Below are 114,814 nucleotides of genomic sequence, written 5' to 3'. Positions count from 1 at the left end.
GCGAGACCGTGACCGGGCACGAGGCCCGCAACTTCGCCTACGGCATCCGCCTGCTGCCCCTCCCCAAGCGGCAGGCCATGTCGGCCCTCTATGCCTTCTCCCGCCGCGTCGACGACATCGGCGACGGCGACCTCGACCCCGCCGTCAAGCAGATCCGGCTCGACGAGACCCGGGCCCTGCTGGCCCGGATCCGCGAGGGCGAGATCCGCGAGGACGACACCGACCCGGTCGCGGTGGCACTCGCCGACGCGGCGCGCCGTTTTCCGCTGCCGCTCGGCGGCCTCGACGAACTGATCGACGGCGTCCTGATGGACGTGCACGGCGAGACGTACGAGACCTGGGACGACCTCGCGGCGTACTGCCGCTGCGTCGCGGGCGCCATCGGACGGCTCTCGCTGGGCGTCTTCGGCACCGTCGGCCCCGGCGGCCGGGGGACCGGCGACATGGAGCGCGCCGCCGGGTACGCCGACACCCTCGGCCTCGCCCTGCAACTCACCAACATCCTGCGGGACCTCCGGGAGGACGCCGGCAACGGACGGTCCTACCTGCCCGCCCAGGACCTGGCCAAGTTCGGCTGCTCCGAGGGGTTCCACACCGACACCCCGCCGCCCGGCTCGGACTTCGCCGGCCTGATCGAGTTCGAAGTCCGCCGGGCCCGCGCCCTGTTCGCGACGGGGTACCAATTGCTACCTGCGCTCGACCGGCGCAGCGGCGCCTGCGTGGCCGCGATGGCGGGTATCTACCGCAGACTGCTGGATCGGATCGCGGCGGATCCCGAGGCGGTGCTGCGCGGCCGGGTCTCACTTCCGGGTCACCAGAAGGCGTACGTCGCCGTACGCGGTCTGGCCGGACTTGACGCCCGCCGCACGGCCCGGGGGCGCGGGTGACGTTCCTAGCAACCAGTCAGGTCCCCAGTGCGTCAGTGCCGGTGACGGAGCGTCGCGTCACGTCGGAAGCCATGGAAAGGGGGGAGGGCGAATGACCGTATCCGAGGTCTCCGGCCGTCCTCCGGCGACCGCGGTGGTCGTGGGCGGTGGGCTGGCCGGCACCACGGCGGCCCTGGCCCTCGCCGACGCCGGGCTCCGGGTGACGCTGATCGAATCGCGTCCCAGGCTGGGCGGACTGGCGTTCTCGTTCCGGCGCGGTGAGCTGTCCGTCGACAACGGGCAGCATGTCTTCCTGCGCTGCTGCACCGCCTACCAGTGGTTCGTCGACCGGATCGCGGCCCGCGACCTGGTCACCCTGCAGGACCGGCTCGACGTGCCCGTCCTGGACGCGTCGAACATGCGGCTGGGCCGGCTGCGCCGCGCCGCGCTGCCCGTACCGCTGCACCTGGCGGCGAGTCTCGCGACGTATCCGCATCTGTCGCTCAGGGAACGGGTCACGGTCGGGCGCGCCGCGCTGGCGCTGCGGGCCCTGGACCTGGACGACCCGGCGCTGGACGACACCGACTTCGCGAGCTGGCTGCGGGACCGGGGCCAGTCCCCGCGCACCATCGAGGCGCTGTGGGACCTGGTCGGCGTCGCGACGCTCAACGCCACCGCGGCCAACGCCTCGCTGGGGCTTGCCGCCATGGTCTTCAAGACCGGGCTGCTCTCCGACGCCGGCGCCGCCGACATCGGCTGGGCGGCCGCGCCACTCGGCGAGCTGCACGACGACCGGGCCCGCAAGGCGCTGGACGCGGCGGGCGTGCGGATCATGCTGCGGTCCCGGGTGACCGGCATCGAGCCGGCCGCCGGGGGCGGCTGGCAGGTCGACGCCGAGACCGGTCCGGGGCGCGGCGAGCAGATCGACGCCGGCACCGTCGTCCTGGCGCTGCCGCAGCGCGAGACGCACGGGCTGCTGCCTGAGGGCGCGCTGGACGATGCCGACGCGCTGCTGCGGATCGGCACCGCGCCGATCCTGAACGTGCATGTCGTGTACGACCGCCAGGTGCTGCGTCAGCCGTTCTTCGCCGCGCTCGGCAGCCCCGTCCAGTGGGTCTTCGACCGTACCGAGAGCTCGGGGATGACCGGGCCCGGCCAGTACCTGGCCGTCTCGCAGTCCGCCGTCGAGGACGAGATCGACCTGCCGGTCGCGGAACTGCGCGAGCGGTATCTGCCGGAGCTGGAACGTCTGCTGCCCGCGGCCAGGGGGGCCGGGGTGACGGACTTCTTCGTCACCCGGGAGCGCACGGCGACCTTCGCCCCGGCGCCCGGCGTTGGCCGGCTGCGGCCGGGCCCGGCCACCCGCGCACCCGGTCTGTACCTGGCCGGCGCGTGGACCGCCACCGGTTGGCCCGCGACCATGGAGAGCGCCGTGCGCAGCGGACTGCACGCCTCCCGAGAAGCTTTGACCGCACTAGGCCTTCCGTTCGAGAACGATGTTGTGAGGGCCGTATGAGCACAGCCAGTGCAACCAGAGGAGTAAACGTGACCGCTGCCGGCGTCCTTGAGCTGCTGGAGCGCGGCCGCACCCTGTCCACACCGGTGCTCCGCTCGGCCGTGGAACGGCTCGCGCCACCGATGGACACCGTCGCCGCCTACCACTTCGGGTGGATCGACGCGACCGGCCGGCCGGCCGACGGCGACGGCGGCAAGGCCGTCCGTCCCGCGCTGGCCCTGCTGTCCGCCGAGGCGGCGGGCGTGCCGCCCGAGGTCGGCATCCCCGGCGCTGTCGCCGTCGAGCTGGTGCACAACTTCTCGCTGCTGCACGACGACCTGATGGACGGCGACGAGCAGCGCCGGCACCGCGACACGGTGTGGAAGGTGCACGGTCCCGCCCAGGCGATCCTGGTCGGTGACGCGCTGTTCGCGCTCGCCAACGAGGTGCTGCTGGAGCAGTGCACCGTGGACGCGGGCCGCGCCACCCGCCGACTCACCGTCGCGACCCGCAAGCTGATCGACGGCCAGGCCCAGGACATCTCCTTCGAGCACCGGGAGCGGGTCACCGTCGAGGAGTGCCTGGAGATGGAGGGCAACAAGACCGGCGCCCTGCTGGCCTGCGCCTCCTCCATCGGCGCGGTGCTCGGCGGCGCGTCGGACTCCGACGCCGACGCGCTGGAGGAGTACGGCTACCACCTCGGGCTGGCCTTTCAGGCCATCGACGACCTGCTCGGGATCTGGGGCGACCCGGCCGCGACCGGGAAGCAGACCTGGAGCGATCTGCGGCAGCGCAAGAAGTCACTGCCCGTGGTCGCCGCGCTGGCGGCGGGCGGCAAGGCATCGGAGCAACTCGGCGAACTGCTGGCAGCAGATGCCAAGAATCCTGAAACAGGAGCGTTCAGTGAGGAAGAGTTCGCCCTGCGGGCGGCGTTGATCGAAGAGGCGGGAGGCCGGGAGTGGACATCCCAGGAAGCGCGCCGGCAATACGCCACTGCAATCGCCGCACTGGATAAAATGGACATGCCGGACGAAATTCAACGTAAGCTCGTAGGCCTGGCGGATTTTGTGGTGGTTCGCGAGAAATAAAGATCTAACGTGGAGCGCAGCACGTCGCCGACCAAGCACGTGTAACGGTCGACGGCAGCCCCAACACCGCAGAAGTCTCAACTGCAAAGGGGAAGCCATGACAGCGACGACCGACGGCGGTCCGGGGGCCCCAGCCCCCCAGGCACCTTCGGCCAGCACCACCTCGACACCGCACCCCGTACACGTCGGCGGTGCCGAGGCGGCGGCGGAGCGTGCCGCGCAGCGCGCCGCCGCCCATCTCCTGGCAGGCCAGCATCCCGACGGGTGGTGGAAGGGCGACCTCGAGACCAACGTGACGATGGACTCCGAGGATCTGCTGCTCCGTCAGTTCCTGGGCATCCAGGACGAGCGGACCACGCAGGCCGCCGCCCGCTGGATCCGTTCGCTGCAGCGTGACGACGGGGCGTGGCCCACCTTCCACAGCGGGCCGGGAGACCTGTCCGCGACGATCGAGGCGTATGTCGCGCTGCGGCTGGCGGGAGACACGCCGGAGGCGCCGCACATGGCGGACGCCGCGGCGTGGGTCCGGGAGGCCGGCGGCGTCGCCGGGGCCAGGGTCTTCACCAGGATCTGGTTGGCGCTCTTCGGCTGGTGGCGGTGGGAGGACCTCCCCGAGCTGCCGCCGGAGATCATCTATCTCCCCAAGTGGTTCCCGCTCAACATCTACGCCTTCGGCTGCTGGGCCCGGCAGACCATCGTCCCGCTCACCGTCGTCGCCGCCCACCGGCCGGTCCGGCCGGCGCCCTTCGGGATCAGCGAGCTGCACAGCGACCCCGGGCAGCCCAATCCGCCCCGCCCGCTCGCCCCGCTCGCCAGTTGGGACGGCCTCTTCCAGCGGCTGGACCGGGCCCTGCACCTGTACCGCAAGGTCGGCGTCCGGCCGCTGCGCCGTACCGCGCTCAAGGCCTGCGCGCGCTGGATCATCGAGCGCCAGGAGGACGACGGCTGCTGGGGCGGGATTCAGCCGCCCGCGGTCTACTCGGTCATCGCGCTGCACCTGCTCGGCTACGAACTCGACCACCCGGTCGTGCGCGCGGGGCTCGACTCGCTGGATCGTTTCGCCGTCTGGCCGGACGAGGACACCCGCATGATCGAGGCTTGCCAGTCGCCGGTCTGGGACACCTGCCTCGCCACCATCGCGCTGGCCGACGCCGGCGTGCCGGCCGACCATCCCGCGCTGGTCAAGGCGGTCGACTGGATGCTCGACGAGCAGATCACCAAGCCGGGCGACTGGTCGGTCCAGCGGCCGGGGCTGCAGCCGGGCGGCTGGGCCTTCGAGTTCCACAACGACAACTATCCGGACATCGACGACACCGCCGAGGTCGTGCTCGCCCTGCTGCGGGTCGAGCACCCCGATCCGGGACGGGTCGACGCCGCCGTGGAGCGGGCCGTCCGCTGGAACATCGGCATGCAGTCGAAGAACGGCGCGTGGGGCGCCTTCGACGCCGACAACACCAGCGCCTTCCCCAACCGGTTGCCGTTCTGCGACTTCGGCGAGGTCATCGACCCGCCGTCCGCCGACGTCACCGCGCACGTGGTGGAGATGCTCGCCTCGATCGGCCTGGAACGCGACACCCACACCCGGCGCGGCATCGACTGGCTGCTGGCCGAACAGGAGGAGAACGGGGCCTGGTTCGGCCGCTGGGGCGTCAACTACATCTACGGCACCGGATCCGCGGTGCCCGCACTGGTGGCCGCCGGCCTCCCGGTGAGCCACCCGGCCCTCCGACGGGCCGTCAACTGGCTGGAGAGCGTGCAGAACCAGGACGGCGGCTGGGGCGAGGACCTGCGCTCGTACTCCGACCGGGAGTGGATCGGCCGCGGTGTCTCCACCGCCTCGCAGACCGCCTGGGCGCTGCTGGCGCTGCTGTCGGCCGGCGAGCGCGACAGTGAGGCGGTGGAGCGCGGGGTGCGCTGGCTCACCGACACGCAGAAGGAGGACGGCTCCTGGGACGAGCCGTACTTCACCGGTACCGGGTTCCCCCGGGACTTCTCCATCAACTACCACCTGTACCGGATGGTCTTCCCGCTCACGGCGCTCGGGCGCTATGTGCGCGGGGAGCCGCTGGGAGTCATCGGCAACGTGACGAAGGGCGGCAACGTGACGAAGGGCAAGGTGGCCGGATGACGGCTCTGCTCGTCGTCTGCGCCCTCGGCGTCGAACGGTTCGCCCTGCGGGGCGGGGACCGGACCGGCGCCGCGGGTCCTGTCGCCCTGCTGCGCACCGGCATGGGACCGCAGGCCGCCGAGCGGGCCGTCACCGAAGCGCTGCGCGCCCCGGAACTGCGGGACGCGGCAGTGCTGGCCACCGGATTCTGCGCCGGGCTCGGCCCCGGCATGCGCCCGGGCGACCTCGTCGTCTCGGACGAGACCCATGGGGCCGCACCACTGGCCGCCGCGCTCGAAGCGGCGGGGCACACCGTTCACACCGGACGCCTGGCCGGGTCCGACCATGTCGTACGGGGCGCCGAACGCTCCGTTCTGCGGTCGACAGGAGCGATCGCGGTCGATATGGAATCCACCGCAATACTGCGCGCCGCCCAGGCACGCGGACCACGGCCCGTCGCCGCCGTCCGCGTTGTTGTCGACACTCCCGAGTATGAACTGATACGTGTCGGCACGCTGCGCACCGGAATTACCGCATTCCGCGTGCTAAGGGCTATTCTTCCTGCCTTTTTCGAATGGCACCGTACTACCGCTGTGCTCTCCTGGAGGTGAGCTAGATGGCTATGCCGCTCCGCCAGTCCATCCGGGTCGGAACGTACCTCATGGAACAGAAACTCCGACGCCGTGACAAGTTCCCCTTGATTGTGGAACTGGAGCCGCTTTTTGCCTGCAACCTGGCCTGCGAGGGCTGTGGAAAGATCCAGCATCCGGCGGGAGTCCTCAAGCAGCGCATGCCGGTCGCCCAGGCGGTCGGCGCGGTGCTCGAGTCCGGCGCCCCGATGGTGTCCATCGCCGGTGGCGAGCCCTTGATGCACCCCCAGATCCACGAGATCGTGCGCCAGTTGGTGGCCAAGCGGAAGTACGTCTTCCTTTGCACCAACGCGCTGCTGATGCGCAAGAAGATGGACAAGTTCACGCCGTCTCCGTACTTCGCCTTCACGGTCCACATCGACGGGCTGAAGGAGCGGCACGACGAGTCGGTCGCCAAGGAAGGTGTCTTCGAGGAGGCGGTCGAGGCGATCAAGGAGGCCAAGAAGCGCGGCTTCCGGGTCACCACCAACTCGACCTTCTTCAACACCGACACCCCGCAGAGCATCATCGAGGTCCTCAACTACCTCAACGACGACCTGAAGGTCGACGAGATGATGATCTCGCCCGCCTACGCCTACGAGAAGGCGCCCGACCAGGAGCACTTCCTCGGCGTCGAGCAGACCAGGGAGCTGTTCAAGAAGTCGTTCGCGGACGGCAACCGCAGGAGGTGGCGGCTCAACCACAGCCCGCTCTTCCTGGACTTCCTGGAAGGCAAGGTGGACTTCCCGTGCACCGCCTGGGGCATCCCCAACTACTCGCTCTTCGGCTGGCAGCGCCCCTGCTACCTGATGAGCGACGGGTACGTGACCACGTACCGGGAGCTCGTCGAGGAGACCGACTGGGACAAGTACGGCCGCGGCAAGGACCCGCGCTGCGCCAACTGCATGGCGCACTGCGGCTACGAGCCCACCGCCGTACTCGCCACGATGGGTTCTCTCAAGGAGTCCATCCGTGCCGCCCGTGAGACGGTGGCCGGAAACCGCGGGAAGTGACAGAGCCATGTCGGGTATCGAGCCGGTAGCGCTCGGCCTCCCCGCCGTCCCGTCCCGCCCGCTCTCGGTGCGCCGCCACTCGCGGCGCATCGAGGTCGGGTCGGTCGCGGTGGGCGGGGACGCCCCGGTGTCGGTCCAGTCGATGACGACGACGGTGACCGCGGACGTGAACGCGACGCTGCAGCAGATCGCGGAGCTGACAGCCGCGGGCTGCCAGATCGTGCGGGTGGCCTGCCCTTCGCAGGACGACGCGGACGCGCTCGCCGTGATCGCGAGGAAGTCGCAGATCCCGGTGATCGCCGACATTCACTTCCAGCCGAAGTACGTCTTCGCGGCGCTCGACGCCGGCTGTGCGGCGGTGCGGGTGAACCCGGGGAACATCCGGCAGTTCGACGACAAGGTCAAGGAGATCGCGAAGGCGGCGGCCTCGGTCGGCACCCCGATCCGGATCGGCGTCAACGCGGGCTCGCTGGACCGCCGGCTGATGGAGAAGTACGGCAGGGCGACGCCCGAGGCGCTGGTGGAGTCCGCGCTGTGGGAGTGCTCGCTGTTCGAGGAGCACGGTTTTCGCGACATCAAGATCTCGGTGAAGCACAACGACCCGGTCGTGATGGTCAACGCCTACCGGCTGCTGGCGAGCAAGTGCGACTACCCGCTGCACCTCGGTGTCACGGAGGCCGGTCCGGCGTTCCAGGGCACCATCAAGTCCGCCGTCGCGTTCGGCGCACTGCTCTCCGAGGGCATCGGCGACACGATCCGCGTCTCGCTCTCCGCCCCGCCGGTCGAGGAGGTCAAGGTCGGCATCCAGATCCTGGAGTCGCTGAACCTGCGGCAGCGGCGGCTGGAGATCGTCTCCTGCCCGTCCTGCGGGCGGGCGCAGGTGGACGTCTACAAGCTCGCGGACCAGGTCTCGGCCGGTCTTGAGGGCATGGAAGTGCCGATGCGCGTCGCCGTCATGGGGTGTGTCGTCAATGGTCCGGGGGAGGCCCGGGAAGCGGATCTCGGGGTCGCGTCCGGGAACGGAAAGGGTCAGATCTTCGTGAAGGGCGAGGTCATCAAGACCGTGCCCGAGTCGAAGATCGTGGAGACCCTGATCGAAGAGGCGATGAAGATCGCCGAGCAGATGGAATCGGACGGCACGTTCTCCGGGGCACCGGAAGTCACTGTCGGCTGACCGCAGCAATCCCGGTAGGGGGAACGAGGTCCATCGTGTCGATACTGGAGAACATCCGAGGCCCGCGCGACCTGAAGGCACTGCCCGAGACCCGGCTCGACGAACTCGCCGCCGATATCCGCCACTTCCTCGTGCAGGCGGTGGCGAGAACCGGCGGCCATCTCGGGCCCAACCTGGGCGTGGTCGAGCTGACCATCGCCCTGCACCGCGTCTTCGACTCGCCCGCCGACCGCGTCCTGTGGGACACCGGGCACCAGTCCTACGTGCACAAGCTGCTCACCGGGCGGCAGGACTTCTCGAAGCTGCGCGGCAAGGGCGGCCTGTCCGGCTACCCCTCGCGCGCCGAGTCCGAGCACGACGTCATCGAGAACAGCCACGCCTCGACGGTGCTCGGCTGGGCCGACGGCCTGGCCAAGGCCAACCAGGTGCTGGGACGACCCGACCATGTGGTCGCGGTCATCGGCGACGGCGCGCTGACCGGCGGCATGGCCTGGGAAGCGCTGAACAACATCGCCGCGGCCAAGGACCGACCGCTGATCATCGTCGTCAACGACAACGAGCGCTCGTACGGGCCGACGATCGGCGGCCTCGCCAACCATCTGGCGACGCTGCGCACCACCGACGGCTACGAGCGTTTCCTCGCCTGGGGCAAGGACGTGTTGCAGCGCACCCCGGTCGTGGGCCGGCCGCTGTACGAGTCCCTGCACGGCGCGAAGAAGGGCTTCAAGGACGCCTTCGCGCCGCAGGGCATGTTCGAGGACCTGGGCCTGAAGTACGTCGGCCCGATCGACGGGCACAACATCGCGGCCGTCGAGTCCGCGCTGCGGCGCGCCGCGCGCTTCCACGGACCGGTGCTCGTCCATTGCCTGACCCAGAAGGGCCGCGGCTACGCGGCGGCGGAGCAGGACGAGGCCGACCGCTTCCACACCGTCGGCGCCATGGACCCGCTCACCTGCGAGCCGCTCGCGCCGTCCAACGGCCCCTCGTGGACCTCGGTCTTCGGCGCCGAGATGCTCCGGATCGGCGCGGAGCGCCCGGATGTCGTCGCCATCACCGCGGCGATGCTGCAACCCGTCGGGCTCGGCGCGTTCGCCGCCGCGTTCCCCGACCGGGTCTACGACGTCGGCATCGCCGAGCAGCACGCCGCCGTCTCGGCGGCGGGCCTGGCCACCGGCGGCCTGCACCCGGTGGTCGCGGTGTACGCGACGTTCCTGAACCGGGCGTTCGACCAGGTGCTGATGGATGTGGCGCTGCACAAGTGCGGTGTCACCTTCGTACTGGACCGGGCCGGCGTCACCGGCGTGGACGGCGCTTCGCACAACGGCATGTGGGACATGTCGATCCTGCAGGTCGTCCCTGGTCTGCGGATCGCCGCGCCGCGCGACGCCGACCAGCTGCGCGCACAGCTGCGCGAGGCGGTGGACGTCGATGACGCGCCCACCGTGGTCCGGTTCCCCAAGGAGACGGTGGGCGAGGCGGTGCCGTCCCTGGAGCGGATCGGCGGGCTCGACGTGCTGCGCCGCGACCTTCGCGAGGACGTGCTGCTGGTATCGGTCGGGGCGCTCGCCGGCACCTGCCTGGCGGTCGCGGAGCTGCTGGACGAACGCGGTCTCGGCGTCACCGTCGTCGACCCCCGCTGGGTCAAGCCGGTCGACGCCGCGCTGCCGCCGCTCGCCGCCCGCTTCCGCATGGTGGCGGTCGTCGAGGACAACAGCCGTACCGGCGGCGTCGGTTCGGCCGTGGCCCAGGCGCTGCGGGACGCCGACGTGGACGTACCGCTGCGCGACTTCGGTATCCCGCAGGACTTCCTGGCCCACGCCAAACGCGGCGAAGTGCTCGCCGACATCGGACTCACCCCGGCCGAGATCGCCGGCCGGATCAGCGCCACGCTCGCCCGCCGCAACGGGGCCGGCGACGTGGGCGACGCAATCAAGGAGCTGGCACCCGATGACACCGTCTGAGTCGCAGCCCGTCGAACCGCCACCCGTGGCGAAGGGCTTCGACATCGCGACCCTCCTCGCCGAACGCGGCGGCGAACGCTACGACCTGCATGCCAAGCACCTCAACCACCAACTGCCGCGCATGCTGCACACCATCGGCTTCGACAAGGTCTACGAGCGGGCCGAGGGCGCGCACTTCTGGGACGCCGAGGGCCAGGACTATCTGGACATGCTCGCCGGCTTCGGGGTGATGGGCCTGGGCCGGCACCACCCCGTCGTCCGCAAGGCGCTGCACGATGTCCTGGACGCCGGGCTCGCCGACCTGACGCGCTTCGACTGCCAGCCGCTGCCGGGCCTGCTCGCCGAAAAGCTGCTCACCTACAGCCCGCACCTGGACCGGGTGTTCTTCGGCAACAGCGGCACCGAAGCCGTCGAGACGGCGCTGAAGTTCGCCCGCTACGCCACCGGCAGGCCGCGGATCCTGTATTGCTCGCACGCCTTCCACGGGCTGACGACGGGGTCGCTGTCGGTCAACGGCGAGGACGGCTTCCGCGACGGCTTCGCCCCGCTGCTGCCCGACACCGCGATCGCGCTCGGTGATCTGGACGCGCTGGAACGGGAGTTGAAGCGCGGCGACGTCGCCGGACTGATCGTGGAGCCCATCCAGGGCAAGGGCGTCCACGAGACCCCACCCGGCTACCTCCGCGCCGCGCAGGAACTGCTCCACAAGCACAAGGCGCTGCTCATCGCCGACGAGGTGCAGACCGGCCTCGGACGCACCGGTGACTTCTACGCCTACCAGCACGAGGCCGGGGTCGAGCCCGACCTGCTGTGCGTCTCCAAGGCGCTGTCGGGCGGCTATGTGCCGGTCAGTGCCACGCTCGGCAAGGACTGGATCTTCAAGAAGGTCTACTCCTCGATGGACCGGGTCCTGGTGCACTCCGCCAGCTTCGGCTCCAACGCCCAGGCGATGGCAGCAGGGTTGGCCACCCTGTCCGTCATGGACGACGAAGGCGTCGTCGCCAACGCCCGGCACACCGGCGACCTGTTGCGGACCCGGCTGGCCGCCCTCGTCGACCGCTACGAGTTGCTGCGCGAGGTGCGCGGGCGCGGACTGATGATCGGTATCGAGTTCGGCAAGCCGACCTCACTGGGGCTGCGCAGCCGCTGGGCGATGCTGCAGGCGGCCCGTAAGGGCCTGTTCGCGCAGATGGTGGTGGTCCCGCTGCTGCAGCGGCACCGGATCCTCACTCAGGTATCGGGTGACCACCTCGAAGTCATTAAGCTGATCCCCCCGCTGATCATCGACGAGTCGGACGTGGACCGCTTCGTCGGGGCGTTCACCGCCGTGATGGACGACGCGCACGGTGGCGGCGGGCTGATGTGGGACTTCGGGCGGACGCTGGTCAAGCAGGCGGTCGCCAATCGGTGAGAACGGGGCGGCGAGTGATGGACACGGCGACGGTGCGGGCGGTCAACGCGTTGACGGCGCGATGGGCGGGGGTGGCGGTCACGCCGGGGAAGGGCACCGCGTTCAGCGCGGTCGGCGTCTGGCCGTTGCTGGCCTTCCTCGGCGGCGCGGCGGACGGCCCGGCCCGCGCTGAGCTCGAGCAGGCGCTCGGTGTGCCCGCGGACCACGCCATCGAGCACGGTCGCGCGCTGCTGGAGGCGCTGGGCGCGGCGGACGGCATCGACACGGCGCTGGGCGTCTGGACGAAGCGGGAGGTGCCGCTGCGCGAGGAGTGGGTGGAGCGGCTTCCGCCCACTGTCGCCGGGCGGTTGACCGGCGACGCCGCCATGGACCGCAAGGAACTCGACTCCTGGGCCGCACGCAACACCGGCGGCCTGATCGAGGAGATGCCCGTCGAACTGGACGCCTCCACGCTGATGGTGCTGGCGAGCGCGCTGTGCGTACAGACCGAGTGGCAGCAGCCGTTCACGCCGTCCACCCTGCAGCCGAAGCGCGGCCCCTGGGCGGAGCGCAAGGTCGCGGGGCTGTCCCGGTCCGGCTCCGATCTGGATCTGCTGGGCGTCGCGGCGACGCCGGCGGGAGCGCTCACGGTCCTGGACGTCCAGGGTGCGAACGGCATCGACGTCCGGCTGCTGCTCGGCGAGGAGACCGCCGCGGCCGGGGACGTGCTCCGGGCGGGCACCGAGGTGCTGGCCGGGGCGTACGAGGTGGTACCCGGCGGGCGGCTGGCCGAGGGGCTCCCGGGGCCCGGGATCGCGATCCAGAAGATCACCAGCTTCAGCTCCGACCCGCAGCTGTACACGACGACCGCGGCCTTCACCGTCAGCGACGACCACGACCTGATGCGGGACGCGGAGCTGTTCGGCCTCGAATCGTCCCGCGACGACAGCCGGGGTCACTTCCCGGGAATCAGCGAGGTGCCGTTGGCAGTGACCGGGGCACGGCAGTCGATCACGGCTTCGTTCAGCGCGGAGGGCTTCCGGGCCGCCGCCGTGACCGCCTTCGCCATGGCCGCGGCCGGGGTACCGCAGAAGAAGGCGAAGTTCGTGGCCGTGACCTTCGACCGCCCCTTCGGCTTCCTCGCCGTGCACCGTGCCACCGGGCTGGTGCTGACCGCGGGCTGGGTCCCCGACCCGCACGACGCGGTCGTCGACGAGCGGTGGGGCTGGTGACCCGGCGAGCCGGCCTCAGTCGTCGGTGAGGATCTCGCTCGTCTCCGAGGATCTCACTCGCCCGTGAGGATCTCAGTCGTCCGTGAGGAGCAGCTCGCGCAGCCGTGCGCGCCGCTCCTCCGTACAGCCCAGGCCCTCCGACAGGTAGCGGTCGACGGAACCCCAGCGCTCGTCGATCGTGTCGAAGGCGGCGGTGAGGTATTCCAGCCGGGCCTCGAAGAGCGGGCTGAGCAGCTTCATGATCTCGGGGTCGATGGCGGAGCCGGTGCTGCCGTCACCGCGCTGGACCTTGTAGCGGCGGTGGGCCGCGTTGCTCTCCAGGTAGTCGGCCTCGATGTCGGCGCGGTCCACGCCGAGGGCGAGAAGGATGATGGCCATCGACGTCCCGGCCCGGTCCTTGCCTGCGGCGCAGTGCAGCAGGGCCGGTACGGCGGGCTCCTCGGCGAGCAGTTCGAGCATCCGGCTGTGCTGGGCGGTGCGGTCCAGGATGAGCTGCCGGTAGGCGGTGATCATGCGCTCGGCGCCCTTGCCGTCGCCGAGAGCGTCGCGCAGCGCGTCCAGGTCGCCGTCGCGGACGGTGTGCCAGAAGTCGGCGCCGTGGGCGGGGTCGCTGAGCGGCATGTTCACGTTCTGGACGCCGGGCAGATCGACGTCGGGGCCCTCCATCTTGATGTCGTCCGCGTTGCGGAAGTCGAAGATCGTGTGCAGGCCGAGCGTGGCCAGGAAGGCCGCGTCCTGGTCTGTGGTGTGCGCGAGGTGGCCGCTGCGGAAGAGCTTCCCCGGCCGGACCCGGCGGCCGTCGGCGGCCCGGAGCCCGCCCACGTCACGGAAGTTGCGGACACCGGTCAGCACCGGCTCGGCGCCGGTCGCGGTGCCGGCGCCTGCCTCGGTGTCGGTGGAGGGGGTCTTCGGCAGCTGCTGGGTCACCGGCGCTCCTTCGGGTCACGGCTCAGAGCTCGGGGCTGAACCTCAGCCGACGATACGACACCGGCCGCACCGACGTACCGGCCGGTATGTGTTCGCCGCGCCATTGCCTTCGGCTCCCGCCCGCGTGACGATGTGCGGACGTGATCGGAAAAGGGGAGTTCTGATGATCGAGACGGGCGGAACCGGGCGGCTGTGGCTGATCTCGGGTCCCGGCAGCAGCTACGCGGTGCATCTGACCGAGCGCGACGAGCTGCTCCACCTGCACTGGGGCGCCCGGATCCGGCTCGCCGACGCCGAGGCGCTGGCCGCGGAACCGCTCCCGGAGGAGCGGCCCTTCGAGTCCGGGCTCGACGGTCACGAGGAGTACCCCGTCGAGGGCGGCCCGCGCTTCGTCCGGCCCGCGCTGTCGGTCCGTGACACCACGGCGCGCGGCACCGAATGGTGCTTCGAGGAGGCCGAGACCGAGGACGACGAGCTGCGGCTGCACTTCCACGACTCCGTCCACCATCTCGACCTGACGCTGCACTACCGGGTCCGCGAAGGCTCCGACGTCGTCGAGCGCTGGACCACCGTCACCCACGTGGCCAACGGCCACACCGGCCCCGTCGAGCTGCTGCGCGCCGACTCCGCCGCCTGGACCCTGCCGGAACGCGACGGATGGCGGCTGTCGCACCTGCACGGCCGCTGGGCGGCCGAGACACGGCTGGCCCGGACCGGACTCACCGCGGGCGAGAAGGTGATCGGCAGCCGGCGCGGCCACACCGGCCACCACCACCTGCCGTGGATCGGCCTCGACGCCGGCGACGCGGGCGAGGAGCACGGCGAGGTGTGGACCGCGGCCCTGGCCTGGTCGGGATCCTGGCGCATCGCCGTGCAGCAGTTGCCCGACGGCCGCGTGCAGGCCGTCGGCGGCGCCGGGCACGACGACGCGGGACTGCTGTTGCTGGAGCCGGGGGAGTCCTTCACCACCCCGGTCTTCGCCGGGCTCTACACCGACGGCGGCTTCGGCGCCGCCAGCCGCGCCTGGCACGCCCACCAGCTGGCCCACGTGATCCCGGACGCCGGGCAGCCGCGGCCGGTGCTCTACAACTCGTGGGAGGCGACCGGCTTCGACGTCGGCGAGGAGCAGCAGCGCGAACTCGCCCGCCGCGCCGCGGCGATGGGCGTCGAGCTCTTCGTCGTCGACGACGGCTGGTTCGGCGCCAGAACCAGCGACCGCGCGGGACTGGGCGACTGGACCGCCAACCCCGACCGGTTCCCGAACGGACTCAAGCCGCTCGCCGACGATGTGCATGCCCTCGGCATGCGGTTCGGCATCTGGGTGGAACCGGAGATGGTCAACGCCGACAGCGACCTGTACCGCGCACACCCGGACTGGGTGCAGCACCACAGCGGACGGCGGCGCACCGAGTTCCGCAACCAGCTCATCCTCAACCTCGCCCGCGAGGACGTGCGCGAGTACCTGTGGGAGCAGTTGGACGCGCTGCTGCACAGCGCCCCCGTCGACTACGTGAAGTGGGACTTCAACCGGTGCTTCACCGACGCCGGATGGCCCGGCGAGCCGTACCCGCAGCGGCTGTGGGTCGACCATGTGCGCGGGCTGTACGGGCTGCTGGACCGGCTGCGGGCCGCGCACCCCGGCGTCGCCTTCGAATCCTGCTCGGGCGGCGGCGGCCGGGTGGACCTCGGGATCCTCTCCCGCACCGACCAGGTGTGGACCTCGGACAACACCGACCCGCTGGACCGGCTGCCGATCCAGTACGGATTCAGCCAGCTGCACCCCGCCCGGGTGATGGCCGCCTGGGTCACCGACAGCCCCGGTACCATGCTCAACCACCGTGTCAGCAGCCTGCGCTTCCGCTTCGTGAGCGCGATGGCCGGCGTGCTCGGCGTCGGCGGCGATCTGACCGCGTGGAGCGCTCCGGAACTGGCCGAGGCCCGGGACTGGGTCGCGCTCTACAAGGAGATCCGACCCGTCGTGCAGTACGGCGACCTGTACCGGCTGCGCCCGCCCGGCGACGGCGGGCTCAGCGCCGTGCAGTACGTACACGGCGACGAGACCGTCGTGCTCGCCTGGCTGCACGCCCAGTCCTTCGGCGAGCCGCAGCCGCCGCTGCGGCTGCGCGGCCTCGACCCGGCGGCCGAGTACCGGGATCCCGCCACCGGAACCGTTCACCGAGGCGCGGTGCTGGCCACCCGCGGACTGCGGTCCGGGCTGGTCGGCGACCTGGACGCGGCAGTATTCCGACTGCGCCGCATTTGACCTCGTGTTGTACATCACGCCAAGTCAACCCCCGGTTACGGTGGCGTAGGTCACTTCCGGAAGGGAAGTATGGGCTGACGTGGCTGACGATTCGAAAACAAACAACAATGGCGCGATCGGGTCGTACACCGCGGTGGGGGACAGCTTCACCGAGGGCGTCGGCGACCCTGGTCCGGACGGTACGTTCGTCGGCTGGGCGGACCGCCTGGCCGTTCAACTCGCCGATCGGCGCCCCGAACACGATTTCCGCTATGCCAACCTCGCCGTGCGCGGCCGGCTGCTCGACCAGATCGTGGCCGAGCAGGTACCGCGCGCCAAGGAGCTCGCACCGGAGCTGGTGACCTTCTGCGCGGGCGGCAACGACATCCTCCGGCCGGGCAGCGACCCGGACGACGTGGCCGAGCGACTGGAGGCGGCCGTCGCCGACCTCGCCTCCTCGGTCGGCACGGTGCTGATCTGCACCGGCTTCGACACCCGTGACGTCCCGGTCCTGCGCCATCTGCGCGGCAAGATCGCCACGTACACGGCGCACGTCCGGTCGATCGCGGACCGCAATGACTGCCAGGTGCTCGACCTGTGGTCGCTGCGCTCGGTGCAGGACCGGCGGGCGTGGAGCAGCGATCGGCTGCACCTGTCGCCGGAGGGGCACACCCGCGTCGCGCTGCGCGCGGCACAGGTACTCGGCCTCGACGTGTGCGCGGACCCCGAGCAGGTCTGGGAGCCGGAGCCGGTGCGGGCCCCGGGCGAGGTACGGCGCGACAACATCCACTGGGCCCGCGAGCACCTGGTGCCGTGGATCGGCCGCCGGCTGCGCGGCGAATCCTCCGGTGACCACGTCGAGCCCAAGCGCCCGGACCTGCTGCCGCTGTAGGCATCGGGTGAAGTAGCGGGCCGACGGTAGAAGGGGTCGGTCAGGGGTGGCGGCGGGCGGGGGCACAGGGCAGTTCGGCCCAGACCACGCGCCCCTCGCCGTCCTCGGCCGGCCCCACTCCCCAGGACTGCGCGAGGACGCTGACGAGCAGCAGCCCGCGCCCGCACTCCTCGTCGACATCGGCGGTGCGGGTGCGCGGCTCCGTCGGCCCGTGACCCTGGTCGGTGACCTCCAGGCGCAGCACCCGGCCGAGGGCCAGCAGTGAACAGGTGATCTTCTCGCTGTCGGTGTGGCGGACGGCGTTGGTGAACAGCTCGGTCACCACCAGCCCCGCGTCATCGGTGACTTCGAGATCCACGCCCCAGTCGCGCAGACGTGCGCGGACCCGTCCGCGCGCGTCCGCCACGGAGGCGTTCTGCGCGGGAAGCCGGAAGACGTCATGGCGGCCGGGATGGGTCGGGCCGTCAGGACGCGCTACCCGGAGAGCGTCATGGGAAGCAGCCACTCCGCAACTATGAGGGTCGCGCCGAACACATGGCAAGGTCCGATCTGTAAATTACACAATCGCCTGTACGGTCTGTTCGCTCCACTGACGGCATGGCACACTGCGTACCACCGAGGGAAGTTGGAGGAGGAGGCTTGTGGCGGAAGCACGGCCGGGAGGCGCCCCGACCGTACTGCGGGTGGTGCTCGGCAAACGGCTCCAGGACCTGCGGGAGAAGGCGGGCCTCTCCTACGAGCAGGCCGGTCTGGCTCTCGATGTCACTCATGCCACGATCCGCAGGATGGAGAAGGCCGAGGTCGGCCTCAAACTGCCCTACGTCGAGAAGCTCCTGCTGACCTATGGGGTGACTTCTCCCGCCGAGGTCAGCGGCTTCCTCGCGCTCGCTCGCGAGGCGAACCGGCCCGGCTGGTGGCACCGCTTCCGTGACGTCCTGCCGGAGTGGTTCAGCGCCTTCGTCAGCCTGGAGGGCGAAGCCAGCATCATCCGCGCCTACGAGCCGCACTACGTACCCGGCCTCCTGCAGACCGAGGACTACGCGCGCGCGGTGCTGTGGGCCGGCCTGCCGCACGCCTCCGTCGACGAGATCGACCGCCTGGTGGCACTGCGCCTGCAGCGCCAGGCCCTGCTCACGCGGGAGAAGGCGCCCCTGCTGTGGGTGGTGATGGACGAGACGGTGCTGCGCCGCCCCATCGGCGGCGTGGACGTCATGCGCGCCCAGATCGCGCACCTGGCCGACATCACCGAGCTGCCCAACGTCCGGCTCCAGGTGATGCCGTTCACGGCGGGCCCGCACTCGGCGATGTACGGGCCCTTCCACATCTTTCGGTTCGAGATCCAGGAACTCCCGGACATCGCCTACACGGAGAGCCTGATCGGCGGCGCGTACTTCGACGAACGCGACGACGTGTCGGCCTTCCTGGAGGCGCTGGACCGGATGTGCGCGCAGGCCGCGCCGGCACAGAGCACCAAGGCCATCCTCGGTGGCATTCGCAAGGAGATCTGACCCATGGGTCGCATATACAACGGCATGCCCGCGAAAGACCTCGGTCACGAGGGCTGGCGCAAGCCGTGGAGCGGCGGCAACGGCGGAAGCTGCGTCGAGGCCAAGAAACTGAACGACGGCCGGGTGGCGCTGCGCCAGTCTACCGACCCCGACGGCCCGGCGCTGATCTACACCGATCTTGAGATCTCCACGTTCATCCAGGGCGCGAAGGCCGGCGAAGCGGACTTCCTGCTGTGACTGCCGTGACCGTGATGAGTAGCGCCGCCGCTGTCGCGGCCGAGCGAACAGAACCGAACCGGAGGACGGCGTGACCGAGCAGGGATTCCCCGCCGAGGCGATAGACACGGGCCGGCCGCACCCCGCCCGCATGTACGACTTCTACCTGGGGGGCTGGGACAACTACGAGGTCGACCGGGAGGCGGCGCAGCGCGTCATCGATGCCGTACCCGACATCCTCCCCAGCGCCCGCGCCAACCGCGACTTCCTCCGGCGGGCCGTCGGTTTCCTGGTGGACAACGGCATCCGCCAGATCATCGACATCGGCACCGGCATCCCCACGTCGCCGAACACCCACGAGGTCGCGCAGGGCGTCTGCCCCGATGTCCGGGTCGCCTACGTCGACAACGACCCCATCGTCGCGACCCACGCGGGAGCCCGGCTGACCGGTTCCGGGAACACCGGCTTCTTCCTGGGCGATGTGCGCGAGCCGCGCGGCATCCTGGACCATCCGACCATCAGTGAGCTGATCGACTTCGACCAGCCGGTCGCCGTGCTCCTCGTCGCCGTACTGCACTTCATCACCGACGTGGAGGACCCGGCCGGCATCGTCGCAACGCTGCGCGACGCGCTGCCCGACGGCAGCTACCTGGTGCTGTCGCACGCCACGGCCGACTTCCACGGCGGCAGCTTCCCCGAGGTCAGCAAGATCTACAACAAGGCCACTGCGACCATGAACGTCCGTGCACACAAGGAGATCGAGCCGTTCTTCGACGGCTTCACCCTCTTGGAACCGGGCCTGGTGCAGGTGCCGGTGTGGCGCCCGGACGCTCCGCTCCCGGAGCCGTCGGAGCTGCGCAGGATCGGCTTCTACGGCGGGGTTGGCCGCAAGGGCTGAGCGGGCACGAGGCTCAGGGCGGGCACGGGGTTCCGAGTGGGCACGGGGGTCCGCGTGGGCACGGGGTTCAGGGCGGGCATGGGGGTCAGGGCGGGCCGTTCGGCGGGGATCCGCTCCAGCACGCCGCCCGCGAAGGTGTCGTACAGCGGCAGCGACTCCAGATGGACATAGCCGATGTGGCACTCGCAGACGACGAGCGGGCACGCCCGCGGCCGCAGGGCCCCGCGGTACGAGCCGTCGTAGAGATTGCCCAACTCGGCGGGGACGAAGTGGCAGCGGCGGACGGTGCCCTCGCCGTCCACCGAGATCACCGACTCCCCGGTGCGGCAGGGCAGTCCCGCGCTGCGGTGCGGGTGGCGGCTGTAGGGGAAGAGCGGGTCGACGGCCGTCCACGCGTCCGCGTCTGCGTCGGTGTACGTGTGCCCCTCGGCCGCGTTGATCCAGAGGTAGACATGGTCGGGAAGGTCGGCGCGCAGCCGCCGGGCCTCCGCGAGATGGCCGGGGAGGCCGACGACGCCCACGCTGTACCGGACCGAACGATCCGCCAGCTCCTGGCACTTGGCGAGGAACCGGTCGTACGGCGTCTGGCCGGGGTGGTACGTGCACCACAGGGCGAGGGTGCCGGGGTCGGCGTCCTGGAGCCAGTCGGTACGGCAGCTGAGGTTGGTCTGGATCGCCACCCGGCGGATGTGCGGCAGATGGCTCAGCTCCGCGAGGGTGCGCCGGTACCAGGAGCGCACCAGGCCCTCGCCCCAGGGTGTGAAGAGCAGCGACAACCGGTCGCCGGTCTGTTCCGCCGCCCAGCCGGCGAAGCGCTCCAGAGCGGCGCGGTCGGCGCGCAACTGCTCGCGGCTGTCGCGGCGCTTGGCGAACGGGCAGTAGGGGCAGTCGTAGTCGCAGCTCGCGAGCGGGCCGCGGTAGAGGATCGACAGGTCCATCGAGGGTTGCGGGGCCTGTGAGAGGTTCGAGTGGTCTGGGGGAGTGCTCATTTCGCGTCGTACCCGGCCATGAGGGTGCGGACCTTGTCGGAGAAGAGGGCGGGGCCGACCGCGTCGGAGTGCGCCAGCCCCTCGGCGGACAGCCGCAGCCGCTCGGGGGCGGCAGCCCCGTCGAGCCATCCGGCGGCGGCGAACCGGTCCAGTTCGACGGGGAAGTCCTGCTCTGGGCGCGTGCCGAACCGTGCCAGGTAGCCGTCCACCGGCATGCCCTCGGCCTGCAGCAGCGACTGCAGCAGATGGCGGCGGCGGGTGTCGTCCGCGTCCATCGGGCGGCCGTACTCGGCGAAGGCGAACTCCTGGGCGGGACGGGCGGTGTAGTCGTCGATGATCGAGCGGATCCTGCTCATGCCGACCGCGTAGTCGAACGAGTAGTGCAGCGCGGAGGTGTACGAGCGGGCGCCGCAGCCGAGGCCGATCATCCCGTCGGTCTGGCACGCGTAGTCCTCCCCGCCGGTGGCGGGTGCGTCCGCGCGGCGGAACATGCGCATCGACACCTGTTCGTACCCCTGCGCCAGGAGATGGTCACGGCCGGATCGATACAGGCGCAGCCGCTGCTCGTCCCATGCCGCATCCGCCTGCCCGTCTTCCGTGCCGGTGTCACCGCCGAGGCGGCCGAGGCCGGTCAGCGGGCGCACATAGAGCGGGTAGAGGTACAGCTCCTCGGGCCGCCAGGCGAGGGCGGCGTCCAGGGACCGCTGCCAACTGCGCTCGGTCTGGCCGTCGATGCCGTAGATGAGGTCGATGTTGAGGACGGGGATGCGGGCGTCGCGGATCCGGGACAGGGCGACCTCGACGTCGGCGCGCCGCTGCGGGCGGACCGCGGCGCGCGCTTCGGAGTCGTCGAAGCTCTGTATGCCGAGGCTGAGGCGGGTCGTGCCGCGGTCCGCGAGGACCGCCAGCCGGTCGGCGGTCGCCGTGGCCGGCGACGCCTCGACCGACAGCGGAACGGCCTGCAGATCGGCGCCCATGCGCAGTTCGGCGATGTCGCAGAGCCGATCCAACTCGGCGGCGTCCAGGAACGTCGGCGTGCCGCCGCCGAAGGCCGCCGCCGCGAAGCGCGGTTCGCCCCCGGCCGCGTCGAGCGCCGCGCGGACCGCGCCGGCCTGGCGCTCCAAGGCGTCGAGATAGGCGGTGGTCAGCCCCTCAGGGGCGCCGATCCGGGTGAACAGGTTGCAGAAGCCGCAGCGCACCTCGCAGAACGGTATGTGCGCGTAGAGGGAGAGCGCGCCCACCGGTTCGCCGGCCCACAGGTCGCGCAGCGCCGGGCGGGGTTCCAGCCTGCGGTACGCGGTCTTGTGCGGGTAGGCGTAGACGTAGCTCTCGTAGGGCCGGCCGCCGGTGGCGGCCGCCGGGTCGATCGTCGTGGTGCTCATGGTCGGCGTGCTCATCGCTGTGCCTCGGCCTCAAGGAAGAAGTGGGCGTAGGGGACGGTCCAGACGGCCTCATGACCGAGCCGGTGGCCGGTGAAGCCGTCGTCGCCGTACGTGGTGCCATGGTCGGAGCAGACGATCGCGAAGCAGCGGCGGCGGCTGCTCGCCGCCGCGAACAGCCGGCCGATGTGCCGGTCCACGTACTCCAGCGCGGCGGCGTGCGTCTCGCGGGAGTCGCCCGCCTCTCGGGTGGCGCCGGGCAGATGGAACCAGTTGGGCTGGTGCAGTGCCGAGACGTTCACGAAGAGGAAGAGCCGCTGCTCGTCGGGAAGGCCGGCGACGACCTGCTCGGCGCGGGCGATCTGCGCTTCGAAGGAGGTGGGGGAGGGCACGCCGAACTCCGGCTCCCAGTGGCTCTCCTGGAACATCCCCGGCAGCACGGAGCCGAGCGGCGCCTGCTTGTTGAAGAAGCCGACGCCGCCGACGCACACCGTCCGGTACCCGGCGGCCGCGAGGCCCGACACCAGGTCAGGCGTGTCGAACACGTAGGTGCCGTCCGCCGTGGTCTCACTGCCCGCGAAGCGGGCGGCGAAGAGCCGCGGATGCGGTCCCGGAGTGGCCGGAGTCGGCAGGAATCCGGCGAAGATGGCCTGGTGGGAGGCGTAGGTGAAGCTTCCCGGTGCATGCCGCCGCTCCCAGCCGCCGGCGGGCAGATGGGCGGCGAGATGCGGGATCCGGCCCTCGGTCGCCAGCTCCTGGGCCACGTCGTAGCGCAGCGTGTCCAGGGTGACGAGCAGCAGGTCGTGGCTGCCCACGATCTCGTTCATCTCAAGCGGCGGCTGCGACACGGTGGCGCTCCCTGCGTAGTACGGCGGCCACCTGGGCGGCGTAGGTGTCCTGTTCCTCCGCGCCGCTGCCGGGCAGGCCCGTCAGCCGGGGCAGCAGGTCTCCGAAGGCGTTGACCTCGCCGACCGCGAAGCGCCGCCACCCGGTACCGGGCAGCAGGTCGACCCCGACGCAGAGTGTTCCCTGGAAGCAGGCCGCGGCCCGCTCGCAGATGTCCGTCACCGACTTCCACCCGAGTCCGGCGGCCTCGATGGCGGCGCGGCCCGCCGCGAGATCCCCACGGGCGCCGCCGAGATGGAGATTGGTCATCGGGGAGCGGCTGGTGCGGACCACCGCGTGGGTCGCCCTGCCGTCCACCACGACGACCCGCAGATCGGCGGCCCGGCCGGCCTGCGCGGCCTTGGGCAGCCAGCGCTCCACGTGCAGGCCGTCGCCGGCCAGCGCGTCCACCAGCGCCGCGACCTCGTGCTCGTCCTCATAGCGGCGAACGCGCAGCGAGTTGAACAGCCGTCCGTCGGCGGCCCTTTCCACCGACGTCGTCGCCCTGAGCCGGCCGGGCCCGCCGAACTCCAGGGCGATCACGCCCGACGCCGACGAGCCGTGCGCGGGCTTGACGAAGGCACGCGGCATCCGCGCCGCGCGCAACTGCTCTTTGAGGTCGTCCCAGCCGAGCACGGGCGCGGTGAGCGCCGGCGGTACCGGAACGCCGGCCGCCAGCAGGCGGGCGTGACAGAGCCGCTTGTCGAACAGCACGGCGACGTCGTCGGGTTCGTCGAGCAGCGCGGCGCCCGCGTCCGCCGCGGCCCGCGCCACCTCCCGCACCGCTTGGGTGAACCGCCGGTACCAGACGGCGCTGCCCTCGACACGGGTCGGATCGGCGCCGCCGCGCAGCGCCCGGTCGACTTCGGGATCCTCGCCGGGGGAGTCCACGCGCACGATCTCGCCCGGCGCGAACCCGTATGCCCCGCGCAGCACATCGCGCCAGGCCACGATCCGGGGCGCGGGAAGTCCGGAGGCGAGCACTGCGTCGGCGAACATCGTCACGCGGCGGTTGTCGGGATTGCCCACGACGGCGAAGCGGACGTCGGAGCTACTCGGAGACGGCGACATAGCGCCACTCCTCGTCCTCGTCGTCCGGGCTCTCCTGTTCGGAGACGTCGACCGTCACTCCGGCGGCGCCCAGTTCGCTGCTGATCCGCTCCATGACCGCGTCGGTCAGATAGTGGTGACTCAGGTCGAGACGGGTGAGGTGGGTCAGCGGCTGTCCGCCGAGCAGGGCGGCGGCGCCTTCGTCACTGAGCACGCCCATGGAGAGATCGAGCGAGGTGAGTTGGGCGACGACCGGGGCGGCGGCCACGGCCGCGGCGATCTCGTCCTGCAGCTCGCTGTTCTGCAGACCGAGGTGGCGCAGGGCCGGGAAACGGCCACCGGCCAGGATCGGGGTGAGGTCGGCGACCGTGGAGTCCCCGCCGTACTCCTCGACGCCCAGCCACAGCTCCAGGTGCTCCAGGGCGGGGAGCTCGCTCGCGGCGACGGCGCGCACGACGCTCCCCGGCAGCCCGCCGGACTCGAACCGCAGGACGCGCAGCGCGGAGTGCCGCACCGGGGACAGGACCAGGGCGTCGTCCCCGGTGTTGCCGCCGCGCACCGCCAACTCCTCCAGCAGCGGGAAGGCCTGCAGGACGGGGGTGATGTCGGCCATCCGCAGCCAGGAGATCTCGCAGGACTCGCCGTCCACATCGGCGAGGAACAGCGCCCGCAGGGCGGGCAGCCGGGCCGCGTCGGCGGAGATCAGCTCCACCACCGGGCTCAGGCTCGTGTAGTCGTTCTCCCACCAGGAACCGATCACCAGGGCGGTGACGCGCTCGGTGTCAACCACGTCCAGGAAGCCGCGCCACAGGTCGGGAAAGGCCACGCCACCGTCGTAGGTGCACTCCAGCCGCCAGGCGACGCAGTCGGCGGCCGGCAGCCCGGACACGGTGCCGGCCGGCTGCGTCAGGACGTGGACCGGCAGGCCCGCGAAGGTGTCCGTCATTCCGCCACCGCCGTGAAGCGGTGTTCGACACCGTCATTGGTCCATGGCCGGGCCGGTTCCGACAGGTCGACCTCGACCCCGGACGGCTCCAGCGCGTCGCGCAGTCGCTGGGCGATCGGGTCGCTGAGGAAGTGGTGGTGCAGGTCGAGCCAGTGCAGGTGGGTGAGCGGCTGGCCCTCCAGCAGCGCGGTCGCGCCGACATCGGTGAGTACGCCCAGAGACAGGTCCAGGGAGGTGAGCCGGGCCACCACCGGCGCCGTGGCGACGGCGGCGGCGATCTCGTCCTGGATCTCGCTGTTGCGCAGGCCCAGGTGGTGCAGGGCGGGGAAGCTGCCGCCGGCCAGTATCGGGGCAAGATCGGCGACGCCGGCGGTGCCGCTGTACTCCTCGACACCGAGCCACAGTTCCAGATACTCCAGCGCGGGCAACTCGCTCGCCGCGACGCCGCGGACGACCTCGGCGGGCAGGCCGCCGGCCTCGAACGTCAGGGTGCGCAGGTGCTCGTGGCGCACGGCCGGGAAGAGCAGACCGGTGCCGCCGCGGGCGCCGAACTCCCGCAACTCCGGATAGGCCGCCAGGACGGGGGTGACATCGGACTGCTCGATCCAGGAGATCTCGGCCTGCTCCTGCTCCAGGTCGCCGATGAACACGGCTTCCAGGGCGGTCAGCCGGTCCTTGGCGTCCACGAGGTCCTCGACGATCCCGGTGGAGTCGTCCTCGTAGGCCTCGCCCCACTGTCCGATGATGATCGCCCGCACCCGCGAGGGGTCGACGGTCTCCAGGAACCGGTCCCAGACATCCCCGAACTCCTCGTCGGAGTCGTCGTCGTAGGGATCCGCGGCGAGCCGCCAGGCGACGGCGTCCGGCGCGGGCAACTCGTCCTTGCTGTCCGGCCCGGGGAAGTCGAAGGCAGGGAGGCCGTGCAACTCCTGCAGATGCTCTACGGCTGACATGACGCGGGTCTCCTGACACGGGCGGGCGGGCCTGACGGCTGGTCTGTACGGCGCAGGTGCGGGGCTGATCGGCGTGACCGAACCGCACGACCGCCGCATGACCGATCTGGGAAAAGTTCTACCAAGCCGCACTGACAACGCGGACGGCGGGCGTTGTCAGACCCCGGGCGTAGCTTCTGGACATCGGCCTCCGCAGGGTGCGGACGGCGGAGGGGAGCGTGCTGTGTACCGGCAGGGGGACGTGTTGATCATTCCGTTGGAGGCGGCGGAACTGCCCGGCGGGATGGAGGCGTTGGAGCGCCAGCCGCGGGACGGACGGGGCCGGTTGGTGCTCGCGCTCGGCGAGGTGACCGGACATGCGCACGCGGTCGTCGGGCCCGGCACCCTGGTCCGCGAGCCCGGCCCGTTCGGCGACGCGTTCCTCCATCTCCCGGACGGCGGGCGGGTGGTGCACGAGGAGCACGCGGCCATACCCCTGCCCAAGGGCTGGTTCCGGGTGGTGCGCCAGCGCGAGTACGTGCCGGGCGCCGTGCGCGTCGTGGCGGACTGACGGCGCGCGGCAGCGCCGCGCGGCCGTGGGGGAAGTGCAAGTGATCGAGGACGAGGGGCGGGGACGGACGGAATGACGACGGCACTGGAGACAGCGGCGCGTTGGCGCGCGATCGCGGCGGAGACCGGGGCGGCGGACCGCGCCGCGGCGGAGGCGGGGATACAGCTCGCGTACTGGCAGGCCGGACTCCCGGCACCGGAGCGCGTTGTGTGGACCGGCTCACCGCTGGAGGGCGCCGCGACCGCGATGCGGCTGGCGGCGGAGGGCGGCACGGGGCGCAGCGTCCGGGACGCGGTGCGTACCCGGCCGTGGGCGGCGGAACGGCAGCGCAGGCACGCGGCGCTCGGCCCCGCGGGCTGGGCCGAGCGGTGGGCGCTGACCGGCGGCCAGCTGTGGGACTCGACGGCTTCGCTCGCCGACCGGATCCGCGCGGGGGTCGTCGAGGCGCTCACCGAGGAGCCGGCGGACGCGGCCGCAGTGCGGCTGGTGCTGCTGGACGCGGTGCTCGGGCAGCAGGACGCGGCCTGGCTGGCCGCCTTCGACGTGGAGGCCGGGACGCTCGAAGGCGTCTCGGCGGTGGCCCGCTCCGCCGGGTGGTGGTGGCCGTACGAGCGGGTCGTGGTGATAGCCGAGCGGCCGGTGGAACTGCACCGGGACGAGGCGGGCCGGCTGGACCGGGGCGACGGGCCCGCGCTCGCCTTCCCCGACGGCTTCGCCCTGCACGCCTGGCGCGGTATGCCGGTGCCGGCCGAGTTCCTCGCGGGCCTCGCGGACCTCACTCCGGACCGGATACGGACCGAGGAGAACGCCGAGCTGCGCCGCGTGATGCTGGAGTACTACGGCTACGACCGCTATCTGGCGGAGTCCGGTGCCAGGCCGGTGGCCCGCGACGCGGCAGGGATCCTGTGGCGTATCGAGCTGGATGACGACGAGGCGGTGGTGATGGTCGAGGTGGTCAATTCCACCCCGGAGCCGGACGGCACCCACCGGACGTACTGGCTGCGGGTCCCGCCACGGACCAGGACCGCCCGGGAGGGTGTCGCCTGGACCTTCGGGCTGGACGCGGAGACCTATCTGCCGGAGCGGCAGACCTGAGGTGATTTGCCTCTCAGGCAAAACATTTGCCCGAGAGGCAAGGAATGCTGTTCCATCGACGTCATGGACACCGATACCGCGTCCGCAGAGACGCTGGTCCTCGCTCCGAGGCTGAAGGAACAGCGCCGCCGCACCGGCCTCACCCTGGAGGCCGCCGCCCAGCGGCTCGAACTCTCCGCCGCGCATCTGTCGCGGATGGAATCCGGGCTGCGACAGCCGTCGCTCCCCGTGCTGCTCGGGCTTGCCCGGCTGTACGGCACGACCGTCTCGGACCTGCTGGGGGAGACGACCGCGGAACCGCTGCCCATCGTACGTGGCGACAGCATGGAGCCGGTGCCCGCCGGGGGCTGGACGTACTGGCGGGCCGGCGGCACCGGCCGGGCGATGCAGGCGCTGCGGGTCCATGTACCGCCCGAGGCGCAGGACCGGCTGGTCCGCGTGCACCCCGGTGAGGAGTGGCTCTACGTCACCAGCGGCCGGCTGCGACTCTCCCTCGGGGAGAACACCCACCTACTGGACGCCGGCGACGCGGCGCACTTCGACTCGCTGGTGCCGCACCGCCTCGCGGCCGCCTCACCCGAAGGGGTCGACCTGCTGTTCCTCCACACCCTGATGCAGAGCGAGGCGGCCGGCCTGTGCATCACGCCGCAGGACACGAAGGACTCGAAGGACTCGAAGAGAGCGGGATACGCGAAATGAACGACACCGCACCCCCCGGAGCCACCCCCACCGGTACCGGCGCCACCCCGCCCCGCGCCGTCGTCACCAACAGCGCCACCGGCCGCCCGCGCCACGAACCGCTCGCCCCGGAGCTGCGTACCAGCGAGGGCAGCGAGCGGCGCAAGGAGCGGGCCGTGGTCCTGCGCGTCCTGGTCTACGTCGTCGTCGCGCACCTCCTGGCCGGATTCATCTGGCTGCTCTTCGTGCTCGGCGCGCACGGCAACTGAGCCCACAGAACTCCGGCAGAGCCCACACCGACTGGCCCCACACCGACTGGGCCCGTCCCCATGCCGGCACGTCACCAGCCGCGCTTGGCTCCCGACTCCGTCAGGGTCACTCCGCTGAACTCGGTGATGAAACCGGCGCCGAGGGCCTGGGACGGTGTCTGCGTCCCGTGCGGCAGACCGGCGAGCCGCGGCATGATCCGCAGCACCGACTCGACGGTCAGCTCGTAGCTGTTCGGCAGCGTCAGCGTCGCCTGCGCGCTGCGCCCCTCCGGGTCGCTCGCCCGCGCCCAGGCCTCGGAACGCGTTCCGGCCAGCGCCTTCGCGCCGGGTCCCCGGACGAGGGCGCCGACAGCGGCGCGGGCCACGACGCGCGCCGGGCGCAGCCGCATCACCTTGCTGAACGCGGCGGCGCCGGGCGGCAACGGCATATAGGTGGTGATGTTCGGGATGCCCGTGGAGTGGAAGGCGGTACTGACGTCGCCCCAGGGGATGGAGGTGACCATCCGCGGCCCCGAGGGGAACGCCGCCCTGATCCGGCGCCAGCCCATCGGCACCGCGCTGATCGTGCCGTCGATCCGGGCCCGCCCACCGTCGGGCAGCCCCTCGATCGCCGTCCTGGCGGTGCCGGGACTGGCGGTCCCGCCGACCAGGAACGCCAGGTCGAGACGGTTCGCGGTGGGCAGCGCCGCGGCGACGGTGGCGGCGAGGCAGTCGGTCGGCACGACGTCGAAGCCGGCGCCCGGCAGCAGGATGATCTTGGCGGCGCGCGCCCGCTCGTCCAGGGTGTGCAGCTGCTCGAAGACATCGATCTCACCGGTGATGTCCAGATAGTGCGTACCGGTCTCGATACAGGCCAGCGCCATCGGCAGCGCCGTCGCCGAGAACGGCCCCGCGCAGTGCGCGACCGACTCGACTCCCTCCAGCCCGCGCCGGACCGCGACCGGGTCGGACAGGGCGAAAATCCGGTGTTCGAGGCCGAGTTCCGCCGCCAGCGGCGCCACCTTCGCGATGCTGCGACCGGCCAGTACGACCCGTTCACCGCGGGCCGCGGCCCGCCGGGCGATCAGGCGTCCGGTATATCCGGTGGCGCCGTACAGCATCCAGGTCATGGAACACGTCCTTCCCGAGAGCGGTCCGGCGTCGCGTCGCCGGTATAGCAGTGTGTCGTACGCGGCCGGGCATGCGAGGCTTGGCCCGTAACCGAACGAAACCAGGAGGCCCCCATGACTGCCGAGGCATCAGACCAAGAGGCGACCGAGGCGACCGAGGTGCCCGACACTGCGGACGCGTCCGCCGCGGCCGAACCGGCCGAGGACGAGGTCAAGCGCAAGTTCCGTGAAGCCCTGGAGCGCAAGCGCGGAGGCAACAAGAGCGCCGCTACCGCCGGCGGCGGCCCGGACAGCTCGAAGATCCACGGCGCTCACGGCCGGGCCGGCGGGCAGCGCGAATTCCGCCGCAAGAGCGGCGGCTGATCCGCCCGACCCACACCTCCCGCGGCCGCGGGGCGGGCTCGTATTCCCGAGCCCGCCCCGCGGCTGTCAGGGATGTGCCTGACAGGGATGTCCGGACGATCCCCCTCGTCCTCGGGGGGAGCAGGGGTGCGGCGTAGGGTCGATCGGGTGACGACGAACCCATTCTTCAGCGCGAGCCCCCTTCCCTACGAGCTGCCGCCGTTCGCGGAGATCCGCGACGAGCACTACCTGCCGGCGTTCGAGCGAGGCCTCGCGGAGCAGCTGGAAGAGGTCGCGGCGGTGGCGGGCAGCCAGGAGCCGCCCACTTTCGAGAACACCATCGTGGCTCTGGAACGCAGCGGCGCCCTGCTGCGGCGCGTGAGAAACGTCTTCTTCAACCAGTCCTCGGCCGACACCAACCCGGCCGTGCAGGAACTGGAAGCGCAGCTCAATCCGCGGCTCGCCGCGCACAGCGACGCGATCCACCTCGACGCCGGGCTGTTCGCCCGCGTCGCGTCGCTCCACGACAGCCGCGCGGAACTCGCTCTGGACGCCGAGTCGTTGCGGCTGCTGGAGCGGTACCACACCACCTTCCTGCGGGCCGGCGCCCAGCTCTCCCCCGAGGACCAGCAGCGGCTGCGCGAGTTGAACGCCGAACTCGCCTCCGCCGCCACCTCCTTCCAGCAGAACGTCTTCGACGACACCAGCGCCGCCGCCCTGGTGCTGGACAGCCCGGAGGACCTCGTCGGGCTCTCGGCCGACGCGATCTCGGCCGCCGCGGAGAACGGCCGGGCCCGCGGCCACGACGGCAAGTACGTCATCAGCCTGAAGAACTTCTCCAACCAGTCGGAACTCGCCTCGCTCGACAACCGCGAGGTGCGCGAGCGGCTCCTGGAGCGCTCGCTGGCCCGCGGCGCGAGCAGCAACAGCGAGCTCGTCGTCCGGCTGGCGACGCTCCGCGCCGAGCGGGCCGCGCTGCTCGGCTACGACAGCCACGCCGCGTACGTCGTCGCCGACCAGACGGCGCTGACCACCGAAGCCGTCACCGGCATGCTGGACCGGCTCGTCCCGCCGGCCGTCGCCATGGCCGAGCGGGAGGCTGCCGCGCTGGCCGAGGTGAGCGACACCGGCCCCATCGAGGCCTGGGACTGGGCGTACCGCTCGCAGCAGGTGCGCAAGGAGCGGTACGACTTCGACGCCGCCGTCATGCGCCCCTACTTCGAGGCGGACCGGGTCCTGCACGACGGCGTGTTCTTCGCCGCGACGCAGGTCTACGGGCTGCGCTTCGCCGAACGCACCGACCTCACCGGCTACCACCCCGACGTCCGGGTCTTCGAGGTCTCCGAGGAGGACGGCACACCGCTGGGCCTCTACCTCGCCGACCTCTTCGCGCGCAGCTCCAAGCGCGGCGGGGCCTGGATGAACGCGCTGGTCGGCCAGTCGGGACTGCTCGGCACCCGCCCGGTCGTGGTGAACAACCTCAACATCGCCAAGCCCGCGCCCGGTGAGCCGGCGCTTCTGACCTTCTCCGAGGTCAACACGCTCTTCCACGAGTTCGGGCACGCGCTGCACGGGCTGTTCTCCGACGTCCGGTACCCGTTCTTCTCCGGGACCGCGGTGCCCAGGGACTTCGTCGAGTACCCGTCCCAGGTCAACGAGATGTGGGCGCTGCGGCCCGAGGTGCTCGCCAACTACGCCAAGCACTACGAGACCGGCGAGCCGATGCCCGCCGAACTCGTCGAGCGGATGGCGGAGGCCGACACCTTCGGCCAGGGCTTCAGGACCGTCGAGTACCTGGGCGCCGCCCTGCTCGACTGGGCCTGGCACACCATAGGGGCCGGCAGCGAGCCGGGAGACGCCCAGGCGTTCGAGACCGAGGCGCTCAAGGCGGCCGGCATCGCCGTCCCCGCGATCCCGCCGCGCTACCGCACGACCTACTTCTCCCACATCTTCTCGAACGGCTACAGCGCGGGCTACTACTCGTACATCTGGAGCGAGGTCCTGGACGCGGACACCGTCGACTGGTTCGAGGAGAACGGCGGCATGCGCCGGGCCAACGGTGATGTCTTCCGACGGGAACTGCTCTCCAAGGGCGGCAGCGTGGACTCCCTCACCACCTACCGCAACTTCCGCGGCCGCGAACCGCGCATCGAACCGCTGCTGGCGCGCCGGGGACTGCTGCCGGGCTAGGTCCTGCCCGGAGATGCCCTCAGACGGCCGCTCCCGTCGCCCGCCGGGCGTAGGCGCGTACGTCGGCGTCGGTGTCGTTCGCGGCGGCGGCCAGCGCTTCCCGTACCCGGTCCGATACCGGGTCCGGGCCGTCGCTGTGCGGGAGCAGCGCGAGGACGACGGCCTTGCGGACGTCGGCGTGCGGGTCGCGGACGGCGGCCAGCAGGGCGGGCAGCGCGTGCGCGGGGTCCGCGGCGCCCAGCGCGGCGGCCGCGCCCCTGCGGACCTGCCAGGCCGGGTCGTCGAGGGCGGCCGCGGCGGCGGAGTCCAGCGGTGGCGGGCAGCCCGCGCCCGCCAGCGCCTCCAGGGCGGCGGCCCGCACCAGCGGGTCTCCGTCCTGGATCAGCCCCTTCAGCGTGGGCAGCGCTCCGTCGGCGGTGCCCAGACCCTTCGCCACCGTCACCCGCACTTCGCGGGAGGGGTCGGCGGCGGCGCGCGCCAGGACGTCGACGGCGTCGACCGACAACAGGGCGCGGACGGTCTCGATCCGCACCTCGATGTCCGGGTCGTCGAGCGTGCCGCCGAACAGCGCCGCATCGCCGAGCCGCAGTGATCGCAGTACGTACAGCGCGGCTGCTCTGACCCGCGGATCAGCCACCGCCAGGGCGTCCACCAGGGGCGTTCGCAGCGATTCGGCGGCCGGCAGGACCTCGACCAGCTCCAGCAGCGACGCGGCCGCCGCCTCCCGGACGCCCGCGTCGGGGTCGGCCAGCGCGCGGGCCAGCGCCGGCCCGGTGCCGTCCGGAGAGGTCTCGGTCAACGTCGTGACGGCGGTACGCCGCACGGCCGGATCGGCGTCCGTCAGATAGGGCGCGATGTCGGACAGCCCGGGCTCTCCCTCGGCCAGGGCGAGCAGGTCCAGGATCCGGGGCGACCCGCCGCCGGCCGCCGGAGCCGCGCCGATCGACCCGCCGGCGCGGGCGGGCGCGGCTCCGGAGCCGACCGGCGCCACGTCACGCGGCCCCGCCGTGGCCACCTGCTCCGGGTGCACCTCACCGATCACCCGCACCGCCCGTCCGCCGTCCGGCTCGAAGCCGTCCACCGGGACGAGATACGGGGCGACCGGCCGGGTCAGGAACTCCATCTCGCCGCGCGCGCCCTTGCGCAGGTTGAGGTGGTGCAGCCAGTCGGCGTCGTCGCGCACGGGATGGTCGGTGCGCTCGTGGTACAGCCCCCAGCGGCTCTCGGTACGGGCCAGCGAGGAACGGGCCGCCATCTCCGCGCAGTCGCGGATGAACGAGACCTCCGCGCAGCGCATCAGCTCGTGCGGGGTACGGGCCCCCATCGACTCGATGTCGCCGCGCATCCGCTGGAACGTCTCCACCGCGAGCGAGAGCCGCGCCCCGCTCTTCGGCGGGGCGACGTAGTCGTTGACGAACCGGCGCAGCTTGTACTCGACCTGCGGCTGCGGCGGCCCCTCGGGATGGCGCAGCGGACGGTAGACGAGCTCGTGCGCGGCCCGGAGCTGGTCGGCCGGCAGCTCACCTTCGAAGAGCTCGTGCCCGGTGGCGGCGTCGGCGCCGGCCAGATCGCCGTAGACGAAGGCCCCGATCATGTAGTTGTGCGGCACGCAGGCCAGATCGCCGGCCGCGTACAGCCCGGGGACGGTGGTGCGGGCGTGCTCGTCGACCCACACTCCGGAGGCGGAGTGGCCGCCGCACAGCCCGATCTCGGAGATGTGCATCTCCACGTCGTGGGTGCGGTAGTCGTGGCCGCGCCCGGCGTGGAAGGTGCCGCGGGTCGGCCGTTCCGTGGTGTGCAGGATCGTCTCCAGCGCGGCCACGGACTCCTCCGGCAGGTGGCTGAGCTTGAGATAGACGGGCCCGCGTTCCGAGGCGACCTCGCGGGCGAACTCGGCCATCATCTGGCCCGACCAGTAGTCGGAGTCGACGAACCGCTCGCCGTGCCGGTTGACCTGGTAGCCGCCGAACGGGTTGGCGACATACGCGCACGCCGGACCGTTGTAGTCCTTGATGAGCGGATTGATCTGGAAGCACTCGATCCCGCTGAGCTCGGCGCCCGCGTGGTAAGCCATGGCGTGGCCGTCACCCGCGTTCGTCGGGTTCTCGTACGTGCCGTACAGATAGCCGCTGGCGGGCAGGCCGAGCCGGCCGCAGGCGCCGGTCGCCAGGATCACCGCGCCGGCCCTGACCGTCACGAACTGCCCGGTGCGGGTGTTGAATCCGGCGGCCCCCACCGCCCGGCCGCCGGACGTCAGCACCCGCACCGGCATGACACGGTTCTCGATCCGGATCCGCTCGCGCATCTCGCGCCGTCGCAGCACCCGGTACAGGACCTTCTTGACGTCCTTGCCCTCGGGCATCGGCAGCACGTACTTCCCCGACCGGTGCACCTGCCGGACCGCGTACTCGCCGTGCTCGTCCTTCTCGAACTTCACGCCGTACCGCTCGAGGCGCTGCACCATCGCGAAGCCGAGGGTCGCGGTCTGGCGGACGGTGGCCTGGTTGACGATGCCGTCGTTGGCGCGGGTGATCTCGGCGACGTAGTCGTCGGGTTCCGCACTGCCCGGGATGACGGCGTTGTTGACGCCGTCCATGCCCATCGCCAGCGCGCCCGAGTGCCGGACGTGCGCCTTCTCCAGCAGCAGCACGGACGCGCCGTTCTCGGCGGCGGTCAGGGCCGCCATGGTGCCGGCCGTGCCACCGCCGATGACGAGAACGTCGCAGCGGAGTTCCTCGGCGTCGTGGAGTGCGGGGATGTCCATCGGTGGCCTTTCACATGCCGGTTCAGGTGCGGAGTCGGTGGCTTACCGGGTTCAGGTGCTTTGCGGGGTTCACGTGCCGAGGGACTGCAGGACCTCGCGCCGCAGTGCGACGGTGCCCGGCTCGCCGTGGGCGGCGCGCTCGCGCGGGTGCGGGACGTCCAGGAGCCGCACCGGACGGTCGGCGTCCGTACCGAGCAGGGCGATCCGGTCGCCGAGAAACACCGCCTCGTCCACGTCGTGCGTGACGAAGACGACGGTGGCGCGCGACGAGCGCAGCACCTCGACGAGCAACTGCTGCATCCCGGCCCGGGTCTGCGCGTCCAGCGCGCCGAACGGCTCGTCCATCAGCAGCGCCCGCGGCTCACCCGCCAGCGCGCGGGCCAGCTGCACGCGCTGCCGCTGCCCACCGGAGAGCCGGTGCGGCAGCTCCTGCTCACGGCCGGTGAGCCCGACGCGCTCGAGCCAGCCGACGGCCCGGGTACGGCGTTCGGCGCGCGCCACCCGCCGTATGGCGAGCGGCAGTTCGACGTTCCGGCGGACCGTGCGCCAGGGCAGCAGGCCGTCCTCTTGGAAGACCAGCGCCCGGTCGGCGCCCGGCCGGCCGATCGGCACGCCGTCCTGCGCCACCCGCCCGCCCAGTACGGGCAGCAGACCCGCGAGCGTGCGCAGCAGCGTGGACTTGCCGCAGCCGGACGGGCCGACGACCGTGAGCAGTTCGCCCGGCGCGATGTCCAGGTCGAGCCCGGCCAGGACGGGTCTGCCGGAGCGGCCGATCGTGGCGTCGTCGAGCGTCAGCCGGACACCGGGCGGCGCGGGGGCGGCCGGTGAGGGCGCGCTGACGGAGGTGACGCGGGTGCTGGTCACAGGTCCACCTCTCTGGTCACAGGTCCACCTTTTTGCTCGCGGGTCCGGTCAGGGACGCAGCCGCGGGCTCGGCCACCGACGCGGTGGTGGGATGGGACACGACCGTCCGCCGCCGGGTGCCCGGGGTCCGGTAGCCCGCCGCGTCGGGGCCACCGGACTCGGTCCGCGGAAGCCAGCGCGTCACCCGCCGCCCGAGCAGCTCCACGGCGGCGGAGGTGATCCACCCCAGGACGCCGATGGTGGCCATCCCGACCAGCACGCCCGGGTAATCCACGACCGTGTAGTCCTGCCAGGTGCGGTAGCCGACTCCGTACTCGCCGGAGATCATCTCGGCGGAGATCACACAGATCCAGGACACCCCGATGCCCACCGACAGACCGCCGAGAATGCCCGGCAGCGCCCCTGGGAGCACGACCTGTGCGAGCACCCGCCACCGGCCGCCGCCCATGGTGAGCACGGCCTCCTCCCATACCGGGGTCAGCGCCCGCACCGCGTGCCGGGTGCTGACCAGGATCGGGAAGAACGCGGCGGCGAAGGTGATGAAGACGATGCCCTGCTCATTGGTGGGGAACAGCAGGATCGCGACGGGTACCAGCGCGATCGCCGGGATCGGCCGCAGGACCTCCAGCACCGGGCCGAGGATGTCGCGGGCGACCCGCGACCGTGCGATCGCGGTACCGACCGTCACTCCGAGCACGGCGGCGAGGGCGAAACCGGTGACGATTCGCACCAGGCTGTCGCCGAGGTCCTGCCAGTACGGTCCGCCCGTCAGGCGGGTGCCGAATTCCCGGCCGACCTGGACGACGGTCGGCAACTGCTCGAAGTGCACCCACAGATGGACGCGCCGGGCGGTGAGCAGCTGCCACAGGCCGAGGAACGCGACCAGGGAGGCGGCCCGCACGCAGTAGCGCCCCCACGGCAGATGGCTGACCCGCGTCGTGACGGCCGTCGGCGCGGAAGTCGTCACGTTCGTCGAGGAGGCCGTCGTCATGGCGACTCCCGCAGCGCGCTGTCGTAGCTGATGAGCCGGGTGCCGGGGTGGCTCGCGATCCAGCGGCGGGCGTTGTCGGGAGTGGTGAACGGCTGGAATCGGGCAGCCGGGGCGGCGGCCGGATCCTCGACCCAGACCGATGAGTCCGCGAACCAGCGGGTGCCGGTCAGCGCGTCGGGCACGTAGCCGGCCCGCACCTTCCCCGCGTGTTGCTTGGCGTACCGCAGCAGGCAACTCGGAGTGGTGAACGCCGTCGTGCGGTCCTCGCCCGACAGCCAACTCTCGCTCGCCGTCGTCGGATCGTTCGCCCGACCCCCGCACACCGGGTCGGTGCCGGTGACCGGCGCCGGATTGGCGGTGGACGCCAGGGACTTGGCGTACCCGGCGCCGTAGACCCGCTTCAGATAGCGGTCGTCGGTGAAGGCGTCCACGTCGACCGCGTCGACGAGCTTGGCAGAGGTGAGCACGGGCACGTCCTGCTTCAGCGCGTCCAGCAGCCGCGGCTTCAGCGTCGGGTCGAAGGTGGCGATACCGCCGGCGCCGTTGTAGAGGTAGACGACCTCGGGCGGCAGCCCGGTCGCCTTCGCCACCTGCTGCGCGGCCGCGAGCGGGTGTTCGTGCAGGTACTGGGTGGCCTGGAGCTGCGCGGAGAGGAACGCGTCGACGACGGCGGGACGTTGGTCGGCGAACGCCGCGCGCACCGTCACACCGTGCAGTGTCGGCACATCCAGCGCCGCGCCGTCGTACAGCGGCTTCGCCTTGCCCTGGAAGACCAGCAGACCCGGCCAGGCGACGAACTGCGACAGCGCGTCGGCGCCGCCGGACTGCAGGGCGGACGCGCCCACGGCGGGCTGCTGGTTGAGCTTGTGCAGATCCTTGTCCGCGTCGATGCCGGCTTTCTGCAGCGCCCGCACGAGCGTGCCGTCGGCGGCGGACCCCACGCTCGTGGAGACCTTCTTCCCGCGCAGGTCCGCCAGTGAGGACAGGGTCGAATCCGGCTTGGTGACCACCATGTTGAGGCCGCCGCGCAGGTTGTACCCGGTGACGGAGACCAGCTTGGTCGGCGCCTTCATCTGCTTGCCGCGTGCCGCGTTGATCAGCAGCGGATAGTCGCCCATCGAACCGATGTCGACCTTCCGCGCCATCATCTGCGCGGTGATCGGGGCGCCGGTCGCGTAGTCCTGCCAGTCGACCTTGTACGTCACACCGTCGCGCTTGCCGAGCTCACCGAGCGCGCGCTCGAAGTACCCCAGCGAACGCAGCAGCGTCCCCGCAGTCACCGTGTTGATCGTCTTGGACTGGTAGCCGACGGTGACGGTGACGGTGACGGTCTTGCCGCCGTCCGCGCCCGCGTTCCCGCCGCAGCCGGCCAGCGGCAGCAGCAGCCCGGCGCCGGCCAGGGCGGCCAGATACGTGCGGACGCGTCCGCGCGTCGCGAAGCCCGTCATCGCAGAACCTCTCATCGCGGAGCCTCTCATCGCAGCAGGTAGGGCATGTTGACGGTGACCGCGTCCGTGGGGCATCGGGCCGCGCAGGGACCGCAGTACCAGCACTCGTCCACGTGCATGTAGGCCTTGTTGGTGTCCGGGTTGATCGCGAGCGAATCGAGCGGGCACATGTCGACGCAGAGCGTGCAGCCGTCGATGCACCTGGACTCGTCGATCGTCACCGGCACGTCGGCGCGCTGGGGTACGACAGGCATGGCTGTCTCCTCGTAGGACCTGAAGAACGGGGGAAGGAACGCGGAAGGAACGCGGAAGGAAGGCGGAAGAAGGGAGTGATGAACGGGGCGCGGGGAGGGGTCGGGTGGCGGGCGCGGGGGCGGTCAGACGGAGCGGTGCAGCAGTCCGCGCATCGTGATGCGGTCGCCGCGGAACCGGATGAACTCCAGGTCCACCGGGCGGCCGTCGGAGAGATGGGTGAGCCGTTCCAGCATCAGCACGGCGGCGCCGCGCGGGGACTGCAGTACGGCGGCGGAGTGCGCGTCGGCGCTGACGGCCTCCAAGGTGATCTCGGCGGTGCCGAGCGGCTGTCCGGTGATCTCCTCGAGCAGCCGGAAGACGTCGGTGTTCTCCAGGTCCGCGGTGAGGAGCTCGATGCCGATGTCCATCGGGACGTAGGTCAGGTCCAGGGAGAGCGGCAGCCCGTCGAGCCGCCGCAGCCGTTCGATGTACAGCACGTCGGTGTCCGGGCCCTCAAGGCGCAGCCGTTCGGCGACGGGCGCGGGCGCCGGGACCGGTGCCATCGTGCGGACCTCGTTGGTGACCCGCCCGTGCTCGTGCAGCGTCTCCGCCAGGCCCATCAGCCGGTCCAGGCCGTGCGGGTACTTCGCGCCGACCACGACGGTGCCGACGCCCGGCACCCGTTCCACCAACTGCTCGGCGCGCAGCAGGTCGAGCGCCTGGCGGACGGTGTTGCGGGAGACGCCGTAGTCGGCGCCGAGCGCGTCCTCGTGCGGCAGCAGTCCGGCCGGAAACCCCTGCAGCAGCACCTGCCGCCGCAGCAGGTCGGCGAGTTGCCGGGCCCGGTCCGCCCGCAACCGGCGGCGTCGCGCGGCGGCCACCGGTGCGGTGTGCTCACGGGTGCGCTCGGCGGGCATCGGGCTCTCCGGTCTGGGTCTGGGGCTGAGGTCTGCGGTGCGGAGGCCGCGGCGCCGTTGCGCCGCGTTCCCAGGGACCATACCGAGGGTCGGGCGGAAGTGGTGTTGCCGTTGTGTTGCGCCACCAATCAGCCCATGTGAACGGCTCTGACCTGCACGTTTGACGTCCGGATCGGAAGATCTGCCACTTGGTGCGAACGAAGGACCGCCTGCTTCCCAGCGCTGTCCGGAGCTGTCCGGCGCCGTCCACGGCCGGCCCCGCCGCGGAGCGAAAACGTGGTGCGCGAACGGTGGCGCGCGGGACAGGATGGGCCATGGGCTGGCACACGACACACGACCTGGACGCGTTCCGGACCGCCGCGGGCGGCTTCCTTCGGGAACGCGCGGTGGAGAACACCGTACTGATCACCGTCACCGAAGGGCTGCGCCACCGCGGCCTCGACGCGTACGGGGACACCCCACCGCTGTTCGGCTGGTGGCAGGATGCCGGCGGGAGCGTCGCCGCCGCCTTCCTGCAGACCACGCCGCTGCCGCCGCTCCTGACGCAGGGGCCGCCGGAGGCGCTGGCGGAGCTGGCGGGCGTGTGGGACAAGATGGGGCGCGCGCTGACCGGTGTCCGAGGGGAACGGGATACGGCCGCGGCCTTCGCCGATGCCTGGCGGTCCCGTACCGGAGTGGCGGCCGAGGTCGACAAGAACCTGCGGTTGTTCCGGCTCGGAGAGCTGGCGCCGCCGGAGCCCGCCCCGGCCGGCCGCGCCAGAACCGCCGGTACGCGCGACCGGGAGCTGTTGGTGGAGTGGTACGACGCGTTCGCCCGCGAGATCGAGGAGCAGGGCCTGAACGCGGCCACGTTCGTCGAGGACCGCCTCAGCCATGGCGGCGTCACGGTGTGGGAGGTCGACGGCGTTCCCGTGTCCATGGCCGGAACCACCCGTCCGCTCGCGGGAATGGTCCGTGTCGTCGCCGTCTACACCCCGCCGGGGCACCGGGGCCGGGGCTACGCGGCCGGGGTGACCGCCGCGGTCAGCCGGGCGGCTCGCGACGCGGGAGCGGACGAGGTGCTGCTCTTCACCGACCTCGCCAACCCCACCAGCAATGCCCTCTACCGGCGCCTGGGGTACCTGCCGGTGCAGGACCATGTCTCGCTGACCTACAGTCCGGCCCTGTGAACCGAACCGACCGGCTGTACGCCCTTGTCGAGGAGTTGCGCGCGGTCGCGCCGCGCCCGCGCAGCGCGAGGTGGCTCGCGCAGCGCTTCGAGGTGAGCAGCCGCACCATCGAACGCGATCTGAGCGCGCTGCAGCAGTCCGGGGTGGCCATCTACGCGGAACCGGGCCGCACCGGCGGGTACGTCCTGGACAAGGAGCAGACGCTCCCGCCGCTGACCATCACCCCCGCCGAGGCGACCGCCCTCGCGGTGGGCCTGCACGCTCTGGACGGCACGCCCTTCGCCGGAGCGGCGCGCAGCGCGCTGCAGAAGGTGCTGGCTGTCATGCCGGCCCGCGAGCGGGCCGCGACGGGGGAGTTCGCCGAGCGCGTGCACGTACTGGCCCGGGACGAACGGCGCGCCACCGTCCCGCACGTCCTGCAAGACGCGCTCGCCAGCCGCCGCGTACTGCGGCTCGCGTACGAGGACCGGGAGGGGGTGGCCAGCGAGCGGCTGGTGGAGCCGCTCGGGTTCCTCGGCAGCGAGCAGTGGTATCTCATCGCCTGGTGCCGGCTGCGCGGAGCGGTACGCGGCTTCCGGCTCGACCGGATCCGGACGGTGCGGGCGCTGGACGAGACGGCGCCGCCGCGCCGGATCGACCGCGCCGAGCTGGACAGTCTGGGCTGGGAACTGATCGGTCTCGAAGGCTTCGCCGACCTGGTGAACACCGGCGGTCGGGGAAAGTCCGGCGGCACTTCGTAAACACCGACAGGACGGTGTCGCCGACCCCTTCGAAGATGGTGTTCACACCGAGAAGGAAGGCACCGACATGACCGTCGACCTGCACACCAGCACCACCAGCTCCGTCAGCACCACCGGCATCACCGGCTCCGAACACCGTCAGCTCGGTATCGAGCTGTTCCAGGACTGGACGGGGATGTGGAACGGCGACGTCGGCATCGCCGAGCGCATCCTCACCCCCGGTTTCCGTATCCACTTCGGCAACGCCAACCCGGAGGCGGACACCGACGCCCTGTGCGGCCCCGGCGGCCTGGTCCCGTTCGTCGTCGCCCATCGCCGCGCCAAGCCGGGACTGGTCTACCGCATGCACGGCGTTCCGCTGGTGGACATCGCCGCCGACGCCGCTACCGCCGACGCCGATACCGCCGACGCCGATACCGCCGGTGCCGATATCGCCGATGCCGGTGACGGTATGTCCGGCCAGGTCTGCTGCCGCTGGTCAGCGACCCGTCCCGACCCGGCCGGCGCGGGTGAGATCACGGTGAGCGGTATCGACATTCTGGCCGTGAGCGAGGGCCTGATCACCGATGTGTGGTCGGTGGGCGGGAGCCGCCGCTTCGGGACGGACGAGTGACAAGGCAGAATTGCCAGGGTGACATCGACTGACCGCCCCCATGCTGGAGGTGCCGTGACCGGTTCCCGCCTCACCGCACTGCGACCTGCTGCTTTCGGCGCCGACCCGGTCGGCGCGCGACTGGAGCGGATCCTCGCGTCACCCAACTACGCCGACGGCGCCTTCCAGAACCCCGTGGGCGCCCGCACCACGCCCAGCGGGGGCATGCTCAAGGCGCTGCCCGGCAACATGCGCAAGGAGGCGCGGGCACTGCGCAAGCCCGCGGCCCCGGTGCCGGTGCACCCGACGACGCTCGCCGATCTGGCGGTGCCGCCGGCGTCCGGGCTGCGGCTGACGTGGATGGGCCACTCGACGGTGCTGGCCGAGATCGGCGGCCGGCGGGTGCTCTTCGACCCGGTGTGGGGCGACCGCTGCTCGCCGTTCGCCTTCGCCGGGCCGAAGCGGGTTCACCCGGTGCCGGTCCCGTTGAAGTCGCTCGGCACGGTGGACGTGGTGGTCATCTCGCACGACCACTACGACCACCTCGACATGCCCACGATCCGGGCGCTGGTCGGCACGGACACCGTCTTCGCCGTTCCGCTCGGCGTCGGCGCCCACCTGGAGTACTGGGGCATCGACCCCGCGCGGCTGCACGAACTGGACTGGAACGAGTCGACCGAGGTGGGCGGCCTGACGCTGACCGCGACCCCGGCCCGGCACTTCTGCGGCCGCGGCCTGCGCGGCCGCCAGCAGACGCTGTGGGCCTCCTGGGTGGTGACCGACGGCGACCACCGGATCTACCACAGCGGCGACACGGGGTACTTCCCCGGCTTCGCGGAGATCGGCGCGCAGCACGGCCCGTTCGACGCGACGATGATCCAGATCGGCGCCTACAGCGAGTTCTGGCCGGACATCCACATGACACCCGAGGAAGGCATGCGGGCGCACGTGGACCTGTCCGGCGGCACGCCTCACGGCGCGATGCTGCCGATCCACTGGGGCACGTTCAACCTCGCCCCGCACCCGTGGGCGGATCCCGCGGAGGGCACGCTCGCGGCGGCCAAGGAGTTGGGCGCGAAGCTCGCCTCCCCGCGCCCCGGCGCGCCTTTCGAGCCCTCGGCCGACCTCCCCGACGACTGGTGGTGGCGCGCCATCGCCGTGCCGCCGGCGGGCGGCTGGCCGCAGTACGCGGCGCCCGCACCCGAGGTCGAGGCGCAAGCCATCGCCGCGTCCGACGTGGCGCCCGTGGCCATGGAAACCGGTGATGCCGCCGGGACAGACGGAACGAACGGTGCTGACGGAACGGACGGTGCTGATGGTGCCGAGGACTACGAGGTGGCGAGTCCCAGGTAGGTGAGCGGTCCCGGGTCCGGTACCGCGATCTCATGGAAGCCCATGCGGTCGTAGAAGTACCGGGCCCGGACGTTCGCCGTGACCATCCCCAGATGCACCGCCGGGACGCCGCCCGCGGCCAGCGCCCCGAGGAACGTCTCCATCAGCGCCCGTCCGTGCCCCGCCCCCTGGTACCCGGGGAGCAGATCGATGTGAAGGTGTGCCGGATACGGCGCCAGCTCGGGAACGAGCATCCGCTCGGGCTGGTGGAGCAGGGCGATCATCGTGTCGTGCGGGGTGGTCTCGGCCGGGCTCGTCGGCTCCGGGTAGCGGTCCGCCACTTCCGGCAGCCATTCGGAGCGGAATCGTTTCACGAAGGCGGCAGTGTCGGCCGTCCCCAGGATGTAGCCGACCGCCCGGCCCTGCCCGTCGTCCACTACGAAGGCCAGCTCCGGCTCCAACCGCGCGTACGGCGCCGCGAAGATCGTCCCCAGCAGATCGTGGTCGGGATAGTACGGTCGCGCGTCCTCGCCCTCCTGGGCGGTGCGGACGCAGATGTCGTACAGCGCGGGCAGGTCCGCGGGCCGGTAGGGGCGGATCATGTGGTCTCCAGGGCGCCGAAGGTGAACGAGAAGGTCGCCGGGGCAGCGGTGAGCCAGTGCTGCGGCAGGGCCCCCGGCCCGCAGGAGCCGCTGCCGATGCCCTGCTGCCCGTGGTCCAGATTGAGCCAGATCGTCTCGGACGCCGCAAGGTCGTAGGTGTGCTCGGCCGCGTCGAGTTGCTCTGCGGTCCAGCGCCGCGCGGTGAACCAGAAGTCCGGGTCGCCGGTGATCAGCAGCCCCTGCCCGTCCTCGCGGCGCAGCCGCGCCCAGCGGACATCGGCCCGCGCGCCGTTCTCCTGCGGCCGGACGTATGGGGTCTGCAACGCGTCGACCGTGCTCGTGTACCGCCCGATCCGGGAGGCGGCCCGGGTGTCCGGATACGCCTCACCGGGACCGCCGCCGAACCACTCGACGCTGCCGAGGCTGCCGCAGATACCCAGCCGCAGTCCGATCCGCGGCAGCGGGACGGTCCAGTCGCCCTCCGGGGTGACGTCGACGGTGAGCCGCAGGCGCGCGCCGGTCGCGGTCCAGGTGAAGACGGTGACGAGACCGAGGTCCCCGGCCGCCGGCGCCACCCGGGAGGTGACGGTCAGCGCGTCGGCGCCGACCGTGACCCCTTCGATCCGGTGCCGCATCCGGTGCAGGCCGGCCGCCCGCCACCGCCGGTCCAGCTGGATCTCCGGATGCCGGCCGGAACCGGCGTCGTTGTCGGTCGGAGCGCGCCACACGTCCAGCCGCGGCGGTCCGGCGATCTGGATGTGGTCCAGGTACTTGAGCGCTCCCGTGGCGGCGTCGAACGTGCCGGGCCCGAGCAGCACGACACCACCCTCGGCGCGGCGTGGTGCCTTCAGCGCGATGATTGGGTTGGTGTTGGGGACGGCGTTCGGTGCGGGCTCGGCCGGAGTCGCCTGTGCCGGCGCGGCGAACTGGCCCCAGGCCACCTCGTGTCCGGCCGGGGCCCAGCCCGTGTCGTCGGCAAGCGCCGCCCGCACCGTCCACCAGGCCTCGCCGGTGAGGGCGCTGCCGGATCCGCCGCCGGGTGTCTGCGGCAGCTTCAGTTCGACGGCCGCGCCAGGTGCCAGCGCCGGGACGTCCAGATCGCCGGAGGCGACCGCCTCGCCTTCCACTTCGTACGTCCAGCGGAAGGACAGCGACGACAGATCGGCGAAGTCGTACCCGTTCGCGATCCGGACGACGCCGGTCGTGCCGTCCCCGTCGATCCTGACCGGCTCGATGACCTTCTTGTACTCGATCAGACCGGGCGACGGAGTGCGGTCGGGGAAGACCAGGCCGTCGCAGACGAAGTTGCCGTCGTGCAGTTCCTCGCCGAAGTCGCCGCCGTAGGCGAAGAACTCCACCCCGGTGCGGGTGCGCTGCCGCAGCCCGTGGTCGATCCACTCCCAGACGAAACCGCCCTGGCAGCGCTCGTACGTCTCGAAGAGCCGCTGGTACTCGCTCAGCCCGCCCGGACCGTTGCCCATGGCGTGCGCGTACTCGCACAGGATGAACGGCAGAGCGCGCCGCTTCGCATCCAACTCGGTGTCGGGGAGGGTTAGTTCGGCGCGCTGTCCGATGAGGGCGACCTCGGCGTGGTCGGCGTACATCCGCGAGTACACATCGGTGTCCGCGCAGGACAGATCGCCCTCGTAGTGGATCGGACGGTCCGGATCGCGGTCGCGGATCCACGACGCCATCGCCGACAGCCCCCGCCCGGTCCCGCATTCGTTGCCGAGCGACCACATCACGACGGCAGGGTGGTTCTTGTCGCGCTCGACCATGCGCGCGGCCCGGTCCAGCAGCGCCGGCGTCCAGCGCTCGTCGTCGACCGGATTGCCGCGCCAGCCGATCACTTCGAAGCCGTGGGTCTCCAGATCGCACTCGTCGACGATCCACATCCCCAGCTCGTCGCAGAGATCGAGGAAGGCCGGATGCGGCGGATAGTGGCTGGTGCGGACGGCGTTGATGTTGTGCCGCTTCATCAGCAGCAGGTCCTGCCGCATCGTCTCCAGATCCAGCACCCGGCCGTGGTCGGGGTGGAACTCGTGCCGGTTGACGCCGCGGAAGAGGATCCGGCGGCCGTTGACCTTGAGCAAACCGTCCTCGACGGCCACCGTCCGGAAGCCGATCCTGAGCGGGATCCGTTCGCCTTCGGTGGCCAGTTCCGCGTCGTACAGCCGCGGTATCTCGGCGGACCACGGCTCGACGGGTAGGGTCGCGCTCTCCCCGGTTGCCAGGTCCAGGCCCAGCTCCGGCACGCTGACGCTGCCGGCGGGCTCGCAGTCGACGCGCAGCGTTCCGGCGCCGGTGGTGTGGTCGTAGTCGGCATGTACGAAGAAGTCCGCGACCGATCCCTCCGGCCGCTCGATCAGCGTCACCTCCCGGAAGATCCCCGGGAGCCACCACATGTCCTGGTCCTCCAGGTAGCTGCCGGACGACCACTGGTGGACGCGTACCGCCAGCACGTTCCCGCGCGGCCGCAACAGTTCCCCGACCTCGAACTCCACCGGCAGCCGACTGCCCTTGAACGTGCCCAGCTCGGCACCGTTGAGCCACACCCGCGCGCACGACTCCACCCCGTCGAAGCGCAACAGCGCCGCCCCGCCGGGCCAGTCGTCCGGCAGATCGAAGGAGCGGCGGTGGTCGCCCGTCGGGTTCTCCGTCGGAACCCGCGGCGGGTCGACGGGGAACGGATACACCACGTTGGTGTACGCGGGCGAACCGTGTCCCTGCAGCGGCCAGTGCGCGGGCACCGGCAGCAGGTCCCAGCGGGTGGCGTCGAACTCCGGCCGCGCGAACTCGTCGCCGTGCGCGTCGGCGGTGTCCGACAGCCGGAACCGCCAGGCACCGTTCAGGCTCACGTACCGCGCGTCCGACGTACTCCACCAGGCGCGCGGCGGCAACGCGCCACTGCCGGGGGAGGGGTCCTCGTAGTAGGGGACAGCCGCGGGGCGCAGCGCCTCGTGCATGGGAGTTGCTCCTCACCTGGACGACACCGGACGTCGACACATCGACATCAATGACAACGGACATTCACGACCCGGGGCAGTGGGTCCGTTGTGCCCGGCGATCGAGGGCACAGGACCAGCCTGCCCCTCGATCGGTTGCGGCGGACGCCGATCGTGAAATCGGCGGGTTGGGCGGTAGGGAGGGTCGGGCGGTCAGACCGTGAGCAGCGTTCCGTCGGGGAACGTGATGCGCACACTGGTTCCGGTTCCGGGTCCGGTGCTGCTGGCGCTGGCTTTGGCTTTGGCGTTTGTGTCCGCAGCGCCGTCGAGGACCGTGACAGTGATCGCCTTGCGCAGCGCCCGCGGGTGGACCGTGTCGCCCGCCAGCGCGACGAGGGTGACGTGCACGCTGCTCCCGCCGGGGTGCGGGCCGGAGCTCAGGCAAGGGGCGGCCGAGTGCGGACCGAACGCGTTCGCCTCCACCTCTCGGTGTACCGAGGCGATCCCGTCGCTGTCCTCGTCCCATCCGTACAGGCCGACCAGAGCGCTGGAGAGACCGTCGGCGTTACGGGCCACCGCCCACCCCGGGCCGCTCTCACCGCGCGGCAACTCTGCTCCCGCGACCGCGTAACCGCCCTCCCGGACCGTCACTCCGGCCGGTGCCTCGACGCGGTGCACCCGCACCTCCCACGGCCCGTGCAGGACGCTCGTCGTCTCGATCCGGTACCCCGCGGGTCCGGATCCGTCAGCGGCTTGGACGCCTTCATGCTCGGGGAGGGTGGCGGTGTGCCAGGACGATGCGGTCCGGCCCGTCGCCGTCAGCGGGTGGATGCGTCCGCGCCGTGAGGGTGTGCCGTCGGCGGCGACCAGCGCGAGGTGGCTGTCGACGCGGTGCTGCCAGGCGTGCGGGGCGGCGTTCGGCGCGGTGTGGGTGGTGTAACCGAGTTGGGCGTAGTGAGCGTCGTCCGTGCCGACCGCCGGTTCGATGCCGTAGTGGTCGCTGCCGTGGTTGACGAGCCGGACGATCCCGTCGTGCTTCGTGCCGTGCAGCAGCCAGCCGGGCGCGGGCAGCGCGACGTACTGGTCGTCCTCCTCGACCGGGAGCGCGAGCTCCCGGTCGGTCCACACCGGGTGGTCGGCGGGCAGCAGCAGCCCGAGGAAGCCCTTGCTCGCCCAGTACGGCGACCCGGGGCCCGAATACCCCTGGGTGGTGGGAAGGAACGGCTCGCGCCAGCCGAGCGACAGCAGCCCGCGCTCGTCGGGCACCCCGCGCTCCACGAAGTGCCGCAGCACGCCGGAGGCGAGCCGCCGCGTCACCCCCGGCTCCAGCGGGGTCGCGTCGGTGAGCGCGCCCATCCACACGGGGGCGACGGCGGCGAAGCGGTACGTCAGTGAACGTCCCTGGTGGACCGGGGCGCCGTCGCCGCTGAAGAAGTGCGGGTAGGTGGCCAGGAACTGGGACAGCCGTTCCTTGTAGATCTTGGCGCGCTCCCCGTCCGGCTCACCCGCGATCCGCGCCCACAGCAGCGGGTACAGATGCATTGCCCAGCCGATGTAGTAGTCGAAGTTGCGACCGTCGCCGTCCGTGTACCAGCCGTCGCCGACGTACCAGTCCTCGATACGGTCCAGCCCGCCGTCGATGTCGGACTGGCTGAACGGCGCGCCCACCGAGGCCAGGAACTGCTCGGACACCACCTGGAAGAGCCGCCAGTTGTTGTCGTAGGTGCGGTGCCCGACAAAGCCGGAGAACCAGTCGACCACCCGTGCCTGGACCCGTCCGTCGAGCCGGTCCCAGATCCACGGGCGCGTCTCGTGCAGCGCGATCGCCACCGACGCCGCCTCGACCATCTGCTGCGAGCAGTCGGTCAGCGCGGGCCACGCCTCGCCGCTGTCCGGATCGGTACCGGCCGCGAGCCCGGCGGCGTACCGCTCGATGAGCCGGGCGTCCACCTCGCCGCCGGCCCCCGCGATCCGGAACGCGGCCAGCAGGAAGGAGCGCGCATAGCCCTCCAGTCCGTCGGACACCACCCCGGACCAGCTGTTGCGGCCCGGCAGCCGGTACTGGGCGAAGCCGGGGGAGGCGTACGGCACGAGCCCGTCGAGCATCCGGTCGGCCACCGCCTCCCAGTGCGCGCGGGTCCAGCCGGTGCGTGGCGATTGCACGCGGTCGGTGGGGGGCAGCGTGAGGAAGGGCGGCAAGGTCACATCAGCTCCGCGGTGAGGTGTTGACCGAGATGGTAAGCGGTTACTAGGTTGAGGCCAAGCCTTTTGTTGACGCTGGATTCCGGTCCGGTCCGGTCCGGTCCGGTCCGGTGCGGGGTGTGGGGTGCGCGGTGCGGGTGCCAGGTGCCAGCTGGCGCTGGCCCGCGGGTGCCGGGTGCCAGCTGGCGCTGGCCCCGTTCCGCCTCCTGCCCCCATGTCCGCTCCCGCTTACCGCAGCCCGTCGCCCCCTGCCATGCCCAGCTCCCGCCGGGCTCCTTCCGAAGGGACCGCCCGTGACCGATTCGGCTACAGCCTCGAGTGCCGCTGCATCGAGGACGGCGGCCTCGCGTGCAACGGCCGCGCGGACAACGGCCGCGCGTACAACGGCCTTGCGTACAACCGACGCGCGACCGGCCGACAACCCGCCGCCCACCCACGCGGCCGACCTCCGCATCGGCGTCATCGGATTCGGCCTGCGCGGCACCCTCGCCGAGACCGCGCACCGCCCCGGCGCCGGAGCGCGGGTCACCGCCATCGCCGACCTCGACCCCGCCGTCCGCGCCGAGGCGGCAGCCCGCTTCCCGGGCGCTGCGGTCACCGACGATCACCGTACGATCCTCGGCTCCGCGGACATCGACGCCGTCCTCGTCCTCACTCCCGACCACACCCACGCCGACCTCGCCTGCCAGGCGCTGCGCGCGGGCAAGCCCGTGTTCGTCGAGAAGCCGCTGGACATCACCGTCGAGCGCTGCGACGAGATCCTGCGTACGGCGTACGAGACCGGCACCCGCCTCTACGTCGGCCACAACATGCGCCACATGCCCGTCATCCGGCTCATGCGCGACCTCATCACCCGCGGGGACATCGGCGAGGTCAAGACCGTCTGGGTACGGCACTTCGTGGGTCACGGCGGCGACTTCTACTTCAAGGACTGGCACGCCGAGCGCCAGTACACCACCGGTCTGCTGCTGCAGAAGGCCGCGCACGACCTGGACGTCCTGCACTGGCTCGCCGGCGGCTACACCCGGCAGATCCAGGCGCTCGGCGACCTCATGGTCTACGGCGCACCGGACGCCGACCGCCGCGCCCCCGGTGAGCCCAAGGCCACCGACTGGCTCGACGACGACAACTGGCCCCCGCGCTCCCAGCGCAACCTCAACCCCGTGATCGACGTCGAGGACGTCTCACTCGTCAATCTGCGCCTCGACAACGGCGTCCTCGCCGCCTACCAGCAGTGCCACTTCACCCCCGATTACTGGCGCAACTACACCGTCATCGGTGATGCCGGCCGCCTGGAGAACTTCGGTGACGGGCCCGGAGGTGTGGTGAAGGTCTGGAACTCGCGCCGCTCCGGCCACCGTCCGGAGGCGGACGCCGTCCATCCCGTCCCCGATCTCCAGGACAACGCCTTCCACGGCGGCGCCGACCCGCTCCTCATCGACGAGTTCCTGCGCTTCGCCCGCGACGGCGGACCCACCGACACATCACCCGTCGCCGCCCGCATGGCCGTCGCCGCAGGCGCCCAGGCCACCGCCTCGCTCCGCGACGGCGGCACCCCGCGCACCGTCCTGCCACTCGCCGCCGACCTGGCCGGCTACTTCGCCGCGCACCAGCCTCGGCGCCCCAACCCCCTTGCTGCGCTTGACGATTGACGGCCGCCGCTGGGATCATCCCCCACCGGGAACCAGGAGTACGGGTCCGGTCACGGTGGGTATGGGAGCAACGGGTATGCGGATGAACGGACTTGCGGGCGGAGCGGGGCTCGCCGCGGGCGAACCGCTTCCGGGTCTGAAGGGGCCGTGGGCCTTCGTGCTCATCGCCGTGGTGGTCGTCATCATCGCCGTGATCGCGGTGCTGCCTCTGATCATCGACGTCCGCCGGGCCACCGCATGGCGTCAGCAGGTCACCGACGAACTGATCGGCCAGGCGGCCACGAGCAGCGACGTCCGCGAGCTGCTGCGGGACCTGCGCGAACCGCGTGGTGTGCGCGGTCTGACCCGCAGCATCATCGCCGTACTGATCCTCGCCCTCATCAGCTTCGCTCTCGCCGTCGCGATGCTGTCCTCGGGAGGTGACTCCGGCGACCTGCGCAAGACCATCGTCACGTCGCTGATGACGGTGCTCGCCACCGTCGCCGGCTTCTACTTCGGCTCGCTCGGCGCCCTGAACAGCGCCGATGACGCCGTCCGCCGCGCGAACCGCACGCGGGCCCGTCCGACGGACCCGGCCGGCCCGCAGACCGGCGACGACGTCCGCCCGCCGGCCCCGGAACCGCCGCCCGCCCCGGATACGAAGGCGCTGCCGGAACCGGGAAGCACCGCGGTCCCGGCCCCCCGCGAAACGCCCTGAGGATGCCGGGCTAGAGGCTAGGCCAAGGCCCGGGCCCGGAAAACAGCAGAAACCGTCGCAATCAGGAACGCTCCCTCCCGACCTAAGGTGCGTCGGAGCCCTCCTGGTTCGCCTTCACCCAATCGGCGTGATCCTGCCAGGCGTACAGATCCGTGCCCTTGAGCACCGCGTTGTAGGCCCCGCATGCCGCGGTCCCCTGCTTGTCCGTCCCCTTCGGGAACCAGTCCGCCTTGAGGTGAGCGCGCCCGCTGCCCGCGCCCGGCCGGCATCCAGCCGGCAGCTTCCCGTCGGGCAGCGTCGCCTTCAGCAGCCGGTCGCCGCCCGTGGTCGACATCCGGTACTTCACGGCCGTCGCCTCGTCCGGCAGCCAGCGCGGCACGGAGTCGCGGGCCTTCTTCGCCTCGCTGCCCGACGAGTAGCCGGCCTCCACCAGGTGCCGTCCCTGGTACCAGTCCACAACCTGCGGCACGGTGAGCGCCGCCGCCACGACGAGGCCGAGGCCACCGACGGCGAGTCCGACGACGACGGGCTTCCTGGAGGGCATGCGGAGGGGTCCTTCCTTGGGCGACGGGCTCTTCCTGCCCATCCTGGCCGCCGTGAACCGCCACGGGATCGCCCGCGAGAACGGTTGGAACCCCCCTCTTGAGACTGACGGCCGTCAGCCACGAGAGGTACTCCGCAAAGAAGCGACGAACTTAGAAACGATCCGGCGCGGCAGCTCCGCACCGGATCGAACCCACGCGCCACGATGCCCATCACCGCAGGTCAGGGCCCATTTCAGCAGGTCAGAGCTTGCGCCAGCGGGCCATGGCGAACGAGAACGCGCCGAAGAGAGCCAGCCCCACCGCGATCGCCACCAGGAGCCACGGCCCGGCCGGCGTCTCCCGGAAGGACCGCAGGGTGTCGTCGAGCCCCTTGGCCTGGTCCGGGTCGTACTTCACGGCCGCCGCCACGGCGAACCCGCCGACCGTGGCGAAGACGACGCCCCGGCAGACCCCGCCGCTCACCCCGAGGAACTCGACCACCTGACGGGTCCGCCGGGACATCTCGCCCATCTTCAGGTGCTTGCGGAACTTCCGCTGCCCGGCCCGGACCACGATCCACAGCCCGGCCGCGGCGAGCGCCACCCCGACGATCCCCACCAGCCACTGGCCCAGGGGCAGGTCCAGCACCTTCGCCGTCCAGTCCTTGGACTGCTTGTCGCTCGACCCACCCTGGCTGGCGCCTTCGGCGGCCGTCTTCGCCAGCGCGAAAGCGATCACCGAATACGCGGCCAGCCCGTAGAACACGAACCGTCCGCCCGAGGCGAGCCGCTTCGACGTCTTGTCCCCGTCGGGCCCGGCGGCGCCGAAGAGCGCTTCGGACAGCCGCCACAGCGCCATACCCACGAGCCCGAGCCCGACCACCCACACCAGGACCTTGCCGAACGGCTGCCCGGCAATCTGCTCCACGGCGCCACCACGGTCGGCCTGCTTGCCGTTCCCGCCACGGGCGACCTGGATCGCCAGCGCGCCGACCAACAGGTAGATCACGCCACGCGTGGCGATCCCCCACCGCGCCGCCCACTCGACGGCACTACCACCCACCGTGGCTCGGCCCGCACTCCCGGACCGCTGTATCGAAGCATCCACGCCCGACCTCCCTCGTCGAACGGGCGTCTGCCCCGGCCCCCACCCCGGAAACGGCCACCGGACCCCAGCGGCCCGGCCTCAGACCCCGTCCACCCGGAACGGATCATGCTCCGCGAGCAGCTTGTCCAGCCGCGCCTGATCCACCCGGCTCACCACCTGCCCCACCTCCTGCCGGTCCCGCACGCACTTCGCCAGCGTGAACGCGGAGGTCACCAGATACAGCAACCCCACCCCCAAGAACGCCCGCACCCACGCCCCCACCGGTAGATACGCCACCCCCAGCGCCATGCTCCCCAGGGCGATCCCGAACGAGATCGCAGCCTGCGCGTAGTACGCCGCCGTCGTCTGCTGATGAATCGGATTCGTCATACCCCCAGCCTGGACAACTGTGGCCCACGCCACATGAGTACACCTACTCAAACTTCCCCCCACCCCCCTCCCCACCAAGATCGCCCCGCCGACCCAAAGGCGTGAGCAGGCACCGCCCCAAGTGCGGTATTGTTCTCATGCGCGGTCAGCCCGGGGAAACAACCCCAGAACGACCGAGCACCGGGACGTGGCGCAGCTTGGTAGCGCACTTGACTGGGGGTCAAGGGGTCGCAGGTTCAAATCCTGTCGTCCCGACGGTGCTCAGAAGCCCTCTGGGATTATCCCAGAGGGCTTTCTGCATCAACGGCTGACATCAACGCGGCCGTCAGACGACCGCCGGCACCCCCGCCGCACCGTCTTCTCCTTCCTCCCCTTCGTCCAGCCCCAACGCATCGTCCATGCGATCAGCGGCGGCTTTTAGGGTCGAGTCCATGACGTGCGCGTAGGTATCCAGGGTCATCGTGATGGTGCTGTGCCCCAGGGTCTCCATGATCGTGCGAGCGTCCACCCCCTGCGCCAGCAGCAGCGACGCGCACGTGTGCCGGAGGTCGTGAACGCGAATGCGGCGAACCTTCGCGTCTCGGCACAACACGGTCAGCATCCGGTTCAGGCTGCGTGGGTCGGTTGGCCGACCCGTGGACGTGGCGAAGATGAGCCCGGCCGGCTGCGAAGCGAGCGGGGCCCACCGTTGACCGGCTACGGCGCGCTCTGCCTGCTGGATCGCGCGGTGCGCCGTGAGCGCCGTCGCACAGCCTTTGGGCAGCGAGATCGTCCGCAGGGAGCGTGCCGTCTTCGGCGTGCCGAAGAGCAGTTCCTTTTTGATCCGCTGGAGGTTCCGGCGCACGCGGAACTGTCCGCGCTCCATGTCGATGTCGGCCCAGGTGAGCGCGAGTACCTCGCCGCGGCGTAAGCCAGTCGAGACCAGCAGCAGCCACAGGGCGTAGAGCCGATGATCTTTCGCTGACTTGAGCAGCATCTTTGCTTCCGTCCGGTCCAACGGGCGTACCTCCTCCCGCGGCACCGTGGGCGTTTCCACGATCCGCGCGACGTTGCGGGTGATCAGTTCTTCGCGGACGGCCTGCTGCAAGGCCGAGCGGAGCACGGAGTGTGCGTACTGGACGGTGCGGGCGGACGGTCGGCGCCGGCAGCACTTCCCGACTGCGCAACACGTCCGGTCCTCATCCGGCCGAGCGGCGTCCAGTCCCCGCAAGCAGCACAGGCAACCGTTCTTGAACTCGATCAGGAACAACCGGATGTCGGCGGGGGAGAGGCGGTTGAGCTTCTTCCGGCCGAGCTTCGGTTCGATGTAGACACGGGCCATGACCTCGTAGCTCATCAGCGTGGACGGCTTGAGTCGGACGGCTGCCACGGCGTCCAGCCAGTAGGTCAGGTAATCCGTCAGCGGCATCGCCGACGTGGCGGCGGGAATGCCGTTCCGCGTCTGCTCCTGCATCGCGGTGAGCTTCTCCGCGACTTCGGTACGGGTCTTGCCGTACGCGAACTTCCTCACTCGCGTTCCGTCCGGGCGGTAGACATAGGCGGCGGCCTGGTAACGGCCGTCCTTCCGTTTCGTGATGGTGCCCTCACCGTTGGCGCGGCGCTTGGCCATCAGTCGTTCTCCTCGATTCGGTGCTGCATGTACGTGGCAAGAGCCGTCTCAGCTACGCGCCGGCATCGGCCGACGGTAAAGCTGGGGAGTTCACGGGCGCGGAACAGGTCGTAGACCTTGCTGCGGCTGATGCGGAGCTTGTCCATGACCTCGGGGACGGTCAGGGCTTGCGGCGGGGCGGTGGTCACCGTGTCCTCCTGGGGCCGGTCATGTAGCGGATCAACCGGTCGTGCGGTTTGCCGCCCATGTCGATCTCGGCGAGGACTTCGGGGAGTTTGAGCATCTTGGGGCGGGCCATGGTGCAACTCCTTGGCGAAGTGAGCGTTATGCGTGCGCGAGGGCGTTGCGCCTGTCCGAGGTGGGGATTTCTGCGTCACTGCGTCACCTGCGTCATTTGGGCGTCTGGCCTGCGGTTATTGAGTGACGCAGGCAGTGCGGGGTGTGTCACCGGTAGGGGTGGTGTCTGTCACCGGTGACGCGGGTGACGCGGGGTGACGCAGCGATTGGCCGTCTGCGTCACCGCTGTAGCGGCAGGTCACGGGCCGTTTTCGACCCGGTGGTGACGCAGGTGACGCAGCATCTCTTCCCTTAGGAAAAAGAGAGGAGCGTGTGTAGTGGGCTGGTGCGACTCATAGAGCCAAGAAGGAGCCGCTGCGCGGCACGTCCCTCAGGCGGCGGCGCTGCCGCCGAGCAGCAAGAAGAGCACCCCGGGGGCCGGTGCTCTTCTTGCTTGTGCGCGCGGTGGCGCGGTTCAGAACGCTGCCTCCTGCTGGCTTGGGGGCGGGGCGGCGGGCCGGGTCAGTTCGATGTAGCGGGCGGTATTGCTGCGGCCCCAGTCGATGAGGACGCTGCGGGCTGCCAAGGTCGGCTGGAGGCGCTTGAGGCGGTCGGAGAGGACTTTGCCGGTGGTGGGCCACCCCTTGGGCAGGGGAAGGCAGTCGTCGCCGCTGTAGAGGCGGGTGAGGCAGTGCAGCCACTCGGCGGACGTCATCCGCGTCTGCGTGCCTGGATCTAGGCCAGCCGCGTGCTTGAGGACGGTCTGTGCCAGCAGGTCGCCCTCGATGACGTCGTCGTTGAGGTCGTCCAGGCTGGTGCGGTAGGCGGTGAGCGCTCCGAGGCCGGCCGCCGCGTCGAGCTGCGCGCACAGGTGCGCGAAGTCCGCCATCCGCAGGTCGGTAGGGATGTCCGCCTCGGCCGCGCGGACCTTGACGGTGAGGTCGAGCAGGGAGCCCAGGACGACGGGCAGAGCGTCCTCGAACTCCCGCCACAGCTCGGCTTCGGTGCGGCGGACTCGGGGGCGTTCCAGGCGTAGCGGTAGGAGGCGTTCGGCGAGGTCGGGGCGGATGACGCCGACGTCGATGCCGGTCATGAGCAGGGGCCGCCGGTACCGGGAGCGGACCACGTCTCCGTCGGTGTAGAGGGCGCGTTTGATGCTCTCGGCGCCCGTGACGATGCAGCACATGGCGTCGGCCAGGTCGGGTGTGAGGTGGGAGAGGTTGTCCAGGGCGGTGATCCATCCGGCGGCTACGGCCGCGATCAGGTTTTCCTCATCCTTCGGCGCCCGGCGCAGGTCGCCGCTCATGCCCTCGATGATGCGCACGAGCATCCGTCCGCCGGTGGATTTCCCCGCGCCCTGAGGGCCGGTGAGGAACGGGGCGGGGACCGGCACAGACGGCCCCAGGCAGCCGATCAACCACGCGATGGCCAAGCATTCGGTCTCCGCGTTCGCGAAGTTGCACAGCCGCAGGAAGACGTCGATGCCCTTACCGCCGGTGTCTTTGGCCGGCATGGGCAGTTCCCCGGTGAGCTGGGTGCGGCGCCAGCACACTTCTTGCGGGTCGGGGGTGAGGATGTCCCACCCGGTGGGGTGGATGCGGACGGACTGTCCGTCATTGCGGCCCAGGTCGAGCCAGGTCGCGCCGTCGAATCCCGGGGCGACGCGGATATGGACGGGTTGCACGTCTTGGCTCATCGCCAGTGCTTCGATCAAGTCCAACGCCTCCTTCAGCGCGGTCCCGTTGAACACGCCGAACCCGTCGGTGAAGAGACCAACCATGAGTTCCTGCCGGTGGCTGCCCGCAGTGCCTTGCGATCGGATCGGGCGTGCCACGGGGTGGGCGTTCTTCTGCGCGTACACGGTTCCGTCGGCGGTGCGGAAGTACCGGAAGTGTGATTGCGCGTAGTCGGCGATGACCTCGCGTGCCGGAGTCTTCTCGTCCTCAGACATGCTCACAGTCCCAACCTGGTGCGGGCATTGCTCCACGCGTCGGTGCAGTGCCGGGCCGATTCCCCCTTGGCTTGCGCGGCGGCGAACAACCGCCCGATGTGCGCCTCGGTCAGGCAGCCGCACCGGCCGTGCGCGGACAGCACCGCGAGGAACGTCCGGTACACGGTGGCGTGCACCGCCTCCCGAGCCTCGGTGATGCGCTGCTCCGCCATGGCCAGGCCACGGGCCAGATACTTGGGCGTGCGGTGCGGACACTGCCCGTCCCCGGTGGGCGCGGGTACCGTGACGGCCGCCGGGCGGGCCGGGGCCGGCTGCTTCGTGGTCAGGGCACGCACGACGTCCGGTAGGACCGTCATGGCGCCGGTGCCGAATCCGAGCCAGCGGGCGTAGGCCATGTTCGACTTGATGTCGACCCCGGGTCGTACGGCGTTCGCGGATCGCATGGACCCTTGGTAGATCCAGTGCTCGCCCCGGGTGGTGGTCACGACTCGGGTGGCGGGCAGGATTTCACGGGCCCATGCGATGGCCTGCGCGTTGTCGAGGTCCACCACGGTCAGCCATGCCCCGCCGGGGTGGTAGGCGACTGCCCGAGCCTGCCGCCAGCACGCCGCCCACGGGGCAGACGTGAGGACGCCGGTGTCGGTCGTTGCGGCGGCCCATCCATGGCACACCGAAACGCATAGGCAGGTCCCCGCGGCTTTCATGTTCGGCCGCCCACCGCACGCGTTGCCGGCGCAGATCCGGCAGTTCCCGAACGGCACCTTCCCCGCGCGCAGCGGCAGCACGGGCACGCCGGAAGCGGCGAGGTCTCGTGCGGTGTTCAGCAGCTCGTTCATGCCGCCACCTCCGCCGTGTTCGCGAGGAACGCGCCCGCGATCCACCGGGTGTATGCGGGGGGTAGGGCCTCGCGCAGGTTGAAGTGATCGGCGGACCAGTCGATCTGCTTGGCCTGCTGGATCTCCTGCACGGTGCCTTTGCCGCCGCCCTTGCCGTACGCGGCGATGTAGGGGCCCTCGTAGTACGCGCCGTGCCGCCAGCCCCGTACGCGTCCTCGGTGGGCGGGGTGAGCGGGGCTGACGGTGCTCCACCCTCCGAGTTCGAAGTACCGGTGCATCAGGATGGCCAGGTCGAACTGTTCGCCGCACAGCCGCAGGTCTTTGCGGACCTCCGAGCCAGCCACGTTCTCCATCGCGTACGGCCGCTCCGTGGCGTCCAGCGCGGTCCGGGTCGGGGCGATCAGCCGGGGGTGGTTGCGCCGAAGCAGCGCGTTGCGGGCAGCATTGCTGCCCTTGGAAGGTGCGCCCTCGCCCTGGCAGGGCGGAGAGGCGTGGATGAAGTCGTACTGCGCACCGTGGGCACGGATGTACTCGACGGCGTCGCCTTGGATGAAGACGTCGCCGCAGTAGTCGGGCATGGGGCGAATGTCGATGCCTGTGACGTGGAAGCCGGCCTGCTGGTAGCCGCGCGCTGCGCCACCGATGCAGCAGAACGCGTCCAGTAAGCGGGGTCGCCGAAGGTCGGTGAGTTGGGTCATGCTGGGGGTTCTCCTGTTTCTTCGAAGGGACGGAGAAGCCGGGGCGGTCGCGGTCTTTGGCGAGAGGCGACCGTCCCGGGCACATTCAGGTGATGGGCAGCCCGTCGGAGTACGCGGCGTACTGCTCACGGACGTAGCAACGGGCCCGGATTCCCAACCGGGTCCGCGTGACTGCAGCCGAGACTTCGAGCGCCCCGTGATCCAGGTCCAGCAACGCGATGGCCGCGTCGCCAGCCACATCGGCAGCCTCGGTGTCTGCCGGTGTCTGCAGGGAGATGCGGTCCAGGAGCGCGGCTTTGCGGAGCTGCAGCTCCCGCACCCGCTCGGGGGTGGACGCGACCCGGAGGGCCGCAACGAGGTTCAGGACCAGGTTCATTTCGCGGACGATCGGCGGGGCATCGTCGTACGCGTCGAATATCAACATGCGGGTCACCACGTCCTGTCAGGGTCGGTGTCCGGGGCGGTCAGTTCGGGCAGTCCGGACGTTGCCAGCGCGGCGGGGTCGAACCCGGGCAGGGCTGCGCGGACGGTCAGTGCTGCCGCCAGGGCTGTGGCGTAAGCGCTACCGGCGTGCGCGCTTTCGACCTGCGCGCGTGCCCGGATGACTTCCACGGTCTCTACGTGCCGGTGGTCCTCGTGGCGTTCGACGGTGCGCCGGTCGTATGCGACGGTTTCGCGGCGGTCGGTACGCCAGTAGCGGGCGGCCAGTGCGTAGGCGAGCACGGTGGCAATCGCCCACAGCAGGAGCGGTAGCGGCAGGTCGGCAGAGTAGGCAGCGACCCCGGCGAACGCGAGCGTCCCGGCCGCGGTGAATGCCATCCCGGTCACGGTGCCGTCGGCGTTGCGGCCGGTTGCCGAGGCGCCCCCGGCCATGGCGGCTCCGGCGGCGAGGGCGCCGATCAGCCACGCGTCACCGACGGAGTGTTCGGCGCCGTTGGCGTTCCAGATGCGCGCCAGGATCAGCACGGTTGACGTGGCCAGCGCCGGGGCCACTTTGGGCAGGGCCGCGATGAGCTGATGACATGTGGCGGGTGGGGCAGACTCGTACATGGGTTCTCCGTTCCGGTGCTCAGGGGCGCATGTCGCCGATGGTGTGGGCGGCTCCGGTGAGTGCGTGGTTGATCGGGCCTGCCGCGCCGGTAGAAGCAAGCAGGAAGCCGAACATCACGGCGACGAAGCAGACGCCGGCCTTGATGGAGCCGACCTTGAGCAGGAAGGCGAGCAGGGCGCCGAACAGCAGGACGAGGGAGACGGTCACAGCCACAGCGGGACTCCTGTCGGTGCGGTGGGGCGGGAAGGGTTCAGTGGGTGCCGCGTTCGTAGGTACGGCGCCACAGGTTCCACAGGTGGCGTCCGCGGCGTATGCGGATGCCGTGGCCGTGGCAGCGGCGGCAGTCCTTGCCGCGCTTGGCCTTGCCACGGCGGTTGGTGGTGACCGCGAAGCCGAAGCCGCGGCACTTGCGGCAGGCCGCGAACGGCTGCCCAGCACACACGGCGATGTAACACAGTGTGACAATGGCGAGGAAGGCGCTAGCAAGCGCTGGGAGGGTCACGAAGGGGCTCCAGGGCCGGGTTTCGGGGTTTTCGCAGGTCAGTCGCTAGGTGCTAGGCGCCTGATCAGATGGCGAATGGGTTGCTAGCGAGGTTGCTAGGTCTAGCGACGGGGCTTGCTAGACCTAGCAACCCTTTGGGCTACTTCTCGGCCCGTTCCCTGTTGCGCTGCGTAATCGCGTCGATGATGTGCTGACGCTCGATCCCGCGCCGGTTGGCGTCCTTACCGGCCTCCGTCTGACCCCACACCTGCCCGGTGGTGATGCCGAACGGCTTCAGCGCGGTGGCCAGTTGGTCCGCCTTCGCGCGGCCCTTGAGGGCCTTCCAGTCGCCGTACGCGTCGGGGTTCAGCTCGGCGAGGCGGTCCACTATGACTTCGGACCACACCTTGGCTTCTGAGCGGCCCAGGACGGCCGCGACCTCGTCCAAGATGGCGTCGGCCCGGCGGGTGGCCCGCTCCTCGCCCGCGGCGTCGCCGGTCAGGGTGCCTTCGGCTGCGCGTAGGGCGGCGGCGCGGGTCAGGACCGTTTCGGCGTCGCGGCCGTCCGCGAGGTAGGTGCGCACGATCCCGGCGTCGTCGGACATGCCCTTGAGTAGTCCTACGCCCTTGTGGGACTTCAGCAGCCGCGAGGCATCCAGGCCCTCGCTGTAGGAGCCGGCACCGAGCACCACATCGGAGACCTGCCAGGAACCGACCCGCAGCGAGAAGCGGGCTTGGTGCTGGTCACGAAGCTTCGGTGGGCACGCGGTGTCGTCCGGCTTCTGCGTCGAAAGCATCACCGACACCCCCACCGCCGGGGCGACGCGGGCGAGGTAGACCAGCAGGTCCAAGATGACGTTGCCGTACACGGGGTGCTGCAAGTACTCCTGCACCTCGTCCACCACCACGAGCGTCAGTGGCATGTTCAGCTTCTTGTCCCGGGAGATTTCCGGGGTGAGCTTGCCCTCCGGGCAGATGTGCAACGGCAGCTCCGACAACCGGTGGTAGCGGTCCTCCACATCCCCCTTCAGCTCCTCCAGCGCTCGCACCAGCAGCTCGACCGGGTCCAGGCCGTTGCGCGGTACGATCCCGAAGCCGATCCGGTGCGCGACCAGGGAGAACTTGCGCCAGTCCGGGGAGGCTTTGCCGTCGAACACGATCAGCCGCACATACGGATCCAGGGCCGCGGCCAGGGCGATGGTGCGGGCGGAGAACGTCTTGCCCTGCCGCGGGACCGCACCGACCAGCAGCGACAGCCACAACACGGTGGCCATGACCGGGTTGCCGCGCTCATCGACACCCCAGGGGAACGGCTTCCAGAAGTCCACCCGTGTCGCCCCCAGTAGCGGGGAACGCCCGGCCGGAACCGCGAGCGGGTCGCGGTCGGCGATCCACATCGACACCCGCCGCTCCGACGACACATCCGGGTCGAGGAAGAGCTGGGTGGTGGCGATGTCGATACCCGAGGCGAGGGCTTTGCGCTTGGCCAACGCGTCGTTGAAGGACTTGCCGTAGGGCAGGTCGACGATGACGCGCCAGCCGTCTCCATCCCGGCCGATCGGCCGCGGGAACGCGATCCCCTGATCCTTGACGGTCAGCCCGGCCGCGGTGAACGCGCGGGTGATGATGTCGGACGACAGCTTCCGCTTGCGGAACGTGACCTTCGCCCGGTCGATCAGCGGCCGGTCCGCCGGCGCACCCGACACCCCCAACGTCGTCGTCATCGTGGCGACCGTCAGGGCCAGCAGCCACGTGGGCGCCATCACCCAGAGCACGAGCGCCACGGTCAGACCGACGACTCCCGCGAGGCTGGCGAGGATGCCGCGCAGGCGAACCCGCGCATCGCGCTGCCGCGACAACTTCAGGTACTCGCCCGCGTCTTCGGCAGCCACCGCGGCCAGGCGCAGGGTCTTGCCTTCGGCGTCGAACACCCAGTGCCCGGCGGCCGCTGACCACTTCCACGCCCCGCGCGGGGCGTAGGCGAGGAGCTTGGGTGTGTAGATGCACGGCAGGCGCCACGCGTGGTACCCGGCCATGGCCGAGTAGTGCCGCACCGCCCACCGGCGCACCGCAGCTCGCTGGTCAGGAAGCTTCACCCAGTCCGGGAACACCGGCTGACGCGCTTTGTCGTGGGCCTGCATCCACTCGGCGATCGAGGGCGGATACACGGCCTTCGGCGGGTCGACCGGGTCGCCCTCCGATACCTCCCCTTCATCGTCGGGGGTCTCGTCGGGAAGGTCTGCCTGCCACTCCCCAGGCTTGATCTCATCCGGCACGGGCGGCGCCGGGGCGGGGCCGGTGGCCGTCTTGCGGAGCGGGAACGGCAGTACCGAAGCCGAGTTGGTGAGGTTGTCGGTGCCGTCCGGATCCTCTGCCGGGTGGTCAAAGTCGTGGGTCTCAGACACGGTGGGTGTGCTCCTCGTGATGGGAGTGGAAGGGGTCCGGCCGGCGCTTTGGTCGGTTGACGGCCGGACCCCGAACAGCGGTGGTCAGCAGGTGCAGTGGTCGTTGCAGGCGTCGTACGGCGGTTCGGTGACGACTCCGGCGGCGTCGGCGTAGATCTCGCATTCGCAGTACCAGCAGTGCCAGCGCCCGATGAGCCCGGCGGCCATGTCGGCGCGCATCTCGGCTGCGGCAGCCGCTCCGAGGTAGTCGAAGACGCCAGTGCGGTCGCCCATCGCTCTGCCGTGACAGAGCGGCGCCAGGTCTGCGGTGAGGGTGTCGCCCCGGCCGATGTCCTCGAAGGCCGGGCCGGTGGTGGTGTGGTCGGTGTGCGTACTCACGGCGGTTCTCCTCGATCGGTTCAGGCGGCGCGCTGTTCTTCGGGATAGGCGCAGGTCACACAGGCACCGAGCGATATGGGGATGACGTATCCGGCGTCGGTGCGGCAGTGCGGGCAGATGCGCCGGGCGGTGTTCGCGGCGGCGAGCGCGGCCCACTTGGCCGGCGTCATCGGCCGGACCGGTAGCGCCCGGTCGATGCGGTAGAGGTACGCGACGCGGATACGGCGGCCGTAGCGGCGCGAGAACCACATCACCTGCGCGCAGATGCCTTGCCCGCCGGGCCGCAGCCCGGTGGCGCGCAGTTGGCGGCGGGTGGCCAGGCCGTCAGGGGCGAGGCGGAACGGGTAGGTGGGGATGCCGAACCGGGCCCCGTCCGGGTCGTAGAAGCGCATCAGGGTGCGTCAACGAGGACGCGCTCAGCCTTGAGCGCATCGCGCACTACCCGGGCTTTGGCCGGCGCGGTCCGCAGCTCTTTGCGGATCGCTTCGGCGGTCAACTCGGCGTCCGACCATCCCGCGGTGGCTTCCCTCGCCTCGGTCAGGAGCTGATCGGCGGTGCGGGTCGGCCGGGGGTTGCGGGCGGCGACGGGGACTCGACCGGTCGCCCGACGCTTGGACTGCGCGGCGGCCGAGGTCGGCTGCACCGTGATGGGTTCGATCGGGTCGGCGGTCGCAGTTGGGTCGGCTGCTTCGAGCGCCGGATAGGACGGCTGCGGCGTGTCGGCGGCCGGGGCCGATACCAGCAGGTCAGACATCGACTGATTTCCGATCTCTACCGCGCATTCCTCCTAGTTTGTGTCCGGGATGGTTGGGGCGGGGGTGAGTTCGCCGAACTTGAGCAGGACCCTCGATCGGCGGGAAGTCTTGTAGCGCCACAGCAGGCCGTGTTCCTCGCGCAGATCGGCACGGGCCAACAACCGGTCCCGCTCCAGATCGAGCGCCACGGCGTAGGAGGTGATCTCCCACAACGTCATCCGGCGCCACAGCGCGAACGTGGAGGGGAAGGCCAGCAGCCAACGGGAACGGCGGATCTTCTCCATCCGGCGGCCGGTCACCGCACCGATCCGGGCCGCGTAGACATGCGCGGCAACCTCGGACAGTGCCACCCACAGCAGCGGCATGGTGCCGTGCGCGATCTTCGCCGACAGGGAGTGCCCGGCGGCGATGTTGAGCCAGCACGTCACCCCGGTCAGGAACCACGGCACGAACCGCACCCACGCCAACGGCATGTCCATACGGATCAGCAGCAGATTCACGATGGAGAACACCGGAATCGCGGTGTCGATGCCGATCGGGAGCATCTGCGGAGGGGCGAAACCCCACCGCACCGCGGCGGCCGTCACCGTGCCGAACGACACGGCGAACCCGGTCCCACCAACCCCAACCCCGAACACGATGGCCCCTACGAGAAGGGCCCGCTCGAAGCGGGTCAGCGGCGGCAGTCGGAGCGGCTCAGGAACGGTCGTCATGGCCAGCCCCCTCGATGTCCTCAGGGCCGCACATGCAGTCGTCCTCGGTGGCGCCCTGCCCGATGGAGCAGGCGCAGCAGATCCCGGGCCCGACTATCTCGCCCGGCCGCATCGTGCAGCGGTCGCACGCGCCGGTGTCCGCGGTCCCTTCCTCGTCGTCGCTCTCGCGGTAGTCGTCCGCGTCCTCGTAATCGTCGGCGTCGTTGTCGTAGGCGGTCACTTGGCACCTCCCGTGCGGGTCAGGTGGGTTCCTCGGCGGCCGGCGCGGCGGCCGTTGACCGTGGCGGCCGGGGCCGTGTCCTCGGCGATGTGCCAGCCACCGCCGTTCTGCTTCGCGGCGTACATCGCTTCATCCGCCTGGCGCAGCAGCGCCGACAGGTCGGCGGTCTCCGTCCGGGTGTCGACGGCCACGGCGCCGATGGAGGCGCCCACGCTCAGCCGATGGCCTTCGAACTCGATCGGCTCACGCAGGCAGCGAAGGAGTTCACCGAGCATCCACAGCAGTTCAGTGGGGTTGTGGATAGCGGTGATGGCGGCGAACTCATCGCCGCCTAAGCGGCCGATGATGGGGCCGTTGATCTGCCCCCACGCGGTGAGGCGCTGCCCCACCGCGTGCAGGACTACGTCCCCGGCGGCGTGGCCGTGGGTGTCGTTGATCTCCTTGAACCGGTCCAGGTCCAGGACGTAGACCGCGCTGCGGCCGTGGGTCAGGGCCCGGTCGGCGCGGGCGGTGAACGCGTTCCGGTTGAGCAGGCCCGTCAACGGGTCGCGGCGGGTGGCCTCGATCCGGTGGTGCAGCCGCAGGCCATGGACGGACCATCCGGCCGCTAGCGGCAAGGCAGCGGCCACAGCGGCCATCGCTTGACTCATGCCGCTTCCACCACCCGGGCCGCCCGCACCGAGCGGGGGCGGGAGGAGTTCAGGAACGCCACGGTGTGGGTGAGTGCTTCGGCGTACAGCGCGTCCCATCCGGCGATCTCGTCGCCCGCTTCGCCCTGGGCGATGAGGTCCGCGAGGATGTCGTGGGCCGCAGCCTCACGCGCCGCCCGCTCCTCGCTGCTCTCGCCCTGCTCACCGAGGAACAGGGCGCGGTCGATACCGAGTGCCAGCTCTTCGAACTCTTCGCTGCCTACTACCTGCTGATTACCGATGTACGAACGCATGACGGAACTCCAGTAGACGAAGGGACGGAGAAACCGGGGAGGCCGCGATCTTTGGTGAGAGGCGACCGCCCCGTGGTGAAGCCGAACCGGCTCCCTGCCACCCCGCCCGTACAAGACGGGCTGTACGGGCGGGGGAGCAGCCGGCCACAACGCCGTAGCGCTGCCGAAAGGGTGTTCAGCCGCGCGGGAGCGCTGGACGCGAGGACCGGCACCACCGCCGCGGCGGGTTGTTCAGCGAGGCGATTGGCGCTGCCGCCGTGGTGGACCACCACGGCGGCAGCGCCTAGGCATGTAGTTGGAACGCAGCAACCTCCGAGGTCAGGGGACAGAGGTGTTCGCCGGCGGGCCGTGGGCCCGCCGGTCGGAATGCTTTTGTGGATACTCGGTCTCTTCCGCCGTGTGTGCCCGTCTTGGGGTTCCAGGGGAAACGGGGTGCCCCTCCGGATCTCTCACGCGGACGGCTCGCCTCGGTGACCTGGATGCCGAGGGTTGTGGCAGCAAAGGTGTGCCGCGTGTTCGTGCTTTAACGTCGGTCAGTCCTGCAACTCCCGCTCCCCGCGATCAATGAGCCATCGCGGATCAAGGCGTTCGTTCGGTGCAACCGCAGTGCGATTGCTCCTGCCGACGGATCTCCACTCACCCCGGCCGGTCACGACACGGCCGTACTGCGGTGGTGGATCACACTATGGAGTTCTCAAGCAACATCCGCTTCCTTTGAACCGCCCTTTCAGGCGGCCTCCGGGCGTTACGGGTCCTGCGGCGCCACCGGTAGGGCGGCACTTTTCTTGATTCAGATTGACCTAGGCCCATCCGTTGGACATGAAGCTACCCAGGTCAATCCGAAGCGTCAAGGGGGAGCGGCGAACTAAATTGACCTAGGCCGTATACGCTCGAACGCATGGAGAAGAGCACCGGCGCCCCGCGGCCCACGGCCAAGGACATCGCCGCGGACATCAGGCAAGAGGTCGTGAACGGAAACCTTGGCCCCGGTGACCAGTTGCCGGCCGCCCGCGAACTGGCGAAGAAGTACGGGGTGACCCTGGTCAAGGTGCAGAACGCCTACCGAGAGCTCGGAGACGAAGGTCTCGTCTTCTCGGAGGTGGGGCGCGGCACCTTCGTGGTTGACCCCTCGCAGCCCGTCGATGGCCCGCAGCGCGATGGATCCGCGTTCGTCTCGCTCGCCACTGAGATCAGCGCTATGCACGAGACGATCCGTCTTCTCGGAGAGCGCCTTGAGCGCCTTGAGCAGATCGTTGGCTCAGACGGTTCAGCACCAGCTCGGTGACGGCATCGGCTCGATAGACCAGCCGTTCCGTCTCCATACGCGCCTTGTTGAGACTCGCTCTGATCAGGGCGCACTGCGCGGGCGTGAGGCCCGCTTCGCCGCAGTTTCGTTCGAACGTCTCCGTCATGTGGAACAGCCTGGGCGGGAGAACGACGATGGACCCGGACAGAGTGTCCGGGTCCATCGTCGTTGCAGGTCAACGTAGTTGACTGGAGGTCACTTCGTTGCTTGGTCCACCGCGTCCAAGACCGCGATCCACGGAAGTTCGCGCCCGGGAGGCGCCTCCCGAGGTTCGTACAGCGGCCACACGTCCGGACCGTAGACGAGACGAACCTTCGCCTCCCCCAGTACTTCGAGGTGGCGCCGCCACATCGGATGTCGCGCATGCGCAGCGTTCACCCGAGGAAAGACGACGACCGGCAGGCCGAGCGTCCCAATGGCTTCGCCCACCTGCGTCAGCGCCTGATTGTCCGCGATGCCTGCTGCGATCTTGGCGACCGTGTTGGCGCTGGCGGGAGCAACCGCGTAGCAGTCAACGAGTGGGTGCGGGCGGGCCTCTCCGGGGAATCGTGGCTCATCCCGGACCGGCAGCCCGGTCAGCTTCTCCAGTCGCTCCACTTCGCCGTTCTGGCGCAGCCAAGCACCCGCTGTAGGCGTCAATGTCACAGCGACCTGCCAGCCGCGGTCGATCGCGGGCTCGACCAGCCCTTTGCGGAGTGCTTCCACTCCGCCGGCCGCGGAACCTACTACTCCGAGAACGCCACGCTTTCCCGTGCTCACTGCACCGCCCTGCAACGTTGGGCCATCACGAACACCTCCGACGAGCGAGAGCCCGCGGTCACGGGAGACTGCTTGGTCAAGTCCCGCAGCGTCTCGCGCACCCTTGGATTGTTGCGTACGAGCTGCGGAGAAGTCCGTTCCGCCTTGCGCAGCTCCGCGAAGGCATCGTCGCCATGCCCCGCGAGGGACAGGGCCCGCGCGAAGTCGATCCGGTGCGAGACGCTGCGCTCCTGCGGCATGTGATCAACGTTGATTCGTCCGTTCTTCACGACGTACGAGACGTTGTCGAGGTCCAGCTCAACGGACAGCCGGTGCAGGATCACGTTCGTCGGGCCAAAGCCAGTCTGCCAGTAGTTCTCATCCGAACCGAGATCGTGCGCAAGTTCCGTAGCGCGGTCTAGGAGGCGCGTGGCAGTGGGGCGGTCCTGATGGCGGGCCGCTGCGACGGCCGCCCGCAGGTGGATCATCCCGAGCAGGCTTAAGGCTGCTGGGTCGTTCTCTCCGACACGAGGGGCCAGCCAGTTTGCGGTTGCGTCGCCCAATGACATCGCCGCTTCGTACCGTCCGTTGGCGAGCAGAGCGTGCGTCCCGGACCGTGCGGCAGACGCCAGAACCAAGGGGTCCTCGGAGGCATCAGCCGCCTGCATGGCGCGCTCCGCTGCAAGCCAGGAGATGTCCGACTCTCCGATCTTCGCGAGAGTCGTTGCGGCGAGGTGATGTGTCCGGGCCGATACTGCCCAGCAGTCGTGCCGGTCCTCCTCGCGGCGGGCAGCACGGTCCTCCAGCTCTTGGGCAGCCAGGAGAAGCGCAGGGAGGGCGGCGAGCACACTCCCCAGACGGCCGCCCTGATAGTCGCTCCATGCCTTCTCGACACGAACCGCGGCCAGCGCGGGTGTTGGGAGCTGAGCACCCACGTCCGGCCCGAACAGCAGGCACGAGAGTCGCCGCGGGCTCATGAGGGCATCACGTACTGCCGGCACGTCGTCCTGCTGCTTCTCATCTTCCATGAGCATGGACTGCCCCACCAGGTCCCCGAGGGGGACCCGCAGGATGCGCGCGAGTTCCGCGAGCATGTCGATCCGCGGCGGTCGGCGTCGCCCAGACTCAGCCTTCGCCAACCAGTCCGTACTACGGCCCACCAGTCCTGCCAGGACTTCTTGGGTGTATCCGCGGCGCTTCCGGTAGAACGCGATTCGTTCGCCGATGCTGAGATGATCTCCAAGGCCACGCATGTGTGCTGCCTCCTGCTGCCGTATAGGGGCGTCTCTCACGGTACCGACGCGACGGCGCGAGGGCCGTAGATCTCGGCTCCTCGTCACCGCTGCGGTCAGCATGTGTCATTAGACAAGAAAAGACCCGGACGGAATGTCCGGGTCTGCTGGTCGCTGTCCCCTCAGTCCCTGCAGTTGAGTTGCAACACCGTGAGCGTCCTCTGACGCGCCCGACTGACGGAACTGCGTTCACTGGGTGGATGACGAGCATCCGCGCCACGCCAGCGTCCTCGCCCCTATGAGGCGACGATCCGGGTGCACGTACCGCTGTCGCCCATGCCCAGCGATGCCATGGCTCCCTGCTCACCGCCCCTCAATTCACTCCACGCTGGCCACGCCCTTCTAATCCGCGGTCAGCTCCCGAAAGAACGGAAGAAGTTGACCAAGTTCACGCAGGCCCGGCAGCGTCAGGTCTGTTCGGCGACCATGAGTCCGCCGTCGTGTTGGGCACGTGGAAATCCACACGCTCGTGAATTGGTCGGCGGCCGCCGAGACGGACGTCTTTTGCACCAGCAAGTCTCGCACTAGCGAAGTCACTGGCGACGACGATGAACTGGCAACCCTGGTTTGCCAGTTGGTTCATTTTGGCAGACATTTCGCTCACCTGCTTCGGGTCCCTCAGCGCCATCGGTTCATCAAGAAGGAACAGGCGGTATCGCGTGGGTTCATCGAGAAAACTCTCGCGAGGAGATCTACTATGGAGTACAGAGTCAGGTGCCGCCAAGTAGAAGCATTTATTGGGGGCGGGCTTTTCGCTCCATAGTAGATCAAGTTTCTTTGCGAGCTCTAGAGCAAAAGGTGGCTTTTCGCGAGCCATGAAGCGATGCATGGAGTCCTGTTTTTTTGAAAGGCAGCCGATCCGAAGAGCCAGTGCCAACAATAAGATTGACTTGCCCGTTCCGTTGTCGCCTGATAGGACGGTGATCCCGGGGCCAAACCCGATACCTCGGTGTAATGCCGAAATGATCTGAAGGGGTGTTCCAGTGGCGTAGGGATAGGAAATGCGTGAAGCGATTAGAATGCTATCACTGGGCGAGTCGACCTGTTGCCCTGGTTGAGATACGCCATAGTTTGAATTTATGAGATTTTTAGACTTTTCTTGAGGCTTGCTTCCCGTGAATCCGATTGTAGAAATTCCCATGGGGTGAGCTTCGAGAGCCAAGCCTCGTTCGGCAGCCCAACGGACTGTTGGGGCGGCGTCGTGTAGCAGTTCGAGAAAAGCCTCCCTCGCGGAAGGGTCGCCTGGCCAGCCAATATTCAAGGCTTCCGTTGCGACCTCTCGCATGGCGACGTCGCCACTGCGGAGAAGTCCGAGAAGAGTGTCTCGGGTTACGACATCACCGGCCCAGCCTTCTGTAAGCGCCTCCACGGCGGTTTCCCGCACGTACTTAGCGCTGTCGTGTGTGAGGGGCAGGAGGGCGTCCCGTGCGACCACATCACCGGACCACCCTTCCGCTAGCCCTTCAAGCGCCATTTCTCGAACCACCTGAGAGTGTTCACTAGTAAGGGTCGCGAGGGCGTCGCGGGCAGCGATATCACTTGCCCACGCTTGAGCCAACCCCCACACAGCGGCAACCTGGACCCTCGGGTCAGGGTCGCGGATCACTGCGATGAGCGCCTCGCGGGCGGCGGCGTCACCGGGCCATACTTGCGCCAAACTCCGAATCGCACTTACTCGGATTTCCAATTGGTCATCGAGAGTCAACCGTACGAGGGCGTTGCGGGTGGCAGGGCTCTGGGACCAATGATTGACGAGCGAATGGAGCGCCGTCTTGCGGTTGGCAGCGCCAGTCAGCCGAGTGGCCGCAAGCAGGGTGGCGTGTTCGTCAATCGGCTGTGGATGGGTAGCGGAGGTGAGATTCTGCTGCCATTCACGGGTTTTACGGTCTTCTGTTACATTGATTGCTCCAGCTTTTCCCAGGGCTACGGCAATGTCCGTAAGAGCAGGTTGAACCAACAGCGCCGCCGATCGAGGCTCCTGCTGTGGCAGGGCGCGACCTGTCGGAAAGTTGACGACTTCTATAACATCGGGGTGCAGGGACAAGCGATGAACGTTACTGCGGGCTTGTTCCCATAAATTCTCTAGCAAAACGCGACGTTCGTTGACTTGAGCAAGCTGTGATTCTGCTGTGGACTTATGTGCCAATGCCTCGAGTCGCTCGTTTGCGGCGGCGCCTAAGACAGCCGGATCGACACCCGATCGGAGGGCCAAAATATGCTGGGTATCGAGGTCCGTGACGATATTCCGCAGAGTGTTGATGATCTGCAATAACGTGGTCATCAAAAATTGAGCGTCGCTCAATGACCATCGAAGCTTGTCCTCGGTACGGTGAGCATGCTCAAGGTCGAGCTGGACCCGAAGAGTAGCTACAGCGACTTCCGCAGAGACTCGTGATGTTGCCACTGATGATCCCACCGCACGCTGACGATATTGGCGGGCAGAAATCAACAGGCCATCTGCCTTGCGGCACAATTCTCTATGGAGATCAGGTCGCACGCCAGCAGCTTGACTAGTAATTCTCAAAAATACTCTGATGAAATCTTCGGAGGGGAGCGAGGCCGTTCCTTTGAAGAGCCGATCGAGGTGCGATTTAGAGTACTTCATTCCGCTTACCGGAGCGATAGGCGGGTCTTCCCCAGCGTCCGTCCGCGCCCTCTCCTGACCAGCGCGGCGCTGAAAGCGCTGCTCGATCTCCCGCGCGCTGAGGCAAGCCGTCTGGCTCTGGTCTCGCAAAAACTGCCCCAGCGCCACGTCGGGTTCCTCGTGGCGACGTTGTGACGGTGTCACTGCTCTCCCTCCGATCCTGCTCCGTGTCCCTGGGGCGTCCCAGGGACGTCCCAGGGACACGGAGCATCGCGCCTGCTCAACTGCCTGAAGCACTCAATGCGTCCCAGACGGCCCCTCTGAAGGTTGGGGGCGCTCTGCCCCCAACACGATTCTCTCCTCAACGGCCCACGCATGACCCCGTCTTCCACAGATGTACCGAGGAGAGAACCAGTGGCTACACCCCTCTACGACGTCGCCCACATGAACAACGTCATCCTGAGCAGTCAGGTCAGCGGCATCGAGCATCTACTCTTGCCAGCCGTGCCGGAGTTCATCGGTTCACTTGCAGCCGCTCTCGTGATCGCGGTAGTGACGTTTGCTTTCCGGAAATGGTGCAATCGCGGCACGCCCGACAGCACTGAGGACGACACCCAGAACTGAGAGAAAACAACGCCTGCGCTCTCCGCGCTCAGAGCGCGCCTGAGATCTGCCGTGTCGGCTGTATGGGTGACTCGTTGGGTGTGTGTGAGTGCTGCGCGGGACGGTTACCCGTCCGATTTGACCGATGAACAGTGGGCTTTGATCGAGGAGTTGCTTCCGCCGCCGCGTGTCGGCTCGAAGGGTGGGCGGCGGGAGAAGCATCCGCGGCGTCGGATCGTGGATGCGATCGTGTATCTGGCCAGGACCGGCTGCCAGTGGCGGTACCTGCCCAAGGACTTCCCGCCCTGGCCGACGGTGTACTGGTACTTCACCTGGTGGCACGACGACGGCACCGTGGAGAAGATCCACGACACGCTGCGGACCAAGGTCCGACAGGCTGACGGCCGCACCGCGGAGCCATCCGCCGGCCTGATCGACTCCCAGTCGGTGCGGGCTGCGGACTCCGTCCCCAGGAACACCAGCGGCTTCGACGCGGGCAAAAAGACCAAGGGCCGCAAGCGGTTTATCGTCACCGACAACCTCGGACTGCTTTTGGCCGTCCACGTTGTAGCGGCCAGTGTCCAGGACCGCGACGGTGCCAAGCGGCCGCTACCGTGGACCCGCCTGGACCACCCCACCGTGCAGAAGATCTGGGCTGATCAGGGCTTCGCCGGTCGATTGGTGGCCTGGGCCGCCGGCACCCTCAAACGCGACCTGGACATCGTCCGCAAACAACCCGACCAGCGCCGCTTCCAGGTTCAACCCAAACGCTGGGCAGTCGAGCGCACCTTCGCCTGGATCACCATGCGACGACGTCTCGTCTGCGACTACGAACGCAAACCCGCCCACGCAGAAACCATGATCCGCTGGGCCATGACCGACGTAATACTCCGCCGACTCACCCGCAGCGGACCCGCGACTCGCTCCGGACCAAAACCCCTTCGCCAAGCCCGCTGAAACGATCCCAGACACGCTCTCAGTGGATGGCCGTTCGGAATAGCGGCGGGGCCGCGCGCGGGGGCTCCGCCGTCGTCGCCTTACGGGTGCACCATGCCTCCTCCCGGGCAGCGCGCCCTATTCCGCCGTCGCTCGTCCAGGAGGTGCGCGTGACCGCTATGGCACCTCCTGGCTAGCGCGGGGAGCCACGCAGGGAGCCACCGGCCGCGACACCTAGCGGTCTCACCCGGACAACCACGGACGGACGGTGCCTCAGATCCCGTGTGCCGCAAGGCCTCCGGCCCTGCCTACCTTTGGTGGCGCATAGCGACGGCTTAACGCGCCCGTAAGGGCCATGGCGCGACTGCCGGCCTCCGTTCGTCCCGTGCAGTCTCGTGCGTGAACGAGCTTCGATGTTGGAGGCCGGGTACGGGGCGGCGGCAGCTTGGAATGGCCTACTCAGCGTCTAAGCTGGTCGATCCCTTGCTTTGCTTCGTTGCTGGTATGCGCCGGACAGGTGGATCTAGGGGGTAGAGCGAGATGAATGCCTCACTTCGGGGGATTGGTATCGACATGAGCGTGCGGACTGTGGTTATTGGCGAGATCTTCGAGGACCTGGCGGAGATGTGCGACGACGCAGCTAGCGTCTTCGGTGGATCGGAAGGGTTGCCTGTTCGAGGGCTGGAGCTAGCGGCTCGCCAGTGGCGTCGGGCGGCCCGCATCATTAAGGAGTCTGCTGATCGTTCGTCGGATGACCTGTTGGCGAGAGCCATCGACGCCTGCTGGCAGGGGGCGAGTTACGGGCTGGAAGGCATGGCCACTGCCTTGTCAGACGAACCGACGCGCGTCAGACCATTCTGCGGGGCTCACTGCCAGACCTGCCCCAAGTCGGCAGCGGAGGCGCACCTTAAGACCTTGGCATTTGCAGTCTCACAGACAAACGCCGCCGAGGCAGTGAACGAACTTGCGTCGAAGCTCGGCACCTACTCGGTCAACGCTGCAGATCTACCGGCTGTCGGGGATCAATGGCGTGAGTTCGCACAAGGTGTTAGAGGTTGTGCGGACGCTGGCCTGGGGCGGTCCGTGGTGCAGTACATCTCCGCTGTCTAAGAACTCCTTTGTACGCACGGGACGGGGGCCACTTTGACCGCCTGAACGTCATCAGCGCCGGGCTGTTCGAGCGTTTGTTTCCAGGGACGACTATCGACGACGGATCCCAGGCTGCCCCTATCGGCATCCGCGGCATGCTCGCGAGGTGCTCAGGGGCTTCACGTTAGTCAAGTACCTGACGATGGGGATGTAGCAGGAGGACGAAATTTAGGTACTTACCTTTGCTTTCTCCCACTGTCATAAACAGCCGCCATTCGTTGGTGCTACATTCATCGAACATCCATACCGCACCGGAATGCATCTTCACGTATATTCTCTCAGCCGCCTCGTCGTAGGCGCAGGCTGATACTAGTGAGGAGTCGGATACCTTACACCAGTCCATGCATCACGTCCCGTGGGTTCGCATTATGTTTTCCACCTCGTGATCAACGTCCGCGAAGATGGAGGGGCGCAGGTATACGTATTGCTTGAACATCTCATTTTTGAATCGCAAGAGGCCGGGCTGTCTGTAGCCAGATGGGATGAGAACTTCTCCATATTCGCTTGAGGCCAGGTGCCCTTTGTAGGCTGCCGGGTTCGTAACTCCAATTCGCCGAAGCATGGAATATATATCACTTGTGGGGATCTGAGATGCTTGCCAGGAGGCGAATAGGCGCAATGTCTTTTCGCGTTGGGCCGAGTCTCGAACCGCCTGGTGGTACATGTCTGCGAATTGCTGAGCAAAGCGCCTTTGCGTCAGGCTACGTATCGCTTGGGTGAGATGGTCGTTCGAAACGATCTCATCGCCGGCGTCCGCTGCCAATACGAGGGCCTGCTGTCCTATGACATGCGTGAACCATGGAAATCCCCCCGACACTTCTACGAGCCTCTTGCGGGCATCGGTGGAGAATCGGTGAGGGGCTCCCATTCGATGCAACGACGCGATAGCCCGGTCAATAACGTCGGCCAGCTCACCCTTGGTCATCCGTGGCACGTTTATAGGTACCAAGGCGCGATCAATGGATGGATGAGAAAGATGCAGGTCGGCGATATTCTGAGCGACGCCAATGAGTATGAATCTCAAGGTAGGGCTGCTGACATTATGGAGGAACGAAGCGAATCCAGAGAGACTCTCTGCGCGGTCAAGCTCATCAATAATGAACAGAAACTTATGCTGGCCAGTTGATTCCTCGATCGCCCGAACGGTCTTTTGTAGCTTCTCCGAATGGTTCAGGTTCTCATATCGAATCCTCTCGGCTTCCGCTTGGTAGGTTTTTATTGAGTCGAGGTGGAACAACTTAAGGGTGACTCCCATGCTGGTCTTTCGATCTACAAGCCTCGATGCTCTGCCGGAGCCGCGGTCTTCCAAATCGAGGCTTTCCATGCCGTTGATTAGTAGCTGAATTAGTTCCGTGCCATTGTGTACCTCGTCCGAGCATGTTACGTAGAGTGCAATGAATGTGTCATCGACAGGAATAACTCGATCATGTGAGTCGATGGAATCTAGAAGCTCGGTGGCGCCCATGGCGATCAGTTGAGCTTGGATTGCAAGGCTTGTCTTCCCCAAACCGCGGTCGCCGTAAATAACTGGGATCTGTCCCGTCGACTGCAGTGCATCAGACAACTCTAGGATCTGCTGTCGGCGGCCGGCGAAGAGGCTAGGTTCGACCACCTCGTGCGACGGCGTGAAAGCGTTCAGGAGCGCCGCGCGACTATATTCCAGCATTGCACTCTCCGCTATGCATCGACTCTTGGCGTATCGAATTTGTTCGACTGGCCATTTATGCACCAACCTTGGAGGTCCTCTACCCAGTCTACGGTTGCCAGCTCAGTGACGCACTGTCTTTGGTTACTAAGGGAACCGAGGCGGCGCATTGGTCATGCGCGGGGCCGATGTCCACCCACCGTGGTCTCACCTAGCGCCCGAACGACATCAGTCAGTGACATCAACAGCGGTGGAAATCTGCGTACAGCCGCATGCAGGGCCAGGGACCAGGCTTTGGTCAAGTCAGTCGCATACGGGTCTCTGCGAGAAGTGCGCGCGCCTGGGGGTCAAGGGGTCGCAGGTTCAAATCCTGTCGTCCCGACGGTGCTTACGCAGGTCACAGGCCGTCCCCGCCGCAAGGCGGGGACGGCCTGCGTCGTTGTTGTCGCAGGATGTCGCGCGACCCTGCCCGCCTGGGTCACCCATGCGGCCCCGAAGGGGGCGAGACTCCCTGGCCCGGACGCCTGCCCTCGCCGGCTGCGAGTGGCCTCCCACCCCGCGCCGCCGGGGCCTGCAGGTCTGGCGGGAGTCCAGTAGCTGGACGGAAAAGACCGGTATGGGTTGAAATGAGTCTGTTTCGGATTCCTGAGGTGCTGTCGCACGGTGCGACAACAGCGCGGCCCGTGGACCGGCTGACCTGCGACGCCCCCTTGGCGGAGTCCCCAATGACGCCGCTGGCCAGATCGGCTGCCCAACCAGCGCACCAGCATCGTGGGGAGCGCCGGACCCTCGAGAGGGGTCAGGCGGCGAAGCGCAGCGCGGTGGCGGGGCGGCCGGAGGCGTGGTCTGCGTCGGCCAGGTTCAGGGCGTCGGCCAGAGCGGTCACCGCGTCCTGGGCGGCGTAGCGGAGCAGGTGGCCGTAGAGGTTGATGGTGGTGGCCACGGTGGAGTGCCGCAGCGTCTTGGAGACAATGCCCAGGGGGACGTCGGAACTGATCATGATGGTCGCCGCGGTATGCCGCAGATCGTGCAGTCCGATCCGCGGAAGTGCGATCTCCGCGGTGCGTTTGCGGAGCTGATCCAGCACACGTTGCGGACGCAGCGGGGCCCCGTCCGCCCCCGCGAAGACCAGCCCCTCCAGCGGGGTCCCTGGAGGCTGCAACGCGTGGTGGGCTGCAGCTTGACGTTGGAGAGCGGCGACGATGCGCGGTGACAGACCTACCCAGTTGCGACTGGCGCGGGTCTTGGGCGGCCCCAGATGCAGTTCGTTGTTGTTGACGGCGGTCAGCGACCAGCGCACGAACAGGGTGCGGTCCATCAGGTGCACGTCGGGCCAGTGCAGGCCCAGAACCTCCCCGCGCCGCAGTCCGGTGCCGATCACCACCTCGTACAGGTCGGCAAGCTGATCGGCGTAGCACTCGGCGTTGTGGCGCAGGAACGCCGCCGCCTGCATCGGGCTCCAGCACAGCCGTTCCGCCGCCTGAGGTCGGGGCAGTACGGCGAAAGCGGCCGGGTTGTAGGCCAGCCGGCGGGCACGGACCGCCGCGTTCAGAGCCGTGCGCAAAGTGGCGGCGATGCGGTAGACGGTGACCTGTCCGCGCTGGGCGTGCAGTTGGCCGGCCACCCAGGCATCGACGTGACGCGCGCGCAGGTCGCACAACCGCATGCCGCCGAAGACGGGCAGCAGGTCGTGATGGACGGCTGTCCGGTAGTTCGCGAAAGTGGTCGGCCGCAGCACCCGCTCCCGCGCCGCCAACCACTCGACCAGGTACGCGCCGAGGCTCAGGCGCGGATCCTCGTACACCCCGGCCTGCTCGCCCTTCAGCAACAGAGCCAGTGCTTGCTCGGCCTCGGCCTAGTTGCTGTATCCGGTACGACGCCGGGTGTTACGACGGGTGTCCGGCATCGGCAGGTCCACCGCGTACGCCCAACTTCCGTGCTCGGTGTCTGTTTGCAGCTGGAGACAGCGTGGTCCCCGAAGGCGCCGCTGGGCATCGCGGCAGCTGCAGGTACGGTAGATCCGGCCCCGTTGGGGATGGCTGGTCACCAATGGCCTCCTACATCGAACGAATCTCGCCCTCGCCACCTTTCCGCCTCTGCTGGTAACCGGACAGGGCGTAGATCATGGCGGGTGAGGCACGATTTACGTACGGTTGCCCAAGGGGCTGACCGGCGCCCTCCCAACCGCCCAGGAGCCAATGGATCAACTGCCGCAGGTGTGGGTAGGCCGCCAGGACCATCGGCCAGTAACTATCGTGTGGGCGACTCGGGCGGTTGTATGGTGCGCTGCATGTCCTTGTCCTCGCCGGTCTGCTCCGACTGTGGCCAACCGCTGACGGCGGTTTGCTCTCGTTCTCTGCCGCCGAGAGGACGACGGACAGCGAGCGTGCCGCATGGTGTGAGGATGTTGGCAGAAGCACGTGTGGTGGAAGTGGTCGGACCGGCCGGAGGACCCTTTGGAACCTTGCCCGTTCCGGGAGTTGTTCGCGATGTAGGCCTACGTCAGCCGGTTTGCCGTCACGAGTAGAAGCCGCGGCCGTACTCATCAGGTCCGACGATGAAGTCGTCGGGGCGATCGCGTCGAAGTTCGTCGTATCGCACACCGAAGAGGTCTATCGCCTCGTGGAGAGAGCAACCCAGGGTGTCGCGGATCGTCTTGAGGGCGAAGATGATGCGCTGCTCCAAAATGTCATGGTCCACGCTCTCGGGCAGTCTGGTCATGACCCCCTCCAGTTCTCGGTACAGCAGCGGAGTACAGCAACTTCTCTGGCTGCCGTCAATCGGATATGACCTCAGGACCCCGGCTGACCAGCCCAGCACGCCGCACCGACCGTGACGCCGGTAGTTTCGTGACGAGTAGTTACGAGCCTTCAGGAGAGGATGGGCGCATGAACTCAGAGTCCAACGGTGCTCCGCCGGCCAGCACGCGGGTCGCTGTCACGACAGATGCTGTCGCCCGGGTGTTCTCTTGGGAGGAGGAGGCTCGTATTGAGGTACGCAACCTGGGCGACGAGGTGGTCGTCGAAGCGAATGCGGCAGGACTGAGAACACTTGCCAACCACTTGCTGGTACTCGCTCAGGATGGCACTCCGGACGGGAGTCACTTGCACTTGGACGCGGGCAATGGCCTTGAAGTCGGGTCCGTGGGCCTGGTTCTGGAACGCAACGACGCGGAGTGAGGGACAGCCACGGGTGGCTGTCCGACAGTGATCCGAGGGTCGAGCGAGGGCGAGATAAGCTCACACCGGTCAGAGGACATCATGAAAACCCTGACATTTGCGGGGGCCTCACCTTCTATTGGCGCTGCATGACAACCCTTGAACGCGCTGGTGCTTTCTATGCGACTGAAGTGGATGATGGCAATGGGGATCTTTTCTCCTGAAGAATTGGATGCGGCGACTCGGGCGATGCTGACGGAAGCTGGTTGGTACTCTGGTCGGCACGTGGATATGACTGACAAGGCGCGTGAGTTCGAAATTTGGGGAATTTCGATGCATAGTCGTGCCCGGTCAATTCTGGAGAATTTGCATGGGTTGATCGTTGATCCCGTTGGGCCTGAAGGTGCAAATTTCCATGTCGATAAGATCAAGTTCGACCCCGATCTTGCTGCAGATTTGGATGTCATCCAAGAGTTGTTCCAGCGATTCCAGGAGGACTTTTTCCCTATCGCCTGTATGTATGTCGACGGGATCTTTGTTTCTTCGTCGGGGCTCACGGTATGTAGCCTCGAGGACGAGATTTGGATCGTCGGTCATTCCTTTGAGGAAGCCCTGGACCGTCTCGTCTGCCTAACTGGAAGGGTGGAGCGCTTAAGTCGGTAGGGATCTGTCGCTGTGTGATTGGGTGGGCTCCAGCGCTGAGGTGTTCGGGCCTCAAGTACTGCTTCCTGCCTGCGCGAGAATGATTCTTTCGCCGAGTCGCTCCTGTCTATCGACTGCCCGCCTTGGGATGAATCACGGTCGGCATCATGTGAGTGTGGTGAAGGTCGTGGATGCTGGCTCATCCTCGGTGTGGCCGGCGGGTGAAGGGTTCTTGTTCTGCCGCGGGTGGAGGGTGCATCGAAGACGCGTGGGACGGACCCCGGCCCGGCCTGCAGCTCTTGAGGATGGTCGTGCGGATCCGGACTCCTTGTTATGGCCGCCGAAGGTATCGGGCATGACTCTGCCGCCCCGAGTGCGGCAATGCGCTACCCTCACGCGATCGCGAACAGGCGTTCGGCCACGGGGGATGGGGAACAGGTATGGGGTGGGGACGAGGGCGGCATGCTGTGGCCGGTACGGCCATGGGCGTTCTGCTGGCGGTGCTGACGGCCTGCGGGCCGGCCACGACGGGAGCCCAGCACTCGGCTCGAGGGGTTGCGACAACGGTTGCCGCCAGTCCTACCGTCATCGGGCCGACTGCGGACCTGTTGTCTTTCACGTATCACCGGCATGCCGCAGCAACGGAGACCATCGACCAGCAGCTGGAAATCCACAACAGCTACCAGCATTCGGTCCTTCCTGTACTGGAGTTCACCGCCGTGGACGCGCACGGCCAGGTCCTGCCGCAGGTGAAAGTTGCCGGCGTGTTCGGCAGCGACCGGGGGAGTCTGGTGGCGCCGTACGGCTACACCAACGACATCCTGCGCTTTTCCGGACGGGGTGAGCACGAGGTCGCCGACGTGCGAGTAGTCGTCCACAGCGTCACCACGGCCAGCATCCGGGCCGGACTCCACTACGCGAATGCGCAGGCGCGGGACAGCAAGGGCAAGGACGTCAGCAAGTTCAGTCGCTTCTCCTCAGTCACGGTGTCCAACACCGATGACTTCCCCGTCTGGGTACGCGTTGTCTATCTCGTGTACGACCAGCCTGCCGCTGGCCAGAGCCAACAGGCCACGACCGTCGTCCCGATTGGCGGACTGCTCCTCGTTCCAGCCCACGGCAACGCGACGGTGGCCGTCGCCGGCGCCGCGGCAGATGCGGTCGCCCACTACTCCAACGGGCCTGCGGTCAGCATCAAGACGTACAACTCGCAATAGATCGCGGCGGTGTAGCCGGCTTGTTCCAGGCCGTCGGGAGCTTGCAGCGTAGGCGTCGTTCCTCTTCGATCTTCCAGAACGGGTAACTCGTCGTCTTCCGTGGGAGACTCGTTCAGCTGGATCAGTCCACCGGGTGTCTGAAGACCGCGATGGCGGATGCCACCGTGGGGCGGCATCCGTTCCTCTGCAGGGTGACCAAGTGAGGCGACTGGGGGCCGCGTGGGTCGTGAGACACGACCAAGGCCACCATGATGACCTGGTCACCGGTAGCCATTGCGAGCAATCCCGCATGACTTGGTCGAGAGTCAGGATGCGTTCGCGACCATACGGCCCAAGGTCTCCCGAGCGAAGGCGCATGCGTCCTTGACGACGGGCACTTGTCCTGGCCTGCAGGTTGCTGTACAGCCACGGATACAGAAGGTCCCGTTCGTCTTCAGGCACGGGTGCCGATATCTGCCGAGCGCGCTGCTACCGCCTGCGTGTGTAGCCAGCGGTTCGCCAAGGAAGGCAGGAATGCCTCAGCACGCTTGGCTGCGCCGACTGGACTGTCCGCCAAGGCCAGCCAATCGACCAACTGTGCTGGGCATGCAGGACCAGCCGTCGGCCGGCACTCGCCGCGACCGGATGCTCCGGAAGCTGCGACGGGAAATCGAGCATCACCCGTCGGTTCGCAGACGACCTCTACGCCGGGCCAACTGGACGCGTAGGGCCTTTCCGTCGGGGGATATGCCCCTTCCGAAAGGTCCGAGCCCGTACTCTCCTCGATCTCCCAGCCTGGATAAAGACGTCGCATCAGGCCAGACGTGCGCTCCAGGTCGGCAGCGAGCAGATGGGAACCGAGACGGGATCCGCCCGGTACGGGTGAACGCGGTGGGACTTCCTCTATGTGAGGCGTTACGGCAGGGGCGACGCGTCCGGGGCGATATCGACGACGCTGACCTGGATCGTGGGCTCGTGGGTGAGCAGGAGGCGGGGGTTGCTGCCGTCGAGGGCGGCGGTGCCGATGCCGTGGGGCGGAAACGGCCCGATCATCCGGCCGTTGCCGACGGCGAAGCAGCCGTCGGGCAGGTCTTCGGTCTGGTCGATGCGTCGGGTCGTGCCGCTCACGACGTCGACGATGAGTGCCGGCGCCCGGGGAGTCTCGTCGTAGTCGACGTCTTCGGGGAACATGACGAGTTCCTGCTCGCTGAACCAGGAACCCTGTGAGGAGTCCAGGGCTTCCATCTCGGTGAAGTGGGTGACGAGTCGGCCGCTGCCGGAATCGAGGACCGTGATGGCGCACGTCTCGTCGACATCAAGGTGCACGATGGCGATGAAGCGGCCGTCCGGCGACCAACTGATCGCCCTCTCCGCGGGCGCGAGACCCGGACCGGACCACAGGCGGCGCCGGTCACCGGTGACGAGGTCGATGAGACTGACGATCAGCAGGTCGGCCACAAACTGGTCGTCGGGCCCTCGGTCCTGGTCGGCGGACAGGACGGCGAGTGAGCACCCGGCAGGGGAGAACCCCGCGCGCAGGTCCGAGCCGTCGGCTTCGGCGTCGAACCGTGCCTCGGTGCCGTCGGCCAAAAGGTGCACCACCAGGTGTGCCCTCCCGTGGCCGGAGACGGAACTGCTGAGATAGGCCAGTCGGCTTCCGTCACGCGAGAGCGCGATTGCGTCGATGCGCAGATCCGTCGGCGTGCACGGGACCCTGACGAATGCTCCGTTGTCCGAGTCCTGGACGATCACCGTCCGATGTCCGTTGCCGGGCGAGTCCGCCTGCAGCAGCAGCCCGGCCCGCTCGATGCGACGCACTTCCAGGCCGTCCACCGACAGTTCCCATGGCCGATCCGCTGCCACCGAGCCTCCCACCGAAGTGATACCTGCCTTCGCCCTGCCGCCGGAAACCGTACCAGGTGGGTACGGCCGGCGAGGTGCGACCACTCATGGGCACGTGTACTTCTCCCAACCGCAGCCGATTCGCCGCAATTCGGCCGCATAATCCTGCACTTCGGAGTGTGGTGTTTCGGAAGGAGGAATTCCGATTTTCCACGCCCGTGTCCAAGTTGAGGCCCCCTTGCTGCGCGTGATCACTTCGGCTAGCATCACGTCCTCATGGGGATACTTCCGGGGTTTCGGCTGGGAACACTGCGTCAACTCTGCATATTCGTGGCGGCCGTTCTGGTTGCTGCAATGCTTGTTCCCGTTGAGGCCGCATGGTTCCCCGAAAAGGCTTATGCTGCCACATGCACGAATAGCTCCGACTGGTCGGCGGGAACCCGCAAGGAGTCGGCTCGATGCATTAACAGTTTCATGTATAAGACGCGCCGTATTCTCAAGCCGAACCCGGGCTGCTTCGATAAAGTCGCCCCCGTTGACGGTTACCTGCGATTCACCTGCGGCCCAGGCGTCGAGGCCATCGGCCAGGCGCGGGCCATCAAGTATCTGAGTGATCATCTGGAGAGCCCGAGCCAGGGGCTGATAAGCCCCAACGTGCAGTGGGAGATGTACCTGCCCGGGAACAAACGACCCGACATCTTCGTCTACGACCGCACCAACCCGGCCGCCGGGGTGGATGTGATCGAGGCGAAGGTCAAGGGCGAGAACGCCGATTACGCGCAGTGGGGAACCCAGGTCGACGGCTACGTCCAGCAGTTCACCCAGCGGGGAATGGTGAATGTGCGGCGGGGTAACACCCTTAACCGGTGGGGTACGTACGCCGACGAGTTCCTGGTCCGGGACACGAACAAGACCTGCACAACCACAGGCGGCACCGGGTACATCTGGCGGACCTACAAGGCCACCTCGCCGCAATCCGGCCTGCTGAGCATCGAGGAAGTCCGGGACAAGCGCACCTGCAGCGAGGAGAAGCCCCCGACGTCCTCCAATCCCCAGCCACCGGTGCTGATCGCCGTCCCCGACACGCTGCCTGAGGTGATCTCGACGGTGGCCGAGGACGGTGGACTCGCCGGTGATGTGGCTGCGGCGGGCGGACCGGAGGCCGCTGCTGCGGATTTGATCGCGGAGCTGGAGGTGATGCTGGGCGGCGCTGACGGCTCAGTGATTCTCGCGGAAGCCGGATTCCTCACGGTGGAGGCGGCGTTGGGTGCCGGAGCTGTGGCGATCCTGCTGTTCGCCCTCTGGTATCTGATCCACCACGGCGGCCTGGCCAACGGCGATCCGCATATGACCACCGTCGACGGGCTGCACTACGACCTGCAGTCCGCAGGCGAGTTCACCCTCGCCCACTCGGATACCTACGGGATGGACGTCCAGGGACGTTTCACCCCGCTGAGCTCCTCCAGTTCCGTCTCCACGATCAGCCGCGTCGCGATGGACGTGAATGAGCACCGGGCGGAGTTCACCTCCAGCCAGCTGTTCGTCGACGGCCAGGCGCGGAGCCTGGGCTACGGAAAGATCCTCTCGCTCGGCGAAGGCGGCTACGTCATCCACGATCCAAACGGCGGCTACCTGGTGCTGTGGAGGGGCGTCGGCGGACCCATCCTGTCCTGGAAGTCCGGCTCCGCCGGCCTTTGGGTGCCGCCGTCCCAGGGCAGTGACCTGACGGGCCTGTTCGGCAACGGCGACGGCAATCCCAGCAACGACCTGCGGCTCGCCGACGGCACCCAGCTGCCGGCCGACACCTCACCGACCGTCCTGCACAGCGACTTCGCCGACTCCTGGCGCCTCAGCGCCGACGAGTCGCTCTTCACCTACGCCGACGGGCAGGACACGTCCACCTTCACCGACCTGACCTTCCCGTCGACCATCACCACCGTGCATGACCTGACTCCGGACCAGGTCTCACTCGCCTCTGCCCAGTGCGAGACGGCCGGCGTGGCCCCGGGCCCGGCGTTCAACAGCTGCGTCCTGGACCTGGCCCTCACCGCCAACACCGACTTCGCCACCGCCGCCGCCCAACAGCAGAACATCAGCTACGACCCGACAGCCCGGGGCGTGGACGCCGCGGGTGATCTGACCGTCGACTTCGAGGGTTCCTCACTGCCGTCGAACCTGCTGCCCGCGCGGGTGTCCACCGACCCGGGCACGACCGCCTTCGCCGGTCCCTTCAGCGGCACCGACGCATACCGCTTCTACGTCCAGTCCCTACCGTCCCACCTGCAGGGGACACTGAGCTTCAACCTGCTGACGATCGGTGACTGGACGACGGGTACCGACACCAAGTCCGTCACCGTGGCGACCGACCGGCAAGAGCCGTACACCATCAGGCCGCAGTCCCTGACACCGGCATCGACGGGCACGCTCGCCAGCGGCGTGCGCTACGCGGTGTACCGGGTGACGGTGCCCTTCACGCACACCGACAGCCAAGCCGAGTTCAAGGTCTCAGCGAAGGGTGCCACCGGCATCGCCGACCAAGCCTTCGGCGTGGACGACGTCGCACTCCACATCGACGTGGTGCCACCGCAGACCTTCGCCACAGCCTTGCCGTTCTCAGTGTCCGACGGGACCCCCGCGGCTGGCGCCGGGAACCTGGAGAACGGAGCATCGGAGGACGACTACACCTTCGCCGTGACAGCCGGCGCGTCGCTGTTCGTCGACCCGCACACCTGCCCCGGCGGCACGCGACAACTCCAGTGGGAACTGGAGAACGCCGCGGGCCGGGAGGTTGCCTCGGACTTCAGCTGCATGGGCAAGGAGGTCCGCGACCTGCCCGCGGGCACGTACCGGCTGCGCGTTCACACCCAGAACCAGACGCCGGGCCGGTACACGCTCAGCGTCACCAACATCCCGTCCGACGCCTCCGCGACCGCCTCGCTGGACGGACCGGCTTCGACGCTGACCACCACCTCGCCGGGACAGAACGGCACCTGGACGTTCACAGGGAATGCCGGACAGCGGGTGTTCCTCGGCTTCCACGACGGCACCATCAGCGAGTACGACGCCGCGGTGACGGTGCTCAAGCCCGACGGCAGCACACTGCTGGACAGGCAGTACTGCGGGACCTCTTGCAACTTCGACACCACCGTGCTCCCGGTCGGCGGCACCTACACGGTGCGGTTCGACCCGGACGGCAACGCCACCGGCGCGCTGACCGCGTCCCTCCTCACCGTGCCCGCCGACCTGGCCGCGGCGATCCCGACCAACGGCACGCCGTCCACGCTCACCACGACCATCCCAGGCGAGAACGGGCGGTGGACGTTCACTGGGACGGCCGGGCAGAAGGTGTCCTTCGGCCTGTCAGGCGGCACGATCAGCCAGTACGCGTCCCACGCCTCAGTACTCAAACCGGACGGCAGCACGCTGCTGAACTGGCAGTACTGTGGGCAGTCCTGCAATTTCGGCGTCACCACGCTGCCTGTCGCCGGGACCTACACGGTGCTGTTCGATCCGGACGGCAACGCCACCGGCGCGCTGACCGCCAGCGTCTCCAGTCTCGCCACCGCAACCGCCACCGTCGGCGGCCCGGCCGTGACCCTGACGACCACCGCACCAGGACAGAACGGCGTCTGGACGTTCCCCGGGACCGCCGGGCAGCGGGTCTACCTCGATCTGGCAGGCGGCGCCTTCGGCCAGTACAACGCCCGGATCTCCGTCCTCGCCCCAGACGGCAGTGTGTTCCTCGCCGAGCAGTACTGCGGGACAGCCTGCGGCTTCGACACCACCGTTCTCCCCGCAGACGGCACGTACACCGTCCTTGTTCGACCCCTGAGCACCGCCTACGGCGCTCTCACCCTTCACGTCTACCAGGTGCCTGCGGATGCCGGCGCGACGATCTCGACCACCGGCACGGCGTCCACACTGACTGCGGGCACGCCGGGTCAGAACGGGAGGTGGACGTTCGCGGGGACCGCGGGACAGAAGGTGGCTGTGGGTCTGTCGGGCGGCACGATCAGCCAGTACAACTCTCATGTGTCGGTACTCAAGCCGGACGGCAGTGTGTTGCTGGCCGCGCAGTACTGCGGGGCGTCCTGTAACTTCGGCGTCACGACGCTGCCTGTCGCCGGGACCTACACGGTGCTGTTCGATCCGGACGGCAACGCCACCGGCGCGCTGACCGCCAGCGTCTCCGGGGTCGCCACCGCCACTGCCACCATCGGCGGGCCCGCCGTCACCCTCACCACCACCGCAGCGGGGCAGTACGCGAGCTGGGCCTTCACCGGGACCGCTGGGCAGCGCCTTTTCGCTGACCTCAGCGCCGGCGGCTTCGGCCAGTACAACGCCGAGGTGTCGGTTTTGAAGCCGGACGGCAGCGTGTTCCTCGCCGAGCAGTACTGCGGAACGTCCTGCGTCTTCGACACCACCGCCCTGCCGGTAGCGGGCGCCTACACGGTGCTCCTGCGTCCGGTCAGCACCACGCACGGCCCCCTCACCCTCCGCCTCTACCAGGTGCCCGCGGATGCCGGCGCGACGATCTCGATCACCGGCACGGCGTCCACACTGACTGCGGGCACGCCGGGTCAGAACGGGCGGTGGACGTTCGCCGGGACCGCGGGACAGAAGGTGGCTGTGGGTCTGTCGGGCGGCACGATCAGCCAGTACAACTCTCATGTGTCGGTACTCAAGCCGGACGGCAGTGAATTGCTGGCCGCGCAGTACTGCGGGGCGTCCTGCAACTTCGGCGTCACGACGCTGCCGGTCGCCGGGACGTACACGGTGCTGTTCGATCCGGACGGCAACGCCACCGGGTCGCTGACCGCCAGCGTCTCCGGGGTCGCCACCGCCACTGCCACCGTCGGCGGGCCCGCCATCAAGCTGACCACCACCGCGGTGGGGCAGAACGGGTCATGGACGTTCGCTGGGACGTCCGGCCAGCGGGTCTACCTCGACCTGACGGCCGGTGCCTTCGGCCAGTACAACGCCGAGGTGTCGGTGCTGAAGCCGGACGGCAGCGTGTTCCTCGCCGAGCAGTACTGCGGGACGTCCTGCGGCTTCGACACGACCGCTCTGCCGGCGACCGGGACGTACACCGTGCTGCTGCGTCCGGCCAGCACCACATACGGCGCTCTGAGCCTGCGCGTCTATCTGGTCCCGGCGGATATCACTGCGGCGCTGCCCACCACCGGGACCGCGTCCAAACTGACCATCACCACGCCCGGCCAGAACGGTGTGTGGACCTTCGCGGGGACCGCAGGAAAGAAAGCCACCCTCACCTTCTCCGCCGGAACCCTCGGCCAGTACAACGCCGAGGTGTCGGTGCTGAAGCCGGACGGCACGACGTTGGTCACCACCACGTACTGCGGAACCTCCTGCACCCCGGCGGCCGTGGCCCTCCCCACCACCGGTACCTACCGAGTCGTCCTCAATCCGCTGGCCAATGCCGTGGGAACGCTCACCGCCACGGTGAAGCTCGCCTGACGGTCCGGCGACCTGACCAGCTGACAACGTGATGAGACGACGAACAAGGAGAACCATGCGCAAGCCCTGGCGCCTGCTCGGCACGGTCGTGGCCCTGGCCCTGATGCTCACCGCGTGCGGAGCCTCAGCCAGTAGGCCCAGGGCCACCGCCTCCGCTCCAGCCCGCGCCACGGCCCCCGCCGCTGGTGCTGACAGGGCGGTGGTCCAGGGCTATGAATCCGTTCCGCGCACGGCCCTCACCGGCTACCTCGCCGCCCTGCGCACCATCGCCCCCGCGCTCGCTGCCAACGACGTGGAGGCATGGCGGCAGGGCACCTTCCTCTGCTACGAGATCTACGCCGGCGGCCCGACCGCGGCGGTCACTGCGTTCGCCGTCCAGGCGTACCGAAGCGCGGGAGCGACGCCCGGCAACGCCGCAGCGATCGTGGCCGCGGCCAAGGCGCACCTGTGCGGGGCCCCGGCACTCAAGAAGCAGTGGCAGCAGCACAGTTCCCCCACCTCCCCCTCCCGCTGACCCAGCAGGACCAGATATCCAGCACGAGCGGTTTCAGCCCTTGGCTGTCGTGCGTTGAGCTGGCACCGTACCGGGCCTCGCTGTTGCAGGCCGAGAGCAGCTCAGTGACGGTGGTGCGCGGCTTACAAGGCCGATATCACGAGTGCGAATTCAGTAGCTGGGCGGTTGCAACTATCCTGCGCGCTGCCGCCATTTTGGCGTGGACATCGAGGTCTGGCGGGGCTGTGCCTGTCGTGCAGAAGCAGCTGCAAGTGGGGGTGCGCTAAAGGCCTGTACGACCGTGGCGGTACCCCTCTGGAGGCGCCTGAACTGAAGGTCACGTCCCGGGCTTGTCTCATCCGCCTCTCACGGGCGTCTCACGGATGGGGCGTCATGGAGTCGGAGCAGCCGTCATGATGGGGCCCGTGGAACAGGACCTGACCTGGGCTATCGGGACTGCACCGGACCGGAGGATACGGTCCGTCAGGCTCTGACGAACGCTGGGGGTCAAGGGGTCGCAGGTTCAAATCCTGTCGTCCCGACCAGCGTTTTCGCAGGTCGGAGGCCGTTTTCGCAGAGATGCGGAGGCGGCCTTTTCCGCGTTTTGGGGTCCGGTGAGGGCGGGGTGATATCGGTGGTGAGTGCCGGCCTCCGGGGTCGCGGGCGGTGTGGGGTCATGCGGCGTCCTGCAGCGGGGTGTTGGTGACGGTGAATTGGTTGTGGCTGCGGGGTGTGTGGTCGGCTGGTGAGATTGATGGCCGGCGGTGGCCCTGGGTGGGGGCGTCGCTTGCTGTGGTGAGGGCATGGTCGATGGTGTTGACGGCGTCGACGGCTGCGGGGGCGGTGAGGTGGCTGTAGATGTTGGCGGTGGTGGAGAGTGTTGAGTGGCGCAGGGTCTTGGAGACGACGGTCAGGGGCACGCCGGCGTTGATGGAGATGGTGGCGGCGAGGTGGCGCAGGTCGTGGAGTGTGGTGCGGGGTGCGCCGAATGCGCGGCAGAGGTCGTGGAAGTGGTTCAGGGCGTATTGCGGGTGGAGGGGTTGGCCGTCGGGGCGGTGGAACACGAAGCCGCCGCGTGGCGCGCGAGTGGCTGCGGGGCCTTTGTCGTAGGCGCGGTGTTGTAGGGCGTCGGCGACGCGTCGGGAGATGGCAACCCAGTCGTTGCTGCTGCGGGTCTTGGGTGCGGTGATGACGAGGTGGTTGTTGTCGACCGCGGACAGGGTGTAGCGGACATAGAGGACACGTTCGTTGAGGTGGATGTCGTCCCAGTGCAGGGCGAGGGCCTCGCCTTTGCGCAGGCCGGAGCCGATCAGGACTTCGATGAAGTCCGCGAAGGCGGGATCCGCGGTACGGCAGCAGGACAGGAAGTGGACAGCGTCCGAGACGGTCCAGATGTGACGTTCGGCTGCTGCCGGGCGGGGGATGACGGTCGGGCGGGCCGGGTTGCCGGGGAGACGGTGGTGGCGGACGGCTTCGCCCAGGGCGCTGGAGAGTGTGGCGAGGCAGCGGTGGACGGTCACCTTGCCCCGTCCGGCGTCGAGTTGGGCGTGGACGAACGCGGCGATGTGAGAGTAGGCGAGGTCGTCGAGTTTCACCTGTCCCAGGGCTGGGATCAGGTCGTGGGTGACGTAGTCGCGGTAGCGGACGTAGGTGGTGGGTTTGAGGACGAGCTGCTTGTCCTCAACCCAGGCGGCGAGGTAGTCGGCGACGGTCTCGTTGGGGTCGGCGGTGAAGCCGGCGGCCTGGCCCTCGAGCATCCCGTGCAGGGCAGCTCGGGCCGTTTCCTGATCGCGAAAGCCGCCTCGGCGCAGTACCTGGCGTCGGTGGTCGGGGGAGCGGAGGTCGAGTGAGAAGGTCCAGCTGCCGTGACCGGGATCAGCATCGAGCTGGGGGCAGCGGGCCCCGAATTGCTTGCTGTGCTGATCGCGACAGCCGCACCGTCGGTAGGTGTGCCCGCGACGGGCTGCGGAGCGCATGATGATCGCTTCCAAAGCCGAGAATGGAACTGGGGTTCCCATCATTCAGCGAAAAGCCACGAGAAGCGAGAAACCTGCACTCATCCTGCTCTCACTACCACGCTCCGGACGTGCTGACCTGCGGGGACTCGGCGTCAAGAGCCAAGCTTGCGAACCTATTTGCGCCAGGTAGGACAGCTTGCTCCACTCAGCCCCAGTGACTCGGACGGTTGGGCGGCCTCTGGATGTCGATGCCGTTCGGCACGTAGCAGGCGTCGTGAGCCGGTGCGGCGTGCGGTTCGTCCGCGATGGTGCCCGGCTTCCCCTGCGCGGCATCACGGCGGAGGCCGGCGAAGGTCGAGCCCATAGTTAATGAGACATATGTTTGAATCAAGAACGCTTTTGCGCCATGTCTCCGCGTTGGCGGGTTGATCGCTTCTGGTTTCGCCGAAGATCCCTACGGTTGCTGGTCGGTCGTAGGGGGCGGGATGTTCAGGCATGCTCGGAAGACGCTTCTGGCGTTTGTGGTGCTCGCGCTGTTGGCGGTGAGTGGGGGGTCGCCCACCTGGGCGCGAGCCCGGCCGGCACAGATGAACGCGTTGCCGGCCATCGCGGAAGCAGCGAGTACCAGATCCGCGGCGGACCTTCCGAAGCCCCCGACGGCGATGTCTCTCGCCGAGCGGCGCAGTCAGTTGGCGTCCCAGCAGGCCCAGTTGTCACCCATGCGCGGCTACGCCGACCCGAGCACCAACAAGAACCTCAAGGCCCAGGCAAAGAAGCAGGCCCTTCAGCCCCACGACCGCCCCGCGGCTCATGCGAGTACGGGTCCGGCCGTGGCCGCGCGGAAGCCCTCCCGCCCGGCCACGGCTGCCGCGGTCGCCGACCCCGCGTGGGTGTCGGCCTACGCCACTGCGTATCCGGCCTATCTGTCGATCGGTGGCCAGGCGAAGTTCGGTGCGGGCACGGCTGCTTCGTACAGCGGCCTGTGGCTCTACGTGATGGACAATGCCGGCAACCCGGTCTACCAGCAGGAGATCAAGAAGGCCACCGGCAACCCGCAGGGCAAATTCCTTGAGACCGGGGCCTGGTGCTACGGCTGGTGGGGAAGCAACTCCTACCCGGCGGACCAGTGCTTCTGGTGGGCGTCGAACACGGCGGGCGGTCCGCTGCAGGACGGCAAGGAGTACTACGCCTGGATCTTCATGGAAGGCACCGACGGGTCGACCAGCCCGAACGGGACCACCTCCCCGCCGACCACGGCGTTCTACACGCCAGGCATTCCCGGAGCGCAGGTGGGCATCTGCACCTGCTACGCGCAGGCGCATCGTGCGGACCCGGTGAACACCGCGACGGGTACGTTCTTCGAGAGAGCTACGGACGCGACACTGATCGGCGCGGGCACGCCGCTGTCCCTCGACCGCTTCTACCGTTCTGACTCCGCCGCGGTGGGTCTGTTGGGCCGGGGGTGGTCCATGCCGTTCGACTCCCGACTGACACTCGCCGCCAGTACCGCTTCGTTGCGCACCGCCGACGGTTCCCTGGTCGTCTTCCAGAAGCAGGGCAACGGGACGTACGCCACTCCTGCCGGTGCCCATCTGGTCCTGGACGTGTCGGGGAGCACGTACACGGTGACGGCCGAGGACCACTCCCGCAGTGTCTTCAACAGCAGTGGCCAACTCACCGCGCTGCTGGACACGAGCGGCCACGGACTGACCTTGGCGTACGCCTCGGGCCGGCTGGCTTCCATCACTGACACGGCCGGCCGCAGCACCGCGTTCACCGTCGGTACCGACGGGCGGCTGAGCAAGGTGGCGCTGCCGGATGGCACCTTCGTGGGCTACACCTATACTGCGGGGCTGCTGACGACCGCCACCGATCCGGCGGGCAAGATCACGACGTACGGCTACGACACCGGTCAGCGACTGAACAGCATCATCGACCCCATGGGTGGGAAGGTCGCCAACACCTACGACGCGAGCGGTCGCGTCCTGACGCAGACCGATCCCAACGGCAAGAAGAGCAACTTCAGCTGGGACAACAGCCGTACCTCGAACACCACCGACGCCAACGGCGGCGTGTGGAGCGACGTCTACTCCGGCAACGTCCTGCTGCAGAGCACCGATCCGTACGGCAAGCAGGTCTCCTACGACTACGACCGCTACCTGCGCCCGGTGGACATCACCGATCGACTCGGTAACACGACGTCGATGACGTACGACGGTGCCGGGCGCATGCTCACCCGGCAGGCTCCCGCATCAGTTGGCTACAGCGAAAGCTGGGCCTACGACCCGGCCGGCAACATGGAGAGCCACACCGACAGCCGCGGCAACACCACCAAGTACCACTACGTCGCCAACCAGCTGATGGACAGCACCGACCCCGCCGGCGGCAAGGCCGCCTACACCTACACCTCGCTCGGCGCCCTTGAATCGGTGACCACCCCGCGGGGCAAGAAGACGACCTACGGGTATGACCCGGCAGGCAACCGGACATCGGTGACCACCCCCCTCGGGGAGATCAGTACCTTCCGCTACGACCCCGCAGGCCGGATCACGGCGAAGACCGACCCGCGCGGGAACGTCTCCGGCGCCGATCCTGCGGCCTTCACGACCACTTATGTGTATGACCCGCGTGGACCCCTGAAGTCCGTCACGGACCCTCTCGGGCACCTCACGTCCTACGACTACGACGACGCCGGAATGCTCGCCTCGGTGACCGATGCTGCCTCCCACCTGACCTCCTACGCCTGGGATCGGGCCGGAAACGTCCGCACGATCACCGACCCCGCCGGGAAGATCACCACCAACACCTACGACCCGGTCGGCAATCTCCAGACCGTCACCGACCCCCTCGGCAACACCACGACCTACACCTACGACAAGAACAACCACCTGCTCAGCACCCTCACACCGCGCGGGAACCTTCCCGGCGCCAACAAGGCTGCCTTCACGACCAGTTACGGCTATGACGCGAACGGCAACCGCACCAGCGTCACTGACCCCGCCGGCGCGCTCACCACGACCGAGTACGACGCGCTCAACCGTGCTGTCTCGGTGACCGACCCCCTCAAGCACGTCACCAGGACCAGCTACGACGGCAACGACAACATCGCGGCGACCACGGACCCGCTGAACAAGGTCACGGCGTACACCTACACCAAGACCGACCTTCAGGACCGCAGGACCGACCCGCTGGGCAAGATCACGTCCTACGGATATGACGTGGACGGGCACCGCACCGCTCAGACGACACCGCTGGGCTTCACCGCCACCTGGACCTACGACGCGGACGGGCGCACGGCCACCCAGGTCGATCCCCGCGGCAACGTCCCGAACGCGGACCCGACCAAGTTCACCACCACGTACCGCTATGACGAGGCCGGCAACACCACCAAGGTCACCGATCCCCTGGGCAAGATCACCACCACCGGGTACAACGCCCTGAACCAGGTCGAGACGGTCACCGACCCACTGGGCCACGTCACCAGGACCGGATACGACGAACTGGGCCGGATCAAGAAAGTCACCGGCCCCGACGGCGCGCCCACCAGCTACACCTACAACGTCACCGGCACCCTGGCGACCCGCACGGACCCCAACGGACACCCCACGACCTACGAGTACGACGACGCGGGCCGGCAGAAAAGCGTCACCGACCCGCTGGGGCGCAAACAGAGCATCGGCTACGACGCGGACAGCAACACCACCACAGTGACCAACGCGCGCGGAACCACCGCGACCACCGTGTTCGACGGGCGGGGCCTGCCGTCCGGCACCACGTACAGCGACAGCACCGCACCGATGGCCACCGACTACTACGCCAACGGCCAGCGCAAGACACTGACCGATGCCACCGGCACCCGCACCTTCGGCTACGACGCGGCCGGCCGCCTGAAGATGGCGACGCCCGATCACGGTGGGGCCTTCGCCTACAGCTATGACGACGCGGGACAGCTGACCAACCGCACCTACCCGGACGGCAGGACGTACGCCTACGGCTACGACGGCGACGGCCGGCAGAGCACCATGAGCACCCCGGGCCCTGTCACGGCGGGCACGCTCGATCCCTCCAAGCTCCAGGGCATCGCGATCGCCGGGGACAGCACGCAGACCCATGCGGTGGCGGTCGCTGACGGCAAGGTCTGGTACGCGCAGCAGAAAGCGGACGGCACCTGGCCGGCGTTCGAGGATCTGGCCCCCAAGACGGGCAGCAAGCCGGCCGTCAGCGCGGTGGCGGCGGCCTGGGTCAGTGGCGGTCTACAGGTCACCATGGTCTCGGGCGGCAAGTTGTGGCACAGCGTCCGCAAGGCGGACGGGACCTGGACCCCCTGGGGCGACGTCTTCGGCGCGGTCGGCAGCACCCTGGCCAACCTCACCTACTCCTCCTTGACCTCCACCGCCTCCGGCCTGGAAATGGTCGCCATCGCCGACGGCAAGCTGTGGCACGCCATCCGTAAGCCCGACGGGACCTGGACCCCGTGGGGCAACGTCTTCGGCGCGGTCGGCAGCACCCTGGCCAACCCGTCCCGCATCACCGTGGCCGCGACACCTTCCGGGCTGGAACTGGTGGCCATCGCGGGCGGCAAGCTCTGGCACACCATCCGCAAACCGGATGCCACCTGGACAGCCTGGGGGGATGTCTTCGGGGCCGTCCACGGCATGCTGACCGACCCGACGCGCGTGACCGTCGCCTCGACCGCCTCCGGCCTGGAAGTCCTCACCGTCGCCTCCGGCAAGCTCTGGCACGCCGTCCGCAAGACCGATGGCACCTGGACGACCTGGGGTGACGTCTTCGGCGCCGCCGGTGCTTTGACCGGACTGACCGAGGCCACCGCCATCGCGGCGGGTACCGACCTGAAGGTCCTGGCCGGCGCCACCGGCCTGCTGGGCTACACCAAGCGCGCGACCAACGGCACCTGGATCAACCCCTGGCAGGCCGCCACCCCCACCTCCGCCGTCACCACCTACGGCTACGACGCGGCCAGTAACCTCACCACTACGACGCTGCCCGCCGCCAACGGCTACACCGAACAACGTGCCTACGACCGGGACGGCCGCCTGGCCACCATCGGGAGCACCAAAGCGGGCACTGCGCTGTCGAACTGGGCGCTGACTCTGGACGACGCGGGCCGACCCACCCGCGTCGACGCCACCCGCGCTGGCCAGCCTGCCGCCTCGCAGTACTACACCTACGACCCCGCCGGCCGCCTGTTGACCGAGTGCACCGCGGCCATCCAGGCCGCGACCTGCCCCAGCCCGGCCACCACCACCTACACCTACGACGGCGCGGGCAACCGCAAGACCCAGACCACCCCCACCGTGGCCACCGAATACACCTACGATGCCGCCGACCAACTGAGCAGCGCGGTCACCGGGGCCACCACCCGCGCCTTCACCTACGACGCGGACGGCAACCAGACCGGCAGCGGCGGCGACACCCTCGCCTACGACGCCAACAACCGCCTCACTCAGGCCACCACGAGTGGGACCAGCTACACCTTCACCTACGACGCCGGAGGCAACCGCACCACCGCCTCCAAAGCCGGCACCCTGCAACGCGCCACCGCCTGGGACCTCAACAACGCTCTCCCGCAGATCGCCACCGAAACCAACGGTTCCGGCGCCCTGATCGCGGACTACGCATACAACCCGCTGGAGCAGATCCAGACCCAGCAGACAGCCGCGGACGCGTTCTCCTACCATCACGACGCCCTCGGCTCGGTCACCGACCTGACCAGCTCCACCGGCGTCAACCAGTACCGCAACAGCTACACCGCCTACGGCGAACAAACCCAGAGCAAACTCGTCGCCACCGCCCCGGCCGACCCGTTCGGCTACACCGGCCAGTACAAGGAATCCACGCCCGCCAGCGCCGGCTACAACCTCCGCGCCCGCAACTACGACCCCACCACCGGCCGCTTCACCAGCCAGGACCCCATCCAATTGCGCACGGCCAGCCCGTACACCGCGGACTACGCCTACGCGAACAACGGCCCCACCTACGCCATCGACCCCTCCGGAGCTGACTGGACCGACCCGATTATGAGCCGCGTTGAGGCGTTCGGCGGCGGGCTCGTCGAGGGCGCGAAGCTCCCCTTCGTCTTCGTCGGCGACCTCGCCAACGCTGTCTCAGGCCGTAACGGTGGGGCAGGAGCTTTCGTCGACAAATACCTCCCCATTCGCCCCGCCTACCGCCTCTATCGTGCCGCTGAAATGCTCCGACAGCAAGGCTGCGACGAACTTGCAGACCATTACGATGCCGCAGGTGATCAGCTCACCCAGCAGGTCGTCGTGGCTGGACTGGGCGGGTTGAAGGGATGGCAGAGGGACGCCGTTGCTGAGAACGGCGGGATAACGATGGGGAAGTCCGCTCACGTAATGCCCAAGCAATATCCCATCAGGGGTGGTGATCACAGCCCCTTCGCCAAGATTAAGACCCCTGAAGGGTGGTTCGACGTCGTTGTGCATGGGGATGAGGCCAACGGTTTCATCCGAGACCCAGGACTTCCGGGGACCAATATCTCGCCTGCCGAGTTGGCGCAGGAGGTTAGAGCTGCTGGATGGGACGGGGAGCCCGTGCGCCTGCTGGCGTGTCAGGCGGCTTGTGGAACGGGTGCCCAAGAACTCGCCAATGAACTCGGCACGCTGGTGCTCGCGCCCATGCAGGACGTCCGAATTACTAACAGCGGTAAGGTGGTATTGTGGGACAAAAATGAGCGACCCGTAGAAGGCGAATGGATTCCATTTGAACCGAAGTGAAGGTGGCGGTATGGACCTAAAGGCATTGGGTTACTGGAGATCGGAAAATGTCCCCGGCCTCCCGGATGTCACATCGATGATGGATGTCGAGTGGGATGAATCGGAGCGCGAAATAGTGGCCGATTATCTCAATCAAGGGCAGATTGCACGTCAATTCATGGGCGCCTCCAGTTGCCGAGTCTGCAACGCGCCTAATGGTAATGGGGAACTAACGGACGGGGAATTCATCTGGCCTACTGGGCTTAGCCACTATCTAACGGCCCATGCGGTCCGGCTTCCCAGTGAATTCGTTACTCATGTTTTTCGTCGCCTTGCAGCACTAGAAGAAGCGGAAGTCGACCACTCATGGTGGAATGGGCAAGGCTGCTAGCGTGGGTGCATGTATGAAGAGAAGAACTGTGAAGTGGGATCTCATGAACTCTTCCACTCCGGTGCTGCAGCTAAGTGCAGCAAATTATTATAACCGCCTTGGGTCTGCTATATGATCTATGGCCCCCGGCTCGCAGGATGGGTCCATGGAACTCGAGCCCAACAGGGCGGACGTCCCCCCAGATCCTCAGCGACCTTGGGGACAGAGTTTCTCAACTAGATCAAGGCGACTCGCTGCGCATGCTGCTGGCCCTAGCTCCGGGCCTCTCAGGGTCTGCAGGGCAGTCTTCTCTCAGAGAGATCAGGGCCGCGCACAGCGCGGCGGCGCCGGCCGTCGCCCGGCGCGGCCCGCCTCCATGTCTGCGCCACCGGCTGGCCGCGCCGGTCGCCGTCCGCGCCCACAAGGTGGGGGAAACACAGGTCCGGGGATTCAGGGCCGGCAGTAACGCGCAGTGCCAGCCAACCAGGTACGGACAGGGCCTCCGGCGGGGGCGCTCCGACTCTGGGATGGCGGAAACCCTGACGGCGACCGCGGACCGTGCGTGGTCGGGGTGGGGAGCTGCCATCCCGCCTGCCGACGTCCCAGGCAGAGCCGAGCAGTCGCGGCCCAGGGCGTCAAGGTCGTTCGTACAGTGGCGCGCTCTACCTTGACGCCCTGAACCACGCCCGCTCCAGAGTGTGGGACGACGGCAGACGGGATGGCAGCCGGGAGCATCGTGGCGAGGGCGTCAGCCAAGCCGCTCCACCACCCTCGTGGGTATGCTTGCCGCTCCACAGTCAGCACTCTGTCGCATATGAGCTCTGCAGAGAAACCGGAGACTCTTGTGCTGGTCGGATCGGCAGACATCTACGCGAATCATGCGGTGGTCTTCATCGGGTCCACTGATCCCCCGGAGCTGGAGTGGGACGATACTCCGGCGTGTGGGGACGGCAAGCACATCGTTGTCCAGACTCGTGGGCAGACGGCGCTCAGCCGAGTATCGGTCTGGAGCCGTGCAATGCCCATCATCGGCAACATCGTCTTCGACGGAGTGCTGAATGTGGAGGAGTCCCGGGTGTGCGTCGCCGACCTGGAAAACCTCACCCGATGGATCACCCGACTGGTAGAGCCCGGTCCGCAGCGTGTCGTTGTGTGCGCTGACGATCCAGGCCACGCCTCACGCGTGCATGTCGGCTTCGGCCTGGGCGATCAAGTTCTTGAGCTGACCGCAGTCGCTCGTCACCCGCTGCCGCCCATCATCACTGCCCCGGATGGCGCACTCTCCCGGCCGAATGAACTCGGCTTGATCTTGGACGGCCATGACTCACCGCTTGCCCGCCTAGCGGCAGCGATCAAAGTCCTAGCAGCGCCGATCGAGAACGGGCCCTGGCCACGCCCGTACTACGTCTGCCTAGTAGCAGAGTGGCTTCGTGGGCTGGCCAGCCATGTCCATCTCGCGCAGGCGGAGGTGTTCGGGCAGGAAATAGCCGACCACTTGAGGGCTGATCGTGCAACCGGCATGCACGGCCTTCATGACGAGGCTGCGTGGGCCCTCGCCATCCACATCATGGGGCTTCTGACCTCTCCTGAGAGTCACTATGGACCCGAAAGCCAGGCACACTGACCCGCGACTTGAAGCCGCGCCCGATGTCGTTGTGAGCGGTGGTTCAGCGCTCACCGACGCGCAGTTCAGCGACTTGCCTGGTCAATGGTCGGGTCTGGTGCAGGGCGAGCGCAGGTTGCCGTCGAAAGCCAGCGGGCTCAGCCGCGCACGGCTCAGGAAGCGTTCTCCACCGCATGGATGAGGGCCCAGACGAACGTCCCCCCAACGATGGTCATGTAGACCGTAAACACCAAGTGGGTGACGACGCGCATCTTCCAAGGCCGCACCGGAGTGCGCCGCCACACGCCAGAGTGGTAGATCCAACCAACAACGCCGAAAAGCAGGAAGGCCCCGAGGTACAGCACATCGTGCGGCCCCACGTTGTTCGCCCCGATGACCTTGCGGGCATCAGCCAGCTCCGACCACCCCACGCGTACCTCCCCGTGCAGTCAACTCCGGCCCACCCGGTGCCAGCCCACACTAGAACTGCATACACGTCGTGACGCCACGAATGAGGTTCTCTTCGATGGGGACCGTGCCGAATCCGCGCGACATAGGGCGGTAAGTGGCGGTCAGCAGGAGGTCTGGGCGCCACGTTCCGAGGCCCGGCGGGCCACGGCGCCAAGTTCCTCTGGACCAGCGGTGATTCCCAAGCCAGGCGTCCCCCTTGGCGCGCGCCCCGTGTCAGTCGAGCCAGACGAGCAATGCGTCATCCGCTGCGGCGGCGGCCTCGAAGAACTCTGTCAGGCCGTCGCACCAGTCGGCGTCCCCACTCAAGTGCTCCAGGCTCATCCCACCCCAAGGGATACACCTCAGCCCTGGTCAGGTCGGCAGGATCCACGTCACCGATGAGCTGGCCGTATGTGGTGGTGCGAAGAGCTCGCGCCGCAAGATGGGCTCGCTCAGGACGCAGGTGCCGATGGTGTCCCGCGTGATGGTGTAGCCGATCGACGTTGAGTAGTGCGCCGGTGTGCTCCGGCTGGCGGTGTCCGCTCCTGCGCAGGGGACGGGCCACCGTGCAACTCTCCCTGATGAACGCCCAGTTCATCGAGGGGAGGAGACGAGCAGTGGCCCTGTCCCAGTCTGAACTCACACGCCTGCTTCAGTCACTACGTTCGACCGAGGGACTCGAACTCGTCCGCAGTGTCGCCGAGCGGATGCTGCAAGCACTGATCGAGGCCGAGGCCGCGGCGAAGATCGGCGCCGAGTGGAACGAGCACACCGACACCCGCACCAACTACCGCAACGGGCACCGTGACAAGACGCTCACCACCCAGGCCGGCGACCTCGACCTGGCCATCCCCAAACTGCGGTCCGGTAGTTTCTTCCCCCTGTCTGCTGGAGCGTCGGCGCCGTATCGACCAGGCTCTTTACGCAGTCATCATGGAGGCATACGTCGAGGGCGTCTCCACCCGGTCGGTCGACGACTTGGTCAAGGCCCTGGGGGCGGACACCGGGATCTCCAAGAGCGAGGTCTCCAGGATCTGCGCCGCCCTGGACGAGCCGTTGACCGCGTTTCGCACCCGGCCGCTGGACCACACCCGCTTCCCCTACATCTACCTCGACGCCACCTACTGCAAGGCGAGGGTCAACCACCAGATCGCCTCTCGGGCCGTGGTCATCGCCACCGGCGTCACCGAGGACGGCGGCCGCGAAGTCCTCGGCGTGATGGTCGGCGACAGCGAGACCGAGGCGTTTTGGACCGAGTTCCTGCGTCACCTGCGCGAACGCGGCCTGTCCGGGGTCCGTCTGGTCATCGGTGACCATCACAGCGGTCTGGTCGCCGCGATCGGCAAGGTGATGCTCGGCGCCGCCTACCAAAGATGCCGGGTCCACTTCCTGCGCAACGTCTTCGGCGTGATCGACAAGCACGCCGGTGAGATGGTGGCCGCGACGATCCGCACGATCTTCGCCCAGTCCGGCCACAGCGCGGTCAGAGCCCAGGTCGACACCGTCGCGGACATGCTCGGCGGGCAGTTCCCCAAGGTCAAGCAGATGCTGCTGGAGGCCAAGGACGATCTGACCGCGTTCGCGGTCTTCCCGGAGCGGCACTGGAAGAAGATCCAGTCGACCAACCCGCTGGAGCGGGTCAACCGGGGGATCAAGCGCCGCACCGACGTCGTCCAGGTCTTCCCCAACGACGACGCCCTGCTGCGGCCGGTCACCGCCGTGCTCTTCGAGATGCACGACGAATGGATCGCCTTCCCCCGCCGCTACCTCCCCGAAGGCAGCATGGACGACCTCTACCCCGAACTCCCCGAAAGCGCCCCGGCGCTAACCAACACACCAAACACGCCCACAAGTTGATCGGCTACACCATCACGCGGGACACGATCCAAGGCCGCGTTCTACCAGGCGCAGCTTCGCGCGCGTATGCGTTCGAAAACCAAGCGCGGACGGCGTACTCCAGGATGCGGTTCAGCTGGTCGCGCTGGCTGTCGGTCAGGGTGTCGGGGTTTCGCATGATCCAGGTGGTGATCCGGCGGGGGCTGGGGATCGGCCGTGCGGGTTCGGGGGCGGCTGTGCCGGCGCGGAGGGTCGCGATGTACTTGGTGACCACGACGCAGCTGCCGCGGTAGCCGCGTTCACGGATCTCGCGGAAAAGGGCGGCGGCGTTGGTGGCACCGCCGCGGAAGCGGTGTTGCAGGTATGGCTTGAAGCGGTTGATGTGGCCGTTGGGGCGGCGTTCGCGAGCCGAGGCGAGGATCTGGTCGAGGTCGGTGGTGAGGTAGTGGCGGACGGCCTTGCGGTCCCGTCCCGTGCGGTTGGCGATCGCGCTGATCTCCAGCCGTGTTCGCGCAGCCGGTGGATATCGGTGTGCCACTGACGGACGCGAGCCAGGAGCTGCCCGTCCGGTGGGTCGCTCGGATCAGGTGGTCCGATCAGCGCGGCCAGGGACGCCAGGTCTGAAGGCTCCTGGGTCTGGTACGTCTCACCATTCTCGGCGTCTTTTCGCAGGCAGACGCGGTGCTGGTGAGCGGTTCGTTCAACGGCACGGGCCAGCGAGTGGAGCAGGTGCCACCTGTCTGCGACCTGGATCGCGGCGGGTGCCGCGCGGGCGGCGGCCTGGCTGAAGATGCTTGACCGGTCCCGGCAGATCACCTTGATCTCAGGGTGGTCCGCAAGCCAGGCGGCCACCGTGTTCGCGGTGCGATCAGGCAGCAGGTCGATAGGCCGGCGCGTTTCGACGTCGATCAGGACGGTGCCATAGGTGGCGCCCTTACGGAACGCGAACTCGTCGATCCCCAGCACCCTAACCTGGGCGGACGCTGGGTCCGGAAGTCGCCTTAGTTCCCCGAGAATCACGTCCCGGCTCGTCCGCACCGGCAGGTAGCCAGCGAGCCGGGCACCGGCCCGGCCGCCGACGGCCAGCCCGATCGCCTGCACCATCCGGGCCAGGGCCGTCGTCCAGCGCCGGTACCGCGCAGTCAGGCTCGGCACCTGTTCCGCCATGGTCCGGCGGGAGCACAGGCCGTTGTCGCAGAAGAACCGGCGGACCCGCAGACGCAGCAGCACCCGCCGACCGCCCAGCGGACGGTCGGCCAGGTGCCTCATGTACGTGCTGTGCACGCGTGAGGCGGTCACACCGCACGAGGGACATGCCACTGCCGGCTGCCCAGCATGCAGATCAATCCGTACCGCATCCCCAACGACGCCCACTGCGTCGATGACCAGCCCCTCAACGTCCGGCCACACCAGATCCCAGAACTGTTCGTCCCCCACGAACACCATGCTGATGAAGGGGCATTGCCCGGCATGACGGATGTTTGGAACTGGACTTCACGAAATATCCGCCACAGCCCCGAAAATCCCCAGGAGCGATCAGCTTCCCCACTTGATTGCCGCTTCAACGTTACGTCGACTACTCACTCGCTGGGCAGGCCAACGCGGTGGACGTCCAACGCCGCCGCCCTTTCGTGGTAGGGCAGTCGGGACAGCTTGGTGACCAGTGCCCACATAGCGCGCTCTCCCTCCAGGGTGGAGGGCAGCGCCAAGCCCAGCGATTCGGCGAGCGGCTTGCGACCGACATTCACCAAGGCTCGTACGGCTGCCGCCCATTCATCGGTAGCGGCAAGCGCTGCCCGGTACCACAGCGGCATCAGGCAGCCGAGCACAACGGCACTGACCAGCAGCGCCAGGACGTGGGTCACGGATAGGCTCCCGCTGTGCGACCCCGGCGAGAGCCGGTGCCGCACAGCGGGCGCACAACCTGGACGGGCCGGGTTGTCGGCGCCGTCGACGGGTCAGCCGATGAGAGCGTTGTACATCTGCCAGCCGGTGGTGACGATGGTGCGGGCGGCGAAGGGGGCTGCCGCGTTGCCGGTGCCGCGGTAGAGCCAGAGCTTGCCGGTGGTGTCCCGGGCGAGCAGATCGGCTTTGCCGTCGTTGGTCAGGTCGGAGGTGCCGACGATGAGGTTGTGCATCTGCCAGCCGGTGCCGATCTTGAGGCGGGCGGCCCAGGGTGCGGAGGGGTTGCCGGTGCCGCGGTAGAGCCACAGGTTGCCAGCGGTGTCCCGGGCGATCAGGTCGACTTTTCCGTCGCCGGTCAGATCGCCGCCGCCGACCAGCATGTTGTGCATCTGCCAGCCGGTGCCGATCTTGAGGCGGGTGGCGAAGGGTGCGGAGGGGTTGCCGGTGCCGCGGTAGAGATAGAGGATGCCCGCGGTGTCCCGTGCGATCAGGTCCGGCTTGCCGTCCCCGGACACATCACCCACGCCGATGAGGGCGTTGTAGATCTGCCAGCTGGTCCCGGCCTTGACCCGTGCGGCGAAGGGGGCTGCGATGTTGCCGGTGGCCTTGTAGTACCAGAGCGTGCCCGACGGCTCGCGGGCGATCAGGTCGCCCGTTCCGTTGGCGTGGAAGCCGGACAGGTCGATCAGGGCGTTGTAACCCTGCCAGCCGGCGCTGAGACGGTAGCGGTACAGGAAGGGGGTCGTGGCGTTGCCGCTGCCCTGGTACTGCCACAGCACGCCGGACTTGTCGAGTGCGACCAGGTCGGAACGAGTGGCGCTGTTGGACGGTCGGGTGCTGCTGATCTGCTGCACGTCGTCGGCGCGGACCCAGGCCAGGCGGTGGTTGAACCGGATCGGGATGAACTTGGTGCTTCCGGTGACCAGGGTGTGATCGCCGGCGGCGCTGTTGTCGAAGTTCATGGCGTAGAAGTAGTCGCCGGCCACGGCGGGGCCGCCGGGCACGTAGGACTGTCCTGCCTTGAGGCTGTACTCGTCAGCGCCTTGTCGGTATCCGCCTGGACGGGCACCTGGGTGCCGGTGTAGTCGGCCGTCCGCGGATAGGCCCTGCCGTACACGGGAATCGAGGCGAGCCCCGCCTTCGGGGTCACGACCGGCTGCGCGGTCGTGCCCACCGGGGCGGTCAACTGGCCCCCGGGGTTGTAGAACCAGCCCTGCCGGCCGCCGTACCAGATCGCCGTCCAGTCGCCCTTCACCGCAGCGACCACGTAGTGGCCTCCGGCGACGGCCTTGGCGGCCCAGTCCGGTCCCTGCGTGCTGCCCGCGGCGCCCGAGCGCAGATACGGATCCGGGATCAGCGGCGAGCTGGTGGAGGCATCGCTGTAGAGGTAGAGGAAGTTCGCCGGGTGCGGCGTCTGCGTGGCGCAGGTGGGGGAGCAGTACACGATGGCCGGCTGGTTGGCCGTGGTGAACGGCGGCGCGATGGTGATCTCCTGGCCGGCCAGGACGGGGCTGCCCCCGCCGCCGTCACCGGTCGGCGCGCCCATGAGGGTGAAGTAGTGGTTCCAGTCCCAGTAGGGTCCCGGGTCCCAGTGCATGCCGGCCACGTTGGCGTCGAGCGGGCCGGGAACCTCGTCGTGGCCGATGATGTGCTCACGGTCCAGCGGAATACCGAAACGGGTCGCGAGGTACTTCACCAACGCCGCCGACGACTCGTACTGCGATTCGCTGTACCAGGACCCCGCCTTGATCGCGAAGCCCATCCGCGGGCGGTGACGGGTTCGAGCATGGATTGTGCGTAGATCTGGCGGTTGGGGATGGTGGTGGTGAAGACGTTCCAGCCGTCTTCGCGGAGGTAGTCGCGGTACGCGTCCCCGGATTGAAGGTCGGAAAATACGGGGACGGGCAGCCGACGCTCGACGGAATCCGGGTTCCGACATACAAGGAACTCGACGCCCACGGCTGGACAATCCATGAAGCCAGCTACGAAGAATTGATCGCGCTGTGGCGCCGTGAGCACCCCCGATGGCCCGGAGACGATCACCTCTACACAGCACCACCCCTACTGGAGCGTTGACCGGCACCGCTGGATCGACGCCGCAGAACTCCGGGCTGGCGAACAGCTCCGCACGGCGGACGGCAGGACCGCCGACGTCATCCGCGCTCGAATTACACCGACCACATCATCACCTACAACCTCACCGTTGCAGACCTACACACGTACTATGTACTGGCTGGCAGCACGCCGGTCCTGGTTCACAATGCGTCAGGCCCTATTCCGTGTCGGGTGGTAAATGGCTGGCCCAAGCAGGAGAAATCGAAGGACTGCGCGTACAAGATTCAGGAGATGATTGGCGGCGACGTGGTCCACATCACGCCGCAGAAGCCATTTCCGAGGCTTGGTGAGTCGACGCATGACCCGTACGGAAGTTGGGACGAGCACTACGCGGTCGTCAAGGATGGGCGGGTTTACGATGGGACGACCGGGAGGGCCGGATTGCCGAAAGATCAGTTCAAGGCGCAGTGGGGCGAGAACGCTCCCTACATCAACTTTGGATTCTAGCGATGGACTTCCAGCGACTCTTCCGCCAACTGGCGGCCCGCCCAAGGATGTTCCTCCCGGACGGGCGCTACAACACTCTCGTCGCTTTCGTTGAGGGTTGCAACGCTGCCACTGAGCAGTGCCTTTTGGATGGCTTCCGCGATTGGGTAGCCCAGCGAGTTTTGGACCGTCGGTGCGCCTTTCACTGGTCGATCATTGTGGCTTCCAAATATGCGCCGTGGATGCTCGACGAGTCGAGGCAGGGCGAAGGAATGTCGGCCGACCTGGAGGTGGCGGCAGGGATGGAATTGCTTTCCATGATTGACGCCTTCCTTGCCGAGCATCCTCGGTGAATTCAACTGAACAGGAATCGCATTTTTAGCACGCCATGAAATACCTCGGAGGCTCCGCTGGATTCGTTCCCAGCGGGGCCTCTTTGGGGTCTTGACGGCAGCGGTGGACGGCAACGTCAGGGATCGCCGTGCTTGAACTCGACCGGGTGCTGAACGCGTCTCCGGAGGAGTTGAACGGGCATCGCCTCGGACTGGAGGCTGCCCGGCAGGCCCGGCAGGAACTCATCTTGAGGAGCACCGGGCGTCTGGTGGCCAGGATGAATGCGGTTGCTGGCACGGCCAATGCGAAGGTGTTGCTGCACCCGACCAAGTCCCCGGCTGTGGTCCAATCGAGCAACCACGTCGCGGACAGCGCCTATGACTTCCACGGGCGGCTTGGGGTTGAGTCTGGTCGCCAGTCGTCGGAGGCGAGACGATGGGTGGACGCAGCTGCAGAGGCGAGGGACAAGGCGCTTCAGACAGGGGCAGAGGGCGTCGTTGCCGCCAGAAGCCTTGGCAACGAGGCCCTAGACCGGGCCAGCTCGGTAAGGGGCAAGCTCTCCAGCGGGATCGCCGAGCGGGCGCGCCGTCGGCGCGGGGACGAGGAACAATGCGATGAGGAAGGTGGAGTGAGCGCCGACCATCAGCCACGGTCGCAGCCCGACGCACCCTCAACTGCGAAGAGCCGGTTTTCTTCGCTGCGTAGTGGAGGAAGTCCTGCATGTCGCTGAGGGAGAGGGTTCACGATCGTAGACTCGGTGGCATGACTGGTGCCGGGTGGGCCTATGCGATGGCGGAGTCTTTGCTGGCGGGAACGTTGCCACGGAGATGGGCACATTCGCGGGGCGTGGCGGAGCGTGCTGAGTCCTTGGCGTCGGTATTGCTCAAGGATGCTGAGACTCTTGTCTCGGCCGCTGTGCTGCACGACATCGGCTATTCGCCCGAGATCGCAATGACTGGCTTCCATCCGTTGGATGGGGCACGGTATCTGCGTGCGTCGAGTGGTGTAGATGAGAGGATCGTGCGGCTGGTCGCGAATCATTCCTTTGCTGCATTGGAGGCCGAGGAACTGGGGATTCGGGATGTCTTGGAGGACGAGTTTCCGCAGCTGGATGAGCCGTTGTTGGTGGATGCCTTGGTCTTCTGCGATATGACGACAACACCCGACGGTATGATCACGACCTCGCGGGATCGGGTGGCGGAGATTCTTGACCGGTATGGGGACGACAGTCTCGTTGGGGGGTTCATTCGCCGCGCCGGCCCCGAGATCCACAGCAGTGTGGCGCGCGTACAAGCTCTTGCAGCTGAAGCCGGGCTGGCGTTGTGATGGCCCTATCTATCCCAGGTAGGGATAGGTACCCGCGAGGTAGTGGCCGAGTTGTTCACGCATGCTGGTATGGATGTCGAGGTCGTCGAGGTCTTCGGGCTGTACCCAACGCACGCCGTCGGCCTCGTCATTGATGGTTGGGGTGCCGCTGATGGGCCTCCCGATGTAGGCGGCCTCGAATTGCTGGCGAATTTCTCCGTCGGTGTAGGCGACGATGTGCGCCGGGTTGGAATAGACGCCGAGGAAGCCGGTGATTTCGGCGACGATGCCGGTCTCTTCTTCGCATTCGCGGAGTGCGCATTGCGCTGGGCTCTCCCCGATGTCCTGTGCCCCTCCGGGTAGGGCCCATTGTCCCGTGTCGCGGCGACGTTGCAGCAGGATCGCGCCGTCGTCGTTGACGACAAGGAGGTTACTTGCGGGGATGAGGGTGTTTGCCTTGGGTGCTTTGGGGTCACGGTAGTACTCGGTCCTGCCCACGCTGGTGGTTCTCCTCTTGGTCGGGCGCCCAGGGGAGCGCGGTGTTCCATACTGCGTCGAAGCTTGCGCTGTAGAGGTCGAACCATTCGGTGCCGGCTGTCTGCTTGAGCTGGAAAACAGGGTTGGCGCTGGCGGGTTGGCCCCAAATATGGGGATTGACCAGCAGTTGGTCGTCATAGCGGAAGAGCGAGTTGTACAGCGTCGTGTCGTGCAGCCTCACTTCGCAATTCGGAGCGCCCAGAAGGCCGCGGTAGTACGTAAGTGAGGCGCGGATCTTGGCAGCGAGGGAGTCTCCGATACCTTCCTCGCGACCTCGTAGCGCCGCAGCCTCGCCGTAGGGATCTCCGAAGCACCGCCGCACCCGAGTTGCCGCTTGGGCACGCTCCCGGAGCATCCGGGCAACATGGGGGTTGCTCTGGGCAAAGAAGGTTCCTGAAAACACTAAGACGTCGATCTGCTTCATCGCTCCGAGCAGCAGGGAGAGCCAGACCTCTCGTGGGACGCAGGCCCGGTTGGGATAGACGTCCATGATCTCGGAGCGTGCCGCGTCGAGATGCGGTGGGCGGGGGCCCTCGACTGGCCATAGGTAGGTCTCATCAATCTGCAGCTGCTGTGCGACGGCCCACCGGTGGCGTGGGTGTGGCACTCGTCCGGAGAGCCACCGGCCGACCGTCTTGGGGTCAACATCGCAGGCCTCGGCGAGCACTTCGACGGAGAGGCCACCGCTGGGCGAGCGCGGAACGAAGTCGCTCATTCACCCGGGTCATCCAATCGGAGACGATGTCTCACTCGCAAGGATGCCTCGCTGCAGCGAGAGGTCGCGTCGGCATCGGTTTAGGCTGATGGTGTGCCGCTCATCGTGCTGTGGGACATCGACCATACGCTCATCGACAATGCCGGGGTCAGCAAAGAGATTTATGCCGCTGCGTTCACGTTGCTTGCCGGACGCGCTCCGGCACAGCCGGCGCGTACGGCAGGGCGTACAGACCGGCTGATCATCGCGGACATGTTTCGCGATCACGCTATGGACCCCCCGCCTTGGGATGAAGCCGGGGCGGCGCTGGAGACGGCTGGAGCGGGGCGGGAGGCGGATTTGGCCCGACGAGGCCGAGTGCTGCCCGGGGTGCGGCGCGCGTTGAACGCGGTGGCTCAGGAGGAGGCCATGGTCTCCTCCGTTCTGACCGGGAACGTTGCGTCCAACGCTCGAGTGAAGCTCCGTGCGTTTGGCCTGGATGTGCTTCTCGATCTCGCTGTGGCGGCCTACGGCGCTGACTCCCTCGACCGCGCCGCGCTGGTGGACGTCGCCCGGTCTCGTATCGGTACCTTCCACCGACTGCCGCCTGGCACCCCCGTGGTGCTGATCGGTGACACCCCCAGGGATGTCGAGGCCGCCCTGGCCGCACGTGCTCCCACACCGAGCGCCTGCACATCATTGACTTCGAGCGGACCGGTATCCAGAGCGCCGCCCGCCGGGACTTGTCGCGACTGGAGTACCGGGTCTTCGCCCGACGGCCGGATCTGCGCTTCGCGTTCTACCAGGGCTACGGGCGGGCATTGACTGATCGTGAGCGCCGGGCGTGCTCCGCGTACGCCGCCCTGGACGCCGTGAGCGCCCTGCGCTGGGGACAGGAACACCACGATGATGAAGCGGTCCAGCAGGCCCGGGCCATGCTCGACGCTCTGCGCGCCGAGCACACCGACAGCGGCAGCGAGGGGGAGGTGAGCGGCGCGTGAATACCTGGCCCACCGATGGCTCGCAGCAGTTGGTGGAAATGCTAGCCGCCCGATACGGGGTTCGCGCCGAGGCCGTGGAGCCGGAGGCACTGGAGGACACCACGGCGCGCCGGAGTCCGGCGGTCCCGTACCGCCTCGACGTAGCGCACCGACCCCGGGTAGGCCTCCACGCCGTGTTCCCTGATCAGCGCGAGTACCAGAGTGTTCTTCCGGGTGCCCATCCCGTGCACCGTCTCGCGGTCCGGAGGGCCGTCCGCACTGCCCTAGCGAAGGAGGATGCAGCGGGAGGCCGGGAAGGAGCGGACCCCGTCGGCCGCAGACCGGCGACGTACGCGGCGTAGTCCGCGACCGGGTCGAACGGGCGAAAGCCCGCGCCTTCCCGCAGGCTGAGGAAGTCGTCGAACATCGCCTTCCAGGCTGCCGCGTGCAGCACCGCCGTGCGGGTAAGCACGCAGTCAAGATCGAATAGGTAGGCACGGATGCCTTCAGGAAGTCCTGGCACGGTCATTGGTCCTCGCCTTTCCCTGAGAGAAGGAAGCCACTGATGGAATTCACCCCACCGGGCATGCGGCTGGCGTCCGTCGTGCTGAACGTATTCGATCTCGAGCAGTCGACCGGCTTCTACCAGGACGTTCTCGGTCTCCGGGTCAGGCTCACCACGTCCACCGCCGCGTTGCTGGTCGGCCTGGACGGCTCGCAGCTGTACCTGCGTTCGCTGAGCTCGAGGGCCCCCCACGCCACGTCGGGCATCGGCCTGCATGCCGCGATCTGGACTGCCCCCAGCGCGAAGGAGCTGCTGCGCTGCGAGCGGGTCCTCAAGGCGCGGGGTGCGCATGTCGCCACCGAGACGGTCGAGGGGTTCGTCCGGGTCGAGGGCAGCGACCCCAACGGCGTGCCGGTGGTGGTCACATACCCCGGCCCTGACCAGGCGGAGATCACGGAAATCATCAGCCGCGTCTACAGTTGGTAGCGGCGCTTCCGTGCCTCAGTCACGGCGGGCGGGCGGGCGGGCGGGCGGGGGCGCGGCCGGGCGGCTGCCGGGTTCGGCGGTCGGCTCGGCCGCCGTCGGCGCTGCGGCGGGGCGGGGGCTGTCCTTGGCCACGGTCAGCGGAACGCCGTGGTGCCGGATCCCGAGTTCCATCCACCCAGCAGGGGGGTGTAGACCGCCGCCTCCGGTGAGACCTCTATCCGCAGGCAGCCCTGCTGGAACGGGATGCTGAAGGCCGGCTCACCCGCCACCGTGCGCTCTTCCCGCTCCGAATGGTGCCATGAGGGTGTGCGTGTGAGCATGCCTGCGAGGAGATGTCGGCGTCGCCCGCGTCTGCGCGACGTCGCGCAGACCGGCCCCGTATCGCCAAGACTGGCAGGAGCGATGCAGAATGCGCAATCCGAAGCAGTTGACTCCGCTCGGCGCGATCGCGTCGGGTTTGGCCGCCGGTCTGGTCGGCACCGCGTGCATGGACACGGTCCGGTTCCTACGGCAGCGCCGAGCCGGCGGTGAGCGCAATCCGTTGCGGTGGGAGTTCGCTCCCGTCCGCACCTGGCAGGAGGCTCCCGATCCCGGACAGGTCGGCAAGCGCCTGATCGAGGGCTTCACCCAGCGCGAACTCCCGGATGCCGCGGCCTGGCCGGTCAGCACGTTCATGCACTGGTCGTACGGTGCGGCCAATGGGGCGATCTACGGCGTACTCGCCGGCTCGGTGCGCAAGCCCTGTGGGGTCTCTGGCGTGTCGTTCGGCGCGCTCGTGTGGATCAGCGACTACATCACCTTGCCGATCGCGGGACTCTACAAGCCCATCTGGAAGTACGACCGCAAGACCCTCGCGGCCGATCTCGGCCCCCACCTCGTCTACGGCGCCGCGACCGGGACCGCGTTCCGGATCCTTGGCAAGGCCTGTGCCGGCGTCCGGACTCGTCCGAAAGGGTGAACGCGAGCCTGGGCCCGGCACCGCATGCGAATCACCACTGCCCTGTCGCACTTCTCGTCGTGCGGGTCGGACTCGGTTTCGCGGGGCGTAGGAGGCTGTGTGAGCTTTGACGCCTCCGGGGGCCGACGCCTTCGTCACCAGGACACCGCGGGAGCAGCGGCCATAGCGGCCTCTTGGATCTCGATCCGGTGGCGGCTCTCGGGCGCGCCATGTCGAACTCGTCCGTGACGTTGGGTCGGAGGTCGTCGTTGCGCCACTGAGCGGAGCACGGGGTTTGGGTCAACAGGTGTCTCGGCTGGCGGCCCTCACACAGTCCCGTCCACCCGACCGGTCGGCCTCGCCGCCAGTCCGGCCAACGAGACGGCGACGATGTGACCAGCATGACCTCGCCCGCGTCATTGATGCGGGTCGCCGACTTCCTATGCCTGCTTCTGTGGGTCGGTGGGTCGCCTGTCCCAGCCGTGGAAGGGTGAGCGATCGCCGGCGTCCCAGGCTGCGCGTAGGCCCGGCGTGCTCAGATCCCAGTCCGGGCGCATCTCGCGCGTGACCTCGCGGAGGTCCCGCCACAGGTCGTAGGCGGACGGGCGCCCCCAGAACCAGTAGCCGTTGTAGAGACTGTGCACGATCAGGCCCGGCTTCAGCACGAGCGTGTAGGGGATCATCGGATCGTGCTCGGGGTCGGTGTACTCCTGGATGTCGAGGTCCCGCTGGACGATCCTCCCGGGATCGGACAGGAAGGGCCACCGGGCGCCCACCGAAAGGCGGAACTCCTGCAGCGTGTGATGGTCGTCAGTGGAGATCGTCGCAATTTGCGTGTAGGCCACGTCGACCTTCGGCTGGAGCACCGTCGCCATCTCCAGGTGCTGCTGGTGCTCCTTCGGGCAGTAGTGTCCGCGCGCCAGGGTGAGGATCAACGGGTTGCGGCCTTGCAGCTCGCTGAGCGTGCGAACTGTTCCGGTATGGTCAGGCAGTGCGAAGTCCGGGAGGACGCAGCCCTGAACGATGTCGGGACGCATGGGCTCAACCGCCTTCCGTCGTGGGTTAAAGGAAGGGCTTGGATTCGCTGGGCAGTCGCGATGATCGCCCGCCTGGCGGGCCTTTCGCAACCCCATGACCAGCATGCCGATGGCGGAGCCAAGCCCGCGTCAGAGCGGTGACTGCATCTCAGTTAGATGCTGCGGGAGACCTGGTGGTAGCAGATGTACCGGTCGTCTGCGTCGCGCTTGAACATCACGCCGAGGTGGACGGGTAGCGGGTCCCTGTCGCTGTACGTGAATTCGACGTCCAGGTAGCCGAGCACGAGGTCGTCGGCGGGCCGTTTCGACTCGAGGATCCGGTATCCGGCCTTCAGCCCGTTGCGGAGAACGGACTCAGTGTCTGCGGTGTCGTTCATCGCGATCCTTTCAGTGGCCGGCACTTTGGCCGCCGTCCACATGCAGGACCTCGCCGGTGACGAAGGACGCCTGCTCGAGGTACACGATGGCCTGGACGACGTCGTCGACCTCTTCCATTCGCCCAAGTGGATGGCGAGCCACGAGCTCGGGCGTCGTCTCCGGGTTCATCGGCGTACGGACGACGCCGAGCGCGACGGTGTTCACGCGGATGCCGTGTCCCGCGAATTCGATCGCCAACTCCTTGGTGACCGCGTTCAGCCCGCCCTTGGTCAACGACGCGAGGGCGCAGGGTACCTGTGCGTTCGGCTGGTCGACCAGGGAGGTGGAGATGTTCACCAGGTGACCGCCGCCTTCGCTGCGGGAGAGCATCGCGCCGATGGCGCTGCGCGCGATGTTGAAGAATCCGCGCAGGTTCACGCCGACGATCAGGTCGAAGTCTTTGTCCGTGTAGTCGGTGAACGGCTTGCCGATGTAGACGCCGGCGCTGTGGACCACGGTGTCGATCCGACCGAACCGATCCAGCGCCGCCCCTACGATCCGCTCGCCCGCACCCGACGCGACCAGATCGTCGCTGACGGCGAGTACCTGCGGGTCCTCGGATTCCGGCATGCGGCGGCTGGTGGCCGTGACCGCGTACCCGAGGCTGCGGTAGGCGGTGACGATGGCGGAGCCGATGCCCCCGCTGGCGCCGGTGATGATGGCGACCTTCTGGGCGGTGTCCGCAGCCGTCGTGTCGTTCATGCTCACCCCTCACATCCTTCGCCTCATCGGCACGGCTCAGGCCGGTGACCGATCCCAGCACACCCGCCGGGACTCGGGCGGCCACAGCCATGGCCCGGCCGACAAGTGACCGTTTCCCGCACCCGCCGGGCGGAGTAGTGCAGTTGGGGCCCGGCGAATGCGGGAATCAGCGGATTCGGAGCGGGTGGCGACCTCACGGACCCTGCCTGCGGGCGCGGGCACGCCGCTTGAGCCGGATCGCTCCCGGACGGTGTCACTTGAGGATTTCCAGCATCCGGTCGCCCAGGACCGCGGCCGAGGCCGGGTTCTGCCCGGTGACCAGGTTGCGATCCTCGACCATGTACGGCTTCCAGATCGGGCCGCGGCTGAAGTTGACCCCGACCTTCTCCTTCACGTCGGTCTCCAGCAGCCACGGCGCCCTGGAGGCGAGCCCGACGCCTTCCTCCTCCTCGTCGGTGAAGCAGGTGATGTTGAAGCCCTTGAACGGCGACTCGCCGTGGATCCTGGTGGCCAGCATCGCGGCGGGGGCGTGACAGACGATGAACAGCGGGTTGCCCGAGGTCAGCTGCTGCGTCAGCAGCCGTCCGACATCGGCGTCCCACGCCAGGTCCGACATTGGGCCATGACCGCCAGGCAAGTACACCGCGTCGTAGTCCTCGAGGCGGACGTTCGACAGTTGCAGCGGCCGGCGCATCACCTCCGCGGAACGGATGATGGCCTCCAACTCGAGGGCGCCATCGTTTCCGCCGGCCATCTCGGGGCGCAGGCTCATCATGTCGACGGTGGGGGTCACGCCGTTCGGCGTCGCGACGACGACCTCGTGGCCGGCGTCCGTCAAGATCTTGTACGGGTTCGCGAACTCCTCGGCCCAGTAGCCCGTCGCGT

103 protein-coding genes, 1 tRNA gene and 6 pseudogenes (2 of these 110 running past the window's edge) are annotated in these 114,814 nt (G+C 68.6%); 48 read left to right on the top strand and 62 right to left on the bottom strand.

All coding sequences use genetic code 11. From position 1 onward, the window contains the following. From hpnD to AC07DC_RS05785, 10 genes are all read left to right on the top strand, one after another. On the top strand, positions 1-887 hold the 3' portion of the coding sequence (gene hpnD, locus AC07DC_RS05830) for a presqualene diphosphate synthase HpnD (protein ID WP_478912139.1). The gene continues 64 nt to the left of window position 1, outside the view; 887 of the gene's 951 nt are visible here — the last part of the coding sequence; its start codon lies off the left edge, out of view; it ends in the stop codon at positions 885-887. Between the two features lie 91 nt (positions 888-978). Then, positions 979-2,382, top strand: a complete 1,404-nt coding sequence (gene hpnE, locus AC07DC_RS05825; RefSeq protein WP_478912137.1) for a hydroxysqualene dehydroxylase HpnE — start codon at positions 979-981, stop codon at positions 2,380-2,382. After that, entirely contained in the window at positions 2,379-3,449 is a 1,071-nt protein-coding gene (locus tag AC07DC_RS05820) for a polyprenyl synthetase family protein (RefSeq protein WP_478912135.1), read from the top strand. The genes hpnE and AC07DC_RS05820 overlap by 4 nt, the downstream gene beginning before the upstream one ends. A 97-nt stretch (positions 3,450-3,546) precedes the next feature. Further along, complete coding sequence (gene shc, locus AC07DC_RS05815) at positions 3,547-5,577, top strand: squalene--hopene cyclase (protein ID WP_478912133.1); 2,031 nt, start codon at positions 3,547-3,549, stop codon at positions 5,575-5,577. Continuing rightward, the gene (locus AC07DC_RS05810) at positions 5,574-6,167 is read left to right on the top strand and encodes a phosphorylase family protein (RefSeq protein WP_478912131.1); all 594 of its coding nucleotides are present in this window, start codon (positions 5,574-5,576) and stop codon (positions 6,165-6,167) included. The genes shc and AC07DC_RS05810 overlap by 4 nt, the downstream gene beginning before the upstream one ends. Positions 6,168-6,172: 5 nt before the next feature. Continuing rightward, the gene (gene hpnH / locus AC07DC_RS05805; RefSeq protein WP_478912129.1) at positions 6,173-7,198 is read left to right on the top strand and encodes an adenosyl-hopene transferase HpnH; all 1,026 of its coding nucleotides are present in this window, start codon (positions 6,173-6,175) and stop codon (positions 7,196-7,198) included. Positions 7,199-7,214: 16 nt separating this feature from the next. Beyond that, a complete protein-coding gene (ispG, locus tag AC07DC_RS05800; protein WP_478912626.1) occupies positions 7,215-8,372 on the top strand; it encodes a flavodoxin-dependent (E)-4-hydroxy-3-methylbut-2-enyl-diphosphate synthase in 1,158 nt (385 codons plus the stop codon). A 35-nt stretch (positions 8,373-8,407) separates the two neighbouring features. Further along, positions 8,408-10,333, top strand: a complete 1,926-nt coding sequence (gene dxs, locus AC07DC_RS05795; protein ID WP_478912127.1) for a 1-deoxy-D-xylulose-5-phosphate synthase — start codon at positions 8,408-8,410, stop codon at positions 10,331-10,333. Further along, the gene (locus AC07DC_RS05790; protein WP_478912125.1) at positions 10,320-11,744 is read left to right on the top strand and encodes an aspartate aminotransferase family protein; all 1,425 of its coding nucleotides are present in this window, start codon (positions 10,320-10,322) and stop codon (positions 11,742-11,744) included. Before dxs ends, AC07DC_RS05790 begins: the two co-directional genes overlap by 14 nt. Before the next feature lie 17 nt (positions 11,745-11,761). Next, positions 11,762-12,955 carry a serpin family protein gene (locus AC07DC_RS05785; RefSeq protein WP_478912123.1) on the top strand — a complete coding sequence of 398 codons (1,194 nt, stop codon included), beginning with the start codon at positions 11,762-11,764 and terminating at the stop codon, positions 12,953-12,955. 72 nt (positions 12,956-13,027) lie between these two features. Here the strand turns inward: AC07DC_RS05785 and AC07DC_RS05780 are convergent, their stop codons facing one another. Next, positions 13,028-13,882: a tyrosine-protein phosphatase gene (locus AC07DC_RS05780; protein WP_478912121.1), complete on the bottom strand. Its 855-nt coding sequence runs from the start codon at positions 13,880-13,882 to the stop codon at positions 13,028-13,030. A gap of 163 nt (positions 13,883-14,045) precedes the next feature. On the opposite strand from AC07DC_RS05780, the gene AC07DC_RS05775 reads away from it, so the two are divergent. Both AC07DC_RS05775 and AC07DC_RS05770 read left to right on the top strand, forming a co-directional pair. Next, positions 14,046-16,145, top strand: coding sequence for an alpha-galactosidase (locus AC07DC_RS05775; RefSeq protein ID WP_478912119.1), 2,100 nt, complete (start codon positions 14,046-14,048; stop codon positions 16,143-16,145). A gap of 79 nt (positions 16,146-16,224) precedes the next feature. Further along, complete coding sequence (locus AC07DC_RS05770; RefSeq protein WP_478912118.1) at positions 16,225-17,016, top strand: SGNH/GDSL hydrolase family protein; 792 nt, start codon at positions 16,225-16,227, stop codon at positions 17,014-17,016. Positions 17,017-17,056: 40 nt separating this feature from the next. Here the strand turns inward: AC07DC_RS05770 and AC07DC_RS05765 are convergent, their stop codons facing one another. Continuing rightward, a complete protein-coding gene (locus tag AC07DC_RS05765; protein WP_478912116.1) occupies positions 17,057-17,521 on the bottom strand; it encodes an ATP-binding protein in 465 nt (154 codons plus the stop codon). 136 nt (positions 17,522-17,657) lie between these two features. On the opposite strand from AC07DC_RS05765, the gene AC07DC_RS05760 reads away from it, so the two are divergent. The 3 genes from AC07DC_RS05760 (at position 17,658) to AC07DC_RS05750 (ending at position 19,638) form a co-directional block, all read left to right on the top strand. Next, positions 17,658-18,524, top strand: a complete 867-nt coding sequence (locus AC07DC_RS05760; protein ID WP_478912114.1) for a helix-turn-helix domain-containing protein — start codon at positions 17,658-17,660, stop codon at positions 18,522-18,524. 3 nt (positions 18,525-18,527) lie between these two features. Beyond that, positions 18,528-18,761, top strand: coding sequence for a DUF397 domain-containing protein (locus AC07DC_RS05755; RefSeq protein WP_250978521.1), 234 nt, complete (start codon positions 18,528-18,530; stop codon positions 18,759-18,761). Between the two features lie 70 nt (positions 18,762-18,831). Beyond that, a complete protein-coding gene (locus AC07DC_RS05750) occupies positions 18,832-19,638 on the top strand; it encodes an SAM-dependent methyltransferase (protein WP_478912112.1) in 807 nt (268 codons plus the stop codon). Here the strand turns inward: AC07DC_RS05750 and AC07DC_RS05745 are convergent. The 6 genes from AC07DC_RS05745 to AC07DC_RS05720 are packed head-to-tail and all read right to left on the bottom strand — an operon-like array spanning position 19,611 to position 25,840. Next, positions 19,611-20,576, bottom strand: coding sequence for an STM4011 family radical SAM protein (locus AC07DC_RS05745; RefSeq protein WP_478912624.1), 966 nt, complete (start codon positions 20,574-20,576; stop codon positions 19,611-19,613). The two genes, AC07DC_RS05750 and AC07DC_RS05745, sit on opposite strands and share 28 nt — an antisense overlap. 47 nt (positions 20,577-20,623) lie before the next feature. Further along, positions 20,624-22,009 (bottom strand): STM4012 family radical SAM protein, encoded by a 1,386-nt coding sequence (locus AC07DC_RS05740; protein ID WP_478912110.1) that lies wholly within the window; start codon positions 22,007-22,009, stop codon positions 20,624-20,626. 11 nt (positions 22,010-22,020) lie between these two features. After that, positions 22,021-22,833 carry an STM4013/SEN3800 family hydrolase gene (locus AC07DC_RS05735; protein WP_478912622.1) on the bottom strand — a complete coding sequence of 271 codons (813 nt, stop codon included), beginning with the start codon at positions 22,831-22,833 and terminating at the stop codon, positions 22,021-22,023. 1 nt (position 22,834) lies between these two features. Further along, a complete protein-coding gene (locus tag AC07DC_RS05730; protein WP_478912108.1) occupies positions 22,835-23,962 on the bottom strand; it encodes an STM4014 family protein in 1,128 nt (375 codons plus the stop codon). Then, positions 23,943-24,887 (bottom strand): STM4015 family protein, encoded by a 945-nt coding sequence (locus AC07DC_RS05725; RefSeq protein WP_478912107.1) that lies wholly within the window; start codon positions 24,885-24,887, stop codon positions 23,943-23,945. Before AC07DC_RS05725 ends, AC07DC_RS05730 begins: the two co-directional genes overlap by 20 nt. Next, a complete protein-coding gene (locus tag AC07DC_RS05720; protein ID WP_478912105.1) occupies positions 24,884-25,840 on the bottom strand; it encodes an STM4015 family protein in 957 nt (318 codons plus the stop codon). Before AC07DC_RS05720 ends, AC07DC_RS05725 begins: the two co-directional genes overlap by 4 nt. A gap of 223 nt (positions 25,841-26,063) precedes the next feature. Here AC07DC_RS05720 and AC07DC_RS05715 point away from each other — a divergent pair, with 223 nt between their 5' ends. From AC07DC_RS05715 to AC07DC_RS05700, 4 genes are all read left to right on the top strand, one after another. Next, positions 26,064-26,390 carry a hypothetical protein gene (locus AC07DC_RS05715; RefSeq protein ID WP_478912103.1) on the top strand — a complete coding sequence of 109 codons (327 nt, stop codon included), beginning with the start codon at positions 26,064-26,066 and terminating at the stop codon, positions 26,388-26,390. Positions 26,391-26,462: 72 nt separating this feature from the next. Continuing rightward, positions 26,463-27,485 carry a DUF6745 domain-containing protein gene (locus AC07DC_RS05710; RefSeq protein WP_478912101.1) on the top strand — a complete coding sequence of 341 codons (1,023 nt, stop codon included), beginning with the start codon at positions 26,463-26,465 and terminating at the stop codon, positions 27,483-27,485. 63 nt (positions 27,486-27,548) lie between these two features. Then, positions 27,549-28,184, top strand: coding sequence for a helix-turn-helix domain-containing protein (locus AC07DC_RS05705; RefSeq protein WP_478912099.1), 636 nt, complete (start codon positions 27,549-27,551; stop codon positions 28,182-28,184). Then, positions 28,181-28,432, top strand: coding sequence for a DUF6126 family protein (locus AC07DC_RS05700; RefSeq protein ID WP_478912097.1), 252 nt, complete (start codon positions 28,181-28,183; stop codon positions 28,430-28,432). Before AC07DC_RS05705 ends, AC07DC_RS05700 begins: the two co-directional genes overlap by 4 nt. 71 nt (positions 28,433-28,503) lie before the next feature. On the opposite strand, the gene AC07DC_RS05695 is transcribed toward AC07DC_RS05700, so the two are convergent. Next, entirely contained in the window at positions 28,504-29,541 is a 1,038-nt protein-coding gene (locus AC07DC_RS05695) for a saccharopine dehydrogenase family protein (RefSeq protein WP_478912095.1), read from the bottom strand. A 114-nt stretch (positions 29,542-29,655) separates the two neighbouring features. On the opposite strand from AC07DC_RS05695, the gene AC07DC_RS05690 reads away from it, so the two are divergent. Both AC07DC_RS05690 and AC07DC_RS05685 read left to right on the top strand, forming a co-directional pair. Continuing rightward, entirely contained in the window at positions 29,656-29,904 is a 249-nt protein-coding gene (locus AC07DC_RS05690; RefSeq protein ID WP_478912093.1) for a DUF5302 domain-containing protein, read from the top strand. A 147-nt stretch (positions 29,905-30,051) separates the two neighbouring features. Continuing rightward, positions 30,052-32,073 (top strand): M3 family metallopeptidase, encoded by a 2,022-nt coding sequence (locus AC07DC_RS05685; RefSeq protein WP_478912091.1) that lies wholly within the window; start codon positions 30,052-30,054, stop codon positions 32,071-32,073. A 19-nt stretch (positions 32,074-32,092) separates the two neighbouring features. On the opposite strand, the gene AC07DC_RS05680 is transcribed toward AC07DC_RS05685, so the two are convergent. The 6 genes from AC07DC_RS05680 to AC07DC_RS05655 all read right to left on the bottom strand — a co-directional run bounded on the left by AC07DC_RS05680 (position 32,093) and on the right by AC07DC_RS05655 (position 39,291). Beyond that, entirely contained in the window at positions 32,093-34,837 is a 2,745-nt protein-coding gene (locus AC07DC_RS05680; RefSeq protein ID WP_478912089.1) for a fumarate reductase/succinate dehydrogenase flavoprotein subunit, read from the bottom strand. Between the two features lie 69 nt (positions 34,838-34,906). Further along, on the bottom strand, positions 34,907-35,701 hold the full coding sequence (locus AC07DC_RS05675; protein ID WP_478912088.1) for an ABC transporter ATP-binding protein: 795 nt from the start codon (positions 35,699-35,701) through the stop codon (positions 34,907-34,909). Between the two features lie 16 nt (positions 35,702-35,717). Beyond that, complete coding sequence (locus tag AC07DC_RS05670; RefSeq protein ID WP_478912087.1) at positions 35,718-36,692, bottom strand: ABC transporter permease; 975 nt, start codon at positions 36,690-36,692, stop codon at positions 35,718-35,720. Continuing rightward, on the bottom strand, positions 36,689-38,140 hold the full coding sequence (locus AC07DC_RS05665; protein ID WP_478912085.1) for an ABC transporter substrate-binding protein: 1,452 nt from the start codon (positions 38,138-38,140) through the stop codon (positions 36,689-36,691). The genes AC07DC_RS05670 and AC07DC_RS05665 overlap by 4 nt, the downstream gene beginning before the upstream one ends. A gap of 26 nt (positions 38,141-38,166) precedes the next feature. After that, positions 38,167-38,394: a 4Fe-4S dicluster domain-containing protein gene (locus AC07DC_RS05660; protein ID WP_478912083.1), complete on the bottom strand. Its 228-nt coding sequence runs from the start codon at positions 38,392-38,394 to the stop codon at positions 38,167-38,169. Positions 38,395-38,517: 123 nt separating this feature from the next. Continuing rightward, on the bottom strand, positions 38,518-39,291 hold the full coding sequence (locus AC07DC_RS05655) for a GntR family transcriptional regulator (protein WP_478912081.1): 774 nt from the start codon (positions 39,289-39,291) through the stop codon (positions 38,518-38,520). A gap of 314 nt (positions 39,292-39,605) precedes the next feature. Between AC07DC_RS05655 and AC07DC_RS05650 the strand changes: the two genes are divergently transcribed. From AC07DC_RS05650 to AC07DC_RS05635, 4 genes are all read left to right on the top strand, one after another. Then, entirely contained in the window at positions 39,606-40,460 is an 855-nt protein-coding gene (locus AC07DC_RS05650) for a GNAT family N-acetyltransferase (protein WP_478912079.1), read from the top strand. After that, positions 40,457-41,200 (top strand): helix-turn-helix transcriptional regulator, encoded by a 744-nt coding sequence (locus tag AC07DC_RS05645; protein ID WP_478912077.1) that lies wholly within the window; start codon positions 40,457-40,459, stop codon positions 41,198-41,200. Before AC07DC_RS05650 ends, AC07DC_RS05645 begins: the two co-directional genes overlap by 4 nt. A gap of 67 nt (positions 41,201-41,267) precedes the next feature. Next, a complete protein-coding gene (locus AC07DC_RS05640) occupies positions 41,268-41,813 on the top strand; it encodes a hypothetical protein (RefSeq protein WP_478912076.1) in 546 nt (181 codons plus the stop codon). Positions 41,814-41,867: 54 nt separating this feature from the next. After that, positions 41,868-43,145 carry an MBL fold metallo-hydrolase gene (locus tag AC07DC_RS05635; RefSeq protein WP_478912074.1) on the top strand — a complete coding sequence of 426 codons (1,278 nt, stop codon included), beginning with the start codon at positions 41,868-41,870 and terminating at the stop codon, positions 43,143-43,145. Here the strand turns inward: AC07DC_RS05635 and AC07DC_RS05630 are convergent. The 3 genes from AC07DC_RS05630 to AC07DC_RS05620 all read right to left on the bottom strand — a co-directional run bounded on the left by AC07DC_RS05630 (position 43,121) and on the right by AC07DC_RS05620 (position 48,876). After that, entirely contained in the window at positions 43,121-43,726 is a 606-nt protein-coding gene (locus AC07DC_RS05630) for a GNAT family N-acetyltransferase (RefSeq protein WP_478912072.1), read from the bottom strand. The genes AC07DC_RS05635 and AC07DC_RS05630 overlap by 25 nt on opposite strands. Then, positions 43,723-46,692, bottom strand: coding sequence for a glycoside hydrolase family 2 TIM barrel-domain containing protein (locus AC07DC_RS05625; protein ID WP_478912070.1), 2,970 nt, complete (start codon positions 46,690-46,692; stop codon positions 43,723-43,725). Before AC07DC_RS05625 ends, AC07DC_RS05630 begins: the two co-directional genes overlap by 4 nt. 192 nt (positions 46,693-46,884) lie before the next feature. Then, positions 46,885-48,876 (bottom strand): DUF2264 domain-containing protein, encoded by a 1,992-nt coding sequence (locus tag AC07DC_RS05620; protein WP_478912068.1) that lies wholly within the window; start codon positions 48,874-48,876, stop codon positions 46,885-46,887. Between the two features lie 386 nt (positions 48,877-49,262). Here AC07DC_RS05620 and AC07DC_RS05615 point away from each other — a divergent pair, with 386 nt between their 5' ends. Together AC07DC_RS05615 and AC07DC_RS05610 are read left to right on the top strand one after the other, a co-directional pair. Next, positions 49,263-50,525 (top strand): Gfo/Idh/MocA family protein, encoded by a 1,263-nt coding sequence (locus tag AC07DC_RS05615; protein ID WP_478912066.1) that lies wholly within the window; start codon positions 49,263-49,265, stop codon positions 50,523-50,525. Positions 50,526-50,607: 82 nt separating this feature from the next. Then, complete coding sequence (locus tag AC07DC_RS05610; RefSeq protein WP_478912064.1) at positions 50,608-51,222, top strand: hypothetical protein; 615 nt, start codon at positions 50,608-50,610, stop codon at positions 51,220-51,222. 82 nt (positions 51,223-51,304) lie between these two features. On the opposite strand, the gene AC07DC_RS05605 is transcribed toward AC07DC_RS05610, so the two are convergent. From AC07DC_RS05605 to AC07DC_RS05595, 3 genes are all read right to left on the bottom strand, one after another. Next, entirely contained in the window at positions 51,305-51,766 is a 462-nt protein-coding gene (locus AC07DC_RS05605; protein ID WP_478912062.1) for a hypothetical protein, read from the bottom strand. Positions 51,767-52,007: 241 nt separating this feature from the next. Further along, the gene (locus tag AC07DC_RS05600) at positions 52,008-52,853 is read right to left on the bottom strand and encodes a DUF1206 domain-containing protein (protein ID WP_478912060.1); all 846 of its coding nucleotides are present in this window, start codon (positions 52,851-52,853) and stop codon (positions 52,008-52,010) included. 78 nt (positions 52,854-52,931) lie between these two features. After that, the gene (locus AC07DC_RS05595; RefSeq protein WP_283470400.1) at positions 52,932-53,222 is read right to left on the bottom strand and encodes a YiaA/YiaB family inner membrane protein; all 291 of its coding nucleotides are present in this window, start codon (positions 53,220-53,222) and stop codon (positions 52,932-52,934) included. Between the two features lie 181 nt (positions 53,223-53,403). Here AC07DC_RS05595 and AC07DC_RS05590 point away from each other — a divergent pair. Then, positions 53,404-53,477 (top strand) — tRNA-Pro (locus AC07DC_RS05590). Between the two features lie 70 nt (positions 53,478-53,547). Here AC07DC_RS05590 and AC07DC_RS05585 read toward each other — a convergent pair. The 17 genes from AC07DC_RS05585 to AC07DC_RS05505 form a co-directional block, all read right to left on the bottom strand. Then, entirely contained in the window at positions 53,548-54,831 is a 1,284-nt protein-coding gene (locus AC07DC_RS05585; protein WP_478912058.1) for a tyrosine-type recombinase/integrase, read from the bottom strand. After that, a complete protein-coding gene (locus AC07DC_RS05580; RefSeq protein ID WP_358793614.1) occupies positions 54,831-55,019 on the bottom strand; it encodes a helix-turn-helix domain-containing protein in 189 nt (62 codons plus the stop codon). Before AC07DC_RS05580 ends, AC07DC_RS05585 begins: the two co-directional genes overlap by 1 nt. A gap of 563 nt (positions 55,020-55,582) precedes the next feature. Beyond that, positions 55,583-57,058, bottom strand: a complete 1,476-nt coding sequence (locus tag AC07DC_RS05575; RefSeq protein ID WP_478912056.1) for an ATP-binding protein — start codon at positions 57,056-57,058, stop codon at positions 55,583-55,585. 2 nt (positions 57,059-57,060) lie between these two features. After that, complete coding sequence (locus AC07DC_RS05570) at positions 57,061-57,894, bottom strand: bifunctional DNA primase/polymerase (RefSeq protein ID WP_478912054.1); 834 nt, start codon at positions 57,892-57,894, stop codon at positions 57,061-57,063. After that, complete coding sequence (locus AC07DC_RS05565) at positions 57,891-58,592, bottom strand: DNA methylase (RefSeq protein WP_478912052.1); 702 nt, start codon at positions 58,590-58,592, stop codon at positions 57,891-57,893. The genes AC07DC_RS05570 and AC07DC_RS05565 overlap by 4 nt, the downstream gene beginning before the upstream one ends. 85 nt (positions 58,593-58,677) lie before the next feature. After that, entirely contained in the window at positions 58,678-59,016 is a 339-nt protein-coding gene (locus AC07DC_RS05560; protein ID WP_478912050.1) for a hypothetical protein, read from the bottom strand. Between the two features lie 5 nt (positions 59,017-59,021). Continuing rightward, the gene (locus tag AC07DC_RS05555) at positions 59,022-59,642 is read right to left on the bottom strand and encodes a hypothetical protein (protein ID WP_478912048.1); all 621 of its coding nucleotides are present in this window, start codon (positions 59,640-59,642) and stop codon (positions 59,022-59,024) included. 19 nt (positions 59,643-59,661) lie between these two features. Beyond that, on the bottom strand, positions 59,662-59,856 hold the full coding sequence (locus AC07DC_RS05550; protein ID WP_478912047.1) for a hypothetical protein: 195 nt from the start codon (positions 59,854-59,856) through the stop codon (positions 59,662-59,664). A gap of 37 nt (positions 59,857-59,893) precedes the next feature. Continuing rightward, positions 59,894-60,145: a hypothetical protein gene (locus tag AC07DC_RS05545; RefSeq protein ID WP_478912045.1), complete on the bottom strand. Its 252-nt coding sequence runs from the start codon at positions 60,143-60,145 to the stop codon at positions 59,894-59,896. A 139-nt stretch (positions 60,146-60,284) separates the two neighbouring features. Further along, positions 60,285-62,528, bottom strand: a complete 2,244-nt coding sequence (locus tag AC07DC_RS05540; protein ID WP_478912043.1) for a P-loop NTPase family protein — start codon at positions 62,526-62,528, stop codon at positions 60,285-60,287. A gap of 84 nt (positions 62,529-62,612) precedes the next feature. Continuing rightward, the gene (locus AC07DC_RS05535) at positions 62,613-62,906 is read right to left on the bottom strand and encodes a hypothetical protein (protein WP_478912041.1); all 294 of its coding nucleotides are present in this window, start codon (positions 62,904-62,906) and stop codon (positions 62,613-62,615) included. A gap of 20 nt (positions 62,907-62,926) precedes the next feature. After that, positions 62,927-63,298, bottom strand: coding sequence for an RRQRL motif-containing zinc-binding protein (locus AC07DC_RS05530; RefSeq protein ID WP_478912040.1), 372 nt, complete (start codon positions 63,296-63,298; stop codon positions 62,927-62,929). Continuing rightward, complete coding sequence (locus tag AC07DC_RS05525; RefSeq protein WP_478912038.1) at positions 63,298-63,660, bottom strand: hypothetical protein; 363 nt, start codon at positions 63,658-63,660, stop codon at positions 63,298-63,300. Before AC07DC_RS05525 ends, AC07DC_RS05530 begins: the two co-directional genes overlap by 1 nt. Positions 63,661-63,693: 33 nt before the next feature. Then, the gene (locus AC07DC_RS05520) at positions 63,694-64,374 is read right to left on the bottom strand and encodes a DUF2637 domain-containing protein (RefSeq protein WP_478912036.1); all 681 of its coding nucleotides are present in this window, start codon (positions 64,372-64,374) and stop codon (positions 63,694-63,696) included. Next, complete coding sequence (locus AC07DC_RS05515; protein ID WP_478912034.1) at positions 64,358-64,594, bottom strand: hypothetical protein; 237 nt, start codon at positions 64,592-64,594, stop codon at positions 64,358-64,360. The genes AC07DC_RS05520 and AC07DC_RS05515 overlap by 17 nt, the downstream gene beginning before the upstream one ends. Next, positions 64,591-65,244, bottom strand: a complete 654-nt coding sequence (locus AC07DC_RS05510) for a GGDEF domain-containing protein (RefSeq protein WP_478912032.1) — start codon at positions 65,242-65,244, stop codon at positions 64,591-64,593. Before AC07DC_RS05510 ends, AC07DC_RS05515 begins: the two co-directional genes overlap by 4 nt. Then, a complete protein-coding gene (locus tag AC07DC_RS05505) occupies positions 65,241-65,537 on the bottom strand; it encodes a hypothetical protein (protein ID WP_478912030.1) in 297 nt (98 codons plus the stop codon). Before AC07DC_RS05505 ends, AC07DC_RS05510 begins: the two co-directional genes overlap by 4 nt. Positions 65,538-66,435: 898 nt before the next feature. Between AC07DC_RS05505 and AC07DC_RS05500 the strand changes: the two genes are divergently transcribed. Then, positions 66,436-66,822, top strand: a complete 387-nt coding sequence (locus AC07DC_RS05500) for a GntR family transcriptional regulator (protein WP_478912029.1) — start codon at positions 66,436-66,438, stop codon at positions 66,820-66,822. Between the two features lie 216 nt (positions 66,823-67,038). Here the strand turns inward: AC07DC_RS05500 and AC07DC_RS05495 are convergent, their stop codons facing one another. From AC07DC_RS05495 to AC07DC_RS05485, 3 genes are all read right to left on the bottom strand, one after another. Then, positions 67,039-67,548 (bottom strand): flavoprotein, encoded by a 510-nt coding sequence (locus AC07DC_RS05495; RefSeq protein WP_478912027.1) that lies wholly within the window; start codon positions 67,546-67,548, stop codon positions 67,039-67,041. Positions 67,549-67,598: 50 nt separating this feature from the next. Then, complete coding sequence (locus AC07DC_RS05490; RefSeq protein WP_478912025.1) at positions 67,599-68,834, bottom strand: helix-turn-helix domain-containing protein; 1,236 nt, start codon at positions 68,832-68,834, stop codon at positions 67,599-67,601. A gap of 427 nt (positions 68,835-69,261) precedes the next feature. Then, positions 69,262-71,625, bottom strand: coding sequence for a HEAT repeat domain-containing protein (locus AC07DC_RS05485; RefSeq protein ID WP_478912023.1), 2,364 nt, complete (start codon positions 71,623-71,625; stop codon positions 69,262-69,264). 246 nt (positions 71,626-71,871) lie between these two features. Between AC07DC_RS05485 and AC07DC_RS05480 the strand changes: the two genes are divergently transcribed. Together AC07DC_RS05480 and AC07DC_RS05475 are read left to right on the top strand one after the other, a co-directional pair. Continuing rightward, positions 71,872-72,081, top strand: coding sequence for a hypothetical protein (locus AC07DC_RS05480; RefSeq protein ID WP_478912021.1), 210 nt, complete (start codon positions 71,872-71,874; stop codon positions 72,079-72,081). Between the two features lie 51 nt (positions 72,082-72,132). Then, complete coding sequence (locus AC07DC_RS05475) at positions 72,133-73,017, top strand: IS5 family transposase (protein ID WP_478912020.1); 885 nt, start codon at positions 72,133-72,135, stop codon at positions 73,015-73,017. A gap of 1,474 nt (positions 73,018-74,491) precedes the next feature. Here AC07DC_RS05475 and AC07DC_RS05470 read toward each other — a convergent pair. The 3 genes from AC07DC_RS05470 to AC07DC_RS05460 form a co-directional block, all read right to left on the bottom strand. Then, positions 74,492-75,811: an ATP-binding protein gene (locus tag AC07DC_RS05470; protein WP_478912018.1), complete on the bottom strand. Its 1,320-nt coding sequence runs from the start codon at positions 75,809-75,811 to the stop codon at positions 74,492-74,494. Between the two features lie 778 nt (positions 75,812-76,589). Continuing rightward, entirely contained in the window at positions 76,590-77,618 is a 1,029-nt protein-coding gene (locus AC07DC_RS05465) for a site-specific integrase (RefSeq protein WP_478912016.1), read from the bottom strand. 689 nt (positions 77,619-78,307) lie between these two features. After that, positions 78,308-78,511, bottom strand: coding sequence for a hypothetical protein (locus AC07DC_RS05460; RefSeq protein ID WP_478912015.1), 204 nt, complete (start codon positions 78,509-78,511; stop codon positions 78,308-78,310). 167 nt (positions 78,512-78,678) lie between these two features. On the opposite strand from AC07DC_RS05460, the gene AC07DC_RS05455 reads away from it, so the two are divergent. The 3 genes from AC07DC_RS05455 (at position 78,679) to AC07DC_RS05445 (ending at position 80,807) form a co-directional block, all read left to right on the top strand. Continuing rightward, positions 78,679-78,969, top strand: coding sequence for an Imm32 family immunity protein (locus AC07DC_RS05455; protein WP_478912013.1), 291 nt, complete (start codon positions 78,679-78,681; stop codon positions 78,967-78,969). A gap of 138 nt (positions 78,970-79,107) precedes the next feature. Beyond that, positions 79,108-79,611, top strand: coding sequence for an SUKH-3 domain-containing protein (locus tag AC07DC_RS05450; RefSeq protein WP_478912011.1), 504 nt, complete (start codon positions 79,108-79,110; stop codon positions 79,609-79,611). A 461-nt stretch (positions 79,612-80,072) separates the two neighbouring features. Further along, a complete protein-coding gene (locus AC07DC_RS05445; protein ID WP_478912009.1) occupies positions 80,073-80,807 on the top strand; it encodes a hypothetical protein in 735 nt (244 codons plus the stop codon). Positions 80,808-81,240: 433 nt separating this feature from the next. Here AC07DC_RS05445 and AC07DC_RS05440 read toward each other — a convergent pair whose 3' ends face one another. Then, complete coding sequence (locus AC07DC_RS05440; protein ID WP_478912620.1) at positions 81,241-81,621, bottom strand: DUF6928 family protein; 381 nt, start codon at positions 81,619-81,621, stop codon at positions 81,241-81,243. A gap of 80 nt (positions 81,622-81,701) precedes the next feature. Next, positions 81,702-82,649, bottom strand: coding sequence for a hypothetical protein (locus AC07DC_RS05435; RefSeq protein ID WP_478912007.1), 948 nt, complete (start codon positions 82,647-82,649; stop codon positions 81,702-81,704). A gap of 453 nt (positions 82,650-83,102) precedes the next feature. On the opposite strand from AC07DC_RS05435, the gene AC07DC_RS05430 reads away from it, so the two are divergent. Continuing rightward, positions 83,103-88,106 carry a VWD domain-containing protein gene (locus AC07DC_RS05430; RefSeq protein WP_478912005.1) on the top strand — a complete coding sequence of 1,668 codons (5,004 nt, stop codon included), beginning with the start codon at positions 83,103-83,105 and terminating at the stop codon, positions 88,104-88,106. A gap of 55 nt (positions 88,107-88,161) precedes the next feature. Beyond that, the gene (locus AC07DC_RS05425; protein WP_478912003.1) at positions 88,162-88,620 is read left to right on the top strand and encodes a hypothetical protein; all 459 of its coding nucleotides are present in this window, start codon (positions 88,162-88,164) and stop codon (positions 88,618-88,620) included. A 653-nt stretch (positions 88,621-89,273) separates the two neighbouring features. Here AC07DC_RS05425 and AC07DC_RS05420 read toward each other — a convergent pair. Continuing rightward, on the bottom strand, positions 89,274-90,356 hold the full coding sequence (locus AC07DC_RS05420; protein WP_478912001.1) for a tyrosine-type recombinase/integrase: 1,083 nt from the start codon (positions 90,354-90,356) through the stop codon (positions 89,274-89,276). Between the two features lie 863 nt (positions 90,357-91,219). Between AC07DC_RS05420 and AC07DC_RS05415 the strand changes: the two genes are divergently transcribed. Beyond that, positions 91,220-97,312, top strand: coding sequence for a DUF6531 domain-containing protein (locus tag AC07DC_RS05415; protein WP_478912000.1), 6,093 nt, complete (start codon positions 91,220-91,222; stop codon positions 97,310-97,312). Between the two features lie 1,163 nt (positions 97,313-98,475). Continuing rightward, on the top strand, positions 98,476-99,285 hold the full coding sequence (locus AC07DC_RS05410) for a hypothetical protein (protein WP_478911998.1): 810 nt from the start codon (positions 98,476-98,478) through the stop codon (positions 99,283-99,285). A gap of 152 nt (positions 99,286-99,437) precedes the next feature. Here AC07DC_RS05410 and AC07DC_RS05405 read toward each other — a convergent pair whose 3' ends face one another. Further along, a complete protein-coding gene (locus AC07DC_RS05405; RefSeq protein ID WP_478911996.1) occupies positions 99,438-99,695 on the bottom strand; it encodes a hypothetical protein in 258 nt (85 codons plus the stop codon). 416 nt (positions 99,696-100,111) lie between these two features. Continuing rightward, a pseudogene (locus AC07DC_RS05400) lies at positions 100,112-100,312 on the bottom strand (hypothetical protein); the annotation flags it as partial. A gap of 19 nt (positions 100,313-100,331) precedes the next feature. Between AC07DC_RS05400 and AC07DC_RS05395 the strand changes: the two are divergent. Continuing rightward, positions 100,332-101,571, top strand: a pseudogene (locus AC07DC_RS05395) (IS256 family transposase). A gap of 4 nt (positions 101,572-101,575) precedes the next feature. Here AC07DC_RS05395 and AC07DC_RS05390 read toward each other — a convergent pair. From AC07DC_RS05390 to AC07DC_RS05370, 5 genes and pseudogenes are all read right to left on the bottom strand, one after another. Next, a complete protein-coding gene (locus AC07DC_RS05390) occupies positions 101,576-102,088 on the bottom strand; it encodes a hypothetical protein (RefSeq protein ID WP_478912662.1) in 513 nt (170 codons plus the stop codon). A gap of 122 nt (positions 102,089-102,210) precedes the next feature. Continuing rightward, positions 102,211-102,996, bottom strand: a pseudogene (locus AC07DC_RS05385) (ISL3 family transposase); the annotation flags it as partial. Between the two features lie 134 nt (positions 102,997-103,130). Next, positions 103,131-103,415, bottom strand: a complete 285-nt coding sequence (locus AC07DC_RS05380) for a hypothetical protein (RefSeq protein ID WP_478911995.1) — start codon at positions 103,413-103,415, stop codon at positions 103,131-103,133. 93 nt (positions 103,416-103,508) lie between these two features. After that, complete coding sequence (locus AC07DC_RS05375) at positions 103,509-104,459, bottom strand: FG-GAP repeat domain-containing protein (protein WP_478911993.1); 951 nt, start codon at positions 104,457-104,459, stop codon at positions 103,509-103,511. After that, complete coding sequence (locus tag AC07DC_RS05370) at positions 104,414-105,217, bottom strand: N-acetylmuramoyl-L-alanine amidase (protein WP_478911992.1); 804 nt, start codon at positions 105,215-105,217, stop codon at positions 104,414-104,416. Before AC07DC_RS05370 ends, AC07DC_RS05375 begins: the two co-directional genes overlap by 46 nt. Positions 105,218-105,540: 323 nt before the next feature. Between AC07DC_RS05370 and AC07DC_RS05365 the strand changes: the two are divergent. The 5 genes and pseudogenes from AC07DC_RS05365 to AC07DC_RS05345 form a co-directional block, all read left to right on the top strand. Further along, positions 105,541-105,687, top strand: a pseudogene (locus tag AC07DC_RS05365) (hypothetical protein); the annotation flags it as partial. A 54-nt stretch (positions 105,688-105,741) separates the two neighbouring features. Continuing rightward, a complete protein-coding gene (locus AC07DC_RS05360; RefSeq protein WP_478911990.1) occupies positions 105,742-106,017 on the top strand; it encodes a hypothetical protein in 276 nt (91 codons plus the stop codon). Between the two features lie 2 nt (positions 106,018-106,019). Continuing rightward, entirely contained in the window at positions 106,020-106,349 is a 330-nt protein-coding gene (locus AC07DC_RS05355) for a hypothetical protein (protein ID WP_478911989.1), read from the top strand. 122 nt (positions 106,350-106,471) lie between these two features. Further along, positions 106,472-107,059, top strand: a pseudogene (locus tag AC07DC_RS05350) (hypothetical protein); the annotation flags it as partial. 32 nt (positions 107,060-107,091) lie between these two features. Then, positions 107,092-107,655: an HD domain-containing protein gene (locus AC07DC_RS05345; protein ID WP_478911988.1), complete on the top strand. Its 564-nt coding sequence runs from the start codon at positions 107,092-107,094 to the stop codon at positions 107,653-107,655. 9 nt (positions 107,656-107,664) lie between these two features. Here AC07DC_RS05345 and AC07DC_RS05340 read toward each other — a convergent pair whose 3' ends face one another. Both AC07DC_RS05340 and AC07DC_RS05335 read right to left on the bottom strand, forming a co-directional pair. Then, positions 107,665-108,132: an NUDIX hydrolase gene (locus AC07DC_RS05340; protein WP_478911986.1), complete on the bottom strand. Its 468-nt coding sequence runs from the start codon at positions 108,130-108,132 to the stop codon at positions 107,665-107,667. Beyond that, entirely contained in the window at positions 108,107-108,661 is a 555-nt protein-coding gene (locus AC07DC_RS05335) for an XRE family transcriptional regulator (protein ID WP_478911985.1), read from the bottom strand. The genes AC07DC_RS05340 and AC07DC_RS05335 overlap by 26 nt, the downstream gene beginning before the upstream one ends. Before the next feature lie 318 nt (positions 108,662-108,979). On the opposite strand from AC07DC_RS05335, the gene AC07DC_RS05330 reads away from it, so the two are divergent. Next, the gene (locus AC07DC_RS05330) at positions 108,980-109,690 is read left to right on the top strand and encodes a haloacid dehalogenase-like hydrolase (protein WP_478911983.1); all 711 of its coding nucleotides are present in this window, start codon (positions 108,980-108,982) and stop codon (positions 109,688-109,690) included. After that, entirely contained in the window at positions 109,687-109,866 is a 180-nt protein-coding gene (locus AC07DC_RS05325; protein ID WP_478912661.1) for a hypothetical protein, read from the top strand. Before AC07DC_RS05330 ends, AC07DC_RS05325 begins: the two co-directional genes overlap by 4 nt. A gap of 82 nt (positions 109,867-109,948) precedes the next feature. On the opposite strand, the pseudogene AC07DC_RS05320 reads toward AC07DC_RS05325, so the two are convergent. Next, positions 109,949-110,374 (bottom strand): annotated as a pseudogene (locus tag AC07DC_RS05320) (hypothetical protein); the annotation flags it as partial. 36 nt (positions 110,375-110,410) lie between these two features. Between AC07DC_RS05320 and AC07DC_RS05315 the strand changes: the two are divergent. Next, positions 110,411-110,836 (top strand): VOC family protein, encoded by a 426-nt coding sequence (locus AC07DC_RS05315; protein WP_478911982.1) that lies wholly within the window; start codon positions 110,411-110,413, stop codon positions 110,834-110,836. A 15-nt stretch (positions 110,837-110,851) separates the two neighbouring features. Here AC07DC_RS05315 and AC07DC_RS05310 read toward each other — a convergent pair whose 3' ends face one another. Continuing rightward, positions 110,852-111,007, bottom strand: a complete 156-nt coding sequence (locus tag AC07DC_RS05310) for a hypothetical protein (RefSeq protein ID WP_478911981.1) — start codon at positions 111,005-111,007, stop codon at positions 110,852-110,854. 238 nt (positions 111,008-111,245) lie between these two features. On the opposite strand from AC07DC_RS05310, the gene AC07DC_RS05305 reads away from it, so the two are divergent. Next, on the top strand, positions 111,246-111,794 hold the full coding sequence (locus AC07DC_RS05305) for a hypothetical protein (protein WP_478911979.1): 549 nt from the start codon (positions 111,246-111,248) through the stop codon (positions 111,792-111,794). 419 nt (positions 111,795-112,213) lie between these two features. Here AC07DC_RS05305 and AC07DC_RS05300 read toward each other — a convergent pair whose 3' ends face one another. The 4 genes from AC07DC_RS05300 to AC07DC_RS05285 form a co-directional block, all read right to left on the bottom strand. After that, positions 112,214-112,810, bottom strand: a complete 597-nt coding sequence (locus AC07DC_RS05300) for a redoxin domain-containing protein (protein ID WP_478911977.1) — start codon at positions 112,808-112,810, stop codon at positions 112,214-112,216. 152 nt (positions 112,811-112,962) lie between these two features. Beyond that, entirely contained in the window at positions 112,963-113,187 is a 225-nt protein-coding gene (locus AC07DC_RS05295) for a hypothetical protein (protein WP_478911976.1), read from the bottom strand. 10 nt (positions 113,188-113,197) lie between these two features. Then, the gene (locus AC07DC_RS05290) at positions 113,198-113,929 is read right to left on the bottom strand and encodes an SDR family NAD(P)-dependent oxidoreductase (protein WP_478911975.1); all 732 of its coding nucleotides are present in this window, start codon (positions 113,927-113,929) and stop codon (positions 113,198-113,200) included. A gap of 253 nt (positions 113,930-114,182) precedes the next feature. Further along, positions 114,183-114,814: the 3' portion of a type 1 glutamine amidotransferase domain-containing protein gene (locus AC07DC_RS05285; protein ID WP_478911973.1), read on the bottom strand. Its footprint extends 64 nt past the window's final position; the window shows 632 of its 696 coding nt (coding positions 65-696); its start codon lies beyond the right edge, outside the window — the gene reads right to left on this strand; the stop codon is at positions 114,183-114,185.

Source organism: Streptomyces sp. NPDC045021 (genome assembly GCF_056432645.1).
The sequence above is the reverse complement of the archived record's forward strand: the minus strand, read 5'-3'. Positions and strand labels throughout refer to the sequence as shown.

Bases quoted from the DNA above. Each gene is read 5' to 3' on its own strand.
- hpnE (WP_478912137.1), top strand. From the start codon at position 979: ATGACCGTATCCGAGGTCTCCGGCCGTCCTCCGGCGACCGCGGTGGTC.
- AC07DC_RS05820 (WP_478912135.1), top strand. From the start codon at position 2,379: ATGAGCACAGCCAGTGCAACCAGAGGAGTAAACGTGACCGCTGCCGGC.
- shc (WP_478912133.1), top strand. From the start codon at position 3,547: ATGACAGCGACGACCGACGGCGGTCCGGGGGCCCCAGCCCCCCAGGCA.
- AC07DC_RS05810 (WP_478912131.1), top strand. From the start codon at position 5,574: ATGACGGCTCTGCTCGTCGTCTGCGCCCTCGGCGTCGAACGGTTCGCC.
- hpnH (WP_478912129.1), top strand. From the start codon at position 6,173: ATGGCTATGCCGCTCCGCCAGTCCATCCGGGTCGGAACGTACCTCATG.
- AC07DC_RS05790 (WP_478912125.1), top strand. From the start codon at position 10,320: ATGACACCGTCTGAGTCGCAGCCCGTCGAACCGCCACCCGTGGCGAAG.
- AC07DC_RS05785 (WP_478912123.1), top strand. From the start codon at position 11,762: ATGGACACGGCGACGGTGCGGGCGGTCAACGCGTTGACGGCGCGATGG.
- AC07DC_RS05775 (WP_478912119.1), top strand. From the start codon at position 14,046: ATGATCGAGACGGGCGGAACCGGGCGGCTGTGGCTGATCTCGGGTCCC.
- AC07DC_RS05755 (WP_250978521.1), top strand. From the start codon at position 18,528: ATGGGTCGCATATACAACGGCATGCCCGCGAAAGACCTCGGTCACGAG.
- AC07DC_RS05745 (WP_478912624.1), bottom strand. From the start codon at position 20,576: ATGGACCTGTCGATCCTCTACCGCGGCCCGCTCGCGAGCTGCGACTAC.
- AC07DC_RS05740 (WP_478912110.1), bottom strand. From the start codon at position 22,009: ATGAGCACCACGACGATCGACCCGGCGGCCGCCACCGGCGGCCGGCCC.
- AC07DC_RS05735 (WP_478912622.1), bottom strand. From the start codon at position 22,833: ATGAACGAGATCGTGGGCAGCCACGACCTGCTGCTCGTCACCCTGGAC.
- AC07DC_RS05730 (WP_478912108.1), bottom strand. From the start codon at position 23,962: ATGTCGCCGTCTCCGAGTAGCTCCGACGTCCGCTTCGCCGTCGTGGGC.
- AC07DC_RS05725 (WP_478912107.1), bottom strand. From the start codon at position 24,887: ATGACGGACACCTTCGCGGGCCTGCCGGTCCACGTCCTGACGCAGCCG.
- AC07DC_RS05720 (WP_478912105.1), bottom strand. From the start codon at position 25,840: ATGTCAGCCGTAGAGCATCTGCAGGAGTTGCACGGCCTCCCTGCCTTC.
- AC07DC_RS05710 (WP_478912101.1), top strand. From the start codon at position 26,463: ATGACGACGGCACTGGAGACAGCGGCGCGTTGGCGCGCGATCGCGGCG.
- AC07DC_RS05705 (WP_478912099.1), top strand. From the start codon at position 27,549: ATGGACACCGATACCGCGTCCGCAGAGACGCTGGTCCTCGCTCCGAGG.
- AC07DC_RS05700 (WP_478912097.1), top strand. From the start codon at position 28,181: ATGAACGACACCGCACCCCCCGGAGCCACCCCCACCGGTACCGGCGCC.
- AC07DC_RS05695 (WP_478912095.1), bottom strand. From the start codon at position 29,541: ATGACCTGGATGCTGTACGGCGCCACCGGATATACCGGACGCCTGATC.
- AC07DC_RS05690 (WP_478912093.1), top strand. From the start codon at position 29,656: ATGACTGCCGAGGCATCAGACCAAGAGGCGACCGAGGCGACCGAGGTG.
- AC07DC_RS05680 (WP_478912089.1), bottom strand. From the start codon at position 34,837: ATGGACATCCCCGCACTCCACGACGCCGAGGAACTCCGCTGCGACGTT.
- AC07DC_RS05670 (WP_478912087.1), bottom strand. From the start codon at position 36,692: ATGACGACGGCCTCCTCGACGAACGTGACGACTTCCGCGCCGACGGCC.
- AC07DC_RS05665 (WP_478912085.1), bottom strand. From the start codon at position 38,140: ATGACGGGCTTCGCGACGCGCGGACGCGTCCGCACGTATCTGGCCGCC.
- AC07DC_RS05660 (WP_478912083.1), bottom strand. From the start codon at position 38,394: ATGCCTGTCGTACCCCAGCGCGCCGACGTGCCGGTGACGATCGACGAG.
- AC07DC_RS05655 (WP_478912081.1), bottom strand. From the start codon at position 39,291: ATGCCCGCCGAGCGCACCCGTGAGCACACCGCACCGGTGGCCGCCGCG.
- AC07DC_RS05650 (WP_478912079.1), top strand. From the start codon at position 39,606: ATGGGCTGGCACACGACACACGACCTGGACGCGTTCCGGACCGCCGCG.
- AC07DC_RS05640 (WP_478912076.1), top strand. From the start codon at position 41,268: ATGACCGTCGACCTGCACACCAGCACCACCAGCTCCGTCAGCACCACC.
- AC07DC_RS05630 (WP_478912072.1), bottom strand. From the start codon at position 43,726: ATGATCCGCCCCTACCGGCCCGCGGACCTGCCCGCGCTGTACGACATC.
- AC07DC_RS05625 (WP_478912070.1), bottom strand. From the start codon at position 46,692: ATGCACGAGGCGCTGCGCCCCGCGGCTGTCCCCTACTACGAGGACCCC.
- AC07DC_RS05610 (WP_478912064.1), top strand. From the start codon at position 50,608: ATGAACGGACTTGCGGGCGGAGCGGGGCTCGCCGCGGGCGAACCGCTT.
- AC07DC_RS05605 (WP_478912062.1), bottom strand. From the start codon at position 51,766: ATGCCCTCCAGGAAGCCCGTCGTCGTCGGACTCGCCGTCGGTGGCCTC.
- AC07DC_RS05595 (WP_283470400.1), bottom strand. From the start codon at position 53,222: ATGACGAATCCGATTCATCAGCAGACGACGGCGGCGTACTACGCGCAG.
- AC07DC_RS05585 (WP_478912058.1), bottom strand. From the start codon at position 54,831: ATGGCCAAGCGCCGCGCCAACGGTGAGGGCACCATCACGAAACGGAAG.
- AC07DC_RS05575 (WP_478912056.1), bottom strand. From the start codon at position 57,058: ATGTCTGAGGACGAGAAGACTCCGGCACGCGAGGTCATCGCCGACTAC.
- AC07DC_RS05570 (WP_478912054.1), bottom strand. From the start codon at position 57,894: ATGAACGAGCTGCTGAACACCGCACGAGACCTCGCCGCTTCCGGCGTG.
- AC07DC_RS05565 (WP_478912052.1), bottom strand. From the start codon at position 58,592: ATGACCCAACTCACCGACCTTCGGCGACCCCGCTTACTGGACGCGTTC.
- AC07DC_RS05560 (WP_478912050.1), bottom strand. From the start codon at position 59,016: ATGTTGATATTCGACGCGTACGACGATGCCCCGCCGATCGTCCGCGAA.
- AC07DC_RS05555 (WP_478912048.1), bottom strand. From the start codon at position 59,642: ATGTACGAGTCTGCCCCACCCGCCACATGTCATCAGCTCATCGCGGCC.
- AC07DC_RS05530 (WP_478912040.1), bottom strand. From the start codon at position 63,298: ATGCGCTTCTACGACCCGGACGGGGCCCGGTTCGGCATCCCCACCTAC.
- AC07DC_RS05525 (WP_478912038.1), bottom strand. From the start codon at position 63,660: ATGTCTGACCTGCTGGTATCGGCCCCGGCCGCCGACACGCCGCAGCCG.
- AC07DC_RS05520 (WP_478912036.1), bottom strand. From the start codon at position 64,374: ATGACGACCGTTCCTGAGCCGCTCCGACTGCCGCCGCTGACCCGCTTC.
- AC07DC_RS05510 (WP_478912032.1), bottom strand. From the start codon at position 65,244: ATGAGTCAAGCGATGGCCGCTGTGGCCGCTGCCTTGCCGCTAGCGGCC.
- AC07DC_RS05505 (WP_478912030.1), bottom strand. From the start codon at position 65,537: ATGCGTTCGTACATCGGTAATCAGCAGGTAGTAGGCAGCGAAGAGTTC.
- AC07DC_RS05500 (WP_478912029.1), top strand. From the start codon at position 66,436: ATGGAGAAGAGCACCGGCGCCCCGCGGCCCACGGCCAAGGACATCGCC.
- AC07DC_RS05490 (WP_478912025.1), bottom strand. From the start codon at position 68,834: ATGCGTGGCCTTGGAGATCATCTCAGCATCGGCGAACGAATCGCGTTC.
- AC07DC_RS05470 (WP_478912018.1), bottom strand. From the start codon at position 75,811: ATGCTGGAATATAGTCGCGCGGCGCTCCTGAACGCTTTCACGCCGTCG.
- AC07DC_RS05460 (WP_478912015.1), bottom strand. From the start codon at position 78,511: ATGACCAGACTGCCCGAGAGCGTGGACCATGACATTTTGGAGCAGCGC.
- AC07DC_RS05455 (WP_478912013.1), top strand. From the start codon at position 78,679: ATGAACTCAGAGTCCAACGGTGCTCCGCCGGCCAGCACGCGGGTCGCT.
- AC07DC_RS05445 (WP_478912009.1), top strand. From the start codon at position 80,073: ATGGGCGTTCTGCTGGCGGTGCTGACGGCCTGCGGGCCGGCCACGACG.
- AC07DC_RS05430 (WP_478912005.1), top strand. From the start codon at position 83,103: ATGTATAAGACGCGCCGTATTCTCAAGCCGAACCCGGGCTGCTTCGAT.
- AC07DC_RS05425 (WP_478912003.1), top strand. From the start codon at position 88,162: ATGCGCAAGCCCTGGCGCCTGCTCGGCACGGTCGTGGCCCTGGCCCTG.
- AC07DC_RS05420 (WP_478912001.1), bottom strand. From the start codon at position 90,356: ATGCTCGAGGGCCAGGCCGCCGGCTTCACCGCCGACCCCAACGAGACC.
- AC07DC_RS05415 (WP_478912000.1), top strand. From the start codon at position 91,220: ATGTCTCTCGCCGAGCGGCGCAGTCAGTTGGCGTCCCAGCAGGCCCAG.
- AC07DC_RS05410 (WP_478911998.1), top strand. From the start codon at position 98,476: ATGAGCTCTGCAGAGAAACCGGAGACTCTTGTGCTGGTCGGATCGGCA.
- AC07DC_RS05370 (WP_478911992.1), bottom strand. From the start codon at position 105,217: ATGGGCTTCGCGATCAAGGCGGGGTCCTGGTACAGCGAATCGCAGTAC.
- AC07DC_RS05355 (WP_478911989.1), top strand. From the start codon at position 106,020: ATGGACTTCCAGCGACTCTTCCGCCAACTGGCGGCCCGCCCAAGGATG.
- AC07DC_RS05345 (WP_478911988.1), top strand. From the start codon at position 107,092: ATGACTGGTGCCGGGTGGGCCTATGCGATGGCGGAGTCTTTGCTGGCG.
- AC07DC_RS05335 (WP_478911985.1), bottom strand. From the start codon at position 108,661: ATGGACGTCTATCCCAACCGGGCCTGCGTCCCACGAGAGGTCTGGCTC.
- AC07DC_RS05315 (WP_478911982.1), top strand. From the start codon at position 110,411: ATGGAATTCACCCCACCGGGCATGCGGCTGGCGTCCGTCGTGCTGAAC.
- AC07DC_RS05310 (WP_478911981.1), bottom strand. From the start codon at position 111,007: ATGGAACTCGGGATCCGGCACCACGGCGTTCCGCTGACCGTGGCCAAG.
- AC07DC_RS05305 (WP_478911979.1), top strand. From the start codon at position 111,246: ATGCGCAATCCGAAGCAGTTGACTCCGCTCGGCGCGATCGCGTCGGGT.
- AC07DC_RS05300 (WP_478911977.1), bottom strand. From the start codon at position 112,810: ATGCGTCCCGACATCGTTCAGGGCTGCGTCCTCCCGGACTTCGCACTG.
- AC07DC_RS05295 (WP_478911976.1), bottom strand. From the start codon at position 113,187: ATGAACGACACCGCAGACACTGAGTCCGTTCTCCGCAACGGGCTGAAG.
- AC07DC_RS05290 (WP_478911975.1), bottom strand. From the start codon at position 113,929: ATGAACGACACGACGGCTGCGGACACCGCCCAGAAGGTCGCCATCATC.